Origin of the sequence: Amycolatopsis sp. NPDC051903 (assembly GCF_044452505.1) — a bacterium.
Classification (GTDB): Bacteria; Actinomycetota; Actinomycetes; order Mycobacteriales; family Pseudonocardiaceae; genus Amycolatopsis.
This window is the reverse complement of the sequence record NZ_JBITBT010000003.1, coordinates 513,233-625,340: the sequence shown is the minus strand read 5'-3', so window position 1 is coordinate 625,340 and position 112,108 is coordinate 513,233. Positions and strand designations below refer to the sequence as shown.

General features: G+C 69.4%; 108 protein-coding genes, 1 tRNA gene and 2 pseudogenes (2 of these 111 cut by a window edge). 66 read left to right on the top strand and 45 right to left on the bottom strand.

The window, feature by feature from the left end; translation table 11 throughout:
* The 5 genes from ACIA77_RS10585 to ACIA77_RS10565 all read left to right on the top strand — a co-directional run.
* Window positions 1-922: the 3' portion of a phosphoenolpyruvate carboxykinase (GTP) gene (locus ACIA77_RS10585; RefSeq protein WP_395885537.1), read on the top strand. It extends 902 nt beyond the left edge of the window; the window shows 922 of its 1,824 coding nt (coding positions 903-1,824); its start codon lies off the left edge, out of view; the stop codon is at window positions 920-922.
* Between the two features lie 111 nt (window positions 923-1,033).
* A complete protein-coding gene (locus ACIA77_RS10580) occupies window positions 1,034-1,924 on the top strand; it encodes a TIGR03621 family F420-dependent LLM class oxidoreductase (RefSeq protein ID WP_395885536.1) in 891 nt (296 codons plus the stop codon).
* Window positions 1,921-2,526, top strand: coding sequence for an ATP-binding cassette domain-containing protein (locus ACIA77_RS10575; protein WP_395885535.1), 606 nt, complete (start codon window positions 1,921-1,923; stop codon window positions 2,524-2,526). The genes ACIA77_RS10580 and ACIA77_RS10575 overlap by 4 nt, the downstream gene beginning before the upstream one ends.
* A 76-nt stretch (window positions 2,527-2,602) precedes the next feature.
* A complete protein-coding gene (locus ACIA77_RS10570) occupies window positions 2,603-3,880 on the top strand; it encodes a DUF6297 family protein (protein WP_395885534.1) in 1,278 nt (425 codons plus the stop codon).
* 44 nt (window positions 3,881-3,924) lie between these two features.
* Window positions 3,925-4,500, top strand: coding sequence for an EndoU domain-containing protein (locus tag ACIA77_RS10565; RefSeq protein ID WP_395885533.1), 576 nt, complete (start codon window positions 3,925-3,927; stop codon window positions 4,498-4,500).
* Here the strand turns inward: ACIA77_RS10565 and ACIA77_RS10560 are convergent, their stop codons facing one another.
* Window positions 4,501-4,785, bottom strand: a complete 285-nt coding sequence (locus tag ACIA77_RS10560; RefSeq protein ID WP_395885532.1) for a helix-turn-helix domain-containing protein — start codon at window positions 4,783-4,785, stop codon at window positions 4,501-4,503.
* Window positions 4,786-5,170: 385 nt separating this feature from the next.
* On the opposite strand from ACIA77_RS10560, the gene ACIA77_RS10555 reads away from it, so the two are divergent.
* Both ACIA77_RS10555 and mctP read left to right on the top strand, forming a co-directional pair.
* Window positions 5,171-5,449: a DUF3311 domain-containing protein gene (locus tag ACIA77_RS10555; RefSeq protein WP_204092460.1), complete on the top strand. Its 279-nt coding sequence runs from the start codon at window positions 5,171-5,173 to the stop codon at window positions 5,447-5,449.
* Window positions 5,446-7,107: a monocarboxylate uptake permease MctP gene (gene mctP, locus ACIA77_RS10550; protein ID WP_395885531.1), complete on the top strand. Its 1,662-nt coding sequence runs from the start codon at window positions 5,446-5,448 to the stop codon at window positions 7,105-7,107. Before ACIA77_RS10555 ends, mctP begins: the two co-directional genes overlap by 4 nt.
* A 4-nt stretch (window positions 7,108-7,111) precedes the next feature.
* On the opposite strand, the gene ACIA77_RS10545 is transcribed toward mctP, so the two are convergent.
* The gene (locus tag ACIA77_RS10545) at window positions 7,112-7,765 is read right to left on the bottom strand and encodes a hypothetical protein (protein WP_395885530.1); all 654 of its coding nucleotides are present in this window, start codon (window positions 7,763-7,765) and stop codon (window positions 7,112-7,114) included.
* A 70-nt stretch (window positions 7,766-7,835) separates the two neighbouring features.
* Here ACIA77_RS10545 and ACIA77_RS10540 point away from each other — a divergent pair, with 70 nt between their 5' ends.
* Window positions 7,836-8,411: a peroxidase-related enzyme gene (locus ACIA77_RS10540; RefSeq protein ID WP_395885529.1), complete on the top strand. Its 576-nt coding sequence runs from the start codon at window positions 7,836-7,838 to the stop codon at window positions 8,409-8,411.
* On the opposite strand, the gene ACIA77_RS10535 is transcribed toward ACIA77_RS10540, so the two are convergent.
* The 5 genes from ACIA77_RS10535 to ACIA77_RS10515 all read right to left on the bottom strand — a co-directional run bounded on the left by ACIA77_RS10535 (window position 8,399) and on the right by ACIA77_RS10515 (window position 13,583).
* Window positions 8,399-8,686 carry a hypothetical protein gene (locus ACIA77_RS10535; RefSeq protein WP_395885528.1) on the bottom strand — a complete coding sequence of 96 codons (288 nt, stop codon included), beginning with the start codon at window positions 8,684-8,686 and terminating at the stop codon, window positions 8,399-8,401. The two genes, ACIA77_RS10540 and ACIA77_RS10535, sit on opposite strands and share 13 nt — an antisense overlap.
* A complete protein-coding gene (locus tag ACIA77_RS10530) occupies window positions 8,687-9,616 on the bottom strand; it encodes a GNAT family N-acetyltransferase (protein WP_395885527.1) in 930 nt (309 codons plus the stop codon). It lies immediately after the preceding gene.
* Between the two features lie 245 nt (window positions 9,617-9,861).
* Window positions 9,862-10,011 (bottom strand): hypothetical protein, encoded by a 150-nt coding sequence (locus ACIA77_RS10525; protein WP_162836041.1) that lies wholly within the window; start codon window positions 10,009-10,011, stop codon window positions 9,862-9,864.
* Between the two features lie 256 nt (window positions 10,012-10,267).
* On the bottom strand, window positions 10,268-11,458 hold the full coding sequence (locus tag ACIA77_RS10520) for an AAA family ATPase (protein ID WP_395885526.1): 1,191 nt from the start codon (window positions 11,456-11,458) through the stop codon (window positions 10,268-10,270).
* Between the two features lie 1,387 nt (window positions 11,459-12,845).
* Entirely contained in the window at window positions 12,846-13,583 is a 738-nt protein-coding gene (locus ACIA77_RS10515) for a MerR family transcriptional regulator (protein WP_395885525.1), read from the bottom strand.
* Window positions 13,584-13,758: 175 nt separating this feature from the next.
* On the opposite strand from ACIA77_RS10515, the gene ACIA77_RS10510 reads away from it, so the two are divergent.
* Window positions 13,759-14,262: a DoxX family protein gene (locus ACIA77_RS10510; RefSeq protein WP_395885524.1), complete on the top strand. Its 504-nt coding sequence runs from the start codon at window positions 13,759-13,761 to the stop codon at window positions 14,260-14,262.
* A 34-nt stretch (window positions 14,263-14,296) separates the two neighbouring features.
* On the opposite strand, the gene ACIA77_RS10505 is transcribed toward ACIA77_RS10510, so the two are convergent.
* Window positions 14,297-15,583: an acetyl-CoA C-acetyltransferase gene (locus ACIA77_RS10505; protein ID WP_395885523.1), complete on the bottom strand. Its 1,287-nt coding sequence runs from the start codon at window positions 15,581-15,583 to the stop codon at window positions 14,297-14,299.
* 94 nt (window positions 15,584-15,677) lie between these two features.
* On the opposite strand from ACIA77_RS10505, the gene ACIA77_RS10500 reads away from it, so the two are divergent.
* Both ACIA77_RS10500 and ACIA77_RS10495 read left to right on the top strand, forming a co-directional pair.
* Window positions 15,678-17,012, top strand: coding sequence for a 3-oxoacyl-ACP reductase (locus ACIA77_RS10500; RefSeq protein ID WP_395885522.1), 1,335 nt, complete (start codon window positions 15,678-15,680; stop codon window positions 17,010-17,012).
* Between the two features lie 2 nt (window positions 17,013-17,014).
* Window positions 17,015-17,851: a MaoC family dehydratase gene (locus tag ACIA77_RS10495; RefSeq protein WP_395885648.1), complete on the top strand. Its 837-nt coding sequence runs from the start codon at window positions 17,015-17,017 to the stop codon at window positions 17,849-17,851.
* Here ACIA77_RS10495 and ACIA77_RS10490 read toward each other — a convergent pair.
* Window positions 17,840-18,499 (bottom strand): TetR/AcrR family transcriptional regulator, encoded by a 660-nt coding sequence (locus ACIA77_RS10490; RefSeq protein WP_395885521.1) that lies wholly within the window; start codon window positions 18,497-18,499, stop codon window positions 17,840-17,842. The genes ACIA77_RS10495 and ACIA77_RS10490 overlap by 12 nt on opposite strands.
* Before the next feature lie 115 nt (window positions 18,500-18,614).
* Here ACIA77_RS10490 and ACIA77_RS10485 point away from each other — a divergent pair, with 115 nt between their 5' ends.
* From ACIA77_RS10485 to ACIA77_RS10475, 3 genes are read left to right on the top strand one after another with little or no spacing between them, the layout of a single operon-like run.
* Window positions 18,615-19,247, top strand: a complete 633-nt coding sequence (locus ACIA77_RS10485; RefSeq protein ID WP_395885520.1) for an SCP2 sterol-binding domain-containing protein — start codon at window positions 18,615-18,617, stop codon at window positions 19,245-19,247.
* A gap of 11 nt (window positions 19,248-19,258) precedes the next feature.
* Complete coding sequence (locus ACIA77_RS10480) at window positions 19,259-19,837, top strand: SCP2 sterol-binding domain-containing protein (protein ID WP_395885519.1); 579 nt, start codon at window positions 19,259-19,261, stop codon at window positions 19,835-19,837.
* 44 nt (window positions 19,838-19,881) lie between these two features.
* Window positions 19,882-20,784 carry a YDG/SRA domain-containing protein gene (locus tag ACIA77_RS10475; protein WP_395885518.1) on the top strand — a complete coding sequence of 301 codons (903 nt, stop codon included), beginning with the start codon at window positions 19,882-19,884 and terminating at the stop codon, window positions 20,782-20,784.
* Here ACIA77_RS10475 and ACIA77_RS10470 read toward each other — a convergent pair.
* The 6 genes from ACIA77_RS10470 to ACIA77_RS10445 all read right to left on the bottom strand — a co-directional run bounded on the left by ACIA77_RS10470 (window position 20,781) and on the right by ACIA77_RS10445 (window position 26,426).
* Window positions 20,781-21,245: an FxsA family protein gene (locus tag ACIA77_RS10470; protein ID WP_395885517.1), complete on the bottom strand. Its 465-nt coding sequence runs from the start codon at window positions 21,243-21,245 to the stop codon at window positions 20,781-20,783. The genes ACIA77_RS10475 and ACIA77_RS10470 overlap by 4 nt on opposite strands.
* Window positions 21,246-21,298: 53 nt before the next feature.
* A complete protein-coding gene (locus tag ACIA77_RS10465; RefSeq protein ID WP_395885515.1) occupies window positions 21,299-21,796 on the bottom strand; it encodes a DNA topology modulation protein FlaR in 498 nt (165 codons plus the stop codon).
* A 273-nt stretch (window positions 21,797-22,069) separates the two neighbouring features.
* Window positions 22,070-23,269 (bottom strand): hypothetical protein, encoded by a 1,200-nt coding sequence (locus tag ACIA77_RS10460; protein ID WP_395885514.1) that lies wholly within the window; start codon window positions 23,267-23,269, stop codon window positions 22,070-22,072.
* On the bottom strand, window positions 23,266-23,850 hold the full coding sequence (locus ACIA77_RS10455) for an ATP-binding cassette domain-containing protein (protein WP_395885513.1): 585 nt from the start codon (window positions 23,848-23,850) through the stop codon (window positions 23,266-23,268). The genes ACIA77_RS10460 and ACIA77_RS10455 overlap by 4 nt, the downstream gene beginning before the upstream one ends.
* Window positions 23,851-23,904: 54 nt before the next feature.
* On the bottom strand, window positions 23,905-25,830 hold the full coding sequence (locus ACIA77_RS10450) for an ABC transporter ATP-binding protein (protein WP_395885512.1): 1,926 nt from the start codon (window positions 25,828-25,830) through the stop codon (window positions 23,905-23,907).
* 29 nt (window positions 25,831-25,859) lie between these two features.
* Window positions 25,860-26,426 carry a TetR/AcrR family transcriptional regulator gene (locus ACIA77_RS10445; protein ID WP_395885647.1) on the bottom strand — a complete coding sequence of 189 codons (567 nt, stop codon included), beginning with the start codon at window positions 26,424-26,426 and terminating at the stop codon, window positions 25,860-25,862.
* Between the two features lie 130 nt (window positions 26,427-26,556).
* Between ACIA77_RS10445 and ACIA77_RS10440 the strand changes: the two genes are divergently transcribed.
* The 5 genes from ACIA77_RS10440 to ACIA77_RS10420 all read left to right on the top strand — a co-directional run bounded on the left by ACIA77_RS10440 (window position 26,557) and on the right by ACIA77_RS10420 (window position 28,905).
* Window positions 26,557-27,552, top strand: coding sequence for a LuxR C-terminal-related transcriptional regulator (locus ACIA77_RS10440; RefSeq protein WP_395885511.1), 996 nt, complete (start codon window positions 26,557-26,559; stop codon window positions 27,550-27,552).
* A 70-nt stretch (window positions 27,553-27,622) separates the two neighbouring features.
* Window positions 27,623-27,982, top strand: coding sequence for a hypothetical protein (locus ACIA77_RS10435; protein WP_395885509.1), 360 nt, complete (start codon window positions 27,623-27,625; stop codon window positions 27,980-27,982).
* 16 nt (window positions 27,983-27,998) lie between these two features.
* Window positions 27,999-28,382 (top strand): hypothetical protein, encoded by a 384-nt coding sequence (locus tag ACIA77_RS10430; protein WP_395885507.1) that lies wholly within the window; start codon window positions 27,999-28,001, stop codon window positions 28,380-28,382.
* A 9-nt stretch (window positions 28,383-28,391) separates the two neighbouring features.
* The gene (locus ACIA77_RS10425; RefSeq protein ID WP_395885506.1) at window positions 28,392-28,577 is read left to right on the top strand and encodes a hypothetical protein; all 186 of its coding nucleotides are present in this window, start codon (window positions 28,392-28,394) and stop codon (window positions 28,575-28,577) included.
* A 1-nt stretch (window position 28,578) separates the two neighbouring features.
* Entirely contained in the window at window positions 28,579-28,905 is a 327-nt protein-coding gene (locus ACIA77_RS10420; protein WP_395885505.1) for a hypothetical protein, read from the top strand.
* Window positions 28,906-28,947: 42 nt separating this feature from the next.
* Here the strand turns inward: ACIA77_RS10420 and ACIA77_RS10415 are convergent, their stop codons facing one another.
* Genes ACIA77_RS10415 through pdhA form a run of 3 tightly spaced genes read right to left on the bottom strand, consistent with a single transcriptional unit; the run spans window position 28,948 to window position 32,506 of the window.
* Complete coding sequence (locus ACIA77_RS10415) at window positions 28,948-30,291, bottom strand: dihydrolipoamide acetyltransferase family protein (RefSeq protein ID WP_395885504.1); 1,344 nt, start codon at window positions 30,289-30,291, stop codon at window positions 28,948-28,950.
* 17 nt (window positions 30,292-30,308) lie between these two features.
* Entirely contained in the window at window positions 30,309-31,301 is a 993-nt protein-coding gene (locus ACIA77_RS10410) for an alpha-ketoacid dehydrogenase subunit beta (RefSeq protein WP_395885503.1), read from the bottom strand.
* Complete coding sequence (gene pdhA, locus ACIA77_RS10405) at window positions 31,301-32,506, bottom strand: pyruvate dehydrogenase (acetyl-transferring) E1 component subunit alpha (RefSeq protein WP_395885646.1); 1,206 nt, start codon at window positions 32,504-32,506, stop codon at window positions 31,301-31,303. The genes ACIA77_RS10410 and pdhA overlap by 1 nt, the downstream gene beginning before the upstream one ends.
* A gap of 361 nt (window positions 32,507-32,867) precedes the next feature.
* Here pdhA and ACIA77_RS10400 point away from each other — a divergent pair, with 361 nt between their 5' ends.
* From ACIA77_RS10400 to ACIA77_RS10385, 4 genes are all read left to right on the top strand, one after another.
* A complete protein-coding gene (locus tag ACIA77_RS10400) occupies window positions 32,868-34,289 on the top strand; it encodes a M20/M25/M40 family metallo-hydrolase (RefSeq protein WP_395885645.1) in 1,422 nt (473 codons plus the stop codon).
* A gap of 390 nt (window positions 34,290-34,679) precedes the next feature.
* Complete coding sequence (locus tag ACIA77_RS10395) at window positions 34,680-35,606, top strand: ABC transporter substrate-binding protein (protein ID WP_395885502.1); 927 nt, start codon at window positions 34,680-34,682, stop codon at window positions 35,604-35,606.
* Between the two features lie 24 nt (window positions 35,607-35,630).
* The gene (locus tag ACIA77_RS10390) at window positions 35,631-36,596 is read left to right on the top strand and encodes an amino acid ABC transporter permease (protein ID WP_395885501.1); all 966 of its coding nucleotides are present in this window, start codon (window positions 35,631-35,633) and stop codon (window positions 36,594-36,596) included.
* Window positions 36,593-37,366: an amino acid ABC transporter ATP-binding protein gene (locus ACIA77_RS10385; RefSeq protein WP_395885500.1), complete on the top strand. Its 774-nt coding sequence runs from the start codon at window positions 36,593-36,595 to the stop codon at window positions 37,364-37,366. The genes ACIA77_RS10390 and ACIA77_RS10385 overlap by 4 nt, the downstream gene beginning before the upstream one ends.
* Window positions 37,367-37,609: 243 nt before the next feature.
* On the opposite strand, the gene ACIA77_RS10380 is transcribed toward ACIA77_RS10385, so the two are convergent.
* The 4 genes from ACIA77_RS10380 to ACIA77_RS10365 all read right to left on the bottom strand — a co-directional run bounded on the left by ACIA77_RS10380 (window position 37,610) and on the right by ACIA77_RS10365 (window position 40,892).
* Complete coding sequence (locus ACIA77_RS10380) at window positions 37,610-38,356, bottom strand: ESX secretion-associated protein EspG (protein ID WP_395885499.1); 747 nt, start codon at window positions 38,354-38,356, stop codon at window positions 37,610-37,612.
* Between the two features lie 291 nt (window positions 38,357-38,647).
* Window positions 38,648-39,877, bottom strand: coding sequence for a WXG100 family type VII secretion target (locus tag ACIA77_RS10375; RefSeq protein WP_395885497.1), 1,230 nt, complete (start codon window positions 39,875-39,877; stop codon window positions 38,648-38,650).
* A gap of 16 nt (window positions 39,878-39,893) precedes the next feature.
* Complete coding sequence (locus ACIA77_RS10370; RefSeq protein ID WP_395885496.1) at window positions 39,894-40,502, bottom strand: DUF3558 domain-containing protein; 609 nt, start codon at window positions 40,500-40,502, stop codon at window positions 39,894-39,896.
* Window positions 40,503-40,892 (bottom strand): PE domain-containing protein, encoded by a 390-nt coding sequence (locus ACIA77_RS10365; protein ID WP_395885495.1) that lies wholly within the window; start codon window positions 40,890-40,892, stop codon window positions 40,503-40,505.
* A gap of 432 nt (window positions 40,893-41,324) precedes the next feature.
* Here ACIA77_RS10365 and ACIA77_RS10360 point away from each other — a divergent pair, with 432 nt between their 5' ends.
* On the top strand, window positions 41,325-43,637 hold the full coding sequence (locus tag ACIA77_RS10360; RefSeq protein ID WP_395885494.1) for an oxidoreductase: 2,313 nt from the start codon (window positions 41,325-41,327) through the stop codon (window positions 43,635-43,637).
* Window positions 43,638-44,156: 519 nt separating this feature from the next.
* On the opposite strand, the gene ACIA77_RS10355 is transcribed toward ACIA77_RS10360, so the two are convergent.
* Window positions 44,157-44,723 (bottom strand): hypothetical protein, encoded by a 567-nt coding sequence (locus ACIA77_RS10355; RefSeq protein WP_395885493.1) that lies wholly within the window; start codon window positions 44,721-44,723, stop codon window positions 44,157-44,159.
* 183 nt (window positions 44,724-44,906) lie between these two features.
* On the opposite strand from ACIA77_RS10355, the gene ACIA77_RS10350 reads away from it, so the two are divergent.
* From ACIA77_RS10350 to ACIA77_RS10340, 3 genes are read left to right on the top strand one after another with little or no spacing between them, the layout of a single operon-like run.
* Window positions 44,907-46,730 carry an NHL domain-containing thioredoxin family protein gene (locus tag ACIA77_RS10350; RefSeq protein WP_395885644.1) on the top strand — a complete coding sequence of 608 codons (1,824 nt, stop codon included), beginning with the start codon at window positions 44,907-44,909 and terminating at the stop codon, window positions 46,728-46,730.
* A 40-nt stretch (window positions 46,731-46,770) separates the two neighbouring features.
* Window positions 46,771-47,064 (top strand): GroES family chaperonin, encoded by a 294-nt coding sequence (locus tag ACIA77_RS10345; RefSeq protein ID WP_395885643.1) that lies wholly within the window; start codon window positions 46,771-46,773, stop codon window positions 47,062-47,064.
* Between the two features lie 22 nt (window positions 47,065-47,086).
* The gene (locus ACIA77_RS10340) at window positions 47,087-48,925 is read left to right on the top strand and encodes a VanW family protein (protein WP_395885492.1); all 1,839 of its coding nucleotides are present in this window, start codon (window positions 47,087-47,089) and stop codon (window positions 48,923-48,925) included.
* Between the two features lie 60 nt (window positions 48,926-48,985).
* Here the strand turns inward: ACIA77_RS10340 and ACIA77_RS10335 are convergent, their stop codons facing one another.
* The 4 genes from ACIA77_RS10335 to mug form a co-directional block, all read right to left on the bottom strand.
* On the bottom strand, window positions 48,986-49,261 hold the full coding sequence (locus ACIA77_RS10335) for a GlsB/YeaQ/YmgE family stress response membrane protein (RefSeq protein WP_395885491.1): 276 nt from the start codon (window positions 49,259-49,261) through the stop codon (window positions 48,986-48,988).
* Window positions 49,262-49,473: 212 nt separating this feature from the next.
* Complete coding sequence (locus tag ACIA77_RS10330; protein ID WP_395885489.1) at window positions 49,474-51,318, bottom strand: acyl-CoA dehydrogenase; 1,845 nt, start codon at window positions 51,316-51,318, stop codon at window positions 49,474-49,476.
* Window positions 51,319-51,476: 158 nt separating this feature from the next.
* Window positions 51,477-52,265 carry a response regulator transcription factor gene (locus ACIA77_RS10325; protein ID WP_395885488.1) on the bottom strand — a complete coding sequence of 263 codons (789 nt, stop codon included), beginning with the start codon at window positions 52,263-52,265 and terminating at the stop codon, window positions 51,477-51,479.
* Between the two features lie 294 nt (window positions 52,266-52,559).
* Window positions 52,560-53,108, bottom strand: a complete 549-nt coding sequence (gene mug, locus ACIA77_RS10320; RefSeq protein WP_395885487.1) for a G/U mismatch-specific DNA glycosylase — start codon at window positions 53,106-53,108, stop codon at window positions 52,560-52,562.
* A 28-nt stretch (window positions 53,109-53,136) separates the two neighbouring features.
* Between mug and ACIA77_RS10315 the strand changes: the two genes are divergently transcribed.
* Window positions 53,137-53,802: a class I SAM-dependent methyltransferase gene (locus tag ACIA77_RS10315; RefSeq protein WP_395885486.1), complete on the top strand. Its 666-nt coding sequence runs from the start codon at window positions 53,137-53,139 to the stop codon at window positions 53,800-53,802.
* A 162-nt stretch (window positions 53,803-53,964) separates the two neighbouring features.
* Here ACIA77_RS10315 and ACIA77_RS10310 read toward each other — a convergent pair whose 3' ends face one another.
* Together ACIA77_RS10310 and ACIA77_RS10305 are read right to left on the bottom strand one after the other, a co-directional pair.
* The gene (locus tag ACIA77_RS10310; RefSeq protein WP_395885485.1) at window positions 53,965-54,606 is read right to left on the bottom strand and encodes a VanZ family protein; all 642 of its coding nucleotides are present in this window, start codon (window positions 54,604-54,606) and stop codon (window positions 53,965-53,967) included.
* Between the two features lie 90 nt (window positions 54,607-54,696).
* The gene (locus tag ACIA77_RS10305) at window positions 54,697-54,828 is read right to left on the bottom strand and encodes a hypothetical protein (protein WP_395885484.1); all 132 of its coding nucleotides are present in this window, start codon (window positions 54,826-54,828) and stop codon (window positions 54,697-54,699) included.
* A gap of 214 nt (window positions 54,829-55,042) precedes the next feature.
* On the opposite strand from ACIA77_RS10305, the pseudogene ACIA77_RS10300 reads away from it, so the two are divergent.
* Together ACIA77_RS10300 and ACIA77_RS10295 are read left to right on the top strand one after the other, a co-directional pair.
* Window positions 55,043-56,739: pseudogene (locus ACIA77_RS10300) on the top strand (bifunctional metallophosphatase/5'-nucleotidase).
* An 80-nt stretch (window positions 56,740-56,819) separates the two neighbouring features.
* Entirely contained in the window at window positions 56,820-57,143 is a 324-nt protein-coding gene (locus ACIA77_RS10295) for an MmcQ/YjbR family DNA-binding protein (protein WP_395885483.1), read from the top strand.
* Window positions 57,144-58,629: 1,486 nt separating this feature from the next.
* On the opposite strand, the gene ACIA77_RS10290 is transcribed toward ACIA77_RS10295, so the two are convergent.
* A complete protein-coding gene (locus ACIA77_RS10290) occupies window positions 58,630-59,160 on the bottom strand; it encodes a GNAT family N-acetyltransferase (protein ID WP_395885482.1) in 531 nt (176 codons plus the stop codon).
* 4 nt (window positions 59,161-59,164) lie between these two features.
* Window positions 59,165-59,542, bottom strand: coding sequence for a nitroreductase family deazaflavin-dependent oxidoreductase (locus ACIA77_RS10285; RefSeq protein ID WP_395885481.1), 378 nt, complete (start codon window positions 59,540-59,542; stop codon window positions 59,165-59,167).
* 116 nt (window positions 59,543-59,658) lie between these two features.
* On the opposite strand from ACIA77_RS10285, the gene ACIA77_RS10280 reads away from it, so the two are divergent.
* From ACIA77_RS10280 to ACIA77_RS10260, 5 genes are all read left to right on the top strand, one after another.
* A complete protein-coding gene (locus ACIA77_RS10280; protein ID WP_395885480.1) occupies window positions 59,659-60,309 on the top strand; it encodes a hypothetical protein in 651 nt (216 codons plus the stop codon).
* Window positions 60,310-60,409: 100 nt separating this feature from the next.
* On the top strand, window positions 60,410-60,757 hold the full coding sequence (locus ACIA77_RS10275; protein WP_395885479.1) for a YciI family protein: 348 nt from the start codon (window positions 60,410-60,412) through the stop codon (window positions 60,755-60,757).
* Entirely contained in the window at window positions 60,754-61,947 is a 1,194-nt protein-coding gene (locus ACIA77_RS10270) for an RNA polymerase sigma factor (protein WP_395885478.1), read from the top strand. The genes ACIA77_RS10275 and ACIA77_RS10270 overlap by 4 nt, the downstream gene beginning before the upstream one ends.
* A gap of 113 nt (window positions 61,948-62,060) precedes the next feature.
* Window positions 62,061-62,453: a nuclear transport factor 2 family protein gene (locus ACIA77_RS10265; RefSeq protein WP_395885477.1), complete on the top strand. Its 393-nt coding sequence runs from the start codon at window positions 62,061-62,063 to the stop codon at window positions 62,451-62,453.
* Window positions 62,454-62,458: 5 nt separating this feature from the next.
* The gene (locus ACIA77_RS10260) at window positions 62,459-62,764 is read left to right on the top strand and encodes a hypothetical protein (RefSeq protein ID WP_395885476.1); all 306 of its coding nucleotides are present in this window, start codon (window positions 62,459-62,461) and stop codon (window positions 62,762-62,764) included.
* A 4-nt stretch (window positions 62,765-62,768) separates the two neighbouring features.
* Here the strand turns inward: ACIA77_RS10260 and ACIA77_RS10255 are convergent, their stop codons facing one another.
* The 4 genes from ACIA77_RS10255 to ACIA77_RS10240 all read right to left on the bottom strand — a co-directional run bounded on the left by ACIA77_RS10255 (window position 62,769) and on the right by ACIA77_RS10240 (window position 67,195).
* Window positions 62,769-63,050 (bottom strand): hypothetical protein, encoded by a 282-nt coding sequence (locus ACIA77_RS10255; protein WP_395885475.1) that lies wholly within the window; start codon window positions 63,048-63,050, stop codon window positions 62,769-62,771.
* A 2,425-nt stretch (window positions 63,051-65,475) separates the two neighbouring features.
* A complete protein-coding gene (locus tag ACIA77_RS10250) occupies window positions 65,476-66,582 on the bottom strand; it encodes a serine/threonine-protein kinase (protein WP_395885474.1) in 1,107 nt (368 codons plus the stop codon).
* The gene (locus tag ACIA77_RS10245) at window positions 66,579-67,043 is read right to left on the bottom strand and encodes a hypothetical protein (protein ID WP_395885473.1); all 465 of its coding nucleotides are present in this window, start codon (window positions 67,041-67,043) and stop codon (window positions 66,579-66,581) included. Before ACIA77_RS10245 ends, ACIA77_RS10250 begins: the two co-directional genes overlap by 4 nt.
* 17 nt (window positions 67,044-67,060) lie before the next feature.
* Window positions 67,061-67,195, bottom strand: coding sequence for a hypothetical protein (locus tag ACIA77_RS10240; RefSeq protein ID WP_395885472.1), 135 nt, complete (start codon window positions 67,193-67,195; stop codon window positions 67,061-67,063).
* Window positions 67,196-67,253: 58 nt separating this feature from the next.
* On the opposite strand from ACIA77_RS10240, the gene ACIA77_RS10235 reads away from it, so the two are divergent.
* From ACIA77_RS10235 to ACIA77_RS10185, 11 genes are all read left to right on the top strand, one after another.
* A complete protein-coding gene (locus ACIA77_RS10235) occupies window positions 67,254-68,492 on the top strand; it encodes a helix-turn-helix domain-containing protein (RefSeq protein ID WP_395885471.1) in 1,239 nt (412 codons plus the stop codon).
* A gap of 4 nt (window positions 68,493-68,496) precedes the next feature.
* Window positions 68,497-69,057, top strand: a complete 561-nt coding sequence (locus tag ACIA77_RS10230; protein ID WP_395885469.1) for a flavoprotein — start codon at window positions 68,497-68,499, stop codon at window positions 69,055-69,057.
* Between the two features lie 113 nt (window positions 69,058-69,170).
* Entirely contained in the window at window positions 69,171-69,443 is a 273-nt protein-coding gene (locus tag ACIA77_RS10225) for a hypothetical protein (RefSeq protein ID WP_395885468.1), read from the top strand.
* 39 nt (window positions 69,444-69,482) lie between these two features.
* A complete protein-coding gene (locus tag ACIA77_RS10220) occupies window positions 69,483-69,944 on the top strand; it encodes a hypothetical protein (protein ID WP_395885467.1) in 462 nt (153 codons plus the stop codon).
* The gene (locus ACIA77_RS10215) at window positions 69,941-70,228 is read left to right on the top strand and encodes a hypothetical protein (protein WP_395885466.1); all 288 of its coding nucleotides are present in this window, start codon (window positions 69,941-69,943) and stop codon (window positions 70,226-70,228) included. Before ACIA77_RS10220 ends, ACIA77_RS10215 begins: the two co-directional genes overlap by 4 nt.
* Window positions 70,221-70,460 carry an AMED_5909 family protein gene (locus tag ACIA77_RS10210; RefSeq protein WP_395885465.1) on the top strand — a complete coding sequence of 80 codons (240 nt, stop codon included), beginning with the start codon at window positions 70,221-70,223 and terminating at the stop codon, window positions 70,458-70,460. Before ACIA77_RS10215 ends, ACIA77_RS10210 begins: the two co-directional genes overlap by 8 nt.
* 333 nt (window positions 70,461-70,793) lie before the next feature.
* On the top strand, window positions 70,794-72,359 hold the full coding sequence (locus ACIA77_RS10205; protein WP_395885464.1) for an FtsK/SpoIIIE domain-containing protein: 1,566 nt from the start codon (window positions 70,794-70,796) through the stop codon (window positions 72,357-72,359).
* Window positions 72,356-72,742 carry a hypothetical protein gene (locus ACIA77_RS10200; protein ID WP_395885463.1) on the top strand — a complete coding sequence of 129 codons (387 nt, stop codon included), beginning with the start codon at window positions 72,356-72,358 and terminating at the stop codon, window positions 72,740-72,742. Before ACIA77_RS10205 ends, ACIA77_RS10200 begins: the two co-directional genes overlap by 4 nt.
* Window positions 72,742-74,337 carry a replication initiator gene (locus tag ACIA77_RS10195; protein ID WP_395885642.1) on the top strand — a complete coding sequence of 532 codons (1,596 nt, stop codon included), beginning with the start codon at window positions 72,742-72,744 and terminating at the stop codon, window positions 74,335-74,337. Before ACIA77_RS10200 ends, ACIA77_RS10195 begins: the two co-directional genes overlap by 1 nt.
* A gap of 18 nt (window positions 74,338-74,355) precedes the next feature.
* Window positions 74,356-74,574: an excisionase family DNA-binding protein gene (locus ACIA77_RS10190; RefSeq protein WP_395885462.1), complete on the top strand. Its 219-nt coding sequence runs from the start codon at window positions 74,356-74,358 to the stop codon at window positions 74,572-74,574.
* A gap of 1 nt (window position 74,575) precedes the next feature.
* Entirely contained in the window at window positions 74,576-75,733 is a 1,158-nt protein-coding gene (locus ACIA77_RS10185) for a tyrosine-type recombinase/integrase (RefSeq protein WP_395885461.1), read from the top strand.
* A gap of 95 nt (window positions 75,734-75,828) precedes the next feature.
* On the opposite strand, the gene ACIA77_RS10180 is transcribed toward ACIA77_RS10185, so the two are convergent.
* A tRNA-Gly gene (locus ACIA77_RS10180) sits at window positions 75,829-75,902 on the bottom strand.
* Between the two features lie 114 nt (window positions 75,903-76,016).
* Between ACIA77_RS10180 and ACIA77_RS10175 the strand changes: the two genes are divergently transcribed.
* From ACIA77_RS10175 to ACIA77_RS10155, 5 genes are all read left to right on the top strand, one after another.
* Window positions 76,017-77,237, top strand: coding sequence for an oxygenase MpaB family protein (locus tag ACIA77_RS10175; RefSeq protein ID WP_395885460.1), 1,221 nt, complete (start codon window positions 76,017-76,019; stop codon window positions 77,235-77,237).
* 22 nt (window positions 77,238-77,259) lie between these two features.
* Window positions 77,260-77,841 carry a dCTP deaminase gene (dcd, locus tag ACIA77_RS10170; RefSeq protein WP_395885459.1) on the top strand — a complete coding sequence of 194 codons (582 nt, stop codon included), beginning with the start codon at window positions 77,260-77,262 and terminating at the stop codon, window positions 77,839-77,841.
* A 102-nt stretch (window positions 77,842-77,943) separates the two neighbouring features.
* Window positions 77,944-83,328 (top strand): hypothetical protein, encoded by a 5,385-nt coding sequence (locus ACIA77_RS10165; RefSeq protein ID WP_395885458.1) that lies wholly within the window; start codon window positions 77,944-77,946, stop codon window positions 83,326-83,328.
* A 67-nt stretch (window positions 83,329-83,395) separates the two neighbouring features.
* Window positions 83,396-84,829, top strand: coding sequence for a sugar porter family MFS transporter (locus ACIA77_RS10160; protein ID WP_395885457.1), 1,434 nt, complete (start codon window positions 83,396-83,398; stop codon window positions 84,827-84,829).
* Window positions 84,830-85,037: 208 nt separating this feature from the next.
* Window positions 85,038-85,682 carry a CAP domain-containing protein gene (locus tag ACIA77_RS10155; RefSeq protein ID WP_395885456.1) on the top strand — a complete coding sequence of 215 codons (645 nt, stop codon included), beginning with the start codon at window positions 85,038-85,040 and terminating at the stop codon, window positions 85,680-85,682.
* Here the strand turns inward: ACIA77_RS10155 and ACIA77_RS10150 are convergent.
* The 3 genes from ACIA77_RS10150 to ACIA77_RS10140 all read right to left on the bottom strand — a co-directional run bounded on the left by ACIA77_RS10150 (window position 85,676) and on the right by ACIA77_RS10140 (window position 89,922).
* Complete coding sequence (locus tag ACIA77_RS10150; RefSeq protein WP_395885455.1) at window positions 85,676-86,680, bottom strand: cation diffusion facilitator family transporter; 1,005 nt, start codon at window positions 86,678-86,680, stop codon at window positions 85,676-85,678. The two genes, ACIA77_RS10155 and ACIA77_RS10150, sit on opposite strands and share 7 nt — an antisense overlap.
* A 28-nt stretch (window positions 86,681-86,708) precedes the next feature.
* Window positions 86,709-87,164 carry a DUF742 domain-containing protein gene (locus tag ACIA77_RS10145; protein ID WP_395885453.1) on the bottom strand — a complete coding sequence of 152 codons (456 nt, stop codon included), beginning with the start codon at window positions 87,162-87,164 and terminating at the stop codon, window positions 86,709-86,711.
* 463 nt (window positions 87,165-87,627) lie between these two features.
* Entirely contained in the window at window positions 87,628-89,922 is a 2,295-nt protein-coding gene (locus ACIA77_RS10140; RefSeq protein ID WP_395885452.1) for a (Fe-S)-binding protein, read from the bottom strand.
* Between the two features lie 180 nt (window positions 89,923-90,102).
* Between ACIA77_RS10140 and ACIA77_RS10135 the strand changes: the two genes are divergently transcribed.
* The 3 genes from ACIA77_RS10135 to ACIA77_RS10125 all read left to right on the top strand — a co-directional run bounded on the left by ACIA77_RS10135 (window position 90,103) and on the right by ACIA77_RS10125 (window position 91,571).
* Complete coding sequence (locus ACIA77_RS10135) at window positions 90,103-90,429, top strand: DMT family transporter (protein WP_395885451.1); 327 nt, start codon at window positions 90,103-90,105, stop codon at window positions 90,427-90,429.
* Entirely contained in the window at window positions 90,426-90,986 is a 561-nt protein-coding gene (locus ACIA77_RS10130) for a TetR/AcrR family transcriptional regulator (protein WP_395885450.1), read from the top strand. Before ACIA77_RS10135 ends, ACIA77_RS10130 begins: the two co-directional genes overlap by 4 nt.
* Window positions 90,987-91,130: 144 nt before the next feature.
* Window positions 91,131-91,571 (top strand): GNAT family N-acetyltransferase, encoded by a 441-nt coding sequence (locus tag ACIA77_RS10125; RefSeq protein ID WP_395885449.1) that lies wholly within the window; start codon window positions 91,131-91,133, stop codon window positions 91,569-91,571.
* Window positions 91,572-91,652: 81 nt separating this feature from the next.
* Here ACIA77_RS10125 and ACIA77_RS10120 read toward each other — a convergent pair whose 3' ends face one another.
* The gene (locus ACIA77_RS10120; protein WP_395885448.1) at window positions 91,653-92,192 is read right to left on the bottom strand and encodes a YbhB/YbcL family Raf kinase inhibitor-like protein; all 540 of its coding nucleotides are present in this window, start codon (window positions 92,190-92,192) and stop codon (window positions 91,653-91,655) included.
* Window positions 92,193-92,362: 170 nt separating this feature from the next.
* Between ACIA77_RS10120 and ACIA77_RS10115 the strand changes: the two genes are divergently transcribed.
* Window positions 92,363-93,145, top strand: coding sequence for a DUF4097 family beta strand repeat-containing protein (locus tag ACIA77_RS10115; RefSeq protein ID WP_395885447.1), 783 nt, complete (start codon window positions 92,363-92,365; stop codon window positions 93,143-93,145).
* A 23-nt stretch (window positions 93,146-93,168) separates the two neighbouring features.
* Complete coding sequence (locus ACIA77_RS10110; RefSeq protein ID WP_395885446.1) at window positions 93,169-93,384, top strand: hypothetical protein; 216 nt, start codon at window positions 93,169-93,171, stop codon at window positions 93,382-93,384.
* On the opposite strand, the gene ACIA77_RS10105 is transcribed toward ACIA77_RS10110, so the two are convergent.
* Window positions 93,344-93,667 (bottom strand): hypothetical protein, encoded by a 324-nt coding sequence (locus ACIA77_RS10105; RefSeq protein WP_395885655.1) that lies wholly within the window; start codon window positions 93,665-93,667, stop codon window positions 93,344-93,346. The genes ACIA77_RS10110 and ACIA77_RS10105 overlap by 41 nt on opposite strands.
* On the opposite strand from ACIA77_RS10105, the gene ACIA77_RS10100 reads away from it, so the two are divergent.
* The 5 genes from ACIA77_RS10100 (at window position 93,583) to ACIA77_RS10080 (ending at window position 98,264) form a co-directional block, all read left to right on the top strand.
* A complete protein-coding gene (locus tag ACIA77_RS10100) occupies window positions 93,583-93,798 on the top strand; it encodes an alpha/beta hydrolase (protein ID WP_395885445.1) in 216 nt (71 codons plus the stop codon). The two genes, ACIA77_RS10105 and ACIA77_RS10100, sit on opposite strands and share 85 nt — an antisense overlap.
* Before the next feature lie 265 nt (window positions 93,799-94,063).
* Entirely contained in the window at window positions 94,064-95,923 is a 1,860-nt protein-coding gene (dnaK, locus tag ACIA77_RS10095) for a molecular chaperone DnaK (RefSeq protein WP_395885444.1), read from the top strand.
* Window positions 95,920-96,618, top strand: coding sequence for a nucleotide exchange factor GrpE (grpE, locus tag ACIA77_RS10090; RefSeq protein WP_395885443.1), 699 nt, complete (start codon window positions 95,920-95,922; stop codon window positions 96,616-96,618). The genes dnaK and grpE overlap by 4 nt, the downstream gene beginning before the upstream one ends.
* A gap of 33 nt (window positions 96,619-96,651) precedes the next feature.
* Complete coding sequence (dnaJ, locus tag ACIA77_RS10085) at window positions 96,652-97,824, top strand: molecular chaperone DnaJ (RefSeq protein WP_395885442.1); 1,173 nt, start codon at window positions 96,652-96,654, stop codon at window positions 97,822-97,824.
* Window positions 97,825-97,829: 5 nt separating this feature from the next.
* A complete protein-coding gene (locus ACIA77_RS10080) occupies window positions 97,830-98,264 on the top strand; it encodes a heat shock protein transcriptional repressor HspR (protein ID WP_395885441.1) in 435 nt (144 codons plus the stop codon).
* 499 nt (window positions 98,265-98,763) lie between these two features.
* Here the strand turns inward: ACIA77_RS10080 and ACIA77_RS10075 are convergent, their stop codons facing one another.
* The 3 genes from ACIA77_RS10075 to ACIA77_RS10065 all read right to left on the bottom strand — a co-directional run bounded on the left by ACIA77_RS10075 (window position 98,764) and on the right by ACIA77_RS10065 (window position 102,266).
* The gene (locus ACIA77_RS10075) at window positions 98,764-99,456 is read right to left on the bottom strand and encodes a dienelactone hydrolase family protein (RefSeq protein ID WP_395885440.1); all 693 of its coding nucleotides are present in this window, start codon (window positions 99,454-99,456) and stop codon (window positions 98,764-98,766) included.
* Window positions 99,457-99,680: 224 nt separating this feature from the next.
* Complete coding sequence (locus ACIA77_RS10070) at window positions 99,681-100,799, bottom strand: globin domain-containing protein (protein ID WP_395885641.1); 1,119 nt, start codon at window positions 100,797-100,799, stop codon at window positions 99,681-99,683.
* Window positions 100,800-101,090: 291 nt separating this feature from the next.
* Complete coding sequence (locus tag ACIA77_RS10065; protein WP_395885439.1) at window positions 101,091-102,266, bottom strand: globin domain-containing protein; 1,176 nt, start codon at window positions 102,264-102,266, stop codon at window positions 101,091-101,093.
* A gap of 373 nt (window positions 102,267-102,639) precedes the next feature.
* Between ACIA77_RS10065 and ACIA77_RS10060 the strand changes: the two genes are divergently transcribed.
* The 5 genes and pseudogenes from ACIA77_RS10060 to ACIA77_RS10040 form a co-directional block, all read left to right on the top strand.
* On the top strand, window positions 102,640-103,125 hold the full coding sequence (locus ACIA77_RS10060; RefSeq protein ID WP_395885438.1) for a MarR family winged helix-turn-helix transcriptional regulator: 486 nt from the start codon (window positions 102,640-102,642) through the stop codon (window positions 103,123-103,125).
* Between the two features lie 37 nt (window positions 103,126-103,162).
* Entirely contained in the window at window positions 103,163-105,247 is a 2,085-nt protein-coding gene (locus ACIA77_RS10055; RefSeq protein ID WP_395885640.1) for an MFS transporter, read from the top strand.
* Window positions 105,248-105,502: 255 nt separating this feature from the next.
* A complete protein-coding gene (locus tag ACIA77_RS10050) occupies window positions 105,503-106,687 on the top strand; it encodes an MFS transporter (RefSeq protein ID WP_395885437.1) in 1,185 nt (394 codons plus the stop codon).
* A gap of 94 nt (window positions 106,688-106,781) precedes the next feature.
* On the top strand, window positions 106,782-109,376 hold the full coding sequence (clpB, locus tag ACIA77_RS10045; RefSeq protein ID WP_395885436.1) for an ATP-dependent chaperone ClpB: 2,595 nt from the start codon (window positions 106,782-106,784) through the stop codon (window positions 109,374-109,376).
* Between the two features lie 1,217 nt (window positions 109,377-110,593).
* Window positions 110,594-111,244, top strand: a pseudogene (locus ACIA77_RS10040) (hypothetical protein); the annotation flags it as partial.
* A gap of 440 nt (window positions 111,245-111,684) precedes the next feature.
* On the opposite strand, the gene ACIA77_RS10035 reads toward ACIA77_RS10040, so the two are convergent.
* Window positions 111,685-112,108, bottom strand: partial view of a hypothetical protein gene (locus tag ACIA77_RS10035; protein ID WP_395885435.1) — the end only. Its footprint extends 449 nt past the window's final position; 424 of the gene's 873 nt are visible here — the last part of the coding sequence; its start codon lies beyond the right edge, outside the window; the stop codon is at window positions 111,685-111,687.

Sequence of the window (112,108 nt, the reverse complement as noted above, 5' to 3'; positions counted from 1 at the left end):
GATGCGCTTCGGTGAAGACGGCCGCCTCTACGCCGTGAACCCCGAGTTCGGCTTCTTCGGCGTCGCGCCGGGCACCGACTGGCACACCAACCCGAACGCGATGCGCACCATCGAAAAGGGCAACACCGTGTTCACCAACGTCGCGCTGACCGACGACGGTGACATCTGGTGGGAGGGCATGGAGAACACGCCCGAGCACGCCACGTCGTGGAAGCACCAGGACTGGACGCCGGACTCCGCGGAGAAGGCCGCCCACCCGAACTCGCGCTACTGCACGCCGATGTCGCAGTGCCCGATCCTCGCGCCGGAGTGGGACGACCCGAAGGGCGTGCCGATCTCGGCGATCCTGTTCGGCGGCCGCCGCAAGACCACGGTGCCGCTGGTCAACGAGGCCCGCGACTGGCAGCACGGCGTGTTCATGGGCGCCACGATGTCGTCGGAGACCACGGCTGCCGCGGCCGGCGCGGTGGGCAACGTGCGCCGCGACCCGATGGCGATGCTGCCGTTCCTCGGCTACCACGCCGGTGACTACTTCAAGCACTGGCTGACGCTGGGCAAGAACGCCGACGCGAACAAGCTGCCGAAGATCTTCTACGTCAACTGGTTCCGCCGCGGCGACGACGGCCGCTTCCTGTGGCCGGGCTTCGGCGAGAACTCGCGCGTGCTGAAGTGGGTCATCGAGCGGGTGGAGGGTCGCGGCAACGCGGTCGAGACGCCGATCGGCTTCGTGCCGCGCGCCGAGGACCTCGACACCGAGGGCCTGACCGAGCCGGCTGAGGACATCCAGGCCGCGCTGCAGGTCAACGCCGAGGAGTGGCGCGAAGAGCTGCCGCTGATCCAGGAGTGGTTCGACAAGATCGGTGACCACGTCCCGTCGTCGCTGCGCGACGAGCTGGACGCCCTGGCGCAGCGCCTGAGCTGAGCCCGCCGCCCGAGTCTGTCCGAAGGGGACGTTCGTGCCGCTGTGGCCCGAACGTCCCCTTCGTGCTGCGGCGGCCCGAAGATCGTCGGACCCGGCCGGTAGCGTGAGGGCATGTCGTTCCCTGGGGAGAAGCCGTTCCGCTTCGGCGTGAACCTCGTGCTGCCGGGCACTCGCGAGGAGTGGGTGGCCAAGTGCCGTCGCGTGGAAGAGCTCGGTTACGACGTGCTGAGCGTGGCCGACCACCTCGGCATGGCGCCGCCGTTCCCGGCGCTCGTGCTCGCCGGCGCGGTCACGGAGCGGGTGCGGCTGAACACTTTTGTCCTCAACGCGCCGTTCTACACCCCGGCGCTGCTCGCGCGTGACGTCGCGGGCACCGACCAGTTCGTGTCCGGGCGGCTCGAGCTGGGGCTCGGCGCGGGCTACGTGAAGGCGGAGTTCGAGGCCGCCGGCCTGGGCTTCCCGTCCGGGCGGGAGCGCGTCGACCACCTCGAACGCACCGTGAAGGAGCTGCGCCGGCTGTACGCGGACCCGGCGTACGAACCCCGGCCGGTTTCGGGCGTGCCGCCGCTCATGATCGGCGGCCGCGGCAACCGGATGCTGACGCTGGCGGCGGAGCACGCCGACGTCATCGCGTTCACCGGTACCGCCCGCGTGCCCGACGGTGCGCTGCTCGCGCCCGCTTCGCCGGACGAGATCTTCGAACGCACGCGCTTCGCCGCGGGCTTGGTCGGTGACCGGTCCGTGGAGTTCAACCTGCTGTGCCACTTCGTGAACGTGACCGATGACCGCTCGCGCGGGCTGGCCGAGCTGCACGAGCTGGTTCAGGGCGCCCTTTCCGTCGACGAACTGGCCGCGGCCCCGACGGCGTTGATCGGCACCCCGGCGGAGATCGCCGAGCAGCTCGTGGCCCACCGGACGCGGTTCGGCATCTCGTACTACACGATCCTGGAGTCCAACTTGGAAGCGCTGGCCCCCGTCGTCGAACTCCTCCGCGGCCGATGATCGACGCGCGCGGCCTCGGCGTCAAAGCCGGCGACCTGTGGCTGCTGGACGACCTCGACTTCTCCGTCGACCCGGGCGAGTGCGCCGTGCTGGTCGGCCCGAACGGCGTCGGCAAGTCCACCCTGCTCCGTTGCCTCTACGGCATGCAGGAACCCCAGCGCGGCCGCGTCCGCATCGACGGCGACAAGCCCGACGAGCGCAGCGTCGCCTTCCGCCGCAAGGTGTCCGTGCTCTTCGACGACTCCGACTTCTTCGCCGAACTCACGCCGGTGCAGCACCTGGAGCTGCTGGCCGGCTCCTTCGACGAGGACCTCGGCGACTTCGAACAGCTGCTCGCCGACGCCGGCCTCGCGGACCGCGCGCGCGTCACCGCCGGCCACTTCTCCGCCGGCCAGCGCCGTCGGCTGCTGCTGCTCGGCGTCACGGCCCGCCCGCACAAGGTCCTGCTCCTCGACGAACCCGAACGCGCCCTCGACACCGCGGGCAAGGACTGGCTCGTCGACCTCATCGCCCGCTCCACGTCCGCCGGGGCCGCCGTCGTGGTCGCCACGCACCACCCCCCGCTCCTCGACGCGGCCGACAGCGTCCTCGAACTGTGGTGACCCGCCGTCCGGCCGCGGGCCGGCTTTCCCTTCGCCGCACCGGTTTTCGGCCGGTGGGCGGCTGGGAGGTCGCGCCGTGGTGACCCTCGCCGTGCGCCAGCGCGTGCCCGGGCGCAAGCGCTTCGGCGGCATCTTCAGCGGCGACAGCGCCACCTTCGTGCTCATCTTCGGCGTCGGGTTCCTCTTCACCGCGTTCTTCCGCACCGACGCGTGGCACCGGGTCCTCTTCGGACCGTCCCCTGTGGACTACCCGGCGGTGCTGGGCCTCACCACGCTGTGCTGCGCGGTCGGCTGGCGCGGCCTGCTTCGGCGCGGTTTCGTGTGGGCCGAACCCGCGGAACTCACGTGGATGGACTACGCCCGCGTCGACCGGCGGCGGGTGGTCGCGGCGCGGTTGGCCGGCGGCCTGACCGGGTTCGTGGTGGTCGTCGGGTACCTGGCGGGGCTGATGCTCGCCGTGGGCGGCAGTTCGCTGGACCTGTGGCGCGCGGCGCTCGCCCTGGTCGCGAGCAGCGCCGTCCTCGTGTTCACCACCGCGCGGCGCACGACCTTGCGCGTCGACGCCGCCGGGCCTCTGCTGCTGGCCGTCCTCGGGGTCGCGATCGCGGCCGCGCGCCTCGACCCGCGGGCCGTGCAGTACGCGGGCGGCGGCATCCTGCTGGGCGCGGTGGCGCTGTCGTTCGGCGGTGAGCCGGCGACCCGCGCCGGTCGCGCGGTACTGCTCGACGGCTGGAACGCGCGGGTCCTGCGGTCGGTCGCCGTCACGTTCCTCGACCCGATGATGATGCTGCCGGAAGCCGCGCCGTCGGGTTCGTGGTCGCTTCGCCGGCCGACGCCGCTGCGGCTGGCCGTCGCGGGCGTCGCCGGGCGCTCGCGTTACGCGGGCATGCTGCTGCTCGTCGCGCTCGCCGTGGCGGTGGGGCACGTCGCCGTGCCGACGCTGCCGGGTTCCGTGCTCGTCGGCCTGGGCGGGTACGTCGCGCTCACCCCGTTCGGCGCGGGACTCGGTGTGCTGTGGCGAAACCCGGGCCGCCGCCGGTGGCTCGGCTCGGCGGACTCCGAACTCGTGCTCGCCCACGGCGTGGTGCTCACCGGCGTCGCAGTCGTCTGGTCCGCGCTGCTCGCGGCCGCGCTCGCCGCCCTCGGCACGTCGGTTTCCGCGCTGTCGTGGGTGACCGTCGCACTCGCGGTGCTGTCCGTGTTGCGCACGGTCACGCGCAAACCCGTCGACTACAGCAGCGCCGGGTTCGTCGACACCCCGGCCGGTCCGCTGCCGGCGAACCTGGCCCGCCAGCTCTTCCGGGGCCCGGACCTGCTCGTGCTCGGCATCCTGGCCCTCTCGTTGCTCGGCTGACCGGCTCTGGGCGGGTTAGGCTCCCCCCGACGAGAGGAGCTGATGTGGGCGGTGGGCACGCTCCGGGCACCGGCCGCCGGGCAACCAGCGAATTCCCGCCCGGCTGGAGCGACGAAAAGATCATCTCGGTCATCAAGGACGTCGCCAACGACCCCAGCGAACCCCGCCGCCGGCAGTACAACGGCCGCTGGCGCTGCGTCGGCGAGCGCTACGGCGTCCAAGTGGTCGTCCTCGTCGACCCGGACGGCATGGTCCACACGGGATACCCGGTCGCCGGTCCCGGCGTGGTCCGCAACCCCGACGCCGCGCGCGACCCGGCGAACCCGACCGTGGCCGACCGCTCGGGCAACCGCATCAGCTACTTCTCCGACAGCCTGCTCACCCTGCTGTCGGACCGCCTGCCGCCGGACGACCTCGCCCACTACCGCACCCTGCTGTGGTCCGGCGAGTGGGAAGAACTCGTCGACACCCTCGCGGCCCACATCGCCGTCGGTGAGGTCGCGTTGAACCACGACGAACTGTCGGACTTCGAAAAGCTCCTGAACTCGTTCGACGTCCCGGTGCGCGCGTGCGCGTTCATCAACGATCGCGAGCACATCCTCACGGAGCTGCGCGGCTGATCAGCTGGCCTGCGACAGCTCCCCGGGGAGCTCCCCCGGACGCTGCGGCTCGCACGCGGTCCGCAAAACGTTCAGCGGAACCCCTACCGCGTCCGCGATCGCGGCGACGGTGAAGAACGCCGGCGTCGGAATCCGGCCCGTTTCGATCTTGCGCAGCGTTTCCACGGAAATGCCGGCCTCGGCGGCGACGTCGACCATGCTGCGGCCCGCGCGGGCGGCGCGCAGGGCCAAGCCGAGGCGCTCACCGCGCGAGCGCTCTTCGTCGGTCAACGGGACGCGAACCATGCCCGGCAGTCTAGTCGAAAGTTGTCCACTGCCTGTGGACAACTCTGTGCACAAGGTGTGGACGCCCCGCCGTCCGGCCCTGACCACAACACTTGGGCCCCCTCGGATCCGGTTCCACAGCCCCTAGATCAACACCCGGCAGACCCAGAACGCTCGCACAGCACGGCGTCCACCGGCTTGTCCACAGGCCGAACCCACTCACGGTGACCGGAGAACCACGTGGCGTCCACTGTGGCGTCAAGTGCGGGGGAAACACGCTGCCGGTCTGGTTTGCAAGCCTCTGACCTGCGCGGATCAAATCGATACCGGGTTTGCGTGTCGGTCCGGTTGGGGAAGTTCTAGGGTCATGCGGTCGCGTGTTACGTGAGTGTTAGGTGAGGTCCCGATGTCCGCAAGCAAACAGGACGGGAGGGTGCGCGGGTTCCAGTTCAGTGCTTGGAACCTGTTGCTCATCCTCCCGCTGTTGATCTTGGTTACGCCGTTGTTCAATTCCGACGGTCCCCGACTCTTCGGAATGCCGTTCTTCTACTGGTTCCAGCTCGTGTTCGTCGTCGCCGGCGTGTTGTGCACAGGAATCGTCTACTGGGCGACGCGGAAGAAGCCGACCACCGAAGAGCCCGACCGGCTGGGCGTGGACGACCTCGACGAAGGTGAGGCCCGATGACCATCCAGTGGGTCCAGCTGACGATCTTCATCGTCCTCTTCGCCCTGGTCACCGTTCTCGGCTTCGTCGCTTCGCGGTGGAAGGCCGGTGGATCACTAGACCACCTCGACGAATGGGGCCTCGGCGGCCGCAAGTTCGGCGCGTGGATCACGTGGTTCCTGCTCGGCGGTGATCTGTACACGGCGTACACGTTCGTCGCCGTGCCCGCGCTGGTGTTCAGCGCCGGTGCGCTCGGCATGTACGCGCTGCCGTACACGATCGTCGTCTACCCGATCGTCCTGCTGCCGGCGCTGCGCATGTGGTCCGTCAGCCGTTCGCGCGGTTACGTGACGCCGGCCGACTTCGTCCGAGGCCGCTTCGGTTCGCCGACGCTCGCGTTCCTGATCGCGATCACCGGCATCGTCGCGACCATGCCGTACATCGCGCTGCAGCTCGTCGGCCTCGAGGCCGTGCTGCGCACGATGGGTATCAACGGCTCCGGCATCGTCGGGCACCTGCCGCTGCTGGTCGCGTTCCTGATCCTGGCGCTGTACACGTACCAGTCGGGCCTGCGTGCGCCCGCGCTGATCGCGTTCGTCAAGGACATCCTGATCTACATCGTGATCATCGTGGCGATCGTCTACCTGCCCACGAAACTCGGCGGCTGGGACCACATCTTCAACCAGGCGGCCACGAAGCTGAGCACGCCGAGCCCGGCCACCGGCAAGCCCGCGGGGTCGATCCTGCTGACGTCGACCAACCAGCTGCAGTACGCCACGCTGGCCCTCGGTTCGGCGCTGGCGCTGTTCCTGTACCCGCACTCGCTCACGAGCGTGCTCGCCTCGCGCGGCCGCAACGTGATCAAGCGCAACATGGTCGCGCTGCCGGCGTACTCGCTGGTGCTGGGCCTGCTGGCGCTGCTCGGGTACGTCGCGATCAGCGCGGGCGTGAAGCCGCTGACGAACGCCGCCACCGGCAAGGCCGACGGCAACACGATCGTCCCGCTGCTGTTCGACTCGCAGTTCGCGCACTGGTTCGCCGGCATCGCGTTCGCCGCGATCGGCATCGGCGCCCTCGTGCCCGCCGCGATCATGTCGATCGCCGCGGCGAACCTGTGGACGCGCAACATCTACAAGGAGTACATCCGCAAGAACGCCACCCCGCAGCAGGAAGCGAAGCAGGCCAAGCTCGCGTCGCTGATCGTGAAGCTGGGTGCGGTGCTGGTGATCATCCTGATCGACCCGCAGTTCTCCATCGACCTGCAGCTCATCGGCGGCGTGCTGATCCTGCAGACGCTGCCGGCGGTCGCCCTCGCGCTGTACACCCGGTGGCTGCACAAGGCCGGCCTCATCGCCGGCTGGATCGTGGGCATGGGCTGGGGCCTGATCATGCTGTACGGGATCCCCAACCCCGCCAACGGAAAGCTGCACTTCGGCGGTTCGGCGCTGGCGATGGGCAACCTGTCGATCTTCGGCTGGCACCCGTTCGGCGGCACCGGTCTCGCGACCGTGCAGATCTACCCGGGCTTCGTCGCGCTGATCGCGAACGTCGTGGTCGCCGTAGTCGTCTCGGCGATCGCGCACGCCGCGAAGTGGAACTCCGGCACGGACGAAACCGAGCCGGAGGACTACCACGCCGACGAGCACGACAAGGACCTGCGGCCCATCGGGGTGCACTGAGTCCTTAGTCCACAGTGGAAGGCCCCTTCGCCGGCTCCGGCGAGGGGGCCTTCTCCTTGCTGATCATCGCGTTCGACACCACGTACAGCACCACTGCGTTGAGCAGGTGCCACAGGAAGTGCGTGCCGATCGGGAAATCACCGCACACGACGCCGTCGACGGTGCGGAACGCCAGCGACAGCGCGAACACCGAGCCCGCCACGGCGAAGTGCGGCCAGTACGGGTCGCGCGCGTACGCGAGCACGACCGTGAACACCGCGAGCCCCACGAGCGCCGGCAGGTACAGGCCGCCGCCGAGCGCCGCCATGGCGGCCGTCAGCACGACGAACGCGGGCGCCGCGAGCCACGACCACTTCATCCGCACGCCGAGGAACACGTGCGGGAACTTCGCGGCGTAGTAGAGGACGAACACGAGGATGAGCCCGGAGTCCGCGGCGCCGCCCCAGCGCGTCGCGGTCAGGTGGAACACCGTGCTGGCCAGGAACACCAGCCCGACGAGCACCGCCAGCGTCCGTCCGGTGCGCCGGCCCTGCGCCCGCCACCACACGGCCGCGGCGGAGGCGAGGAACGCCAGGTTGGTGACGTCGTTCAGCGGCTCGCCCCACAGCCCGGGCGCGAGGCGCTCGCAGTAACCGTCCACGTACGCGCTCCAGTTCACGTCGCCAGCAAACTCCACCCGGGTGAACGGGCGGTGCCGCGGGTGGCCCGGTTCGCGTTAGCGTGGGCCCATGAGCGACGCGGTGAGCCGGTTCCCGGTGACGGAAGTGGACGACCTGCCCGAAGACCTGCGCGAGCGCGTCGGCGTGATCGCGGAGAAATCCGGCTTCACGCCGAACATCTTCCGGGCGCTGGGCCACCGGCCGGCGGAGCTGCGCGCGTTCCTCGACTACCACGACGCCTTGATGGAGCGCGACGGCGGACTCACGAAGGCGGAGCGCGAGCTGGTGGTGGTCGCGACGTCGGGCGCGAACCACTGCACGTACTGCATCGTCGCGCACGGCGCGATCCTGCGGATCCGCGCGAAGGACCCCGAGCTGTCCGACCAGGTCGCGGCCAACCCGTGGCAGGTGGAACTCGACGAGCGCGGCCGGGCGATCGTCGACCTCGCGCTGGCGCTGGCGCAGGACTCGGCGCTGTTCGGCGAGGCCGACCTCGAAGCGGCGCGCGACGCGGGGCTGACCGAGGACGAGATCTGGGACGTCGGCGCGATCACGGCGCTCTTCGCGATGTCCAACCGGCTCGCGCACCTCACGGCGCTGAAGCCGAACCCGGAGTTCTTCCTGATGGGCCGTCAGAAGCGGTAGAACGGGCTGGGCAGGTCGCGGCTCAGTTCGAAGCGCCTCCGCAGCCACGCGCGCAGCTTGGTGATCGGCTTCGTCCACACCCGCGGCGCCGGGCCGAAGTAGCGCGGATCCTCGTGCGGGGTGAACGCGTCGCCGGTCAGGATCGCCACGTCGTGGCCGCGCGGGCAGTGGCCGGACACGGAGATCACGCCGCGCGTGAGGTTCTCGACCCACTCGACCTCGTCGACGCCCAGCAGCGTGCGGCGATCGCAGACGGCGCAGTAGACGACGAACACCTACAGCTCCATCCGCCAGGTCTCGCCGGTCACGAGCGGGCCGAACGCGTCGGTCGGTTCGGTGCCGGCGAGCTCGAAGCCGGCGCGCCGGTAGATGCCGCGCGCCGCGTCGAGCATCGAGAGCGTCCACAGCTCCAGCCGCCGGTACCCGCGGTGGCGGGCGAACTCGACGCATTCGTGCACGAGCCGTTTGCCGACCCCGTGGCCGCGCGCCGCGGGTTCGAGCAGCAGGAGCCGCAGTTTGGCCGTGTGCTCGTCGTCGCCGGAGGTGCAGAAGACGCTGCCGACGCGTTCGCCGCCGAGTTCGGCGATCCACGCGGCTTGGCGCGGGTCGTCGCGGTGGTCGGCGAATTCGGCGACCACCCGGGCCACGAGTGCTTCGAAGCGTTCGTCGAGGCCGTACTCGCGGGCGTACAGCGTGCCGTGCCGGTGCACGACCCAGCCGAGGTCTCCCGGCCGCGGGGCGCGCAGGACGAGCGTGTGGTCCGGCTCTCGCTCGCCGACGAGCGCCGTGATGGTCCCCATCGCGCCGAGCAGCCGGCGCTGGTCTTCGTCGGGGAAGCGTTCGAGCAGGCCGCCGATCTGGCGGATCGAGCGGCTGTCGAGATCGGCGAACGCGACGCGGCCGGCGTCGGTCAGGCGCACGATCTGGCGACGGGCGTCCGCGCCGCTGCGTTCCCGCAGGAGCAGGCCGCGGCTTTCGAGCCGGCTGAGCAGCCTGCTGGCGTAGCCGGCGTCGAGATCAAGACGTTTGCGCAGGTCACCCACGTGGAGCGCGGGTTGTTGGGCGACTTCGAACAGCACCCGCGCTTCGCTCAGCGAGTACTCGGCGTCGGCCGGTCCTTCGTCGAGGACGCCGATCACCCCGGTGTACAGCCGGTTGAACGCGCGGACGGTCGCGACGCGCTCGGCCAGGTGCAAGTCGTTCATTGACCACCTCAACAAACTCGTTGACGCAGTCAAGCATCGCGCGACAAGCCGCCTGAGGCAAGTGTTTTGTGGAAAACGACAAAAGGTCCAGACATATGGAAACCCCGTGATGCTGCCAGGTCGGGGGTCCGCCAGCATCACGGGGTCGTAGTGGGTATCGATGCCACGTCGCGCGGCGTTACACCCACAGCTCGTTGTGTTCTAGATCACTCCTGTGAGTGACACACTAACTGATTATGGCCGAGTCAGCGCATGAACGGCTGACGCGCCTGCGCGAGGGCGATGAGCTCCTGGCGGACCGTCGAGGTGGCCGCGGTGTCGATCGCCCGGTTCAGTGCTCGGCGAGTGCGAGCCTCGGCGCGACGAGCACGGAGCTTGGCGGCGATGTTGCTCATGGTCTTCTGCATCCCCTTTGAGATCTTCGGTGGCTGTCTCTCTAGTATGCGCCTTTTTTCACGAGGTCGCCAACGAATGTCCGGTGATGTGGCTTACTTGCCGATGAATCATCGGCATAGATCAGGTTCTTGCCGGACAGATTGGGTGTCGCCGGTCACTAATCGGTAACGCGCTAGGACTGTATTTATCTCTCTAGCTCTCGCACTAGATAGTGCTAGGCAGCGTCATAGAGCCGTAGCGAGGGGAAGAGACGGCTCAGTCGCGGCCGAGCAGGTAGTGCCCGAAGTGGGGCACTGTGAAGGCGATCTGCCCGCGTTCGGCGGAGTAGACCAGGCCCTTCTTCATCAGGCTGTCGCGCGCCGGCGACAGCGACGAGGGCTTGCGGCCCAGGTAGACCGCCACGTCGGCGGTGCCGGCGGCCTCGTCGCGGCCCTGCGTCAGCTCGGCCATCGCGACCAGGTACTCGCGTTCGGCGGGCGTCGCGCGCTCGTAGCGCGAGCCGAAGAACCCCACGGCCAGCTCCGACTCCGCCTCGGGCGCCGCGACCTGCACGTCCTTGACCGTGATCGGGTCGGCGGGCGCGGCGTCCCACGCGGCTTTGCCGTAGGCCTGGATGAAGTAGGGGTAGCCGCCGGACGCGTCGAACAGCGCGTCGAGCGCCTCGGGTTCGATGCCGGCTTCCTCGCGTTCGATCGGCGCCATCACGGCGAAGTCGGCGTCCTCGCGGCTGAGCCGGTCGATGCGCGCGTAGCGGAACAGCCGTTCCGAGTACGACTTCGACGCGGACAACACAGCCGGCACGTGCGGCAACCCCGCCCCGACCACCACGAGCGGCGCCCCGGACTGCGACAACTCATGACACGCGGCGCACAACGCCGAAACGTCGTCCACCTGCAGATCCTGGATCTCGTCGATCAGGAGAGCCACGCCGGTCCCCACGTCCGCCGCGAGCTCCGCGACGTCCGTGAACAGCTCCACCAGGTCGATCTCGATGTCCCCGGAATCGGCCCGCCCCTGCGCGGCGGGCGCATCGATGCCGGGCTGCCACCGGTCGCGCATCTTGGCGTCGGCCTTGTTCGCCTTCAGCGCGAACGCCTTGAGCACCCCCAGCACCGCTTCGACCCGGTCCGGCGCCCGGTGCCGCACCGCCAGGTCCCGGATCGCCCGGTGCAACGCCGCGGACAGCGGCCGCCGCAGCTCGGCATCCGGTCGCGCCTCGATCTTCCCCGCGCCCCACCCGTGCCGCACCGCCATGGACCGCAGCTCGCCGAGCAGCACGGTCTTCCCCACGCCCCGCAGCCCGGTCAACACCAGACTCCGCTCCGGCCGCCCCCTCGCGACGCGCTCCAGGACCACCTCGAACGCCCTCAGCTCACGCTCCCGCCCCGCCAACTCGGGCGGCCGCTGCCCAGCCCCGGGCGCGAACGGGTTGCGGATGGGGTCCACTCCGCCACCGTATCGGGCCGTCTAGCGCGTGGCCGATATTCCGTCATAGGTCGCTAGCGCGTGTCGCTGCCTTGCCCTGTCTCCCTCCGGCGCCACGGCGCGACTGGCCCGCTTGCGCCGCCCCGGCGCTCCCCCACGACGAGACCGTCCGCTCCGGCGGGGTCGCACGACCGGACCGCTCGCTCCGCCCTCACGCTCGCCCGCGACGGGACCGTCCGTTCCAGTGGGGTCGCACGACCGGACCGCTCGCTCCGCCCTCACGCTCGCCCGCGACGGGACCGTCCGTTCCAGTGGGGTCGCACGACCGGACCGCTCGCTCCGCCCTCACGCTCGCCCGCGACGGGACCGTCCGTTCCAGTGGGGTCGCACGACCGGACCGCTCGCTCCCCCCTCACGCTCGCCCGCGACTGGACCGTTCGCCCCGCCTGCCACAGCACGACTGGCCCACTCGCGCATGGTGGCCCGCACACGGGACCGCTCGCCTCGACCGGCTGCCGAGGCTCGCCCACTCGCGCGCGGCGATTCGCACGAAGGGACCGTTCACGCCGGCCAGGCCGGCATGACCTGACCGCTCGCGCATGGCGTGCCGCGCGATGGGACCGTTCGCGCCGACCAGGCCGCGACGACTGGCCCAGTCATGCGTGGCGGGTCGCACGACTGGGCCCCTCGCACGCTTCGGTCGCATGGAGAGGACCGTTCGCTCCGCCTGGCGGTACCGGCCCAATCGCATGCGGTGGGCCGCGCGATGGGACGTTCGGGCCGGTCGGGCTGTCACGAGGGGACCGTTCGTGCATGGCGGGCGCGCGATGGGACCGTTCGAGCCGGACAAGCCGGGGCGACTGAACCGCTCGCGTGCGGCGGGTGGCGTGATGGGACCCTTCGCGCCACCCGCCCGGTTGGCGCGACTGGGCCACTGTGCGCAACTGGCAACGCGAAAGGACATTCGCTAGGCGCTGGCGCACGACTGGACCACTCGTCCGTTGCGGTCGAATAAAGGGACCAGTCGCTCAGGCTGGCGCGAATGGACCGTTCGCGTGCGGCGGGATGCGACGGGACTGCTCGCGCCGGCGGGATCGCACGATGGGGCCGCTCGTGCGCGGCGAGTCGCAGGAAGGGACCCTTCGCGCCGGTTGGTCGACACGAAGGGGCCACTCGCGTCCGACTACCAGCGCGAAAGGACCGTTCGCTGGGCGAAGGGACCGTTCGCGCAGGCCCGGCAGCTGTGAGTGCGCGGAGCGAACGGACCGTCCACACCGGCCACCCAGCGTGACTGGATCCTTCACGCACAACCACCCAGCCCGAAAAGCCCACTCACCACACCTGCCGAGGGATGGGCGGGTCTGCAGCCCCGGCCATCCCCACCCCCAGTGCTCACTCCGACGAAGCACTATTCCGCGAGGTTCCCCTCCGCGTAGATCTCCATCGCATCCCGCATGAACTCAGCGGTGCCGTCGCCGAAAGCGGAGTCGTAACCGCCATACCGAGGGTCATCGACGTACAACTGCCCCAGTCCCACGAAGTACGCCCGCGACACCGTCTTCACCGCCGGCCGCAGCCAGGCGTGGAGCCGGGCCGCGATTGCCTGGACGGGGGCCGAGTCCGGGGCCAGCCCGGCGGCCCGCGCGGCACCGAAGGCCGCCGCGATCGACGCTTGCTCAGCCTGGTGCGCCTGCTTCTCCGAGGCTGACAGCGAACGCCACCACCGGTCCCCGTGCTGGTACGCCGAAGCGCCCCAGCGCGACGTGACCTCCTCCGCATACGCGAAGCCGTCGAACACTTCTTCTGCCACGAGTGGTTCACCTCCTTCCAGTTTTCTCAGCGTGGTCCGGACGGAGTCGATCTGCCGTCCGATCCGGTCGCGCTCCTGGTGCAGCAGCGTGAGGTGCTCGGACAGCGCGGCGACGTTGTCGCGTGAACCGTCGAGCACCGAGGCGATCGCGGGCAGCGGGAGGCCCAGCGAGCGCAGCAGCAGGATCCGCTGCAGCCGGACGAGGGCGTCCGAGTCGTAGTAGCGGTAGCCGTTGCTGCCGACGCGGCTGGGCGCGAGCAGCCCGATCGCGTCGTAGTGGCGCAGTGTCCGGCTGGTCGTGCCCGCTGCTCGGGCGATGTCCTGGATCGACCACACCCGAAAAACGCTAAAGGTTGACGCAGCGTCAAAGTCAAGCTAAAGCCGTCTATCCAAATCTAGTAAAAACACCAGATTGTCCTAGCTACCCCTAGCGCGGTTCGGCGCCGAGCCGAGGGGGAATCCCGGTTGTAGGTTCGACCAGCACGCAAGACCCGCAAGAAAGGCGACGACCGTGATACTGCGCCGGGTGGCCCGTCCACTGCTCGCGTCGATCTTCATCTACGGCGGCATCGGCATGCTCCGCGACACCCAGGGGCACGCGAAGGCGGTCGAGCCGTTCCTCACCGAGACGTTCGACAAGCTCGAGGGCGTCGTCCCCGAGCAGGTGCCGCGCGATCCCGCCACGCTCGTGCGCCTCGACGCCGCCGTGAAGATCGGCGCCGGCCTCGCGCTCGCGTCGGGCAAGGCGCCGCGGCTCGCGGCGCTGGCGCTGCTCGGCACGCTCGTGCCGACGACGGCCGCGTCCCACCGGTTCTGGGACATCAAGGATCCCGGCGAACGGCAGGCCCAGCAGGTGCAGCTGATGAAGAACGCCAGCATCGCGGGCGGCCTGCTGCTCGCCGCGAGTGACACGGCCGGCAAGCCGTCGCTCGGCTGGCGCGCCCGCCGCACCGCGAAGAAGGCCGGCAAGCGCGCGGAGAAGCTGAGCAAGAAGGCCGAAAAGCAGCTGAGCTGACAAGCGGAGGGCCCGCGGGGCCCTCCGCCTCGGCTCACTTCTCCAGGATCGCCGTCACACCCTGGCCACCGGCCGCGCAGATCGAGATCAGCCCGCGCCCGGAACCCTTCTCGTGCAACAGCTTCGCCAGCGTCGCCACGATCCGCCCGCCCGTCGCGGCGAACGGGTGCCCCGCGGCGAGCGACGAGCCGTTCACGTTCAGCTTCGCCCGGTCGATCGAGCCCAGCGGCGCGTCGAGCCCCAGCTTCTCCTTGGCGAACGCGGGGTCCTCCCACGCCTTCAACGTCGCCAGCACCTGCGACGCGAACGCCTCGTGGATTTCGTAGAAGTCGAAGTCCGGCAAGGAAAGTCCCGCGCGCTCGAGCATCCGCGGCACCGCGTACGCGGGCGCCATCAGCAGGCCCTCGTCGCCGTGCACGTAGTCGACGGCCGCCGTCTGCGAGAACGTCAGGTAAGCCTGCACCGGCAGCTTGTGCGCCTTGGCCCATTCGTCGGTCGCGAGCAGCACGGTCGACGCGCCGTCGGTGAGCGGCGTCGAATTGCCGGCGGTCATGGTGCCGTCGGCGCCGCCGTACACGGGCTTGAGCTTGGCCAGCTTCTCGACCGTCGAATCCGGCCGCAGGTTCTGGTCCCTGGTCAGCTTGAGGAACGGCGTCACCAGGTCGTCGAAGAACCCGCTGTCGTACGCGGCGGCGAGGTGCTGGTGGCTGGCGGCGGCGAGTTCGTCCTGCGCTTCCCGCGTGATGTCCCAGATCTTCGCCGTGAGCGCCGCGTGCTCGCCCATCGACAGCCCGGTGCGCGGCTCGGCGTTGCGCGGGATCTCCGGCACGATGTGGCCCGGCCGGAGCTTCGCGACGAGCTTGAGCCGGTCGCCCAGCGTCTTCGCCGCGTTGAGCCGCACGAGGATCTGCCGCAGGTCGGCGTTCACGGCCAGCGGTGCGTCACTCGTCGTGTCGACGCCGCCCGCGATGGCCGAGTCGATCTCGCCCAGCGCGATCTTGTGGGCCACGGTGATCACGGCCTGCAGGCCGGTGCCGCACGCCATCTGCACGTCGGACGCGGGCGTCGCCGGCGAGAGGCGGCTGCCGAGCACGCTCTCGCGCGCGAGGTTGAAATCCTTGGAGTGCTTGAGCACGGCGCCCGCGGCGACCTCGCCGATCAGCTCGTCCTGCAGCGAGAAGCGGCTGACGAGCCCGTCGAGCCCGGCGGTGAACATGTCCTGGTTCGACGCCTGCGCGTACGGGCCGTTCGACCGCGCGAAGGGGATGCGGTTGCCGCCGATGATCGCGACCTTGCGCACCGCGGGTTTCCTGGTCGCCATGACGTCCACCTCTCTGAGTCGTCCCTTTCACACTGTAACCTACTAGCGAGTAGGTTAGACTGCGACGTGACGCAGACTGCACGGGAGGCGCGCCATGGCTGACAGGTACCAGCAGTTCACGAAGACCCCGGTCGGGAAGTTCGTGGTGCCGAAGCTCGGCCTGCCCAACCCCGCCACGCTGCGCCGGTACCGCCCCGGACAGCCCGCTCTCGAGGGTCCCGCACTCGTCGGCGCGGCGCCCGGCGGACGGCTCGAGAAGACGCTGAAGAGTCAGCTCGACAGCGCCGGCATCGAAGTCCTCACGGCGCCCGCGGAACGGCACGCCGCGCTCGTCTTCGACGCCACCGGCATCAAGGACCCGGCCGAGCTGCGCGAGCTCCACCGCTTCTTCCACCCGGTGATCCGCAAGGTCGGGTCGTCGGGCCGCGTCGTCGTGTTCGGCACGCCGCCGGAGCTCGTCGAGGGCCGCGAACGGATCGCGCAGCGCGCGCTCGAAGGCTTCGTCCGCTCCGTCGGCAAGGAGCTCAAGCGCGGCGCGACGGCCCAGCTCGTCTACGTGGCCGAAGGCGCCGAAGCCGCGGCCGAATCGACGGTGCGGTTCCTGCTGTCGGCGAAGTCGGCGTTCGTCGACGCGCAGGTGATCCGCGTCGGCACGCACGGCACGACGGCCGAGGCGCCGGCAAACTGGGACAAGCCGTTGGCGGGCAAGGTCGCGCTGGTCACGGGCGCGTCGCGCGGCATCGGCGAGGCCATCGCGGAGACGTTCGCGCGCGACGGCGCCCACGTCGTCGCGCTGGACATCCCGGCGCAGGGCGCGGATCTGTCCACAGTGGCCAATCGCGTCGGCGGTTCGGCGCTGCAGCTGGACATCACGGCGGCCGACGCGCCCGCCAAGCTCGCCGACTACCTGAGCACGCGCCACGGCGGCGTCGACGTCGTCGTGCACAACGCGGGCATCACGCGCGACAAGACGCTCGGCAACATGACCGAGGGCGGCTGGGACGCCGTGCTGACCGTGAACCTCGCCGCCCAGCTCGCGGTGAACGACAAGCTGCTCGCCGACGAGGTGCTGCGCGAAAACGGTCGCATCATCGGCGTTTCGTCGATCGCGGGCATCGCCGGCAACGTCGGCCAGACGAACTACGCGACGTCGAAGGCCGGCGTGATCGGCATGGTCAACGTCGGCGCGCCGCAGCTCGCGGAGTACGGCGGCACGATCAACGCCGTCGCGCCGGGGTTCATCGAGACCAAGATGACCGCCGCCGTGCCGCTGTTCATCCGCGAGGCCGGCCGGCGCCTGTCGAGCCTCGGGCAGGGCGGGCTGCCGGTCGATGTCGCCGAGACGATCGCCTGGTACGCCAACCCCGCGTCGGCCGCGGTGAACGGCAACGTGGTCCGCGTGTGCGGCCAGGCTCTGCTGGGGGCGTGACGATGTCCGTTCGCGAGCTGACCAGCGCGCCCAGCCTGGCGACGCTGTACCCGAAGGCCCTGCTCCGCCGGGGCGGCGGCTCGACGCTGCCGGACGCGGAACTGGTGCGTCCGTCCGTTGTGGTCGATCCCGCGCACGTCGCCGCGTACGCACAGGTCTGCGGCTTCCGCTTCGGCGACGTCCTGCCGGCCACCTACCCGCACCTGCTGGTGTTCGGGCTGCAGATGACGCTGATGACCGAGCCCGGCTTCCCGTTCCCGCTGCTCGGCCTGGTGCACGTCGCGAACTCGATCACGCAGCGGCGGCCGCTGTCGCTGGCCGAGACGTACACCGCGCGTGTGCGGGCGGAGAACCTGCGGCCGCACGAGAAGGGCCGGCAGTTCGACCTGGTGAGCGAGCTGTGGACCGGCACGGAGCTGGTGTGGTCGGAGGTGTCGACGTACCTGCGCCGCGGTGGTTCTTCTTCGCCCGCACGGACTCGGACGGCCTTGGTGCCCCCGACGCCCACCGCCGGGTGGAGCGTCCCGGGCGACATCGGCCGCCGCTACGCCGAGGTGTCGGGCGACCGCAACCCCATCCACCTGCACCCGCTGACGGCCCGCCTGTTCGGCTTCCCGCGCGCCATCGCGCACGGCATGTGGACCAAGGCGCACGCGCTGGCGTCGTTCGAAGGCCGGCTGCCCGACGCGTTCACCGTCGAGGTGCGCTTCAAGCAACCCGTGCTGCTGCCCGCGAAGGCCGCCTTCACGACGTGGCACACCGACGACGGCTGGGCGTTCGAGCTCTGGCACGCCCGCAACCCGAAACCCCACCTGGACGGCGTGGTCTCAGCTCTCTGACGGCCGCCAGACCTCACCTTCGACGAGGTCGTTGAACCCGAGCCACACGAGGTTCATCAGCCACGACGCGAGCACGCCGTCGGAGATCTCGGGGTGGTCCAGCGCCCAATCGGCGAGGGATTCGGCGGCGCCGACCAGCGCGGCGGACAGGCCGGCGCCCGAGAACTCGGCCTGTTCGCCGAGGCCCTTGCGCGTGCCCGCGGACACCACGAGCGCGGCGACGAGCTCGATCGCGCGCCCGCGCATCGCGGTGATCTCGGCGGCGAACGCGCCGCCGACCGTCAGCGCCTGGCGGTGCAGCACCGTCCACGACTCGCGGTACTCGGCGACGAAGCGGTAGAACGAGCGCAGCCCGTGCCAGAGCTGCATGTCCGGCGGCAGGTCGGGCTGCACGCCGGCCTGGATGGCCTCGAGCAGGCGCGTCGCCTCGCGCTGGATGCTCTTGCCGAACAGGTCTTCCTTGGAGCCGAGGTAGGTGTAGATCATCGGCTTCGAGACGCCGGCGACGTCGGAGATCTCGTCCATCGACGCCGAGTGGTAGCCGTGGCGGGAGAACACCTGCACCGCGGCGTCCAGGATCTGCCGCTCGCGCACCGCGCGCGGCAGGCGCCGGGCCCGCTCGGGCGGGCGCTGATCATCGTCGGGCACTCCGACCTCCCTTTCGCCAGCAGGAAACGGTACCTGCCGCCGTGGTCGGCGCGTGCTTGCCCGCTTACCTACTCATGGGTAGCCTTTGCTGGAAGATCACGGAAGGGGCCCCGGAATGGCCGACGGTTCAGCTCTGGCCGGCTTGCGCGGCACCGCGCTGCTCGACGCCCTCGACCGCGTCGACCTGGCCGGCCTCGACGTCAACGCCGTTGCCGACGCCGTCGACCCCCGCGATCTGGGCCGCGACGACTTCCGCCGCCTGCTCGAAACGCTCGTCCGGCTGTCCGCCGAAACCCCGGCCTTCTCCCTGGCCAAGGTGGACCCGACGCGCTTCGCCACGCTGGTCTCGCGCGCGTCGCGGGCGCAGCTGGAAGCGGTGGTCGCGTCGGCGCCGCTGCGCGAGCAGGTCCTCGACGAGATCTTCTCCCGCATGGGCTCGCACCTGCGCGTCGACCGGGCCCGGTCGTTGCACGCGGTCGTGCACTGGCGCCTCACCGGCGGCACCGGCGAGGGCGGCTACGACCGCTACTCGACGGAGATCTCCGGCGGCTCGTGCACGGTGTCCCGCGTCGTCGGCGACGCCCGCCCGCGCGTCACGATCACCCTGGCCCTGGTGGACTTCTTCCGCCTCATCACCCACCAGGCCACACCCGCCGTGCTGTTCGTGACCGGCAAGATCAAGGTCAAGGGCGACCTCGCGTTCGCGGCCGGGCTGATCGGCTACTTCGACCTCCCGAAGCCCGGCTAGGCTCTGGTCCCGTGTCGCACGACTCCGACGGGCACGTCGTCAACGGCTTCGCGCGAGAACTGCGCGTCGGCAAGCTGTCGCCCGCGCAGTTCGTGCAGGTGCTCGAAACCCTCCACATGCTCGGCACCGCCGGCGCCGGTATCGACCTGAGCTCCCTCACCACGCAGGCCCTGGTCGACGTCGTCCACCGCGCGTCCCGCGACCAGCTCAAAGCCCTCGCCGACCACCCCGAACTGCGCGCGGTGTTCCTGGACGAGATCTTCCGCCGCATGTCCGAGCTCTTCCGCCCGGACCGCGCCCGCCACATCGACTTCGTCGTCGCCTGGCGCTTCCCCGGCGGCGCCGGCCACGACGGCTACGACCGCTTCCAAACCGTCATCGAAGACGGCGCGTGCGTCTCGAGCACCCACCTGTCCCGCACCCCGGACACCACCCTCACCCTCTCGGTCGACGACTTCATCCGCCTGGCCACCGGCACGTCGGCCCCCGCGGCGATGTTCGCGACGGGCCGGGTGAAGGTGAAGGGCGAATACGCGCCGGCGGTGCGGTTTTCGAGCTACTTCGACATCCCTAAGCCCACGGGGGACTGAGTCAGCGCTCCGAAAGTGTCGGCGCGTCGTCCTAGAGTGATCACATGCTCGGTGAGATCGCTGGTATCGACGAGAAGTCCACCTTCGCGAGTCGTCGCGAGGCCTACGAGGCCGGTGTTCATCGGGCATTGCAGGCAGGCATTGTGGGCACCGGCGATACCGGGGCGGAGTCCATCGTGGTGTCGGGCGGTTATCCCGACGATGTTGACGAGGGGTCGTGGCTCCTCTACACCGGCCATGGCGGTCGGGATCCCGCAACGCGCAGGCAAATAGCCCATCAGCGCTTCGACTCTCCGGGCAATGCGGCATTGGAAACCAGCAGGATCCAAGGGCTGGCAGTCCGGGTCATCCGAAAGGTGGGCAAGGTCTATCGCTACGGCGGCTTGTTCCGCGTCGAGGAGTCGATGCTGGTCTACCCCACGGGCGGGGAGTTCAAAGTCTGCCGCTTCGAGATGGTGAAGATCGACAAGGCGATCGACGCCACGTATGCGCCTGTTGAAGTCGAGGTTTCCGCTGAGGAACACCACCCCGACCTGCCGATCGGCAATTTTGAGCCCGGGCGCCGCTCCAGCAACGTGCAGCGCATCATTCGTTCGACGGAGGTCGCCGAGCGAGTCAAAACCTTGTACGACCACACCTGCCAGATGTGCGGCATCAAGCTGGTTGTCACGGGCGACCGGGGTTACTCAGAGGGCGCGCACATCCAGGCGTTGGGCGGGCTGCACCGAGGTCCGGACGTCGTCGAGAACATGCTGTGCCTCTGCCCCAACTGCCACGTGCTGTTCGACTCCGGCGCCTTGATCGTGGAGAAGGATCGATCACTTCTGCTCAACGGCAAGCCGGCCGTCTTGAACAACAAGCCCGCACCGAAGCTGCGCGAGCACCAAGACCACCACGTCGACGACAAGTACCTCGCCCATCACCGCGAGGCGCGGGGGAAGTCTTAGCCCTCGACGATGCGCCCCTCGATCACCTGGTGCTGGGTCGGCCGGGGATCCTCCGCCACGACCTCGCTGTCGACCACCATGACGGGGCCGCGGCGGGCGTTGGCGAATTTGATGGCGCGCTTCTCGGCCCGGCGGAGCCAGAAGCGGCGGGCCAGGGCGCGCGTGGGCGGGAGCAGCACGAACAGACCGAGCAGGTCGCTGACGAAGCCCGGCACCATGATCAGGACCCCGCCCAGCGCGATGAGCATGCCGTCGGTCAGTTCTTTCTCCGCGGGGGCCCCGGATTGGGCCTTGGAGACGAACGCGCGCATCGCCTTGCCGCCTTCGCGGCGGGCGAGCCAGGAGCCCACGAACGCGCCCGCCAGGAGCAGGGCGATCGTGCCGAGGACGCCGACCAGCGAGCCCACGGCCCAGATCGCGGCGAACTCGGCGATGACGTAGAGCAGGAACGCGACAGCCATACCAGGTGAACGAACGAGGTGTCCGAAATTCTCCCGGCCGTGAACGAGCGCACTCAGACCGCCCGCAGGAAGGCCTCGATCTCCGGGCGGGTGCGGAGCAGGTACTGGGCGGCCTGCGGAGCCTCGGCGGCGAGGCGGGCCAGCAACACGGCCCGGTGGGTGCGCGGCCAGTGCCAGATCCACGTCGCGAAGTCGAGGTCGAGCTTGGAGACGCAGCCGGGTGCTTGGGTGTCGCGGCCGCGTTCGCGCAGGTGGCGGAGGGTGACGCGGCGGAGGCTGGTGGTGCGGGGCACGTCGAGGAAGACGACGGTGTCGGCCAGTGGCAGGCGCAGGTCGAAGGTGGAGCTGTAGTTGCCGTCGACGACCCAGCCGTCGGTGGTGAGGGCGGTGGACTGCGCGGCGCGGAACTCGTCGGGCGGAGCCGGGACCCAGCCGGGCCGCCAGTAGAGGTGGTCGAGGTGGGTGACGGGGACGTCGAGCAGCGCGGCGAGCCGCCGGGCGAGCGTGGACTTGCCGCTGCCGGAGTTGCCGAGGACGAGGACACGACGCACGGAACTCAGCCTAAAGCTCCTCACCGCGGCGGTGAGGACACCGGAGACGACGACGTCGATGAGGGCAGATTTGAGCGGGGTGGCTCACTGCGGCGGTGTGGAAACCAAGGCGAAGTCGCCGATGAGGGGCAGATCTGGGTGGAGTGGCTCACCGCGGCGGTGAGGAGACGACGGCGTCGACGAGGAGCAGATCTGGGCGAGGTGGCTCACTGCGGCGGTGAGGAAACCACAGGCAAAGTCGCCGATGAGGAGCCGAACCGGACAGGAGGGGCGTCACCAGAGCGGCGGGAGAAATCCGCAGACGAAAAGGCCGACGAGCAGCAGGTCGGGCCCGTGGGCGAGTTGCCGCACCAACCCGGCCGGGATGAGAACGCCTTCGTAGAGGACGAGGCCCATGACCGAGAAGTCGAGGGGCCCTCGGCTGACGGTGCGGACCACCGCGTAGCCGGCGACCAGCACGGCGACCACGGAACCGAACGTCACCGGGACGCCCAGCAGCCACACCACCGACGTCCAGCCGGCCCCGAGCACCGTCAGCACCAGGGCCGTGGTGAGCCGGAGGCGGGTTTCGGACGCATCAAGCCAACGCCGCAGGCCCGGGACCCGGTGCAGCTGGGCGACCGGAGCGGCGAAGGGCAGCAGCGCCAGGTACGCGCCGAGCCCGAGGAGCCAGACGGACGTGACAGCCGGGAACGTCGCGTGCGCAGCGGTGACGGCGAGACCGAGGAACACCGGCAACCCCAACGCGTGGCGGCGAGCCAGCACCCCGACCAACACGTACCGAAGCACGACGAACCGCCCGGCGAACGCGCGCTGCCACGGCACGCGGCGGCCGGCGGGGAGCAGGGCCCACACGTCGAGGAACGCGGTGGACGTGCGGCGCACCAGGCGTTCGCGGAAGTGGTGGACGAGCGTCGCGCGGCCCGCCGTCTGCGCCAACGGCGGTGCCCACGCCAACCCAGCGGCGGCAACGAAAGCCGCCACCGCGAAGATCCACAGTGGAGCGTCCGAGACCACCCCCAGGACGGCCGGGACGAGGGGCAGCAGCGATTCCCCGGGGAAGGGCCGGCGGCGCGCCATGACGAGCGCCAGCACCGCAACCCCGACGTACAGCGCGAGCGGTCCAACCACACCCGGCGGGAACCCGATGAGCACCCCGGCGACGACGAAGAAGTACCCCGCTACGGCGAACCGCGCGCCCCAGCCGAAGACCAGCCGGCGCGACAGCACCGCCGGGCGTCGGCCGTCGAAGTCGGACCAGGTCAGGGCGGCGGGGTCGGCCCAGAGGTGGCCACGGCGCAGGGTCGCGCGCCACGCGAGCGCCAGCCCGGCGCACAGGACGGCGACGCTGCCGAGCGGCCCCACCGGCGCGTCACCGATGAGCTGCGCCCGGACCAGCGCCGTGTTGTACAGGGGCGACCCCAGCACCCCGGCCACGACGAACACGCACAGCCACAGATCGGGGCGCTTCACAGGTCGACCACGTAGTCGGCGACGGTGGTAGCGAGCGGCCGGTGGTGACTGGCCACCACGACCGCCGCCCCCGACGAACGGCTCTGCGCGACCAGCGTCGTCAGCCACGAAAGGCCGTCGGCGTCCAGGGCGCGTTCCGGTTCGTCCAGCACCAGCACCGAATGCGGCCGGGCGACCGCGGCGTGCAGCAACAGCCGGCGGCGCTGGCCGGCGGACAGGTCACCGGCAGGAACGTCGGCCCACGACACGGCAGGCACCGGAAGAGCGACTCCGAACGACCGCCCCAGCAGGTCCAGGTGCTGCCGCGCGGTGAGCTCCTCGAACAACGCCGAATCGTCCAGCACCACCGAGACCCGCCGCCGGAACGCGGCCGAACGTTCGTCCGGCGCGGCGCCGCACACCGACACCGTGCCGGACGACGGTTGTTGCAACCCGTACAGGCACCGCAGCAGCGTCGACTTCCCGGCGCCGTTCGCCCCCGTGACGACGAGGCACTCGCCGGCGTCCACGGCCAGGTCCAGACCGGAGAACAGCGCCGCAGCACCGACCTCGACGGTGAGGTCGTGGGTGGATACCAGCATCGCGACACAGCCCCCTGACGACAGTGCCCAAGCTAGCGAATCGCTGCCAGTTCGTCAGTCCAGGTAGGCCTGCGCCTGCAGCGTGAACAGCTCCGCGTACCCGCCGCCCGCAGCCATGAGCTCGTCGTGCGTGCCGTACTCCGCGACCTTCCCGTGGTCCAGCAACAGGATGCGCTCGGCCTGCCGGACGGTCGAGAAGCGGTGCGAGATGTACAGCGTCGTGCGCCCGGACGCCAGCGACCGCAGCCGGGCGAACAGGTCGTGCTCGGCCTGGGCGTCGAGGGCCGAGGTCGGCTCGTCGAGGATCAGGATGGGCGCCTCCCGCTGGAACGCGCGGGCCAGCGCGATCTTCTGCCACTCCCCACCCGAGAGCGACACGCCTTGGTCGAACCACCGCCCCAGCGGCGAGTCGTACCCCGACGGCAGCCGCTGGATGCGTTCGTCGGCACCGGCGCGGCGGGCCGAGTCGACGATGTGCGACCGGTCCTCCAGTCGCTGCACGTCACCGAGGCCGATGTTCTCGGCCGCCGTGCCCTGGTAGGTCACGTAGTCCTGGAACATCGCGCTGATCTGCGTGCGCAGCTCATCCGGGTCGTACGAGCGGATGTCCACGCCGTCCAGCAGGATCCGCCCGCCAGTTGGGTCGTACAGCCGGCACAGCAGCTTGAACAGCGTCGACTTGCCGGCCCCGTTGCGCCCGACCACGGCCACCGTCTCGCCCGGCTGGATCTCGAAGCTCACGCTGTCCAGCGCCGGTTCCTCCGTGCCCGGGTACGTGAAGCTCACCGACTCGAACCGGATGTGTCCCTCCACAGTGGACGGCAACCGCCGCGGTGCCGTGGGAGCCGTGATCTCCGGCCGCGTGTCGAGGAACCGGTACAGCGTGTCCAGGTACAGGTTGTTCTCGTACATCCCCGAAAACGCCGTGAACAGCCCCGACACCGACGTCTGCACGGATGTCGCCGCCGCCGTGTACAGCGCGAGGTCGCCCAGCGTCAGGTGCCCGCCGACGGCCTGCAGCGCGATGTACAACGCGATCGCCGAACCCGCCAGCGTGGAGAGGAGTCCCCACGACGTCGAGCTCACGTTGCGCTTCACCGTCAGCCGCCGCTGCCGCTCGTACGACACCACGCCCAGCTTCCGGAACCGGTCGACGAAGTACGGCCCGAGTCCGTAGAGCTTGGTCTCCTTCGCGTACGTGTCGGTGGTGACCAGCGAAGACAGGTAGTCCATCCGCCGCTTGATCGGCGACATCAGGAACGTCAGCCAGAACGCCCGCGACCCGTACTTCGACTGCGAGATGAACGCCGGGATCGGCGCGAGCAGCGCCACCAACGCCAGCAGCGGGCTGATCGACACCAGCAGCGCGATCATGCTGGCGAACGTGATCGCCGTGCGCACCAGCCCGAGCGCCGAGTTCATCATGGACAACGGCCGCGTCGGCGCTTCCTGCGCCGCCTGGCGCAGCATGTCGTACGACGTCGAGCCCTCGAAGTACGCCAGCTGCAGCTTGCTCGAGTGGTCCATCACGCGGTGGCGGATGGTCAGCGACATCCGCTCCTGCAGCAGCGTCTGCGCGACCGACGTGATCGCGCTGCTGATCGCCGTCGCCGCCAGCACGCCGAACTGCAGCAGCGTGATCCGCACGATGTCACCCGTCGAGCCGCGGTGCTGGATCGCCGCGACCACGGAGTCGAGCAGGATCTTCGCGATGTACGCCGTCGCCGTCGGCAGCAAGCCGGACAGCAGCGTGACCAGCGCGAGCAGGATCGTCAGCGTCGGGCTGGCCTCCCACGTCAGCCGCGCCACCTTCGGCAGGCCGCGCACGGTGCCGGCCACCGACGTCTTCATCCGGCCCAGCCGCGACTTCAGGTCCTTGGGCTGCTCCGGCTGCGGCGCCTCCGGGATGTCGACGGGACCGGTGAGCCCGCTGTCCGGCACGGTCTGCGGCGGGCGCCCGCGACCCCGTCCGCCGAACATCCGCACGGCACCTTCTCGACCGCCTGGGATCACGCGCGCACCGCGCCGTGCAGGAAGACGTCGATCATCTCGGCGGGCTCCGGCGAACCGGGCACCGGCCGGCTCTGCGCGAACAGCATGGTCAGGAACAGCGACGCGGCTTTGTCCACGGGCAGTCGCAGCCGGTCGGCGTCCGGCACGAACAGCTCCCGGATCGCGCGCTGCATCGCGTCGAACGACTCGCGCCGGCTGTCACCGCTGACCGACTTGCGGCTGCGCGCCTCCTCCGCGCGCAACCGTCCCTTCAGGGTCGCGGCCATCACGGCACCCATCCGCTGCAGGTGCGCGGTCAGCGCCTCGACGGCTTCCAGCAGCCGTCTCTCCAACGGCAGCTCGGCCGGGATCTCCCCGATCATCTCCAGGGCCTCCCCCGGGTCGAGCGCGGCTTCCACGCACGCGTCGAACAGCTCGTCCTTGTCCTGGAACACGCGGAAGATGGTGCCCTCGCCGATGCCGGCCGCCCGGGCGATCTGCGCGGTGGTGACCCCCCGGCCGTGTTCCACGACCAGCGGGAGCACCGCGCGCACGATCATCCGGCGGCGGTCGTCGGGTGCCATCCCCGGCGCTCGTTTCCTCGTCTCCATGCTCGCCAAGGTACGGAGTGAGTGCTCACTCCGTCAACTCGGTAACGCAACGCGATCCGGCGTCGACTCAGGGAACGCACATCCGCCGACCCGAGGAGCGCTGGTGCGCGGCTTCACGTTCGACGAGCGCACGACGCGCCTGCTCCGCGAGGGGCGCGAAACCCTGTCCGCGCAGGCCGGCAAGGGGCACCACGCGCTGTACGACCGGCTGCGCGAAGTCGTCGGCGGGGTGCTGCCGCTCGACGCGTTCTTCGTCGCGCTGTTCCGCGACGCGGGCCACGTGCTCTACGCCTACCAGTACGACGGCACCGAGTACGCGCTGCCGGGGATCCGGCCCCTCAACCCGGACGGCCCGACCGGCTGGGTCCTCGCGCACAACCGCTCCTACGCCTACCGCGAAGACGGCGGTGCCGTGCTCAACCGCGGGATCCCCTGGGGCGACACGGAACGGCGCTCGGCCGACGCGCTCGTGGTCCCGATGCGCCGCACCCACACCGCCGAGGTGATCGGCGTTGTCTCGGTCCAGACCTACACCCCCGAAAGCTACGGCGACGCCGAGCTGGCCGCGCTCGAGTGGCTCGCCGAGGTCGTCGCGCGGGTGCTCTCCGCCGAAGAGGAAGATCGCGCGTTCCTCGCCCGGCTCGACGACGGCCACCGCCCGGCCGCCGAACGGGTGCTGTCGCGGTCGGTGTCAGAGCTCGTCGTGGAGCGCGTGGCCGTTGTGCGCAAGACCGCCGCCGAGCTCGCCGCGGCGCTCGAAGCGGAAGGGCACCGGCTCGGTGCGCGAGCCCGTGACCTGGTGCGCGAGTGCGAGCGGCTGCAGATCGAGTCGGCGGAGATCGAGTTCGCCGGCTACCGCGAAGCCGCCGCGCGCTTCGCCTCGCTCAGCCCGCGCGAGCGCGACGTCGCCGAGCTCGTGGGCCAGGGCCTGCGCAACGACGAGATCGCCGCGCGGTTGCACATCGGCCTGTCGACGGTGAAGACGCACGTGGGCAACATCCTGCGCAAGTACGGCGCCGAGCAGCGCTCGACCGTCGCCGAGGAGATCTCCGCTTACCTCGGCAACGCGCGCGTCCGCGGGCACTCGTACCAAGGATGAATCGGACCTCGGCCTTTTTTCGTCCTCGAGCCGAGAGAATCGGCGAGTTCGCGCGAATAAACTGGTTCCGGTGTTGGCCGTGGTGGGTGAGTGCCTGCTCGCGCTCTGGTGGTTGTTGTTCGGGTTGGGAATCGCGAAGTTCCTCGTCGTTCCGCTGCTGAAATGGTTGCTGGTCGGTGCGTTCGATTCGCTGAAGGGTGCGTCCGGCGCAGGCCGGACGGTGCGGCGGCTGCTCGCCGTGCCCATCACGGGTTTGCTGAGCAGGCAACGCAAAGCGCGTCGTGGTGACTTCGACAGCAAGGTGGATCTGTTCCTCGTCGACGTGGTCGTCGGATTCGTGGTGAGCGGTTTTCTCCAAGGGTTCGCGGTGACGTTGGTGACGCTGGGTTCGACGTTGGTGCTCTTGGCGATCGGTTCCGCGTTCTTCTGATACGGACGGGTGAGTGGTGGCGGACTACGAGTTGGTGCCGGGCGGCCGGAAAGTGCCGTTCGAGATTCAGAGCACGCACGGCGACGTGCCGTCGGGCAGCGCGGACCTGGCCGAGGTGGTGGTCAACGCGGTCATCCACGCCCTCGGCTTCCCGACGCTCACGCTGGTGCGCTCGGTGGTGCTCGTCCTGGGCCGGGCGTGGTCCGAGCTGCGGGTGCAGCTGCAAGGCGAGCGGACGGAGACCCGCATCCGGCTGTTCGAGGTCACCGCCGCGCGGTTCAGCACGCACCTCACGCGGCTGCGGGCCGACCCGCACTGGGACCCGCAGGTGAAGGCGCTGCTCGACGCGACGCTGCGCGCGGAGCTGGAGCGCGAACTGTCCCGGATCTTCCGGAGCTAGGGGGAACTGATGTCGGAGCTCGTCAGACGGACCGAATCGGCGGTCGAGCGCGGGCGCGGGAAAGCGGTGGAGCTCGCCGCCACGGCGCACCGCAAGGTCGTGGCCGCGCGGCAAGACCTGCGCGTCGCGCTCAGCGTCGCGGAGTTGCGCGCGGAGGCGGAGATCGAGCAGGACCGACGCGATCGGCGGCGGTGACGTGGCGCAGGACTTGGAGGCACTCGTGCAGACGGTGATCGAACGGCCGGCGGCGCTGCGCCTGCGGCAGTTGCTCGCCGAAGGGCTCATCACCGCGTCGGACCGGGACCTGTTCTTCGTCTCGGCACAGCGGTACAAGGAAGCCGCGTTCACGCAGTACGCGGACTTCGACCCGGCCGTGCGCGACGAACTCGTGAAGGCGCTGCTGTCGGACTACCAGCGGGAGCTCGACCGGCTGCTCGGCGAGATCACCGCTCGCCGGCGCACCCCGCCGCCGCTCGAAACCCCGCACCGGGCGGGTTTCCTGCGGCGCCTGTTCAAGCGCTAGACCGGTTGCGGCCCGGGCGAACCGGGCCGCAACCGGGGCGGCTCAGTACGTGATCGCGACCGCCGGGTCGGCGAGCAGCGCGCCGACGTCGGCGAGGAACTCCGAGCCCTGCTGGCCGTCGACGACGCGGTGGTCGAAGCTCAGCGACAGCTGCAGCACCTTGCGGACCTTGATCTCGCCGTCCACGACCCAGGGGGTGTCGCGGATGGCGCCGACCGCCAGGATCGCCGACTCGCCCGGGTTGATGATGGGCGTGCCGGTGTCGACGCCGAAGACGCCGACGTTCGTGATCGTGAACGTGCCGTTCAGCATCGCCGCGGGGGTCGTCTTGCCCTCGCGCGCGACGTCGGTCAGCTCGGTCAGCGCGAGCGCCAGCTCCTTGAGCGACTTCGCGTCGGCGTCGAAGATCTTCGGGACCACGAGCCCGCGCGGCGTCGCGGCGGCGATGCCCAGGTGCACGTAGTCCTTGTACACGATCTCCTGCGCCGCCTCGTCCCACACGGCGTTGACGTCCGGCGTGCGCTTCGCCGCGAGGCACACGGCCTTGGCGGCGAACGCGAGCGGCGTCAGCTTCACACCGCGGAACTCGCGTGAGGTCTTGAGCTTTTCGCGCAGCTCCATCATCGGCGTGACGTCGACGGTGAGGAACTCCGTGACGTGCGGTGCCGTGTACGCGCTCTGCACCATCGCGGCCGCCGTGGCCTTGCGGACGCCCTTGATCGGCACGCGGCGTTCGCGCGTCGTGGGGTCGTAACCGGTGTCCACAGTGGATACCGCGGGCACCGCCGGGGCTGAACCGTTGGCCGCGCGTTCGACGTCTTCGCGCGTGATGACGCCGCCGTCAGCCGTGCCGGTGAGGGCGCGCAGGTCGACGCCGAGGTCCTTGGCGAGCTTGCGCACCGGCGGCTTGGCCAGCGGTACGTACCCGCCCCGCGGCTCCTCGACGACGGGAGCCGGAGCCGGAACGACGGCAGCCACCACCGGTTCCGGAGTGGACGGTGCCGACGGCGCGGAACCCTTGCGCGCCCGCCGTTTCGTCACCACGGCCTTCGAGCCGTACCCGACGAGCGGCTTCATCTCCTCTTCGGCCGGCGCTTCCGCGGCCGGCGCGGCGGCGGGCGCGGGCGCGGCCTTGCCGCCCGGATCCACGTCCACCGTCAGCAACGGCGCCCCGACCTCGACGGTCTGTCCCGGCTCCGCGTGCAGTTCGGTGATCACCCCGGCCCACGGGATCGGCAGCTCGACGGCGGCCTTGGCCGTCTCGACCTCGACGACGATCTGGTTGACCGTGACCTCGTCGCCCGGCTTCACGTGCCAGGCGATGATGTCGGCCTCGGTCAGCCCCTCCGCTGTGTCCGACAGGGGGAATTGCTTGTACTCGGGCATGTCTGCGTGTTTCCCCCTTACCAGGCGAGTGAACGGTCGACGGCGTGCAGCACCCGGTCCAGGTCGGGGAGGTAGTGCTCCTCGAGCTTGGCCGGCGGGTACGGCGTGTCGAACCCGGTCACGCGCAGTACGGGGGCCTCCAGCGAGTAGAAGCACTCCTGCTGGACCCGGGCCGCGATCTCCGACGTCAGCGACGACTCCGACGGCGCCTCGCTCACGGCGATCAGCCGGCCCGTCTTGCGCACCGACTCGAACACCGGCCCGAGGTCGAGCGGCGAGAGCGTGCGCAGGTCGATGACCTCGAGCGAGTGGCCCTCGTCCGCGGCCGCCGCGGCGGCGTCGAGCGCGACCTTCACCGACGGACCGTAGGCGACGACGGTCGCGGTGGTCCCCTCGCGCACCACGTGCGAACCGAACACGCGGCCCGGCGACGTCTCGGTGTCGACCTCCACCTTCAGCGCGCCCGAGTGGTACAGCTTCTTGGGCTCGAAGAAGAGGATCGGGTCGTCGGAGCGGATGGCCTCCTGGATGCCCCAGTACGCGTCGAGCGCGTTGGACACCGAGACGACCTTCAGGCCGGCGATGTGCGAGAACAGCGATTCGGGCGACTCCGAGTGGTGCTCCACCGCACCGATCCCGCCGCCGAACGGCACGCGGATCACCACGGGCATCTTGATCTTGCCCTGCGTGCGGTAGTGCAACTTCGCCAGCTGCGACGAGATCTGGTCGAACCCGGGGAAGATGAAGCCCTCGAACTGGATCTCGCACACGGGCCGGAACCCGCGCACGGCCAGGCCCACGGCCGTGCCGATGATGCCCGACTCGGCCAGCGGCGTGTCGAGCACGCGCTGCTCGCCGAAGTCCTTCTGCAGGCCGTCGGTGATGCGGAAGACGCCGCCGAGCTTGCCGACGTCCTCACCCATGATCAGGACCTTCGGGTCCGCTTCCATCGCGCGGCGCAGGCCGAGGTTGAGCGCCTTGCCGATCGTGAGCTTCTGCAAGTCGGCCATCAGTGCTCACCCGCCGTCGCGAAACCGTCCAAGTAGGACAGGAACTGTTCCCGCTCCGCGTCGAGGGCCGGAGACGGTTCCGCGTAGACGTTCGCGAAGATCCGCTCGGGCGGCGGCTCCGGCATGTTGAACGTGTACTCGCGCAGCTGGGCCGCGAACTCGTCGGCTTCGGCCTGCACCTCGTCGAAGAACTGCTGGTTCGCCCCGCCGCCGCGCGCGAGGTGGGCGCGCACGCGCTCGATCGGGTCCTTGAGCTTCCACTCCTCCAGCTCGTCCGACAGCCGGTAGCGGGTGGGGTCGTCGGTGGTGGTGTGGGCGTCCATCCGGTACGTGAACGCCTCGATCAGCACGGGCCCGTTGCCGTGGCGGCACTCCTCGAGCGCCCAGCGCGTGACGGCGAGGCAGGCGAGCACGTCGTTGCCGTCGACGCGGATGCCGGGGAAGCCGTAGCCGCGGGCGCGCTGGTACAGCGGCAGGCGCGACTGGCGTTCGGTCGGCTCCGAGATGGCCCACTGGTTGTTCTGGCAGAAGAAGACGAGCGGCGCGTCGTAGACCGCCGACCACACGAAACCCTCGTGCACGTCACCCTGCGAGGTCGCGCCATCACCGAAGTAGACGATCGTGGCTTCGCCGTCGTCGTCGCCGACCTTGCCCTCGAACTTCTGCCCCATGGCGTAGCCCGTGGCGTTGAGGACCTGGTTGCCGATGACGATCGTGTACGGGTGGAAGCGGGTTCCGCTGAAGTCCCAGCCGCCGTGGTCCGTGCACCGGAAGATGCCGAGCAGCTTGCGCAGATCCACGCCCCGCGTGTACGCGACGCCGTGCTCGCGGTAGCTCGGAAACGCCATGTCCGTGGGCTTCAGCGCGCGGCCGGAGCCGATCTGCGCGGCCTCCTGGCCCAGCAGCGGCACCCAGATGCCCAGCTGGCCCTGGCGCTGCATCGCGTTGGCCTCGCGGTCGGCGCGGCGCACCAGCACCATGTCGCGGTAGAGGTTCCGCAGGGCTTCGTCGTCGACGTCCTCGACGTACTTGTCGAACCGGGGCGACGGAACCCGCTGCCCTTCGGGGGTGAGCAGCTGAGTCAGCTCAGCGCCACCTTCGCTCGTTGCTCGCAACCCCGCGATCACCTGCTCGGGTGAGGGCTTGGCCGCTACGGCGGCGGGCCCGTCTCCAGGTTCGGGGTGCGTCCACTGTTCGGACGGCATGCGCTGCATCTCCTCGGTGTCGGTGCCGCGGTGGGCGCGTGTGGCGGCCACAGCGACTGCACCGGCGGGGACTGTTGCCCCGGATGCGGGGCCCCAAGCCACCGTCGGCGTTGACGGTTCTCGCCGCCATCCTGGCACGAAGGCTCCCGCGATGGTGAGCCGCGGATGCTGATTTGTTGCTGAGAAAGACCCGCCTGAACAGGCAAAACGCTTGGAAACCCGAGTATGGGACGGACGATGATCGGGATTCCGCACCGGTGCCCACCAGGCGTCACCGCGGGGGCACCGGGCGCGTCCGGGTGTCGGGTTTCACGAACTCGGACGCGGTCGTGACGTCGGTCACCGTGGCAGGATGGCCGGCGTGGAACAGAAATCCGTACGTGAAACCGTGGTCTCGACGTGGATCAACGACGTCGTGCCGAGCCTGTCCGGTCTCGTCGCGATCCCGGCGTTGTCCCCGGCGTTCGACGCGGACTGGGCCGCGAGCGGCCACCTCGACGCAGCCGTCGAGCACGTGAAGTCGTGGATCGCCGGGCGTGATCTGCCGGGCGTGACGCTGGAGGTCGTGCGGCTCGAGGGCCGTTCGCCGCTGCTGTTCGTCGAGGTGCCCGCCACCGCGGGCGCCGCGGACAAGCCGACCGTGCTGATGTACGGCCACCTCGACAAGCAGCCGCCGGTCGGCGGCTGGTCCGAGGGGCTGGGCCCGTGGACGCCGGTGATCCGCGACGGCCGCCTCTACGGCCGCGGCTCCGTCGACGACGGCTACTCCGGCTACGCGGCCGTCGCCGCGCTGGAAGCCGTGCGCGCGGGAGGCGGCGAACACGCGCGCACCGTGGTGCTGCTGGAGACGGGCGAGGAATCGGGCAGCCCCGACCTGCCCGCGTACGTCGAGCACCTCAGCGAACGCCTCGGCGAGATCGGCCTCGTCGTCTGCCTCGACGCGGGCGGCATGGACTACGAGCGCCTGTGGCTCACCACGAGCCTGCGCGGCATGCTGCACCTGACCGTCACGGTGCAGCTGCTCGCGACGGCGCAGCACTCCGGCCTGGCCAGCGGCGTGGTCGCTTCGTCGTTCCGGGTGCTGCGGCAGCTGATCGAGCGCATCGAGAGCGGCGAGACGGGCGCGATCAAGCTCGCCGAGCTCAACGTCGAGGTGCCCGAGAGCCGGCTGGCGGAGATCGAGGCCGTGGCCGAGGTGGCGCCCGAGGCCCTGCGCACCGCGTTCCCGCTGGTCAGTGGCGGCCGGACGATGTCGGAAGACGCGCTCGAGCTGCTGCTCAACAACTACTGGCGCCCCACGCTGTCGATCATCGGCGCGGACGGTTTCCCGCTGCCCGCCGACGCCGGCAACGTGCTGCGCCAGAGCACCACGCTCACGCTGAGCTTCCGCCTGCCCCCGACGGCCGAGGCCGCGCCGGCGCTGGAGGCCGTCAAGCGCGCGCTGACCACCGACGTCCCGTACGGCGCTTCGGTGACCATCCACGACGACGCGCAGGCCGAGAACGGCTGGAACGCGCCGGAGGAAGCCCCGTGGCTCACCGCCGCGCTGCGCCGCGTCAGCGACGAGGTCTTCGGCCGCCCCCACCGCGCCGCCGGCATGGGCGGGTCGATCCCGTTCATGGGGCTTCTCGGCGAGAAGTACCCGCGCGCGCAGTTCGTCGTCACGGGCGCGTGCGGCGCCGACTCGAACATCCACGTGCCCGACGAGTGGCTGAACCTGGACTACGCGCAGCAGGTGACCGAAGCTGTCGCGCACGTGCTGGACGCGCACGCTCGCAGCTGAGTTGTCGTGAAGGGGCCCCGGCGGTTCGGCGCCGGGGCCCTGCTCTATCGGGTGAACGGCGTCGGCTGCTGCCCGTGGCCGTGGCGCCCGCGCGGTGCGTCTCCCGAGCCGGGCGATGCCGCTGCGGCGGTGGGTCGCGGCTACCTGCTGCGGATGTTGGTGGTTTCCCGCGCTCGCCGCGCGGTGTGATCTTTCCTCGTCCACTGTAGACCAGGTGTGGTATGAACCACACACTCGCAGCGTATTCGGTGATACCGGGAGTCACCGCTGCTCAGTGTGAAACGGCGCCGTAACGTACAGGTGCTGTGCATACCCACTGGCGAGTGGCAATATGCGTGCTCTCGACAGTTGAGAACTACGAGGAGTGACGAAGTGGCCCGAGGACACCAGATGAAGGCACTCGCCCTTCTCCCGGCTTTCGCGCTGGTCGGCCTGACCGTGGCCTGCGGCGCGGGCGGAAGTGGCGCCGGCGACGCGGGGAGCGGCAACAGCCCTTCCTCGGCGGCAGCCGGAGGCTCGTCGGACATCCCGGCGGTCGCCAAGGACGACAAGCTCGCGGCGATGGTGCCGGCGTCGATCACGGCGGACGGCAAGATCCTGGTCGGTCAGGACCAGAGCTATCCGCCGAACGAGTTCCAGGACGAGAACGGCAAGATCACCGGCTTCGACGTCGACCTCGGCACCGCGATCGGCCAGAAGCTCGGCCTGAAGATGGAGTTCCAGAACTCCGCGTTCGACGGCATCATCCCCGGCATCCAGGCCGGCAAGTACGAGCTCGCGATGTCGTCGTTCAGCATCAACCCCGAACGGCTCCAGACCGTCGACATGGTCAGCTACTACAAGGCCGGCACCTCGCTCGCCGTCCTCAAGGGCAACCCCGACGGCCTGAACCTCGACGACCTCTGCGGCAAGAAGATGGGCGTCCAGAAGGGCACCACGCAGGTCGACGACCTGCAGATCCGCTCCGAGGCCTGCACCAAGGCCGGCAAGCCCGCCATCGACGTCACCCAGCTGCAGGCCCAGACCGACGTGAACCTGGCGCTCACCGCCAAGCGCGTGCAGGGCGAGCTGGCCGACTCCCCGGTGATCGACTACGCCGTGAAGCAGACCGGTGGGCAGCTCGAGGTCCTCGGCGCGCCGTACGACACGGCTCCGTACGGCATCGTCCTGAAGAAGGACAGCGGCGACTACACGAAGGCCGTGCAGCAGGCCGTGCAGGCGCTGATCGACGACGGTACGTACAAGAAGATCCTCGACAAGTGGGGCCTGTCCGGTGCGGGCGCGGTGACCACGTCGGAGATCAACCCGGCGTCCTGAGGCAGCAGATAGGACGTAGTTCTCGTGTCCAGTGACTTCGACGCGCCTCCGAAGGTGGAGGCGCCGGTCGACACCACGCCCATCAAGGCCGTCCCAGTGCGCCACTACGGGCGCTGGGTGGCCGGGGTGATCATCCTGTTCCTGGCGTTCATCGTCGTCCGCAGCATCGTCACCAACCCCAACCTGCAGTGGCCGGTCGTCTGGGACTTCCTGTTCAACGACCGGGTGCTCCGAGGCCTGACCAACACCCTGATCCTCACGGGGATCGCGATGGTCATCGGCATCGTCGGAGGCGTGCTGCTCGCTGTGATGCGGCTTTCGCCGAACCCGCTCATGAAGGGTGCCGCGGGGATTTACGTCTGGTTGTTCCGCGGCACCCCGCTGATCACCCAGCTCGTGTTCTGGAACTTCCTGGCGTTCGCGTACCCGCGGCTCGGGCTCGGTGTCCCGTTCGGGCCCGAGTTCGTTTCGTGGGACACGAACACGCTGATCAACCAGTTCACGGCTTCGCTGCTCGGTCTCGGCCTCAACGAAGCCGCGTACATGGCGGAAATCGTGCGTGGCGGTATCCAGTCGATCGACTCGGGGCAGCTCGAAGCGGCGTCGGCTTTGGGCATGAAGCGCACCACGACGTTGCGGCGCATCATCCTGCCGCAGGCGATGCGCGTGATCATCCCGCCGACGGGCAACGAGACGATCTCGATGCTCAAGACGACCTCGCTGGTCGTGGCGATCGGGTACTTCGAACTGATGGTCGCGGTGCAGACGATTTACGCGCAGAACTTCAAGACGATTCCGCTGCTGCTCGTGGCCGTGATCTGGTATTTGATCATGACGTCGATTCTGACGGTGATCCAGTACTTCATCGAGCGCCACTTCGCGCGTGGCACTTCTCGTGGTACTGCGGACAAGAACAAATGGAGCTCCCGAATGCTCGGCTTCCGATTCGGCCAGGGCGGCGGCGGCCAGGGCGCGGGAGGTGTCGCGTGACACCAGTCGTTTCCGCGCAGAAGATCTGCAAGAGCTTCGGTTCACTGGACGTGCTGAAGGGCATCGACCTCGAGGTGCACGAACGCGAGGTGCTCTGCCTGATCGGCCCGTCGGGCTCCGGCAAGTCCACCCTTCTTCGCTGCATCAACCACCTGGAGAAGATCGACGCCGGCCGCCTGTACGTCGACGGCGTGCTGGTCGGCTACAAGCAACGGGGAGACAAGCTCCACGAGCTGCGGGAGAAGGAAGTTTCGTTGCAGCGCAAGGACATCGGCATGGTGTTCCAGCGCTTCAACCTCTTCCCCCACATGACGGCGGTCGAGAACGTCATGGAGGCACCCGTCCAGGTCCGCCGCGAGCCCAAGGCGCAGGCCCGGTCGCGCGCTCTTGAGCTGCTGGACCGCGTGGGTCTCGGCGACAAAGCGCTGTCGTACCCGGTCCAGCTCTCGGGCGGCCAGCAGCAGCGCGTCGCCATCGCCCGCGCCCTCGCCATGCAGCCCAAGCTGATGCTCTTCGACGAACCCACGTCCGCCCTCGACCCGGAACTCGTGGGCGACGTCCTGGGCGTCATGCGCCAACTGGCGAAGGACGGCATGACCATGGTCGTGGTCACCCACGAAATGCAATTCGCCCGCGAAGTGGCCGACAAGGTCCTCTTCATGGACGGCGGCGTCGTCGTGGAAGCCGGCCCACCCGACCAGGTGATCGGCAACCCGCACCACGAGCGGACGAAGGCGTTCCTGGCCCGCGTCCTGAGCCCGAACGCTTGACGGTGTGGCCGCCTCTCTCGGGAGGCGGCCACACTGCTGTTCAGCTCGCTTTCAGCCGCGCGATCTCCGCGGCTGCGACATGCTCGGCCACCCTGCAGGGATCGTTCAGCGCGCGATTTCCGGTTCGCAGCTGGGTGTTGACGGCGATGTGGCCAACGGAACGGATCCGCGTTGATGTGCCTTCCCGATGGGACGCCGGCAACCGCCTGGTCACTGTTCACACGTGGGATGCAACAGAGGTACTCAGCGCCCGCTGCGCAGTTCCTTCTCGACCTGCTGCACCTTGTTCACGATGTCGTGCGGCCCCGCCCCGGACAGGCTGATCCACCCCGACTTGTCGACGCCGAACAGGATCCGGCCCTGCTCCGTGTCCATCCAGCCGGGCGGGTTGTCGTTGCGCAAACGCTTTCCACGGCCGTCGCGCACCGCGACGTACAGGCGGCCGAAGTAGGTCTTCGGCGTCCTGATCCACTGCACCACCTGCTTGGCATCACGGATGCTCGGGCTCGTGGCGCTCGGGATCGTGCCGCTCTTGATGGCGTTGAAATCCGCGTCGGAGCAGTTCAGCGACGCGATCCGCGCCGGCGGCGCCTCCGGCAGCAGCAACGCGAACTCGCGCGCCAACGCGTCCGCCGACACCGGCGCGACGTAAAGGACCTGGTTGACCGCCACGACGCTCACCGCATCGCGCCCGCTCGCCGCGGTGCGCACCGTCCGCTCGCCCTTGTCGGACTTCACCCACGAGTAGTACTCGACACCCGGGCGCTGCAGCAGTTGCATGACCTCGACGAAGTCGTCGTCGAGCCGTCCGCCGCGCAGCAGGCCCCGCTGGTTCAGCTCCGCGTCGGTCTCGGCTGCCAGCTGCTTCCGCTCGTCCGGTGAGTACCACAGCGCGCCCCGCACGAGCGTCGGGTGGATGTCCCCGAGGTTGAGCCGCTCGAGCAACACCTCGTACGCCTGCAGGCTCAGCTCCACCGGCTTGCGCAGCACTTACTTCTCCCCCTCTTGAGAAACCTCCGGTGCGCAGTCGGAAGCCTTCGGCGCCGCTGTTCCGTGAGGTGTCGCCACCGTGCCTCCCCGCACGGGCCGCTCCAGTTGCCGGGCGCGGCCTACCCTCAGTTCAGATTCCGCTTCGCTTGGTGACTTTAACAGGGTTCAAACGCCTCAAACGGCGCTTCCCACAAGATCACCCAGCTCGGTATACAGCCGTGACTGTCACCGATCCTGCCCAGTAGCGAGACGGCGTGGACCCGATGCCCGGCCCACGCCGGTGTCGCCTCGCTACGCGCCGATCACCGGCGGCGTCGGCTTGTTGCCGTCGTACCCACCGAAGATCGAGTCCGGGTCTTCTTCCGACAGGAGGATCTTGCGCTGGTGCTCCTCGTCCTCGGTGCCCTTGCCACCTTTGGCGCCGCCGGCGCCCATGCCACCCATGCCGGGCTGGCCCTTGGCACCTGCCGCGCCCATCCCGCCAGGTCGCGCAGCTCCCGCGCCCTCGCCCATCGCGCCGGCCCCGCTGCCGGCGCCCGCGCCGCGCCCGGCCGCCCCACCGCTCGACGCACCGCCTCCGCCGGGCCCGAAGCCGCCACCACTGCCGCTCCCGCCCGGCCCGAAGCCGCCACCGAGCCTGCCGCTGCCCGGCCCGAAGCCGCTGCCCCCGCCGGGCCCGAACCCGCCCACCGGCCCGAACCCCGGGGTGAAGCTGCTGCCGCCACCGCCGGGCCCGTTGACGCCACCGCCGGGCCCCTGCCACGGCTGCGTCCCCGGCCCACCGGGCGTCTGTGTCGGACCCGCGAACGCCGCACTCGTCGAGTCATTCGCCGCCGGCGCGTTCACGGCCGGCGTGTGCCCCGGCGGCGGAGGGGCCTGGTAACCAGCTGCGCCGAGAGGCGCGGAGTAGGTGGAGGGGCCGGGGGTGTACCCGCCGGAATGCCCCGACGAGTGACCGCTGATGCCGCCCGAACTGTGCGTACCACCCGACGTCCCGGGCGTGACCTGATCGGGTGTGATGCCACCGGCTGACACGTTGGGATCGTGCGCCGCAGGGTAGTCAGCAGCCAGCGTCGACTGGCGCGGCTGCGTGCTCTGGAAGTACGGCTCGTACAGATCGACGTTGAACTTGGTGTCCGCGTCGAACTTAGCCGCGGCCTTTTCGTCGTCGCTCGCTCCGAAGGAAAACCAGTCTTCCAGCGTGTTGTCGTCGGGCCGGTCTTTGCCTACATCCTTTGCGGTGTCGCGGACGTGCGCGAACGCCGTGATCTGTTCTTCCATAGAACGCTGCGCGCGGTCGAGGTTCTCAGCTGCGACCTGGGAAGACTGGATGAGGGGGCTAAGCCCGGCCGACGCACCGTCCGCCGCCTGGCCCATCCAGAAGGACTGAAGGGAGGCCTGCGTCCCAGTGATCGTCTGTACCAGCTGCTCGTGGATGCCTTTGAGGGTTCCTGAGGTTTGTTGTGCGGTACCCAGCGAGCTGGTATCGCCAGGCTCGTGCGTTTTTGGTAGATCTCCCATCCGCTGTACGTCACGGCTAAGCGCCCTTCAGGTGTTCGACGGCGAACTTGGCCACATCGGTGGCGAGCCCACAGCTGTCGGACTCGCGCGGGTTCGCTGTGTCGAGTCGCGAGTTGATCGTGTAGAGCAGGTCGTTTCGCACACCCACCGCCAAGGTGCACACGCCAGCTCCTTCGCCGCCCTGCGCATATACGACAGCGGGGTATCCATCGACGGCGGGCTGCGGCTTGAAGGTGGTCAGGCTTCCGTCTTTGCTGCTGGCGTAGAGGCTGCTGAGACCTTCCTTGTTCGCCGAGGTGAATCCCGCGGTGATGGTTCCGTACTCGCCGGAGTACGTCCAGACGCAGTTGTTCCCGGTCGGATCGTTTTCCGTCTGCGTACTCTGGACTTTTCCGCCGAGCGATTCGATCTGCGCCGCAGTGATCGCGCTGCACGGATCGGACTCCACAGCGGTGGTTTTCGTCAGCGGAGAACCCACATTTGGTGCTCCGGCAAACGGAAGCCCGCCAGTGCTGCTGGGTGGGGCGGGCGTTGTGGCGGTACCAGATGTGCCGCCGCCGCTGCAGCCAGAGAGTGCCGCGACTACGACGATGAGCGCAGGCGTGGTGAGCCGGCGGATGTGCATTCAGTCGACCTTTCCGGTTCCTCGCAGCGCTTCAAGCGCGGCTTCATCGTGGCGCTGGTACGCGTCGCTCACTTCTTTGAGCTTATCGCGGTACGCTTTCACGAAATCGACAGCGCTTTGCAAAAATTGCTGGTAAGAAGCGCCGGATGTTTTTGCGACGTTGACGTAGCCCACGCTTCCGACGTCGCTGCCAGGTTGGCGGATCTGTACGAGATTCGCGGCCAGGACCGTCGCGTGCCGGAGGTCGCCATCGATGGTCGCGTCGAGCTCGCTGATGACCTTGGTCATGGCTTCCGGCTCGAACTTCCACCCACCGCCGGCCGATGCGGCGGCGAAGTCGGCTTGTGCCTGTTGCGCGCCAAGCGCTTTGTAGTCCGGCGGCTGCGTCACGGACACGGTCTGACCAGGCAGTGGCACCGGTGGTGCACCAGGTGGCGGTGGCTGATTCGGCGTAGTGCTCGTCAGCTCGTTCTGGACTCCCTGAAGTCCACCCGTCTGTCCGTCTGGCATGTCGTGCCTCCCCGCACGGGCCGCCGGCGGCGGCCTACCCTCTGTTCAGCTCCAGCTCCAGCAAGTGACCTTAACAGGGACGACATGCCGACAGGACCGCTTCCCGCAAGATCACCCGGCGACACCAAATTGCTCGGCAGGCGTTGAAAAAGCCTCAATCCGCGCACGAGAGCGCACGCCAAAGCCGATACGCACGGTGATCACCGAGAAACACCCGGTAAAACACCTGACCACAGCCATCCGGACTACTCCGTTAGGACGATTGCGCCCCGGCGTTCCTTCCGATTCGCTGGGGGCCGAACGCAGTGGCGAATGAGGGGGCACGTGCCGACCGACACGACGTGGCCGCCGCTGGATCCGTTCGCCGGGGTGCCCGACAAGAGGTACGAGGTCAAGGCCGCGGACCTGCTCAAGCCCGGCCAGACCGGGATCCTGCGGTGGCGCCGGCAGGCCACGAACGCGCCGATCGTGCAGGTGGAGGACGCCTACATCACCGGGACGTTCGACCTCAGGGCCGCGGACATCGGCTACCTGTTCCGCTTCGAGCGCTGCCGGTTCGAGAACCCGCCGGACGTGCGGGAGGCGAACGTCCTCGGCCTCGTCTTCCGGAAGTGCTGGCTGCCGGGACTGAAGGCGCGCAACCTCCGCAGCCGCAACGACGTGCGGCTGATCCGCAGCGTCGTGGAGGTCGGGCCGGAGGACAGCGAGATCCCCGAGACGACCATCATGCGCGGCGACGACCGCGAGCGCGGCATGCCCAACGCCGCCGTGAATCTCACCGACGCCGTGATCGAGGGCTCGGTCGTGCTAACGCGCACGACGATCAAGCACCCCCACGGCAAGGCGATCCAGGCCGACCGCCTCGTGATCACCGGCGCGCTGCTCGCGTACCGCATGGTGGCGCGCGGGGAGGTGCGCGTGCCGGGCATGCGCACGGGCGGCAACGTGAACTTCTCCGGCGCCACGTTCGACAACCCGGACGGCTTCGCCCTCAACGGCAACGGCCTCCACATCGGCGGCAGCCTGCTGTGCGAAGTGGACAACTACGGCCCCGCTGCCGAGCGGAAGCGGTTCTCCGCCAAGGGGATCGTGTACCTTCCGAGCGCCACTGTGGACAGTGACATCGTGCTGCGCGAGGCGCACCTGACCGTGAACCAGAACGGGCCGGTGGCCGTGGACGCGTGGAAGTCCAACGACCCGTACCTCGACCCGCGCCCGGCGCTCGTCGCCGATCGGCTGAAGGTGGACGGCAACCTGGAGCTGTCCGACGGGCTGCGCGCGTTCGGCACGCTGCGCATGGTCAACGCGCGCATCGGCGGCTCGCTGCGCCTGGCCGGCGCGGAGATCAAGATGGTGCGCGGCCGCGCGGCGCCGTACTACGACCGCGCGCTGCACCTGGACGGCTCGACGATCGGCGGCGACGTCGAGGCCACCAACCTGCGCGTCCCCGTGGGCCAGCTGCGCATGGCGGACGTGCAGATCGGCGGCAACTTCCTCGCCTGGAACTCGATGTTCCTGCACCCCGGCCGCGACGTCTTCTCCGCGCGGCGCGCCAAGGTCGCCGGCAACTTCCAGCTCACCGACGCGACGCTGGAGGGCACGCTGCGCCTGCAGGGCGTCGAGGTCGGCGGCAGCGTGAACCTGTTCGGCACGAAGCTGACGGAGCCGGGGCAGCGCAGCACGTCCAGCTTCTCGCTCGACGTCCGCACCGCGCGCATCGGCCGCGACCTGGTGCTGACGGAGAACAAGGAGCGCGCGTTCGTCGCCGAGGGCGGCGTCAACCTCGACGGCGCGCAGATCGCGCGGCGGCTCGAGTTCGGCGGCGCACAGCTCGGTTCGCTTCCGGCGCACGGGATCGCGCTCGACGCGAGCGACGTGATCGCCGACGAGTTCCTGCTCGGCCTGCGCGTGCCGCCCGCCGGGCGCGTCGTCCTGCGCCGCGCGCACTGCGGCACGCTCGGCGACACCGAGGAGTTCTGGGCGGCCCGCGACGGCATCGAGCTCGACGACTTCCGTTACGACGCACTGAAACGCGGCATCGCCCTCGACGACGACGCGGCGCTCGACCACCGCATCGCGTTGCTGCGCAAGGCGATGCGCGGCTACCGCCCCGGGCCGTACGACCAGCTCGCGGCGACCTTGCGCGCGGCCGGCAACGAGGAACACGCGTCGACGGTCGGGTTGCGCAAACAGGAGTTCCGCTACGACGCGCTGGCGAAGGGGTTCAAGATCTTCGGCCCGGGCGTTCGGCTGTGGAGCTTCCTGCAGCGTTCGATGGTCGGCTACGGCTACCGGCCGGTGCGCGCGCTGGGCTGGCTGCTGACGCTGCTGGTGCTCGGCAGCCTGTGGTTCGGCCTCGGCAGCGACGACTGCGTGCAGAACCCCGGCCGCTACGCCGTCAGCGGGCCGCGGTGCCTGGTGAACCAGCAGGACACGGGCCTGCAATGGAACCCGGTGATCTACACGGCGGACCTGCTGGTGCCCATCGTGGACTTCGGCAACAAGTCCCGCTGGTACATGCACGGCGCCGACAACTGGGTGGCCGCCGGCTTCACCGTCTCCGGCTGGATCCTCGCCACGACCGTCGCGGCGGGCTTCGGCCGCATGGTGCGCCGGGACGGTTGATCGGCTCTGGGCATGCTTCGCGGACGACGCTTTGTTCGCCGTGGAGGTTGATCGGCGGCCCTGAGCGCTCTGCCCGCCTTTCTGCCGCACGTGGCACATTCGGACGGTCCGTCTTCAACGCCCGCTGTACCGCGTTCCGAGTGCTCGTAACGTCCGCGCGGCTGCAGTCAGCAACGCCTGCGGCCTGCAACGCTCGCTGTCCGCGCTGCCTGCTGTCCGCAACGCTCGCCGTCCGCGCTGCCCGCTGCCGCCATGCCCGCCGTCGCAATGCCCACCACCTGAAACGCCTGTCGTTCGCAACGCCGCCGCCGTGCAGCGCCCGCCCTCCCTCAGGGGGTTCCCCCGAGATCCATTTTATCGGCGAGGGGTGACGGCAAGCCGGAAAGCGGCGGTTCAGAGCCGAGTCGTCCACAACTTGCGGATGGTGTGGACAAGTGGTGAATCGGTGACGCCTGGGCGGTGGTGTTCAGGCATGCTGGCGTAAGAGGAGGTGAGGCCGAGACGGCAACCAACGGCGGTTCAGTCGACCAGTTCCGACCAGAAGTCCACCGGGCGAGCCTCGCCGGGCTGTTCCTCCAAGGGGGAGCCCCCGAACTCGTGCCGCAGGTAGCTGCGCAGGTCCCAGCCGCAAATGGTGACGTCGGAGTGGTAGACCGACAGCACCGGGAAGCCTGACGCGCCCGCGATGCCCGGCAGGTAGCGGTGTCCGCAGACGGGCACCAGTTGCGGCACCGCGGCCAGGCTGCGGCGAGCGCACGCCAGCGCGTTGGACAGCACGCGCGGCCGGGCGCCCCACGACGGGCGCCACAGGCCGTTGTGCTCGACCTCGTACAGGAGGCCGTCCACGGGCCAGTCCAGGCGTTTGCGCAGGTGGTCCGGGTTGCCGTGGAGCCAGTCGGGCCAGCGGTCGCCCACGGGGACGCCCGCGGTGAGGAACGTGCGGTGGTCGGGGGAAAACCGGAAGCCGAACTGGGCTTCGACGTCGTCGAGGTCGGTGTCGGACAAGCCGGGGCGCAGGGGCTCCCCGAGGCTTTCCTGCAGGGTGCGGGCCTCCTCCGCCGTGAGGACTTGCTGGACGTGCGACATGCGAAGAAGCGTACGTACCGCCAACCCGCCGACGCGCGCCCTTTTCCGCCGCTTTGACGGTTAACCCACGCCTAACCCCTGGACTCCCTCGCCGGGGTGAGGTTCTTCTCTCAGAGCGTGGATAACGGAACACGCCGCGGCAACGTGTAGTTCACTCTTCGCGTGACTTCCCCACAGGCACGCGTGCGTGCTCCGGAACTCAACGGCGACGTCTGGCTGAACACGGGCGGCCGCCGGCTGTCGCTGGCGGAGTTGCGCGGGCGCGTCGTGCTGCTCGATTTCTGGACCAGCGGCTGCATCAACTGCCTGCACGTGCTCGACGAACTGCGCCCGCTCGAGGAGGAGTTCGGCGACGTCCTCGTGACGATCGGCGTGCACTCGCCGAAGTTCCAGCACGAGGGCACGCGCGAATCGGTCGAGGCGGCCGTCCGGCGCTACGAGGTGCACCACCCCGTGGTGAGCGACCCGAAGATGGAGCTCTGGTCGCAGTACGCCGTGCGCGCGTGGCCGACGCTGGCGGTCGTGGACCCCGAGGGCTACGTCGTGCACGTCGCAGCGGGTGAGGGGCACGGGGAGGCGCTGCGGCGCGTCGTCGCGGAGCTCGTGGAGAAGCACACGGCCAAGGGCACGCTGCGCCGCGGCGGCAGCCCGTACGTGGCCGTCGAGGAGCAGCAGACGGAGCTGCGCTTCCCGAGCAAGGCCGTCGCCACCGCCGGGGGCCGCATCCTGGTCGCCGACACCGGCCACCACTCCGTGGTCGAGTTCGCATCGGACGGCGAGACCGTGATCCGCCGCTTCGGCAGCGGCGAGCGCGGCGCGCAGGACGGGCCGTTCGACGTCGCCACCTTCACCGAACCGGCCGGGATCGCGTTGCTGCCCAACGCGGTCGCCCAGCGCGCCGGGTACCACGCCGTCGTCGCGGACACCGCGGGACACCGCCTGCGCGGCCTCGACCTGAACACCGGCGACGTCACCACGGTCGCGGGCACGGGCAACCAGTGGCGCAACGGCAGCGACACCGGCAAGGCTGTGGACGTCGACCTCACGAGCCCGTGGGACGTCGCGTGGTGGGGCCCGGCGGGCGGCGTCGTGGTCGCCATGGCCGGCAACCACACGCTCAGCGTCTTCGACCCCGTCTCCGGGGACATCCGCCGCTTCGCGGGCACCACCGTCGAAGGACTGAGAGACGGCGACGTGCGCGAAGCGTTCTTCGCGCAAACCTCCGGCCTCGCACCCGACGGCGACAAGCTGTGGCTCGCCGACGCCGAAACCTCGGCGCTGCGCTGGATCGAGCCCGACGGCGAGACGTTCGCCGTGCACACCGCCATCGGCACCGACCTGTTCTCCTTCGGCCACGCCGACGGCCCGGCCGACCAGGCGCTGCTGCAGCACCCGCTGGGCGTGGCCGTGCTGCCCGGCGACCGCATCGCGATCGCCGACACCTACAACGGCGCCGTGCGCCGCTACGACCCGTTCACGCGCGAAGTCACCACGCTCGCGACTGGCCTCGCCGAGCCGCAAGGCCTGCTGCTGCACGACGGCGAGCTGTTCGTCGTCGAGTCCGCCGGCAACCGCCTCGCGCCGCTCGCGACGGAGGTCACGAACGTGGCCGGCGAGAAGAACGCCGTCCGCCGGCCGCCGACGGTGCTCGCGCCCGGCGAAGTCGACTTCGCCGTGGTCTTCACGCCGCCGCCGGGCGAGAAGCTCGACGAGCGCTACGGCCCGTCCACGCGGCTGGAGATCAGCGCGTCGCCCCCGGAGCTGCTCGCGGACGGCTCCGGCGTCGGCACGGACCTGACGCGCCGGATCCGGTTCGCTGAGGGCGTAACCGAGGGCGTGCTGCAGGTCGTCGCACAGGCGGCCAGCTGCGACGACGGCGGTGAGCACCCCGCGTGCCGCATCACGAGGCAGGACTGGGGGGTTCCGGTGCGCTTCCAGAGCGGCGGTGAGCGGTTGCTCAGCCTGGTCATGGCGGGTGAACCGAAGGCCGCGTCACCCGGTCAGTAACATTGCAGGCGTGTCGGCAAAGCCCAAGCTCGAAATCCAGATGCTGCAGGACCGCGTGCTCGTGCGCCTGTCGCCCGAGGAGGGCGAACGCCGCAGCAGCGGCGGCATCGTGATTCCGGCGACCGCGCAAGTGGCCCGCAGGCTCGCCTGGGGTGATGTACTGGGCGTCGGCAACAGTGTGCGCAACGTCAAGCAGGGCGATCGCGTGCTCTTCAACCCGGAGGACCAGCTCGAGGTCGAGATCCAGGGCGAAGGGCACTTCGTGATGCGCGAGCGGGACATCCACGCCGTCGCCACCGAGCGGACCGAACACGGCACGGGGCTCTACCTGTAGCTCCCCGGCCAGGGGAGGCAGCGTGCGCGAACCGGACGACGCGTACTTCGTCGACGAGCTGCTGGCCGAAGGCGGCCCGCTCCCCGAAGACGACGACCTCGCCACGGAGATCTTCTCCGTCGTCGACGGCCCGGCGCCGCGGGAACGGCCGCACGAGAAGCTGCGCACGGGCGTCGCGCGCACGTTCATGATCGTCGGCTGCGCGCTCGGCCTCTTCGTGCTGCTGTACGCGATCGACCTCGTCACCAGCGCCGGCGACGTCCCGCGTGGCGTGCTCGTGGCGGGCGTCGACGTCGGCGGCCTCTCGCACGCCGACGCGGAGGCGAAGCTGCGCTCGGACCTGCAACCGCGGCTGACGCGGCCGGTGCCGGTGCACGCGGGTGACGTCACGGCGTCGCTCGTGCCCGCGCAGTCCGGCCTCGGCCTCGACTGGCCGGCCACGCTCGCGCAGGCCGGCCACCAGCCGCTCAGCCCGCTGACCCGCATCCTGTCGTTCTTCACCACGCGCGAAGTGGGCGTCGTGACGAAATCGGACCACGAGCAGGTCGAGCAGGCCGTGCGCGGGCTCGCCGCCACCGAGCTCAACCACCCCCTGGTCGAGGGCAGCATCGGCTTCCGGCCCACGGCCGACGGCGCCGTCACGCCGTACGCGGTGGAACCACGCCAGGGCCAGGAGCTCACCGACGTTCCGGCCGCCGCGCAGAACGTCATCGACGAGTGGCTGGTCCCGCGCGGCGTCGCGCTGCGGATGGCCGTCACACCCGCGAAGGCGACGTCGGCCAGCGTCCACTCGCTGCTGGACCAGGTCGTGAAACCCGCCGTGGCGGCGCCGGTGACGCTGCACGGCCAGGGCAAGGACGTCGCGCTGAAGCCGGCCGCCCTCGCGGCCGCGTTCCAGTTCGCGTCGCGCGACGGCGGCACGCTCGAGCTGCGCATCGACCAGAGCAAGCTGCGCCAAGCCGTGCAACAGGACCTGGCGGCGACGGAAACCGACGGGAAGAACGCCGAGATCGTGTTCACCACGGGCGCCCCCACCGTCGAGCCGTCCGAGGACGCGCGGAAGATCAACTGGGGCACCACCTTCACGCCGCTCACGGCCGTGCTCGCGAAGGCGACCGGGCGCGATCTCACGGTGGCTTACGACACCACGAAACCCAGCCTGTCCACGGAGGACGCCAACGCGCTGGGCCTCAAGGATGTCATCGGCGAGTTCACCACCAGCGGCCTCACCGGCCCGGCGCTCACGAACGTGCAGACGCTGGCCGAGCGCGTGTCCGGCGCGATCGTGAAGCCCGGCGAGACGTTCAGCCTCACCGCTCGGTCGGGCGCGCGGACCGCGGCCAACGGCTACGTCAGCGCACCCGCGGCGGAGGACGGCACCGGTCCTTCCGTGGTGGGCGGCGGGGTTTCGCAGCTCGCGTCCACTTTGTACAACGCGGCGTACCTCGCGGGCCTCGGCGACGGCGGCCACCTCGCGCACGACCACTACCTCGACCGCTACCCCGCGGGCCGCGACGCGAAAGCCGTTGACGACAGCGGAAATCCGGTGGAGCTCAAGATCTCCGACGACGACGACACCGGTTTCGCGATCCAGGCCGGCGTCAGCGGCGATTCCGTGACGGTGCGGATCTGGGGCACGGCGCACTACCGCGTCGAGGGCCGCACCGGTGACCCGTCGAACGAGGTGGCCCCGACCGTCCAATTCGGACCCGGGTCCGACGGCGCGTGCCACCCGTCGGCGGGTGCGCCGGGCTTCAGCGTCTCCGACACGCGCGTGCTGTACGACGTGGCCACGGGCAGCGAAGTGCGCGAGGAAACGCGAAACACCACGTATTCGCCGCAACCGATCGTCGTCTGCTGACCGTCCACAAAGCACGGCCCGGTCCCTCTCGCGAAGGACCGGGCCGCCGGGTCGAACGTGCTACCTCTTGATGCTTCGCCTGCCCCACAGGTTCGCCACGAGCGTCACACCGAGTGCGGCGAGCACGACCTGCGTGATGATCTCGAGCCAGTCGATGCCGTTCGTGTCGGCGTACCCGATGCCGCGTGCGATGGCGGTGCCGACGAAGGCGGCCACGATACCCACGATGATGGTGAGCCAGATCGGGATCGACTGCTTGCCGGGCACGACCAGTCGGCCCAGCAGACCGAGGATCAGGCCGATCACGATGGCGGAGATGATGCCGGAGACAGTCATCGTCACTCCTCTGCCTGATGGAATCCGCGGCCCCGCCGCGGATTCGGTCCCGGAATGCCCGCCGTACCGGCCCCCGAAACCTGGGAACACCGTGATTACACCCCTCGCCCGCCCGGTTGCGGCCACTCGCAGCAGGTGAAGTCACCCGAAAGAAACGCGAACGCCCCCGGCCCGAAATCGGCCGGAGGCGTCCGCAGGGGGAAGGGAGAGACTCAGAAAGCCGCCTCGTCCACGTCCATCAGCGCGTTGTCGGCGTTCTCGACGATCGTGCGCCGCGAGGACAGCTCCGGCAGCACGGACTTGGCGAAGAACGACGCCACCGCCACCTTGCCCTCGTAGAAGGGCACGTCCTTGGCCGGCGCGCCGGCGTCCAGTTTCGCGGTGGCGACCTCGGCCTGCTTGAGCAGCTGCCAGCCCACCAGCAGGTCGCCCATCGACATCAGCAGCCGCACGGTGTGCTGGCCGACCTTGTTGATGTTCAGCGGGTCTTCCTGCGAAGCGGTGAGGTGGCCGATCATCGCGCCGAGCATGCCCTGCGCGTCCTCGAGGGCCTGCTTGAGCAGCCCGCGCTCGTTCTTGAGCCGGCCGTTGCCCGCCTCGGCTTCGATGAACTTCGTGATCTCACCGGCGAGGTACGCGAGCGCCTGGCCCTTGTCGCGGACGATCTTGCGGAAGAAGAAGTCCAGCGACTGGATGGCCGTGGTGCCTTCGTACAACGAGTCGATCTTCGCGTCGCGGATGTACTGCTCGAGTGGGTAGTCCTCCAGGAAGCCGGAGCCGCCGAGGGTCTGCAGCGACTGCACGAGCTGCTCGGTCGCGCGCTCGGAGCCGACGCCCTTGACGACGGGCAGCAGGAGGTCGTTGACGCTGTGCGCCAGCTTCAGCGCGGCCTCGTCACCTTCCTTCGTCCACAGCTGGTCCTGGAACGACGCCGTGTACAGGTACACCGCGCGCAGGCCCTCCGCGTACGCCTTCTGCAGCATCAGCGACCGGCGCACGTCCGGGTGGTGCGTGATGGTGACGCGCGGCGCGGCCTTGTTGAGCATGTTCGGCAGGTCGGCGCCCTGCACGCGCTCCTTGGCGTAGGCGAGGGCGTTGAGGTAGCCGGTGGACAGCGTCGCGATGGCCTTGGTGCCGACCATCATGCGGGCGTACTCGATGACCTGGAACATCTGCGCGATGCCGTCGTGCACCTCGCCGAGCAGCCAGCCCTTGGCCGGGGTGCCGTGCTGGCCGAACGTCAGCTCGCACGTGGTGGACACCTTGATGCCCATCTTGTGCTCGACGTTGGTCACGAAGGCGCCGTTGCGCTCGCCGAGCTCACCGGTCTCGGAGTCGAAGTGGAACTTCGGTACGAGGAACAGCGACAGGCCCTTGGTGCCCGGCTTGGTCTCGATGCCGGGACCCTCGGGGCGGGCCAGCACCAGGTGCATGATGTTCTCGGCCATGTCGTGCTCGGCCGAGGTGATGAAGCGCTTCACACCGTCGAGGTGCCAGGAGCCGTCCTCCTGCAGCACGGCCTTGGTGCGGCCGGCGCCGACGTCGGAACCCGCGTCCGGCTCGGTCAGGACCATCGTGGCGCCCCACTGGCGGTCGATCATGAGCTGCGCCCAGCGCTTCTGCTCTTCGGTGCCGTTGTTGTTCACGATCATGGCGAAGTTCGGGCCCGCCATGTACATGAACAGCGGCGCGTTGGCGCCCAGGATGAGCTCCGAGGCGGCCCACTGCACCGTCGGGGGCAGGCCGAAGCCGCCGAGGTCGTTGGTGAGGCCGAGGCGCCACCACTCGCCGTCGAGCAGCTGCTTGTAGCTCTTCTTGAACGGCTCGGGGATCTTCACGCTGAAGGTCTTGGGGTCGTACACCGGCGGGTTGCGGTCCGCGTCGGCGTAGGACTCGGCGAGCGGGCCGGTGGCGAGCTTGTTCAGCTCCGCGAGCACGCCGCGGGCGGTTTCCTCGTCCGACTCGGCCAGCACGCCCTTGCCAAGGCGGTCCTGCACGCCGAGTACCTCGAAGAGGTTGAACTCCAGGTCGCGGACGTTGCTCTTGTAGTGGCCCATGTCGTCACTCCGTGTCGTGTTCGGCTTTCCGGCCGGGCACTCGTTCCCTTACTCGCCGGTAACTTCAGGATATTACCTATGAGTAACTGGAGCAAGCGAATCCGCTCTTCCAGGGGGCGAATTCCACCGAAAAACCGACATCCACCAGGAAGCCGACGTCAATGCGTGCCGCGCGCCACGGCGCGGTCGACGGGCATCGGGGTGTGTCCGTCGTCCGCGTGGGGCACGAGGATGCCGCTGCGGAACGCGATGGTCACCGCGTGTGTGCGGTCTCGCGCCGAGAGTTTGCGCAGGATGCTCTTCACGTGGGTGCGCACCGTTTCGACCGAGAGGAACAGCAGCTTCGCGATCGCCGAGTTCTCCAGGCCCTCGGCCACGAGCTGCAGCACCTGGTACTCGCGGCGCGACAGGGGCATGGCGCCCTTGGGTTGCGTCAGGTGCTCCTCCGCCGGCGCCGCTCGCGGGGCCGGCTGCCGTTTGGGCCGCGCCGTGAGCGCGGCCAGCCCCGGGTCGATGTAGCGCCGGTCGGTGTGCGCGCGCCGCACGGCCTCGGCCAGCCGCCGCGGGTCCACGGCCCGGGGCACGATGGCGTGCGCACCCGCCGCGATGGCCGTGGCCAGGAACTGCTGGGTGCGGTTGACGTCGCGGACCAGCGTCACGAGCACGACGGCCGGATCGCCGGAGTTGAGCATCTTCATGAGGTGGCAGTGCGGATCGAGTGCTGAATCGACGATCACCACGTCGGGGCGCACCTGCTCGCACAGCTGCATGGCCGCGTGGTGGCTGGCCGCCTGGCCCGCCCAGTGCAGCCCCGGCGTCCGGTGGACCATCGCCGCGAGTCCCTCGCGGAAGATCGGGAGTGGGTCGACCACAGCGACTCCCAAGCTGCGGTTCGCGGTCGGTTGTCCGGGCACAGCCGGCGTTCGGTGGGGCTCGATGCCGCGCATCTCGGGCCTCCGTCCTCTGGTCGTTCCCGGGTCGCCAGGCCGCCCACGCACGCCCCCCGGCGTGCCGTCCCGGCACCACCCGATCCCCCCTGCTGGGACCGGACGGGAATGACACCTTGTCCTTGATTCGACTCCTTTGAAGGCCGCCTGTGACGCGGTTTCCCCCTCATGGCCGTATCGGACGGTTGCAGCAAACTCTCCGTAGAAAAATGCGCTTGATCAGTGGGTTTTTGGCCCTATGCAGGCAACGCCGTTCGTCCGTTAGCTACTGAGGGTGTACCCGAAAGTTGGCCGCTACGTGACAAGCTGTGCACGGAGCGCTGCGAACGCCTCAGCCAGGCCGGCGGGCGTCCAGTGGGCGTTGAGGCCGCTCGGGTTGGGCAGCACCCAGACGCCGGTCTCGCCGATCTCGCGGGATTGGCGCCCGACGACGGCGTGCTTGTCCCCGAACGCCGTCCGGTAGGCCGTGATGCCGAGGATCGCGAGCCACCGCGGTTTCGCTTCCAGCACCTTCTCGGCGAGGAGCTTGCCGCCCGCGCGCAGTTCGTCGCCGGTGAGTTCGTCGGCCCGCGCCGTGGTGCGGGCGACGACGTTGGTGATGCCGAGGCCGAGGTCGAGCAACTCGTGCTGCTCACTCGGGTCCAAGAGGCGCGGGGTGAAGCCCGCGGCGTGCAGCGCGGGCCAGAACCGGTTGCCGGGGCGCGCGAAGTGCAGGCCGAGCGCGCCGGAGTAGAGGCCGGGGTTGATCCCGCAGAACAGCACGTCCAGGCCGGGCTTGAGCACGTCGGGGATGGTCTTGTCCGGCGCGGCCGCGAGCTGGTCCTTGGTGGGTCGGATGGGCATGCACCCAGTTTCCGGCACGCTGTCGGCCATGAGCACCACGCCCGACGGCTGCCCGGTGGACCTGTACGCGCTCCTGCCGGCCGCCGGTGAACCCGAGACCGTCCACGCGGCGGTGCCGCCCGGAGCGTCGATCCTGGAGCTGGGAAGCGGCTGCGGACGCGTCACGCACCCGTTGCTGGCCCTGGGGCATCCCGTGGTCGCTGTGGACGAGTCGGCGGAGATGCTCGAGCTGATCCGCGGCGCCGTGACGGTCCGCGCGCGGATCGGCGACCTGTCGCTCGGGCGCGAGTTCGACGTGGTGCTGCTCGGCAGCCACCTGGTCAACACCACCGATCCCGCGGACCGGCAGGCGCTGCTCGCCGCGGCCCGGCGGCACCTCGCGCCCGGCGGCCGGCTGCTCGTCGAGTGGCACCCGCCGGAGTGGTTCGACCACGTCGCCGCCGGGCCCGGAGGCCGGCTCGGCGAGGTGGCCGTGTCGCTGCACGACGTCGTCCGGGACGGGTCGTTGCTGGCCGCGCGGGTGCGTTACCGGCTCGGCGAACGGGTGTGGCACCAAGAATTCACCTGCCGCCGTCTGACTGTTCCGGACCTGTGCGAGGCGCTGACCTCGGCTGATCTGGAGTTCGCGGAGTGGGTGACCGCTGACCGGGATTGGTTCTCCGCACGCGGGGTAGCGGAGCCGGTACCGATCTAGGTAGCCTGTGTGATCTCTCGCACAACGTCGTAGGGAGGAGCCCGCGTGCAGCTTTGGGTTGTGCTCGCACTGGTGGCCCTCATCCTGGCCGCCGCCGCGCTGATCGTGGTACTGGAAGACCGGCGCGCCGCCCGGCGGGCGGCGCAGCAGCGGAGGGCCCGGCTAGCGCGTCTGGGCGAAGTCGATCCGCTCGCGCCCGGCCGGCTGCGCGTGGATCGCTGAAGGGACGGCGAGCAGCGCGAGCAACAGCGCGCCGAAGATCCAGCCGACCCCCGCGCCGACGGTGTTGTTGATCAGGTCGTCGACGTCGAAGATGCGGTAGGCGAAGGGCGCGGTCCCGAAGTTCGCGGTGAGCTGCGTGATCTCGATGGCCAGTGACACGGTCGCGCCGATGGCCAGCGAGCCGACGAGGCCGCGGCGCCACAGGATCCGCGCGAACACCCCGAGCGGCACGAACAGCAGCACGTTCATCGCGGCCTGCTGGAACGTCTGCGTGGTGAACCAGTGCGCCGCCGAGAGACCGTGCTTCACGAGCTCGGTGTGGATGTCGGCGATCCACTGGAACGGCCGCAGCTGCACCGTCTGCTCGAGCCGCCGCCCGTTCGCGTTCGGCAGCGGCAGGAAGACGACCGCCAGGGCCATGCACGCGTAGAACACGACGGCCGCCGTGGTCACCAGGCCGCGCAGCCGCGGGCGGCCGTAGCGCGCAAGCTGCAGCACGAGCTGCGGGACGAGGATCGTCCCCCACACCGCGAGGAACCCGATGAGCCCGTAGTGCAGGGCCGTGACCTGTGCGTTCGTCATGGCCAGAACGTTATGGATCTCGGGGGTCCCCGGGCTTCGGTCGAAGAGCCCGACGGAGTGGGGCGGGATCGGCCATCTGGCCGAGTCCGCTCAAGCCGATCGGTCGGGCTCGTCGTCGCGCTGCTCGTCCTCGGCCCGCTCGGCGCGCCACGCCGCGAACACCGTGCCGCCCACCAGCACGGCCACGACCGCCAGCACGATCACGACGATCTGCACTTCCATCACGGCTCCCCGGGGTTCGCGCTGGTGATCGCTGCGCGGGCGCCGCGCGTTACGCCGGGCAAGAGTACTGCCCGAAGCGGGCACCGAGCAGGAAACGCCGGGTGACGTTTGCCCATCACCATCCTTTTTCCTCTGGTGAGGACCCTCCTGTTTGGGCAGACTGCACCGCCGTGCGCTCGTTCCAGGGGACAACGGGTGCGAAACCGGAGGAAAAATGAGGCTCTTCACCCGGCTCGCGGTCACCACCGCGGCCGTTCTGGCCACGGCAGCCGCCACGGGCGTGCCGGCGCAAGCGGCGCAAAAAGCCCAGACCACCGACGTCCGGATCATCACGATCAACGACCTGCACGGCAACCTCGAGCCGCCGGCCGGCTCGAGCGGACGCGTGACGCTGGCCGACGGGACCACCGTGGACGCGGGCGGCGCGGCGTACCTCGCGACGCACGTGAAGCAGCTCGAGTCGCAGGTGCGCAACTCGATGGTGCTGTCCGCGGGCGACAACATCGGCGCGTCGCCGGTGATCTCGGCGCTGTTCCACGACGAGCCGACCATGGACTTCCTCAACGAGCTGGGCGTGAAGGCCTCCGTGGTCGGCAACCACGAGTTCGACGAGGGCTACCAGGAACTGCTGCGCATGCAGTTCGGCGGCTGCAACAAGACCGACGGCTGCCAGTTCCACCCGACCTACGGCGGCGCGGACTTCCCGCTCCTCGGGTCCAATGTGTACTTCACGAACGGTCTGCCCGCGCTGCTGCCGTTCTCGATCCAGTTCTCCGGGGGCGTGCCGATCGGGGTCATCGGCGCCACGCTCAAGGACCTGCCCACCGTCGTGACGCCCGAGGCGATCAAGGGCCTCAAGTTCGGCGACGAGGTCCAGGCCATCAACCGCACCGCGAACATCCTCGACCTGCTCGGCGTCAAGGCCCAGGTCGTGCTGCTGCACCAGGGCGACGAGACGCAGCCCGGCGCCGGCCCGAACGACTGCAAGGTCCAGCCGGACGGTGACGCCGCGACGATCGCGAAGAACGTGAGCCCGAAGGTCGACGCGATCTTCACCGGCCACAGCCACCAGCAGTACAACTGCGTGATCAACGACCCGGCGGGCCAGCCGCGTCCGGTGATCCAGGGCGCGTCGTTCGGCCGGCTGCTGTCCGTCGTGGACCTGAAGGTCGACCTTCGCACGCGTGACGTCGTCCGCTCGCAGACCAAGGCGCACAACGAGGTCGTGACCCGCGACGTCACGCCGGACCCGGCCGTCGCCAAGCTCGTCGACGAGGCCAAGACCAAGGCCGGCCCCATCGCCAACCGCCAGGTCGGCACCATCACCGCCGACCTCAAGGCCGCCGGCGCGGCGTCGGGCGAGTCGACGCTCGGCGACGTGATCGCCGACGCCCAGCTCGAGGCCACGAAGTCGAACAACGCGGTCGTCGCCATCACCAACCCGGCGGCATCCGCGCGGACCTCACGTACGCGTCGTCGCCGAACGGCGAAGGCGACGGCGTGGTCACGTACGGCGAGGCGTTCAGCGTGCAGCCGTTCGCGAACATCATGCAGACGATCACGCTCACCGGCGCGAACCTGAAGAACGTGCTGGAGCAGCAGTGGGGCCAGCCGGGCGGCACCAAGATCCTGCAGATCTCGAGCAGCCTGCACTACACGTACTCGGCGTCGGCGCCGGTCGGTTCGCGCATCTCGAACATCACGGTGAACGGCACGCCGGTCGACCCGGCCGCGACGTTCCGCGTGTCGGTGAACAACTTCCTCGCCGCGGGCGGCGACGGGTTCACCGAGTTCACGAAGGGCACGGACCTCGCGGGCGGCCCCGTGGACCTCGACGCGTTCACCGCGTACCTCGGCGCGCACCCGGGCATCGCGCCGCCGCCGGCGGACCGGATCACGGTCGCTTCCTGATCACCGGGGAGCCCCTTCCGTTCCGGAGGGGCTCCCCTTTTTCCAAGCTTTCGCGGTCCTCGTGGCGCACGATGGGACCCATGACTACGTGGGAAGACGTGGTGGCGCTCGCCGCGGAGCTGCCCGAGACCGAGGAGTCCACCTGGTACCGCACGCCCGCCCTGAAGGTCGCGGGCAAGGGCTTCGCCCGCCTCCGCACCGAAGCCGAAGGCGGCCTGGTCCTCTTCTGCGGCCTCGACGAAAAGCAGGCCCTCCTGTCCTCCGGCGACCCGGCCTTCTTCACCACCCCGCATTACGACGGCTACGGCTCCATCCTGGTCGACCTGAACCGGGTGGATCCGGTGCAGCTGAAGGAATTACTGACGGACTCGTGGCGGCGGAAGGCGCCGAAGAAGCTGTTGTGAGATGGCTGGGCGGTTCTTGGGTTGTCCACAGGGGAAGTGAGTTGTGGACAGCTTGGTGGTCCGGCGGCTGCGAGCCCGGTTTTGTCGGACCTCGCCGGTAGACTGGGCATGGGACGCCCCCCAAGGGAGGGCGGGGGCTGTCCGGCAGGGCGGGGGCTGTCCGGCAAGGTCTTTTGGTCTGGCTGCGGTGCGGTGCACGACTCTTGTTGAGCACGTCGCTGTGGAAGCCTCATGATCATTTGAGAGCGCCGCGCCCGCTGAGCAATCGAGCGCGATCCCTGCAGTGTCTGATCGTCTGATCCTGGTCATCGATGCCGATTCCGATCCATGCTGGGCTGCTGACCTGCGAAACTATCTGCCCTGGCAGGACATCCCACCCACAACACGGGGCGCGGCCGCCGCGAATGCCGTACCACCCTGCGTCAGTTCCGCGGCTACTCGGCGATCGGCTTCCCCGCGCCACCCACGAGTTCCTCATCCGGCGCCGCCCCACCCGCTACGCCGGCGGGAAAGCTGCGCCCACGTGGCGCTCGGTCTCACCAGCTGCTACGCCCACCCAGCCCGCATCGGACTCTACGTCCGCGACCACTGGCACATCGAAAAACTCCACCGGGGCGGCGACGTCACCTATTACCGAAGACGCATCCTGCGCCCGCACCGCACCCCGTGTCATGGCCAGCCTGCGCAACCCCTCCACGCGCGCTCCGAGAAGCCAGACACACCAACATCGCAAAGCACTCCGCCACACTGCCCGCGACGCGGAGAAGTCCTCACTCTGCTCCGGATACACCCGTGAACACCACAAAGACCTTGCCGGAACCCTGCCAAGGGAACGCAGGGCTTTCTCGGGCATTGCACTGCGCTCATCATCAGTATCTCGGTGGCCGTCCGGGGCGGCGTTGATCCCGAGTGCGGGCTGACCGGGAGGCGGCCGGTCCGCTCACCCGGCAGACGACCTCAGGCCGTCGGGGCTTGCCTGGGGAGGGTTTGGTCGAGCGGTTCGCAGGTCGCGCGCCAGACCGGGCCGACTGGCGGCGGGTGGTCTGCTGCCGGCTGCACCCGAGGTCCAGACCCAGCGGCTGCTCGCCCGGGGTTTCTTGGTGCGGTGTTTATGGTGGCGCGACGGGTGGCTCCTCTGGTGCCAAGACCCGCGTCCACCCGCGCAAACGGTCGCCCCGGCAACTACTCTTCCGTGCCAGTCTGTACTCCGCGCAGCGGTTTCGAAGCTCGGCACGATCTCGCCCGGACATGTACAACTCCTGAGCACGCAGGAGTTGCAACCACCCCGGAAACCTTCGAAAAGCGTGGCTGTCCACAGGGGAAGCGAGTTGTGGACAGTTTGGCACCGCTGCCCTCGCGACCCCGGTTTTGTCGGACCTCGCCGGTAGACTGGGCATGGGACGCCCCCCAGGGAGGGCGGGGGCTGTCCGGCGGGTGGGGAGGGGTGCAAGGCCAGCCACCACGGGCCGCGGGCCGACGCAGCGGCTCACCAGACGAGTTCGTGTTCCAGCAAGCTCATCAGGTACATGTCGTAGTACTTCCCGTCGCTGCCGCGGAAGCATTCGCGGTGGCGGCCGTCCTCGGTGAAGCCGGCTTTGCGGTAGACGTGGCGCGCGCGGTCGTTCTCGGCGACGACCCAGAGGGCGATCAGGTGCAGGCGCATCACGGCGAAGCCGTAGCGGCACATCAGCCGCAAGGCTTCGGTGCCGTAGCCGCCGTTCCAGTGGTCCTTTTCGCCGATGTAGATGTCCAGTTCGGCGCGACCCACTTCGGGTTGGGCGTCGCGCAGGTCGGTGACGCCGATGAGGCGGCCCGAGGACGTGGATTCGATGCCGAGCACCACGCTCGAGTACGTGTTGACCTCGCGGTTCTCACACCGCTTGCGCACCTGGTCGAGCGACCGCGGGTGCGCGTTGTCCATCCACTGCCCCACCTCCGGGTCGTGGATCCAGCGGTAGAGCGACTCGGCGTCCGACGGCTCCAGCGCGCGCAGCCGCACCAGCTTCCCCGTGAGCAACGGTTCACCCCCGCTTGAGCAGCAGAAAATCCTCCACGCCGACGAGCCCGAGGAACTGACGGACCCCGAACGGCATCGGACGGCGGGACCCATCATGCACCAGCTGTGGATCAACGACCTCGTATTTTCGGCCCCTCGTCAGGAGTTCCGCGCGCCCCGCGGCGAGCACGTTCTTGACCCAGTCGGTGTCCGGCCCGTAGGTCAGCGCCACGACGAAACCGTCGCGGGAGCGGAAGACGTTCAGCGGCGTGCGGAATTCCCGGCCGGACCGGCGGCCGCGGTGGACGAGCATCCCGAACCCGGGCAGCCAGCCGACGAAGGGCCGGGTGACGCGGTTCGTGACGACGCGGTTGAAGCGGGCGAGGCGTTCGGGCAGCACCATGCGCCCGAGCCTAATCCAACGGCTGTGGAATTACGCGTCGAGCGGGTCCACGGCGGCGGAGAAGACCCCGTCTGGTGGGATGTCCGCGGACACCGGCACGACGCGGGGAGAAGATCATGGCGAACGACTGGCCGCTGCGACAGGACCCGGAGTCCCCGGTGATCTTCGCGCGGACGCTGCTTGAAGACCCGGCGCAGCTCGCGTTCGTGGTCCTCGACGATGACGACGACTGGTTCGTCAGCGACGGCGCCGAGTTCGACGAGGACATGAACGTCAACCGCGAGCAGTTCGGCGCGGTGTCGCTGCGGGAAGCGCTCGAGCTGGTGCCGCAGCTGACCTCACTGGCCGGACTGCCCACCGGCATGGCCGCCGACTGGGACCCGGACCGCTCGACGTGGCTGCTGAGCTCCGTCGCGGACTCCGACGACGCCGCCGAGGACCGCCGCATCCGCGACGACCGCATCGCCGCGTGGCAGCACCCGGGCTCGCCCGTCGACGAGGCGCAGCTGTCGACCGGGCTGACCGAGATCGCGACCGGCTCCGACGCGCCGGCGCGCGCGGTCCGCCAGGTCGTGCGCGAGGGAGACGGCACGTGGCTGTTCGTGGGTTTCGAGGTGCCGGAAGCCGAGGACTTCGAGGTCGAGGGCCTGGAGCTGGAGCACGTCGTGCGCCTGTACCCCGACGTCGTGGGCGCGCTGCTGGCCGAGCCCGGCCAGGTCTTCGACCGCGCCGAGCCCGGCGCCGAGTGGGAGCTCGTGGAGGGCTGAGAAATTTTCCGCGGCGGTTGTCCTGGCGCGCGCGGGCCCGTTCGTCCTTAGAGTGTTAGCCGGCGAACGGCGCCGGTCCGGACACCTCCGAGGAGCAGCCATGCCCACCTATGCCGCGCTCATCTACTCCGCCGACGTGGACCCGACGCAGCCCGAGGCCGCCGGGATGATGAAGGACTACAACGAGTTCGGCCAGGCCGCGGCCGCCGTCATCCGCGGCGGACAGGCCCTCTACCCGACGGCGACCGCCACCACCGTCCGCGTGAACGGCGGCAAGGGCGGCGACATCGTCACCAGCGACGGCCCGTACGCCGAGACGAAGGAAGCGCTCACCGGTTTCTACCTCATCGAGTGCCCCGACCTCGACGAGGCCGTGAAGGTCGCCGCAAAGATCCCGGCCGCGTGGGACGGCGCCGTCGAGGTGCGCCCGGTCGTCGAGTTCTCGTGACCCTCGCCGGTGACGCGCTGGCGCGACTGGTCCGGGACGAGGGGACCCGGGTACTGGCCACGCTCGTGCGCGTCACCGGGAGTGTCGACCTGGCCGAAGACGCGGTGCAGGACGCCGTCGTGCGGGCGCTCGAAACGTGGCCCCGCGACGGCGTCCCGGAGCACCCGCGGGCCTGGCTGCTCGTCACCGCGCGGCGGCGAGCCGTCGACGTCGTGCGCCGCGAGGCGAAGCGCGCCGGGAAGGAGGCGGACGCGATGCCGCTCTCCGAAGCCGACCCGCCGCCGTCGGTGATCCGCGACGACCTGCTGCGGCTCGTGTTCACCTGCTGCCACCCGTGCCTGTCGGTGGAGGCGCAGGTCGCGTTGTCGCTGCGGACGCTCGGCGGGTTGTCGACCGCGGAGGTCGCACGCGGGTTGCGCCTGTCCGAGGCGACGGCGGCGAAGCGGCTGACGCGCGCGAAGCAGAAGATCGCGACGGCCGGGATCCCGTACCGCGTGCCGGCGGCTGAGGAGCTGCCGCGGCGGCTCGAGGGCGTCGCCGCGACGGTGTACCTGATCTTCAACGAGGGGTACGCGGGTGTACGCGCGCCTCTCGTCGACGAAGCCGTGCGGCTCGCGCGGATGCTGGCGTCGTTGATGCCGGACGAGCCGACGGTGCTGGGCCTGCTGGCGTTGCTCCTGCTGCACGACGCGCGCCGGTGCACGCGCCTCGCTGACGACGGCCTGCCGGTGCTGCTGGCCGACCAGGACCGTACGCGCTGGGACGCCGCGTTGATCCGCGAAGGCGTCGAACTGGTCGGACGCGCGTTGCGGCGCACGCCTTCGAAGCCCGACCCGTACGTGGTGCAGGCGGCGATCGCGGCGTGCCACGCGCTGGCACCGACGTACGCGGAAACCAACTGGGACGCCGTCATCTCTTGGTACGACGTGCTTTTCACCGTGCGGCCGAGCCCGGTGGTGTCACTGAACCGCGCGGCCGCGATCGCCGAACGTGACGGGGCAGCCGTCGCGCTGCCGCTCGTCGACGCGCTCGACGGCCTGGCGGACTACCCGTGGTGGCACGCGACGCGCGCGGAGTTGTTGCACCGCATGGGAAACCGGGCGGACGCGGTGGCGGCGTGCGCGGCAGCCGAAGCGGCGGGTCTCGGAACAGGGCATGTGGCGCTGTTGCGGCGTCGGGTGGGTGAATAGGGAGAGCTTGACACGTCAGCGAGCGTGCGCGTTCGATGGGAGCACGCCCTGTGGCCCGGTGTCTGTGCCCCGCGCGCAGGGCGCCCACGTTTGTTCACGCAGAGGGGGCCACGATGGCCGAACATCCCAACGCGACACTCGTCCGGCGCGGTTACGAAGCGTTTTCCTCAGGTGACGTCGCGACGCTGACCGAACTCCTCGCCGACGACGCCGTTCAGCACATGCCCGGGCACAACGTGTTCTCGGGCGACCACAAGGGCCGCGCGGCGATCCTCGCCCTGTACGGGGAGCTCGGCTCGCGGTCGAACGGCACGCTCCGTGTTTCGCTGGAAGAGCTCTACGCGAACGACGACCAGGTCATCACCGTCTACCGCTCCACCGGCAAACGCGGCGACAAACACCTCGACACCCGCCACGCCCTCGTCTTCCGTATCCGCGACGGCAAGGCGACCGACCTCCTGGACGTCGCGTCGGACGAGTCCACCGACGACGCGTTTTGGGCGTGATCCCCATGCCGACCCTGATGCTCCTCCGCGTCGCCGGCAACGGTGCCCAGCTGGAAAAAGCCACAGCCGCCGACCCGCGCAACACGCAGTCCATCATCGCCACCGCGAAGGCCCACGGCCTCATCACCCACCAGTTCTGGGCGACCGACACAGAACTCCTCGTCGTCGACACCTGGCCGGACGAGCAGTCCTTCCACGACTTCTTCGCCGAAGCCGGCGAACGCATCGCCGCCGTCATGGCGGCCGCCAGCGTCACCACCGAACCCGAAGTGACTTTCTACCGCAAACTCGACGTGGGCGACGAGGTCTGAGCGTCTACTGTGGATTGAACGCATCCCGGTACTTCTCGTTGACGAGCTCGACCCACTGACGGCTCCAACCACTCGAAACGGCGATCTCTTCGATCGCACCAGTCGGGAGGCAGAGGAACTTGAACCGCTCGACCGCCTCCCGCTCCCCCGCCTCGACCCGGGGCCGGAGACCCTCGAGCTCCTCGACGGCGTCAGCGGTGGTCTCGTAGCTGCTCCAGCTCGTGTCGTGCTCGCCGGCACGCAGGATGGCCAGGACGTCGGTGATCAGATCCGCGAGCCGCGTCATGGCGAGGATTGTCCCGTAGTCGGGGCGGGACAAGAAGAGAGTGGGGGCGTTTTCCTGATTCGGGAAGCGCCCTCACTCCCTTTTCTGCCGGCCGTTGTCACGACCCAGCACAGGGCTGGCGGCTCTGGGTCCGGGGCTGAGGTGCCTACCGCGTTGTGACGTCGTGGCTGCAAGGGGGATGGACAGGCCTTTCCGTCGTAGCGCGGTATCGACGGACGTTGTCCTGTCCGGCCGGCCGGTTGCCACAACGCCTCCGGTCGCGCGTTGCATGGGAGGTCGTCTGAAGTAGGCGTAGCACGGCAAGCGCACGGTCACTGCGCTTGCCCGGGACCAGCACAGCGACAACGCCGGCGACGATGGTGAGCAGGGCAGACGGTCCGTGTCGGAGTAGCAGCGTAATCACCGCGATGGACGCGGGCACGCTGACAAGGGCATACGTAGAGGCGGACATGCCGCGTTCTCCCCTCGTGGGCAAGGAAATACGCGCGCAGGCACATGCCGCGTCGTCCTTGCTGCTAGAAGAAGGAACGCCTGTGCTTCCACAGCCAACCGAGAGCTGTCAGAGCTTGCGATCACTGAGACAAGCGCAGACGACTTGACAAGGACAGTCTGGCACGGCGGCGTCGGCTCGTGACTCCGCCAGTTGGTGGACGCGTGGCACGTTCGCCGGTGGCGCGGAGCACCGCCACGCGTTGGCCCCCGCGCCGAGTTCCACGTGCGGCCGTAGTTGTTGAGGAACCTTGCGCTGCTCGTGAGGCCGGATGCGTCCGAAGATGAAGCGCGGAAATGGAATGCCGACTGGCGTTGCTGGGATGCTGTTGGAACAGCACCTAAAAGGCAGAAGGGTGCTTCCCAAACTCGGGAAACACCCCTTCGAAGCCGCAAAACAATGCAAGAGAGCGGATGACGGGAATCGAACCCGCGTATTCAGCTTGGGAACCAGCCGTTGACGCCTGCAAAGTGCCCCTGACCTGCGGTTGAGCATGTGCGCGGGGTACCTCTGTTGACCGTGGTTGACCGGGGCATGTTGTTGGGATGTTGCTGGGAACTGCCCCAGTGACCTGGGGCTGAGGTGATCTCCTCGCGGCGCGGGTTCACCCCTGCCTGGCCGGGTGGCGCCGGTCAAGGGTTTGCCGGAGGCCGCGTAGCGCCCTTGATCGGTGCCGCTCGGTCTGGCTGCCCTCGGGCGCGCCGTGGGGAGATCACCGGTGTTGGACTTTCGGCTGATCTCCGAAGCGGTGCCGGGTCCAGGGCAGCGCCCTGGCCGCCGGAGGCGAGGTGTCGCAGAGCGACCATCCGGGCTCTGACACACTGGGCAAGGGATGCTCCGTGTCCCCCTCTTATGCCTAACGGAGAGCGAGCGCCTCCCCCCTTCAGTTGGTGTGTACAAGTCACTGAAGGGAATGTTTGAACATGGCTTGGGTAGTGCCGGGGTGCTTGGCTGGCGCCTTCCTGCTGGTTGCGGCTGTTGTGTGGACCGCAGTGTGGAAAGCGAAGGAGCCCAGCGAGGCCGCTATGAAGGTGTTATCGGCGTTCAGCCGGCTGGGGCTGGAGTTGGTGAAGTCGCTGTTCCGCCGCCGGTAAACAGAGGTCGGTGCCCGGCGGCGTGAAGGGCCGCCGGGCTCGGCTTTGTGCAGGTGCCCGCCTGATCGTCATGGCTTGCCTCACTGGCCGTTGTCACGATCCTGCTTCGGGGTAGAGCCTGGCGACCTCTGTACGTAACGCTCGCGGCTCTGAGAGCGACCACGACGTCATGGCTCGTGATGGGGAGGCTCCGACCCTGGCTGTTTGGCGCGTGCGCGACGTCGACGGGCGGCGCTACGTACGCGCCCCACTAGCGACCGCGCCGCCCGGCCGGTGGGCGAAGCGGAGCGGCAGCCCGCCGTGCCGGAGCGGTGGCGGTCGCCCAGGTGAGCGGCTCGGTACCGCACCGGCGTGCCGCCCGCTCGCGGCGCGCCCTTGATCCCATAGAGCCAAGTTCGGCAAGTCAGATTCGTTAAGAAGGCCACTCGCGATCTTGTAACGATCAGCGAACAGGCGCGACTGACGTTATGGTGGTAAGTCGGGTACGCAGAGGTAGGGGTGGCGCTGTGACTGTCCTCGGCATGTCGGACCTGATCGCACTCATGGCTGCCGAAGGTGGCCCGAGGACTTTCGATGCCAGGGATCACACAGCTCTGCATCGAGCACTCGTCTTCCTCGCGGCGTCCGAAGACAACGAGGAACTGCCATCACTCACAGTCACACCCGATCCAGAAGTCGGTCGCCGAGTGGCCGGAGTGACTTCCGCACTGTGGAAGTTGGCTGCGTCGGACGAAATTTGTGTTCTGGACAAGGAAACAAACCCCACATTTGTCCTCGGATGGTCCAGTGACTCACGGCGTAAGTTGTGGGACGAACTGAACTCGGAGACTCGCAGGATTGTTCATTTAGCTGCCCACCTGTGGGCTAGGTCAGAAACAGATTTGAATATTTTTCGCCATTCTTGTGAACCGGTCTCTGTGGAACGAATTCCGAGTGCTGGCATTCCGCGCCAGACTTCAGACTCGCCATTTCTCCACCGTGCACTTACCTCGAACTGACCGATTCTGGGTGGTGCGTTTTCGGGTTTGCGCGCTCGCACCTCGTAGAATCTAAGCTTTCCGGTTTTCTCGTTCCGCTTCTCCCCGGTCCATACGTGGTCGAATTCGTGTTCGCCAGAGTCGCTTAACCGCCAGTTCAAGTGTGGAATTCCCTGCAAAGAACGCTTCGCGGCGGCAGCGCTCTTGGGGCGCATTGATGGGTTGATGTTGACCATTTGACGAATTAGGCGACAAAGAGGCCCAGGCACGTGGACTCCAGGCTCAAAGTACTTCTTTGGCAGCGAACGGGTTCCCTCAGTATTTCGTTTCAAAACTTGGCTTGCATCAATATCCTCATAAGGATACCGGCCATTGAGCATTTCGAGCAGCATCATGCCCACGCCGTAGATCTCGCCAGGAACACCGTAGTGGCCATCACTACATTCTGGCGGTCGATACAGGGCGGTCCCACTTCGCGCTTCAGTCTTACCGTTTTGATCCATCTCGGCAGCACTGCCTAGGTCGCCCAAATACGCAGTCTTCTTGTCTGTGCTGAGAAATACGTTGCTTACCTTCAAATCTCGATGCAAGATTCTCTTTTCGGTATGCAAATAGTCCAAGGCATCGAGGACTTGAGCTGCTATCCTCACCGCCTCGCCCACGCTGAAGTTGTAGCCCTTCATGAGATTACCTTGAACACTACCACCCTCGTAGTATGGCATTATGAAGGTAACGCCGGCGATAGCGACGTTGTCGGGATCCCACTGGGCATCGCTAACTTGAACCAAATGCTTATGTTCAAGTCGATCCAGAAGTCGCGGCTCGGCGTGCGCTACCGCATCAGCTAGTCCGAGCATGCTAATAGTCTTCTGCACGACCTGCTTATCTAGGACCTCGTTGTAAGCAAGATGGACAAGGGCATTATTACCTTCGGGCAGGGTCTGCAGAATTAGGTACGTCGGCTTAGTCAATAGTTCACCGCGGATAACCACTGCTGATCACCGCCAGCAATTCTGGCCGCAAGTGCGGCCAAGCTCCGCTTGCCACGCCAAGAAGCTCCGACGGCTTCCTGAAATCCGTCGGCTATTTCCGCCAGTTTTCCAGAGCGCGAAATTTCAAGCTCTGCCCGTAAGCGAGGCCGCGAAACTCGGCGAAAAGAGATATCGCATTCAGCGGCAGCCAGCAAGATCAACGTCTCCAGAGAGGCGCGATCGACCGCTTTGGCGTACGGCATGCTGTAGTTCGACTCGGGAAGCAGCACCACCACGGCGCTCACCTCGTTGCCTTTTATTATCCGCATAACATCGTCACGCAGTGCAATCAATCGCGGCCCCGGATCGAGCGCGGACGAGAACTTGATTGAAGTCGGCTCAGGGCTGAGACTCGATGTGGCGCCATCGAATATTGCGAGGTACGCAGTGTCGTTAGCCACGTGCACACCCAAAGTCCTCACGACACGCCCACTTTCCAGATTTCGTCGTTCTCACCGTTGTCGGCGGGCTGGCGTACCTCGTTACGACGGTTCGGGCGGTCGAACCGCATGGTTATGAACTTGCGATCTGCACGCACGGAGGCGAACACCACCTAGCGCGTAGCGTACGAGGAGTACGCAGCGTCGCGCAGACGCTGTTAGCCTGGCCTTATGCGTGGTGCGGGGGATCAGCTCAGCATCGGGGAACGGATCGCCTTCTACCGGCGGCGGCGTGGGCTGTCGCAGGCAGTGCTTGCTGACTTGGTGGGCCGTACCGAGGACTGGTTGAGCAAGATCGAGCGCGGTGAGCGGGATATCCGCAGGTTGGATGTCCTCGCCGACCTTGCGCGGGCGCTGCGGGTGACGCTGGGTGACCTGCTCGGTGAGCCGGTGCTATTGGAGGACCAGGAGAAGAACGACGACGTCCCAGCCATCCGCGACGCCCTCATGGCACCCCGGCGGCTGTCGCGGACATTGTTCTCCTCGGCCATGTCGCCCGAGTACATCGACCCGGCGCCGGTCGCGCAGCTGGTGGAAGGCGCCTGGTCGAGCTATCAAAACGGTGAGCTTGGCAGGGTCGTCGCGGCACTACCCGGGTTGATCAAGACGAGTCAGGTCATGGAGGCCGCGTCGGTCGATGATGCGGCTTATAAGCGCGCGTGCGCCGCGGTATCAGCGCGGGTTCATCACCTGGCGGCAACCACGCTGAGCAAGATCGGTGAGGCCGACCTCTCCTGGATTGCCGCCGAACGGGCGATGCAAGCCGCGGACGACGCTGATGACCCGCTGGTCCTGGCCTCCGCCGCCCGCTCGGGCACGCACGCCCTGCTGGCCGTGGGCCGATTCGATGACGCGCTCGAACTCGGCGACGCCGCCGCGAAGTGGCTGGTACCGAGGATGGCCGCCGGTGACCCGGCGGCGCTGAGCCTCTACGGCATGCTCTACCTCCGCACTGCCGTCGCCGCTGCTCGGCACCAGGACCGGTCGACGGCGAATGATCTACTCGCTAACGCCGGACGCGCGGCTGAGCAGCTCGGCGTGGATGGCAACTTCTGGCAGACCGGGTTCGGGCCGGCCAACGTCGAGCTCCACCGGCTCTCGGCTGCCCTGGACCTTGGCGACGTGAGTCAGGTGATCGAGACCGCGCCCCGGGTCAACGTCGATCACCTCCCGGTGGAACGGCAGGTCACGCACCTGATTGACTTCGCGCGGGCGCTGAGCCTGCTGGCGAAGGACGACGACGCGCTTCAGGTGCTGTTGGACGCGGAGACCAAGGCCCCAACGATCGTCCGCCACAACACGATGGTGCGGGAGGTCGTACGGTCGATGTACCGCCGCGCCCCGGCATCGGCGGGCAAGAAGTCCTCGGCGCTGCTGGCGCTGGCTGAGCGCTGCGGCGCGGTGAGGTAGGCGCATGACGTCGCGCGTTCTGGGGCTCGTCGGCTCGGGTGCTGGTGGGGTGGAGGACCTGCTTGCGAAGCTGATCCGCCCTGCTCAGGCGGCCGGTTGGACGGTTGCGGTCACCTTGACCCCGACGGCCGGCCAGTGGCTGGCTGAGTCAGGTGCGCTCGTTGAGATCGAGGAGGCCACGGGCTACCCGGTGCGGGTCGATGCCCGGTCTCCGTCGCAGACCAGCCCACACCCGGCTCCGGACTGCTACCTGGTGACGCCGGCCTCGGCCAACACAGTCGCTAAGCTCTCCCTCGGCATTGCCGACAATCAGGCGTTGACGCAGGTCAACGAGGCGATTGGGACCCGAAACTTGCCGGTCGTGGTCTTCCCTCGGGTGAACGCGGCGCACGCTCGTCAGCCGTTCTGGGACATTCACATCGAGAATCTTCGCCGAGTCGGCGTGCACCTGCTCTACGGCGACGACGTCTGGCCGCTGCACGAGCCGCGCAGCGCCCCAGGCCGGGAACTTCCCTGGTCAGCGATGCTGGATGCCATCGAGAAGGCCGTTCCGGCCGGCCGCTAGCTCTGGTGTGAACCAACCCGGACAGTTTGTCCGGGTGATCTTCCCTGCCCGGGTGTCTCCTGATCTCAGCGCGCCAAACCGGACGCGTTGAAGCCGAGACATCGGGAGAGCACATGGGCATTCACGTGGTGATTCAGCCCCTCGTCGGATACGGCGCCGCCGTCGTGTCACCTTCCCCGGGAGTCCGCCAGTTGGTGGCCGGGGGCGATGAAACCGCGATCATGATCCAGGTACCGGCTCGGATCGGCGGCCTGATGGACACCGCGCGGTTCGCGCGGAGCCTTGCCGTGGCCGCGAACGAGTTCGGTGAGTGGTGCGAGACGCAGCACCGTACACGCACCTACTCCTCTCCTGTCGGCGACCAGTGGGTTGAAGAGCGCGACTGAGCGCAATCCGAGAACGCAAATAAGCAAAGGGATTTCAGTATGGCTATCGACAAGGGACACCGGTTCGGCATCGACTTCGACGACGCATTCCCGCAGGGCTTGGTGATGGTGGGCGAGGTATCGCCGGACAACGAATACCAGTCGCGTGAAGACCGGTCCGCCGGTCGGCCGACGCGTCAGCGCGTCGACGAGGTAACGGGCAAGCGGCAGTGGAAGGTGATGGTCACCGACCCGGCCGAGACGAAGGCGAAGCGTGCTTCGTTCGAGATCACGTTCCTCGCGGACGTGCAGCCAGTGCCGACGACGAGTGAGGTGCTGCCAGGCATGCGCCCGGTGGAGCTGGAGGGGCTGACGGCGGAACCGCGGGTGGCTGGGCAGGGCGAGTTCAAATACCAGTCGTACGCGTTCCGGGCGACGGGCTTCCGCGCCGTTGCCGGTGGCTCCGGCACGAAGACGGCCCGGTCCGCCAGCTCGGGCAGCGAATCGCCGAAGGCTGCGTGAGCTTCGTGAACGTGTCAGATCCGGCGAGGCTGACTCTGCAATGGGTCGTCGGGCCGGATACGGAACTCACCGTGCAGGAGAGCGGCTCTGACCCAAGTCATCCGCCGGTCCTGGTCCTGTCCGGCGCGCCGTGCGTGCTGACGCTGGTACCGCCGGACAACGTCAACGCGTGGTCCGGCTGCGCGGACTTGCTGCGCCAGCTGCGCGACAACGCAGACGACTTGGCAACACTGCTCGACGCTCGTGCATTGGCCTTGGAGACACACGATGAAAACAGTGGCTGAACCGCAGACGCTGCGGGCTGCGCACGACGCAGTGAGCGAACGCCGGCCTGTCCCAACCGCGAACCTGTTGACGTGGCTGGCTTTTCACCAGTCGAACGCGCGCATGTACCGCGCCGTGGCCGACGTGGATCGGTGGCACCACCACGAGGCCATGTATTGGGTCGGATACGAGGAACGGAAAGCGGGTGAGATGTCGGCACGGCTCCAGGCGGAGAAGTCGCAGACCAACTAGTCGCATGTAGACGACCAAAAAGTCAATAGAAGCAACGAAAACCGCACGCTTGGACGTGCGGCGATGAAACGCGTCCTCACTTGAGGTTCGTGATCCGTAAGGCGCAGAAGCGGAACCTGGCTACCAACCTTGCCGCTCCTGCGCTGTCCACAACCAGCGGAAGTGAACAATGACAACGCTAAACGATGGCAAGAACCGTCCGCTAGACGGGGTCACCCAAACGCGGTGCGCGTCCTGCAAGCGATTCGCGAAGCTCCTGCCGGGCGAGACGAAGTGCGCTCCCTGCTTGGCTGCGTTGTCGCTGGACCTCATCGTCCGGCGAGGTGACCGGTGATGCACGTGTCGGCCGGATTTCTCTTGGTCCTGTTGGCCAGCCTCGGACTCGGGGTCTGGGTGCTGCACAAGATTGGCCGTGCATTGGCCACGGTGGCTGAAGCTCTGGCGGCCGCCGCAATCGTATTCGTGGCGCTGTGGTGGCTGTGCAAAGGCGCCTTCTGGCTCGTGGCGCAGGTGTTCAAGCGTTGGCGAACGAGTCTCACCGTCGTCGGTGCCTACCTCTGGGTTGAGCTCCTGGGGTCGGCCTCGCTGGCAGCTACGCTCGGCGGAATCGCTGCCGCGCTTGGCCTATGGCGACTCGTCGATGTGGTCTCATTCGACCAGTGGTGCTGGCGCTTCCTGCGCTCGTGGTGGGCTCGTTGGGCCGTCTATGGTCGCAAGCTCCCGGGCTGGCTGCATGCCTGCGGGCTGTCGGTGCGCGACGAGGCGATGCCGGTGGTGGTGAACGTGAACCTCGTCGGTCGGCGGCGTTCGCTGTCCCGCTCGACGTCGACGCGGGCTGGGGTGAATCTGCCGAAGGTGCTCAAGGTGCGCTCAGGTCCGTCCTGGGATGAGGTGCGGGTCGAGCTCGTGGCCGGCCAGAAGCCGGAGGACTTCGACGAGGCGGCTCGGGCGTTGGCGGTGGCGCGGAAGGTCGCGCGGTGTCAGGTGCGGGAGCTGGAGCCCAACGTGGTGTCGATCGACTTCCAGCGCCGCGACTTGTTGAGCTCGGTGGTGCAGTCGCTCCCGGTACCGGACTTGGTGGCGGCGGAGCGGACGGGCGTGGACTTGCGCAAGGTCTGGTCGGGCCACACCGAGTACGGGAATGACTGGCAGGTTCCGCTGCTGGGCTCCGGAGCGCATTGCCTGACAGCTGGTGCGTCAGGTGCGGGGAAGAACTCGGTGATGTGGTGCCCGCTCGTCTCTGCTGCCTCGGCGATCCGGTCGGGCGTGGTCAGGATGTCGGGTATCGATCCGAAGGGGATGGAGCTGGCGTACGGACGGGGGATCTTCTCGCGCTACGCGGTCACCGGCGCGGAAGCCTTGGAGGTCTTGAACGGACTGGTCGATGAGATGGAGTCGCGGAAGCGGGCCTTCGCCGGGCGGGTGCGGACTATCCCGGTGTCTACGGAGTACCCGTTGGAGCTGCTGGAGTTCGACGAGATCGGTGCGCTGACGAAGTACACCGATCGCAAGACGCGTGACGCGATCGTGGAACGGGTTGCGCTGCTGACTACGCAAGGCCGGGCGTTGGGAATGTCGGTGCGCGGCTACGTGCAGGAGCCGACGAAGGACACGGTGCCGGTGCGGGAGCTGTTCACGCGGCGGGTGTGTCTGCGGGTGACCTCGAAGACGCACGTCGGGATGGTGCTGGGTGACGGCGCCTACGACCGGGGTGCCTGGGCCAACCGTATTGGCGACTCCGAGGCCGGCGTGGGTTACGTGTGGGGCGAGGGCATCCGTGAGCCCCTGCGTGTACGTGCAGGCTGGGTGTCGGACGAGACGGTCAAGGCGCTGGAACACTACGTCACCAACGGCGGGATCGCCGACCTCGGCGCTCGTGGCCAGGGGGTGGCCGCGTGAACCAGTTGATGGTCTTCCTCGACGCCATCCGTGACCACCTCGACCTGCACCAGCTGCCGCCGGTCGCGTCTCTCGACGTCACGGCGTGGTCGCGGCCGATCACAGTGCAGCTCGACGTGGACGGGCTGTCCGACGTCGCCCGCGCTCTGCTGGTGTGGGCGAACACCCTCGACGACGTCACAGCGACCCTGTGGCGAGTTCAGCAGGGCGTGTCGGTGCACCTGTCGATTATCGGGCGGACTCCGTGCGGGATCCCGGTGCGGGTTTTCGGGGCAGTCCCGTTCGACCCGAGCACCTTTCCAGACCTCCCGGCCGGAGCCAAGCAACCGATGGCGGTCTACATGCTGCGGGACTGGATGGCGCCCGGGGAGGTGGCGGCCTGATGCGCGAGACGCGAGCGGAGCGGATGCGGGCGCCGCTGGCTGATGACGTGATCCGGGCGACGGCGGAGAAGCACGGGGTGTGCGTGCGGCCGTTCACGATGGAGGTGGGCGACCAGGACACCGGTGAGATTCGCTATGTCCCGGTGCCGTGCGGGTCCACTGCGGAATCGGTGTGCCTGCCCTGTGCTCGCAAGGCGAAGGCGTTGCGGCAGGTCCAGTGCCGTGAGGGCTGGCACATGACCGAAGAACCCGACCTCACCCCGGACGAACCCACCGGGGACCAGACGGAGCTATTGACCTACCGGGCCGACCTCGTCGCCTCTTATCGGGAGGTCGTCGACCAGGACCCGGCCGAGGCCGAGGAGCTGCGCGAGGAGATTCGGGGTGTGGATGAGGAAGTACGAGCTCTCGGTGTCCGGGGTCGGCTGCCCTCCGTCGAGCTGCCCACTCGGAAGGTGGTGAAGCGTTCGACGAAGCGGCGGCAGGAAGCGCCGAACCTGCCTCGCCGGAAGGTCGCCAAGACCACGGTCGGAAGGGAGTACGCAGGCAAGTTCCGGCCGTCGATGTTCGTCACGCTCACGTGCGACACCTACGGCCCGGTCCGTGGTGATGGCGCCCGGGTCAATCCGACCGCCTATGACTACCGGCGGGCGGCTCGGGATGCGGTGCACTTCTCGGCGTTGGTGGATCGGTGGTGGCAGAACCTTCGCCGAGTAGTCGGCTGGGACGTGCAGTACTTCGCCACGGTCGAGCCGCAGAAGCGGACCGCGCCGCACCTGCACGCGGCCATCCGGGGATCGGTGCCGCACGACGTCATCCGGCAGGTCACCGAAGCCACCTATCACCAGGTCTGGTGGCCGAATCACGACGAGATCGTCTACACGGACCGACCACCGGTCTGGGACGGGCCGGAACGCGGGTTCGTCGACCCCGCCACCCGGCAACCGCTCGTGTCCTGGGATGACGCGGTTGACCAGGTCGATCACCCGGCGCACGTGGTGACCTTCGGGCGGCAGGTGCACTCCAAGGGCATCCTCGGCGGGAGTGAAGAGGCCGGCCGCCACATCGGCTACTTGACGAAGTACCTGACCAAGTCGACCGGGGAAGTGGTGGAGGCTGACACGGCGGCGCTGGCTGATCATCACGACCGGTTGCACGCCGAGTTGGCCATCACCCCGTGCTCGCCTCGGTGCGCGGTTTGGCTTCTCTACGGGATCCAGCCCAAGGGCGCCACCGGCAAGACCACACCCGGGCACTGCAAGGGACGGGCCCACCGGCGAACCACCCTCGGCCTGCCGGGGCGGCGGGTGCTGGTGTCCCGGAAGTGGTCGGGTAAGACGCTCGTGGACCACAAAGCCGACCGGCGCGGGTTCGTCCTCGACGCGCTGGCGGCTGTGGGCATCGAGAAGCCGCAACCGGACCCGGCCCGGCTGGTCTGGCGCAAGGTCGACGCCAGTGACCCGCACGTACCCCCTCGGCCGCACTTGGTCATGCACGCCATCGCCGAACGTATCGCGTGGAAGGCCGAATACGACCGGGCGCTACTGGCGGCGGCCGGACCGCCAGAAACTTCGGCAAGTCAGCAGGCGGCCTGACCAGGAAAGGGGGAATCGATGGAAACCAAGTATCTGACGGTCGACGAAGCGGCCGAATACCTGAACACCGGCGGCCGGTTCGTGCGGCGGTTGATCGCGGAACGACGGATCGCTTTTCACAAGGCTGGCGCGCACGTGCGGCTGGCGGTGGCTGATCTGGAGGAGTTTATGCAGGCGGGGCGGGTCGAGCCGATCACGCGCGGGTCGGTGCTGCGGGATCTCGGAAGGGTGGCCTGAGATGCCGAACAGTAAGGGACGTAAGCGCCGCTTCGGGAGCATCCGCAAGACCAGCCTCGGGGAGCACCAGGCGAGCTACATCGGTCCCGATGGCCGGCGGCACTTCGCTCCGCACCGGTTCAAGCGCGAGCGGGATGCCGACCGCTGGTTGAACAGTGTCGAGGCGGTCATCATCGCCGGTGACTGGACGGACCCTGAGCGCGGCAAGGTGACATTGGGCGAGTATGCGGCGAAGTGGATCGACGAACGGCCGGGGCTGCGACCACGCACGGCCGAGCTGTACCGGTGGTTGCTGCGCAAGCACATCGCTCCTTACATCGGGGACACGGAGTTGCGGCGGCTGTCGGCTCCGGTCATTCGGCAGTGGCGGGCGGAGCGGCTCGCGGCGGGCGTCTCGGCGTCGGTGTTGGCGAAGAGCTATCGGCTGATGCGCGGGATCTTGAACACGGCCGTAGACCCGGACGCGATCATCACCCGCAACCCGTGCAAGGTGCCGGGGGCCGACAAAGAGACGCCGGATGAGCGGCCGTTGATCGGGGTCGCACAGGTCTTCGAGCTGGCGTCGAAGATGCCGGACCGGTGGGCCGCAATGGTTCTGCTCGCGGCCTTCACCTCGCTGCGCTACGGAGAGGTGACCGCGTTACGGCGCTGCGACCTCGCGGAGGATGCCAGCACGGTGCGGGTGACGCGTGCGTTCGTCGACGTCCCGGGCCAAGGGTTGTCGGTCGGGCCGCCCAAGTCGCGGGCGGGTGTGCGGACGGTGACGGTTCCGCACGCGGTCCGGCCGCAGCTTTTGAAGCACCTGGCGCTGTTCGTGAAACCGGATGACGAAGCGCTGCTGTTCACGGGCAAGAAAGGGAACGCGCTGCGCCGGCCGAACTTCGCGCAGCTGTCGAAGTGGACGGAGGTGGTGGCGGACCTGGGAATGAAGGGCTTGCACTTCCATGACCTGAGGCACGCGGGCAATGTGTGGGCCTCCAAAGCGGGCATGTCGACCAAGGACCTGATGGCACGGATGGGCCACGACGACATGCGGGCGGCGCTGATCTACCAGCGGGCGACGGACGAGGCGGGCGAGCGCATCGCCGAGACGATCTCCAAGCTCATCGAAGATCACCGGCGGGAGAAGAAACAGCGCGGAAATGGAGCCACCGACTGATGTTGCTGGCATGTTGTTGGAACGGTCCGTAGAAAGCCAGAAGGGGTGCTTCCCAAATCCGGGAGGCACCCCTTCTGAGCTGCAAGAACAGTTCTTGGAGCGGATGACGGGAATCGAACCCGCGTATTCAGCTTGGGAAGCTGATGTTCTACCATTGAACTACATCCGCAGTGCTCCGCCAGCATACACGGCCGCGTGATCGGGGTGTCCAGTGGGCGCGGGTTGACGGCGCCGGGGCAAGTGACAACACTTGTTGTCCGACGGTCGGTGGTGCCGGAGGTGTGTGGTGGACGACCCTGTGTTGTTCCGGCAGGGCGGGTTTCGGCTGGTGGCCCGGCTGCGGGGCGTCGAGGACCTGCGCGCGGACGAGGGCCAGGTGAGCCGGCTCAGGGAGTTCGCGCAGAGGCAGGACGGGCCGGCCGATCGGCTCGTCGAGTGGCTCGCGCGGGAGCCCGGGAACCGGGAGCGGTTCGAGCGGGCGTTGAGCGGCGAAGCCACCGAAGCCACCACAGCCACCACAGCCACCGACGAGGCGCCTGAGCTGCGGGAATTCATGGCCGTCGTCGAGGCGACGCCGTATTGGGTGGATCGGCGGAGGCTGGAGAAGGGGGCGCGGGCGATCACGCGCGCCGGGTTGCTCGGGTTGTTCCCGCTGGGCGACATGTCGTTGATGGGGGGCTACCTGGCGTCGCGGGCGACGAAGGCGTTGGTGGGGACCGGGGAGATCGAGCGGCGGGCCACGAAGCGGCTCGTGGAGACCGCGGCGTGGTGGATCGACGTGACCACGCCCGGCGCGATGGACCGCCACAGTTCCGGCTTCCGCGCGGCGGTGGACATCCGCGTGGTGCACGCGCACGTCCGGCGCGCGATGAACAGCCGCGAGGACTGGGACTACGAGCGGTGGGACCGGCCGGTCAACCAGGTCCAGACCGCGGGCACGCTGCTGCTCTTCTCGCTCGTCTACGTGTTCGGCACGCAGCTGCTCGGCCTGCGCTACAGCGAGCAGGAGCGCGCCGACATCCTCCACCTCTGGCGCTACATCGGCTGGCTCATGGGCGTCGATGAGGAGCTGCTGCCCGCGGACGAGGACGACGCGTGGCGGCTGCTCTGGCTGCTCGCCGCCACGGAGTTCATCCCCGACGACGACTCGAAGCGGCTCGCCAAGGCGCTGGTGGAGAGCCACGCGGCCATCGGCGAGGGCCGCGGCGCCGCCGGCAAGGTGCTCGCGCACGTGAACGTCCAGGTGCACTCCGCGATCAGCCGCCTGGTGCTGGGCAAGGAGAACGCCGACTTCCTGGAGCTGCCGGACGACCCCGTCGCCCAGGCGGCCGTCGTCGCGGTGGCCGGGGTGAACTTCGCGGCCGAGACGGCGCGGCGGTTCATCCCGGGCGCGACCGCGGTGCAGGAGCTGCTCGGCGGGGTCGGCCGGCGCCGCTACCTCAAGCGGTTGCACGAGGTGTTCAAGCTCGACACGACGTTGCGGCAGCACGTGCGCGCCGCGTGAGTCCTGCCGTTAGGCTTCGTCCGTGCTGCTCAGTGACCGTGACCTCCGCAAAGAGCTCGACGCCGCCCGGCTCGGCATCGACCCCTTCGACCCCGCCATGGTCCAGCCGTCGAGCATCGACGTGCGCCTCGACCGGTTCTTCCGGGTGTTCGACAACAGCAAGTACACGCACATCGACCCGCAGTTGCAGCAGGACGAGCTGACCTCCCTCGTCGAGAAGGAGGGCGACGAGCCGTTCGTGCTGCACCCGGGCGAGTTCGTGCTCGGCTCCACGTTCGAGCTGGTCACGCTCGCCGACGACCTCGCGGGCCGCCTCGAGGGCAAGTCCTCGCTCGGCCGCTTGGGGCTGCTCACGCACTCCACGGCCGGCTTCATCGACCCCGGCTTCTCCGGCCACATCACGCTCGAGCTGTCGAACGTCGCGAACCTGCCGATCACGCTCTGGCCGGGCATGAAGATCGGCCAGCTGTGCATCTTCCGCCTGTCGAGCTCGGCGGAGTTCCCGTACGGCTCGAAGGAGGCCGGCTCCCGCTACCAGGGCCAGCGCGGCCCCACGCCCAGCCGCGCGTACAAGAACTTCCACCGGGTCGACACCTGGCGCTGACCGTCACCCACAGGTCCCACCGGTCGCTCTCTGGAGTGAAGCCCGGCCACGGCCGGGTGCGAAAAGGCGTTCCGTTCACCGGTTCGTGGAAAGCTCGCGGGCATGGGCTCGGCCGGGAAAAGACTGCTCGCGATATTCGGCCTCCTGGCCACCTTCCTCACCCCGGCGGCGCACGCCGACGTCGTCAAGGGATTCCAGCAGAATTACCGCGATGTGGTGTACGGCGATTTCCTGTACGCCGGAAACAGCGTGGTGCGGTGCGCGTCCGGTGACGCCGAATGCGCGAAGGCCGCCAACCGCGAGACGAAGAGGCCCGCGAGCGACTTCGCGCTGACCTGGTCCGATGTGGACGGCGACGCCGCGACGTTCGACTCCGCCACGGCGTCGGTCACCATCCCACCGGGGGCGAAGGTCGCGTTCGCGCGGCTGAGCTGGGGCGGGTCGCTGGCGACGACGTGCCCGCGCCCACCGGGCGACGCGAAAGCGCAAGCGGTGCGGTTTTCGGTCGGCAGCGGCAAACCGGCCGACGTCGCGCCCGGTTCCTTCGCGCAGGATCCACAGTTCTACTCCGCGTACGCCGACGTGACCGGGCAGTTCGCGAACGTGCCGACGGGCGCGCCGGTCACGCTGACCGCCGGCAACGTCTGGACCGCCGCCGGACGCGGGTGCGGCGGCGGCTGGTCGGTGGCGGTCGTGTTCGCGTACCCGGACCGCGATCCGCAGTACGCCCCGAGCAAGCGCGCGGTGTACGTCTACGACGGGCACGAAGCTGTGAGCGCGAACGGTCCCGCCGCAACCACGACCGTCACGGGATTCCGTGCGGCGTCGGCCGACGCGCACGTCGGGGTGACCGCCGAAGGCGGCGACTGGGGCACGACCGGTGACCGCTTCCTGATCAACGACAAGCCCATCGCGGAACCCGGCACCGGCGCGCCCGACAACTTCTTCGTCGCCGCCGCGGACAACGCCGCGAAGCCCGCCGCCGAGAACACCTTCGGCGTGGACGCGAAAGCGCTGAACAGCGACGCCGTGCCCAGCGGCGCGACGAGCGCGAAGCTCGCGTTCAGCACGACCGGCGACGACTTCGTCGCGCAGAACCTCGTGTTCTCCGTGCCGGTGCCCGACTTGCAGCTCGCGACGCACGCCGACCCGCCGCGCGCGCACGCGGGTGACCACGTGACCGTGACCGTCGGCGTCACGAACCCGAACGACACCGCGGCGAACGACGTCGAGGTCACCGACGACCGGTTTCCCGCGTGCGCCAAGAAGATCGGCACGCTCGCCGCGGGCGCGAGCACGAGTTACCAGTGCCCGGTGACGGCGCCGGACGACGACGTCACGAGCGCGGCGAAGGTGACCGGGACCAGCACGCTCGGTGATGCGCTCGACGGCACCGCCACCACTCGCGTCGACGTCGTGCACCCCGCGATTTCCCTGACGCAGCAAATCGACAAACCGGCTTATCGCGCCGGCGACCCGGTGACGTTCACGGTCACCGCCACCAACACCGGCGACGTGCCGCTGCACGACGTCGCGGTCACCGACGCGAAGGTCGGCCCGTGTGCGCGCACGATCGGGACGCTCGCGCCGCGGCAGCAGACCACGGCGACGTGCACGGCGAAGGCGCCGGTGCCCGACACCGGCGCTTCCGTGGCCGGCACGGACCCGCTCGGCAAGGTGGTCACGGCGGCAGCCGACGTGAAGGTCCCCGTCATCGCGCCGGGCATCGACGTCACCAAAACGGTCGACCCCGCTGTGGTTCACGCCGGGGACCCGGTGACGTGGACGATCACCGTGCGCAACAGCGGCGACAGCCCCCTCAACAGCGTCGACGTGGCCGACGCGAGCGCACCCGCGTGCTCCCGGCGGTTCGGCGCGCTCGCGCCCGGCGCGCAGCAGAGCTGGCCCTGTGCCGAGAAACCGGCCCAGACCAGCACGAACACCGTGACGGCGACCGGCACCGACCTGTCCGGGCAACCGGTGACCGACACGGCGTCGGCGACCGCGAAGGTGATCCACCCGGCCCTGTCGCTCACGAAGACGGCCGTGCCGGCTCAGGTGCGCGAAGGGGACCGCGTGACCTTCACCGTCACGCTGAAGAACACCGGCGACGCGCCGCTCCACGACGTCGCGGTGGCCGACGACCGCACCCCCGGCTGCGTGCGGAAGTTCGGCACGCTCGCCCCGCAGGCCGAGCGGACCTACCAGTGCGACCTGCTCGCACCACCCGACGACGTCACCGATCCCGCGGTCGCGACCGGCAAGGACGAGCTGGGCCGGGTACTGAGCGGCACCGCCGACGCGAAGATCGACGTCATCCACCCCGCCGTCGCCGTCACACAATCCGCCGCGCCCGCGCAGGTGCGCGAAGGGGACCCCGTCACCTTCACCGTCACGGTGAGCAACACCGGCGACACCCCGCTCCACGACGTCGGCCTCGCCGCCACGCGGATCCCCGACTGCGCCAAACCCGTCGGAGTCCTTGCCCCGCAAGGAAAGCGGACCCTCACCTGCACGGCGGTCGCGGGCAAGGACGGCTTGACCAACTCCGTCACGGCCACCGGCACCGACCCGACCAGCCGCGCAGTCACGGCGTCCGCCGACGCCTCGTTCACCGTGCAGCACCCGGCCGTCACGCTCGGCGCGACTGTCCAAGGTGGACCATTCCACGAACACGACAGCGTGCCGGTGCGGGTCACCGTGAAGAACACCGGCGACGTGCCGCTCACCAAGCTGCACGTCGCCGCCGACGCCTGCCCACAGGACCACGACACGCTGCCGGCCACCGCCACGTGGACGTTCACCTGCACCACCACCGCGCCCGCCGACGACGTCACCGAATCGCTCACCGTCACCGCGACGCCCCCGGTGGGACCGGTCGTGACGGCGAACGCCGAAGCGAGCGTCGACGTCATCCACCCGGCCGTCGCGCTCACCCAGACCGTCGCACCGTCGGTCGTGCGGCCCGGCGAACCGGCGACGTTCACGGTCACCGCCACCAACACCGGTGACGTCGAACTGCACGACGTCTCCGTGGCCGACGCCGCCGCCCCCGAGTGCGCCAAGCGGCTCGGATCCCTTGCCCCGCGGGCGAAACAGACCTACACCTGCACCCACGCCGGCGGCGACGACCTCACCAGCGCCACCGTCGTCACCGGCACCGACCCAGCGAACCGCCCGGTCACCGCGACCGCCGAAGCCCACGTCGACGTCATCCACCCGGCGGTCACGATCAGCCAGACGATCGCGCCGCAGCAGGTGCGCGAAGGGGACCCCGTCACCTTCACGCTCACCGTCCGCAACAGCGGCGACGTCCCGCTGACGAAGGTGTCCGTTGTGGACGATCGAACGGCGACCTGCGCCCGCCCCGCCACCACGCTCGCGCCCGGCGCCACCGAGAACTACACCTGCACGACCCGAGCCGGCCACGACGGCTACACCAACACCGCGAAGGTCACCGGCACCGACCCGCTCGGCGGTGCCGTCACGGCCTCGGCCGACGCGAGCTTCACCGTCCTGCACCCCGGGCTGTCGCTCACCCGCACCGGGCACGGCGGTCCCTTCCGCGCCGGCGACGCCGTGACCACCACGCTCACCGTCACCAACACCGGCGACACCCCCGTCACCAAGGTCCAGGTCACCGACGACCAGGTTCCGGCGTGCGCGAAGACGTTCGGCACGCTCGCCCCCGGTGCGAAGCAGTCCTACGACTGCACCTCGCCCGCGCCCGCCGACGACACCGTGCTCACCGCCCGCGTCACCGGCACGCCCGCCATCGGCCCGGCGCTCACCGCGACGGCCGACGCCACGATCGACGTCATCCACCCCGCGCTCACCGTGAAACCCACCGCCGCGCCGCCACAAGCGCGCGCCGGCGACGACGTCACCGTCACCGTCGTCGTCTCCAACACCGGCGACGTCCCGCTCACGAAGCTCACGCTCACCGGCTGCCCGAAGGACTACGACCAGCTCGCACCCGGCGCCGTCGAGACCTACACCTGCCCGATCAAGGCCGCGCCCGACGACTTCACGACCACGGTCAACGCCACCGCGAACGACCCCACCACCCGGCCGGTCACCGCAATTGGCACTGCGTCAGTCGACGTCATCCACCCCGAGCTCGCCATCATGACCGACGCCGAGCCGTACCAGGTCCACCAGGGCGACACCGTCACGTTTTCCGTGCTGGTCAAGAACGTCGGCGACACCCCGCTCGCGAACGTGTCCGTTGTGGACGATCACACCCCGGCCTGCGCGCACCACACCGCCACCCTCGCCCCCGACGCCGAGGAAACCTACCGCTGCACCACCACCGCGAGCGCGACCGGCTTCACCAGCACCACGACCGGCACCGGAACCGACCCGACCCAGCGCGCGGTGACGGCCTCGGCGCAGGCGTCGTTCGTGGTGTTGAAACCGAAGCTGACACTGGACAAACGCGTCGACGGCGGCCCGTTCCGCCCCGGCGACTCGGTGCGGTTCGACGTCGTGCTCACCAACACCGGTGACACCGAACTGCACGACGTCCGCGTCACCGATCCGGGCGCGCCGGAGTGCGCCCGGACGTTCGCGACGCTGCCGGTCAACGGCATCCGGCGCTACCCGTGCACGACCACCGCGACCGGCAGCACCACCGACACCACGCAGGTCACCGCCACGCCGGGCCGCGGCGCCCCCGTCACGACCACCGCCGACGCGAAGCTCGACGTCGTCCACCCCGGCCTGGTGATCACGAGTGACCACCTCCGCCAGCCCATCCGCCCGGGCGACCCGGTCACCTACCTGACCACCGTCCGCAACACCGGCGACGTGCCCCTGACCGACGTGACCGTTCGCGCCGCCGACCCGGCCTGCGCGTTCACCGTCGGCAACCTTCGAGCCGGCGGGACGACCGTTCGCGCCTGCACCCGCACCGCCCGCGTCGACCTCGTCGAGGACACGACGGCCACCGCCCACGACCCCACCGGCCACGCGCTCACGGCGACGACCACGGCCACCACCGAGGTCCTGGGCTCCGCGCCCGCCGTCGTCACGCCGGCGAAACCGGGGAAACCCGCGCTCTCCCTCACCGAACGGGCCGACCCCGCCGCGAACCCCGGCGACACCGTGACGTTCCTGGTCACCGCCACCAACACCGGCACCGCACCGCTCACGGTCCAGGGCCACCGCCTCGACCCGGGCGATCGCCGCGAATGGACCCGGACGGCCACCGCACCCCACGCCGGGACGCTCGCGGACAAGATCGCCGTCACGGCCCAACCGGACACGGGCGGTCAAGAATTCACCGAACGCGCGCAGGCCGTGGTGAAAATCGTCTCACCCAAGCCCCTCGCCGAGGCCACTGCGGACCCCCTCCCCGGCCCCGATCCCGACCCTTGGATCTACGCCCTGACCAGCCTGTCCTTGCTCGCGACCGGCGCCCTGTTCCTCCGTCTCACGCGGCGTCCGCGGCCGGCGCCGGGTGCGGGACGTCACCCCCGCCACTGACACGATCCAGCTCCGGGCAGGAGTTCCCTCGAGGGGTAAGCGATCTTCGAGAGGAGTTGGTGGGGTCGTGACCGACGTCGGTTCCGGCGAACGAGCGGGCCAGCAGCACCTCGCCCACGTCGTGTTCATCGCGGGCGCGGCGGCCGTGGGCGGGTTCCTGTTCGGCTATGACAGCTCCAACATCAACGGTGCCGTGCTCGGCATCCAGAAGCACTTCGACGTCGGCGCGGCCGCCACGGGCCTCACCGTGTCGAGCGCGCTGATCGGCTCGGCCGTCGGCGCGTGGTTCGGCGGGCTGCTGTCCGATCGCATCGGCCGGATCCGCACGATGCAGATCGCCGCGATCCTGTTCCTGGTGAGCGCGCTGGGCGCGATGTTCCCGTTCGGCATCTGGGACCTCGCGCTGTGGCGGGTGGTCGGCGGGATCGCGATCGGCGTCGCGTCCGTGATCGGCCCGGCCTACATCGCGGAGGTCGCGCCACCCGCGTACCGCGGCCGGCTCGCGAGCCTGCAACAGCTGGCGATCGTGCTCGGCATCGGTGTCTCGGCGCTGGTCAACTGGGTCATCAAGGACGCCGCACCCGCTCTGGCCGACGGCTCCCACGACCTCAACGGCTCGCTGGGCGGCCTCGAAGCGTGGCAGTGGATGCTCGGCGCGGCGGCCGTGCCCGCGGTGCTCTACTTCGTGCTCGCCTCGATCATCCCCGAGTCGCCGCACTACCTGCTCTCGATCGGCAAGGACGCCAAGGCGCGCAAGGTGCTGGCTGACGTGGAGGGCGCAGCAGGCGAAGCGGGCCTCGACGCCAAGCTCGCCGACATCCGCCGCGGCCTGCGCACCGCGCGGCGTTCGACGGTGCGTGACCTCGTCGGCGGCAAGTTCGGCCTGCTGCCCGTGGTCTGGATCGGCATCGCGCTCGCCGCGTTCCAGCAGTTCGTGGGCATCAACGTGATCTTCTACTACTCCGACACGTTGTGGCACTCGGTCGGCCAGAACACCGATTCGCTGCTGATCTCCATGGTCAGCCCGGTCATCAACATCATCGGCACGTTCATCGCGATCGCGTTCATCGACCGCGTCGGCCGGAAACCGCTGCTGCTCATCGGTTCGGTCGGCATGGCGATCGGGCTCGGTGTCGCGGCGATCGCGTTCGGCAACGCGCAGACCGTGAACGGTGAGTTGAGTCTCCCCGGCGCGTGGGGACCGGTCGCGCTCGTGTTCGCGAACGTCTTCGTGATCTCGTTCGCGCTGTCGTGGGGCGTGATCTTGTGGGTGCTGCTGGGCGAGATGTTCCCGCTGCGCATCCGCGGCGCCGCGCTGGCGATCGGCACGGCCGCGAACTGGGTGGCGAACTGGCTGGTCACGGTGAGTTTCCCGAGCATGGGCAACTGGAACCTGAGCGCCACGTACTGGATCTACGCGGCCTTCGCCCTGCTGTCGATCCCGTTCGCGCTGAAGTTCATCCGCGAGACCAAGGGCACCGCGATCGAGGACGTTTCTTGATCATTTCCGGTTCTTGATCGAAAACCGCGCTCCGCCTTTCGGGGGTAACGGTCGTAATCGGTTCGTGATACGTTCCACGCCCGTGTCCCCCATTGGTGCGCGTGGTCGCGTGGTTTTGGTGTCCCTGAGTGTTCTCCTCGGCGGCTTCTCCGCCGCCGGGGGGACCTTGTGGCTCCACGACAGACCCAGCGCGGCCACGCTCAGTAGCGTGTCCGCGGACCGGCCCGACCCGTTGGGTGGCGTGCCGCCGGTGGATCCCTACGCGAAGCCGCCGACGTCGTCCACCCCCGGCGCGAACCCCGCCCCCGGGCCGGGTGGTGCCCCGTCGCAAGGCGCCCCCGACAGCTCCGCGACTTCGGCCGTCCCGCCGCCCGCCGCCCCGGGCCCGGCGGCCACGACCTCACCGGACCCCGCGCGCCCCGCGCAGAACCCCCCGGCACCGCCCGGTCCCCCGAATCCGCCCGGGCGAGGGCGTGGCAACAACCCGTCGATGGCCGGACAGGTCGTCGACCTCGTCAACAAGGAGCGCGCGAAGGCCGGCTGCGATCCCGTCGACGAGGAGTCCCACCTCGACACGGCCGCGCAGGACCACAGCGACGACATGTCCGCGCGCAACTACTTCTCCCACGACACCCCCGAAGGCAAGCACTTCGACGACCGCATCCGCGACGCCGGCTACGACAAACCGGGCGCCGAGAACATCGCGAAGGGCGCGACGAGCGCCAAGCAGGTGATGCAGCTGTGGATGAACTCCAGTGGCCACCGCGCGAACATCCTCAACTGCCAGTTGACGAAGCTCGGTGTCGGGGTGAACACCGGCGGCTGGTACTGGACGCAGGACTTCGGTTACTGACGACCCTCGATCGGGCGGGTGCTCAGGTCGCCGTAGCGCGCGAGCACGGTCGCCCGCAGCTTCGGGTCCGTCCGCGGCACCGGCTCGATGAACACCTCGGTGACGTCGTGGAACTTCTCCGCCAGCTCGCCGGCCAGGCGCACGCAGGCGGATTCGACGTCGGCCGCGCCGAGTGAATCGTCGAAGTCGACGCGAGCGCACACCAGGACCTGGTCGGTGCCCATGAGCATCGTCTGCAGGTCCACCACGGCCTCGATCTCCGGCGCCGCGTTGAGGTGGTCACGCACGCCGCGCACGATCCGCGGGTCGGCCTGGCGGCCGATGAGCAGGCCGCGGTTGGTCCGGCCCAGCAGGTACGCGACGCAGGCGAGCAGCACACCGATGAGGATCGACGCGAGCCCGTCCCACAGCGACGAGCCCGTGAGCTGGTGCAACCCGAGGCCGGCGAACGCGAGCAGCAGACCGATCAGCGCCGCGGAGTCCTCGAACAGCACGGTCTTCGGCGCGGGGTCGTCGATCATGCGCAGGTAGGCGAAGAACGAGCGGCGCTCGGCCCTCGACTCCTTGCGGACCTGACGGATCGCCTGCAGCCACGAGATCCCCTCGAGCACGAACGCCACAGCGAGCACGCCGTACGCGACGACCGGGTTGGTCTGCTCCTCCGGCTCGCCGAAGACGGTGGTGAAACCCTCGTACAGCGCGAACATCGCGCCGGAGGCGAAGATCGAGACGGCCGCGAGCAGTGACCAGAAGTAGCGCTCCTTGCCGTAGCCGAACGGGTGCATCCGGTCGGCCGGGCGTTCCGAGCGCTTCAGCGCGGTGAGGAGCAGGACTTCGGTGATCGTGTCGGCCACCGAGTGCGCGGCCTCCGACAGCATCGCGCCCGATCCGGTGATGATGCCGGCGATCAGCTTCAGGATCGCGATCGCCAGGTTCACGCCGCCGGCCAGCAGCACGGTGAGAGTGCTCTCGCCGCCCGCTCCTTCTTGCTCGCTCACGGGCAGAAGAGTAGCCCGCGAACGGGGTTCACAACCGCTGGAGACCCGAGAGCACGCGCTCCATCAGCGCTACCGCCGGCCGGCCGTCTTCCTTGGGCCGCGGCGCGTGGATCGTCACGAGGCCGAGTTCGGCCAGATCGTCGAGCAGGACCCGGGCGACACCCAGCGGCACGCTCAGCGTCGCGGCCACTTCCGCGACCGACCGCGGGTACAGGCACAGCGACCGCACGATCCGGAACTCGCCCTTCACGTGCGGGGCGTTCCAGCGCGGGTCCTCCGCGTTGGCCTTGACAAGGGCTTCGATCGCGAGGTTGCGCCGCGCCTGCGTGCGCCCCCGCGTGAGCACGTACGGCCGCACCAGCGTCCGCGGCCCCGGCACGGGTGAGGGGTCGGCGAGCCAGCCGTCCCCAGCCACGGGCTCGCCCGCGAACTCCTCCGGCGCCTCCGTGGGCCACGCCGGCTCCGCCTGGCGGCCCGGGACCACGGTTACTCGTGCGGCCTGCGGAAAGGGCGTTCCGTGGTGGCCGGTCGTGCTCGGTGCGCGATGCCCGTTCACCACTGCGCGTCCCCTTTCCGGTCGCCGAATTCCGCTCTCGCGAGCGGCGCTGGTCACGAGGATCCGAAGAGTACGCTCGTTCTCCCCGTTGTCGCTGTCAATGTGACGTATTCCAAGACTTTGGTTCGGAAAATGGGGTGGAAAACGTTTTCGGTGCGGGTTCCGGTACGTGCGTACGCTTTGTGTCAAACGGTTACCGCAATTCGAGAGCAGTTACCCACGAGTATGGCAATAGGTTGCCCGCCTGCGGTTTCGACGAGTTCAAGCTCTCTTTCCGCGCATGAACGAGCACGCGGGGTGAAGAGCGCCGGTCTCGGATCGAGGACAAAAGAAAACGCCTCTTCCTCGATCGCCAGGATCGGGGAAGAGGCGTTCACCTCAGTGCGAAATGCTATTTGTCCTCATCCGGCAGCGGTGTCCCGGTCGGCGTCTCGTCGGTCGGCACGTCGGGCTCGGCCGTCAGGTCCGCGTCCGACTCGCCCGCCAGCGACGGGGCGCCCGCGGGCACCAGCGCGGGCTCCGGCTTGCGCTTCACCGCCGTCAGCAGCAGCTGCGCGACGTCGACGACCTCCACCCGCTCGCCGGCCAGCCCGTCGCTCTGCCGCGCCGTGACGCCGTCGGTGAGCATCACGCGGCAGAACGGGCAGCCCGTGGCGATCTTGGACGGGGCGGTGCCCAGCGCTTCGTCCACGCGCTCCACGTTGATGCGCTTGCCGATCTTCTCCTCCATCCACATGCGCGCGCCGCCGGCGCCGCAGCACATGGAGCGATCGCCGTGGCGGGGCATCTCGCGCAGCGTGGCGCCCGAGGCGCCGACGAGCTCGCGGGGCGCGTCGTACACCTTGTTGTGGCGGCCGAGGTAACACGGGTCGTGGTAGGTGACGTCCTCGGCGATCGGCGCGACGGGCGTCAGGTACTTCTCGCGCACCAGGCGGTTGAGCAGCTGCGTGTGGTGCACGACGTCGAACTGGCCGCCCAGCTCCGGGTACTCGTTGGCGAGCGTGTTGAAGCAGTGGGCGCACGTCACGACGACCTTGCGCGCCCTGCGCTCGCGGCCCTCGAACACGGAGTTCAGGACCTCGACGTTCTGCTGCGCCAGCATCTGGAACAGGAACTCGTTGCCCGCGCGGCGCGCCGGGTCACCGGTGCACGACTCCTCCGAGCCGAGCACGGTGTACTTCACGCCCGCGATGTGCAGCAGCTCCGCGACGGCGCGCGTGGTCTTCTTCGCGCGGTCCTCGAACGCGCCGGCGCAGCCGACCCAGAACAGGTACTCAGCGTCGCCGAGGTCGCCGTCGAACACCGGGACCTCGAAGTCGAGGTCTTCCGTCCACTGGAGACGGTCCTTGGCGTTCTGGCCCCACGGGTTGCCCTTGTTCTCCAGGTTCTTGAACATGCCGTTCAGCTCCGTGGGGAACGACGACTCGATCATCACCTGGTAGCGGCGCATGTCCACGATGTGGTCGACGTGCTCGATGTCGACCGGGCACTGCTCCACGCACGCGCCGCAGGAGGTGCAGGACCAGAGCACGTCCGGGTCGATCACGCCGCCGTCGTCGCCGATCAGCGGACGCTCCGACTCGGCGATCGCCAGCACGTCGATGCCCGCGTACATGTTGTCGCCGTTCAGTCCGACCTCGTCGCCCGCCATGTCGCGTTTGCCGCCCGCGAGCAGGTACGGCGCCTTCGCGTACGCGTGGTCGCGCAGCTGTGTGATCAGCAGCTTCGGCGACAGCGGCTTGCCGGTGTTCCACGCGGGACACTGCGACTGGCACCGGCCGCACTCGGTGCACGTGGAGAAGTCGAGCCAGCCCTTCCAGCTGAAGTCCTCGACCTTGCCGACGCCGAACGTGTCCTCGTCGGGGTCGGCCTCTTCGAGGTCGAGCACCTTGCCACCCGACATCATCGGCTTCAGCGCACCGAGGGCGACCCCACCGTCGTCCTCACGCTTGAAGTAGATGTTGAAGAACGCGCTGAAGCGGTGCCAGGCGATGCCCATGGTCATCGTGCGGGCCACGACGATCAGCCACACCGTGGCGCTCATCAGCTTGATGAACGCGAACACCGACACGAGCGTCGCGCTCGAAGGCAGGACCCAGCTGAGCGGGTCGGACACGAAGGCCGCCCAGACCGGCGTCTCGTGCACCCCCATCGCGGCCTTCGCGGCGCGCACGCCGATGATGCCGATGCCCTCGATGATCACCACGGCCTCGACGAAGTAGGCCCACGCGAAGTTCGAACCCGCGAAGCGCGACATGCGGTCGGCGCGGCGCGGGTGGTTGGCCTGGCGGATGAACACGAGCCCGAAGCCGCCGACGATCGTGGCGACGCCGAGCAGCTCCATGAGCAGGCTCCACACCGACCAGTCCTCGAGCACCGGCCAGCCCCACGTCGGCACGAACACCTCACCGTAGGCCTCGAACAGCGCGAGCGACCCGATGAGGAAGCCCCACATCACCATCCAGTGCCACGGCGCGACCTGGCGGAACTTCGCCATGCGCGTGTGCGCGGCGAACTCCTTGATCAACGTGCCGAGCCGCGCCACGAAGGGCCCGTTGCGCGTCGGGTCGGGCTGGCCGAGCCGGATCACCCGCACGAAGCGGGCGATGGTGGCGATGAACATTCCCCAGGCGACGACGCCCAGGAGGACGGAGATCCCCCCGAGCGTCAGCTGTACAGCGCCCATCGTCGGGTGCCTTTCGTCCGGTGTGGTGGTGCCGGTGCCCGCGCCGAGTGCCACGGGCCCCTGTGCCGAGCAGGGTAACGCTTTGTACTGATGAGTAACCGGTTGGCGCGGCCCAAGTCCCACCGATGTGGTGCACGCCTCGCTGGCTAGTGAGACGATCGTTCAGGTAGTTTCGTGTCCATGGTTGCTTACTTGTACCTCGCTTTGGCGATCGGCGCAGAAGTGACCGCCACCATCTCGCTCAAGCTGTCCGACGGGTTCTCCAAAGTCCTCCCGTCGGTGCTGGTCGCGGTGGGGTACGGCGTGGCGTTCTTCGCGCTGTCGCGGGTGCTGAAGCTGGGGTTGCCGATCGGTGTCGCGTACGCGCTGTGGGCGGCCGTGGGCGTCGCGCTCGTCGCGATCATCGGGGTGCTGTTCCTCAAGGAGCCGGTCAACCTCGTGATGGCCGGCGGGCTCGTGCTCGTGATCGGCGGAGTGGTGCTCATCGAAGTCGGGAGCAGCCAGTGAAGATCCAGGTCGACGGACGCAAGGCGCGCGGCGAGAAGCGGCGCGCGGAGATCATCGAGGCCACCCTGCGGGTGATCGAGCGCGACGGCGTCGCCGGCGTCACCCACCGCACGGTGGCGGCCGAGGCCGACGTGCCCACGGCGTCGACCACCTACCACTTCGCCTCGCTCGACGACCTGCTCGTGGCCACGCTCATCTCGTGCGCGCGCGACATGGCCACCGAGGTGTACTGGATGATCGACCGCGCCCGCTCGCGCGGCAGCCGCGGCGCCGAGGAGGTGGCCGGCCTGCTCGCGGAGGCGCTCGGGCCGCGCCGCGGGCGCACGATGGCGGAGTACGAGCTGTACCTGCTGGCCGCGCGCAAACCCGAGCTGCGGCCCGCCGCGCGGCGCTGGCTCGACGTGCTGACGTCCATGGTCCGCCACGACGACGAGGTCGCGTTCCGCGTGTTCCTCGCCGGCATCGACGGCCTGCTGATCCAGGGCTTGATCGACGACGAACCGCCGTCGGCGGACGAGCTGCGGCCCGTGGTGGACTACCTGCTCAAGCCGCGCTGACTGTGTTGCCGGTTACCAATCCGACCACGGTCACGGCGGGAACGGCCGCCAACCGCGGTTACGTCCGGTTGCGGGCCCGCCTGCTTTTGGCCGGATCGGTAACTCCGGTGCGGCGCGTCCGCGAGTTCGGCTAGCTTGCGGGACATGCGGATCGCAGGCGACTACGAACTCGACGACGACCCCGGCCGGCTGGACTTCGACGTGCTGTGGAAGTTCCTGTCCACCGAGGCCTACTGGGGCCGCTGGCGCACGCGTGAACAGGTCGAGGCGGCGGTCGCCGGGTCGTGGCGCGTGGTCGGCGCGTACGAACGCGTCACCGGCCGTCAGGTCGGCTTCGCCCGGGCCTTCTCCGACGGCGTGTCCTCGGCCTACCTCGGCGACGTCTTCGTCGTCGAGGACGCCCGCGGTACCGGGCTGGGCAAGGAGATCGTGCGCGAGATGATCGACAACGGTCCCGGCAGCGGCTTCCGCTGGATGCTGCACACGGCCGACGCCCACGGGCTGTACCGGCAGTTCGGGTTCGCCGAGCACACGAAGGGCCGCTACCTCGAACGCGACGGGGTCAACCGGGAGTCGTTGCGCTAGGACGTCCACAAAGGACGCCCGTGCGCGAGCGACGAAACGGGCCATCACGGGCGAACCCGCGATGGCCCGATCCGGGAAACCTCAGCCCTTGTTCTCGTAGATCGCGGTGATGGTCGCGCGGGCCAGCGTGTGGCCGAACATGGTGAAGCCGAGGAACGCGGGCGTCGCGTCGCCGCTCACGTCGAGCGAGTCGACGTCCAGGGCGTGGACCACGAAGTAGTAGCGGTGCGGGCCGTGCCCGGGCGGCGGGGCGGCGCCGAGGAACTGCTTCACGCCACCGTCGCCCTTGAGGGTCACGGCGCCTTCGGGCAGGCCGGAGCCGCTCGCGTCACCGGCGTTCGCGGCGAGTTCGGTGACCGAGGCCGGGATGTTGAACACGGCCCAGTGCCAGAACCCGGACGCGGTGGGGGCATCGGGGTCGTACACCGTCACCGCGAAGCTGCGGGTGCCCTCGGGGAAACCCTCCCACCCGAGCTGCGGCGAACGGTCTTCGCCGCCGGCGCCGAAGATGCCGGACAGGTGCGGGGTCGCCAGCGTCTCGCCTTCGGCGATGTCGTTGCTGCGAAGCGTGAACGACGGGACGGACGGCAGGAAATCATACGGATTGGGTGCTTGGGGCATCGATCCTCCTGACCAAGCTGATCTTGGAAGTCCACTCGACGACAGGTTATGACCCTGACCCGGGGCCCGGCACCTCAGGGATGTTTCGGGGGGTTTACCGGATGTCGCCGTGGCAGTGGCGCTCATACCGTTTGGCGAGACGGATGAGCGGCACTGAGGGGACGGACACCATGGCACGCCCGCTTCTGGCACTGGGTGGCGTAGTTCTGATCGGCGTGGGGGTCGCGATCGCCTTCGGCTGGGGGCTGGGGTCCGCCGTGGAGCGTGACACGACGGTGGCGCAGCAGATCCGTGGTGTGAAGCTCGACGCGGACTCCGGCGACGTCCGGATCCGCACCGGGTCCGGGCCGATCACCGTGCACCAGAAGCTGCACTACAACTTCCGCTCCGAGCCCGGCGACGCGTGGCGCGTGGACGGCGACCAGCTCGTGCTCGGCGACTGCGGCCGCAACTGCACAGCGGACTTCGAGATCGTCGTGCCGGCCGGGCTGCCGGTCACGGGCAAGGCCGATTCCGGCTCGCTGGACATCGCGGGTGTCGGCAGCGTCGACGTCACCGCCGACTCCGGGCACGCGCAGGTCGCGAACGTCACGGGCCCGGTGAACCTGCGCCTCGACAGCGGGTCGATCGACCTGCACGACGTCGGCCCGGTGCAGCTGCACAGCGACTCCGGGCACGTGTCGGCCGACGGCGTGCGCGGGCCGGTCGACATCTCCGCCGACAGCGGCCGCGTCGAACTGGCGCTGGCGAGCCCCAACGACGTGAGGGTGAAGGCCGATTCCGGCAGCGTCGACGTGCGGGTGCCCGCCGGGTCGTACCGCGTGATCGGCGACACCGACAGCGGGCACCGGTCGGTGCTCATCCCGCAGTACACGCAGAACACCGGCGGAGCCGACACGAAGACGCTCGATTTGACCACCGAGAGCGGCAGCGTCACCGTCACGGCAGCTTGATCGACTTTCGGGGGATTCTTCTGATGCGCAAGTTCGAGACCCGGGTGCTGGCGGCCGTCCTGGCCGGAGCGGTGGGGGCGTTCGTGCTGACCGCGAGCTTCGGCGCCCACGCCGACACGCCACCGGCGACGCAACCCGTGGCCGTGGTGCGGGTGGCGGTGCCGCCGGACGCCGGGTGGCTGGCCGAGCCGGTGGCCGTCAGCAGCGAGGTCGACCACCGCGCCGCGCGGCCGGCGTGAAGCTGATCGCCGCGGTCCCACGACGCAGGAGCCGACCGCCGAGTGCACCCACGTCGACGTGCCGATCGACCGCGCCGACCCGGGTGCCGGTACCGCGCGGCTCGCCGTGGTGCGGCTGCCCGCGACGGATCCGGCTCACCGCGTCGGCGGCGCGGACCACGCCCGCCAGCGCCCGCAGGTCGGCGACGCCCGTGAACGGTGACGGGTCGTCCTGGCAGCCGATGGCGCGGTACATGCCGTAGCTCGGGGACTCGAACTGCGCCTGCACCGCGTCGCCCCGCACAGCCGGCGATCCTCGTCGTCGGTGGCGTCCACGACCCGGCGACGCCGCTCGCGTGGGCTCGGGGGCTCGCCGCGGACGTCGACGGCTCGGTGCTCCGCAAGCGCCTCGACGACGGCCACACGGGCTGCTGAACTCCGCGTGCGCGCGGGCCGAGGAGACGAAATACCTGGTGAGCGGCCTCACACCACCTCGCGGGACGGTCTGCGGGTGACCGCGGGAACAAGAACCGGAACGTGGTCGTTAGGCTGATACGAAGGTTGAGTGCAACCGACTCAAGTCTGGCTTGACGAGGTGCACGACAGGCCGATAGAACTTGCCAGGGCTCCGCTCAAGGCGGAGCTCAAACGTGCAGGTCACGAACATAGCAGTAGAGCTGCCAACACAGGAGGAAGCACCATGGCGCGAGCGGTCGGCATCGACCTCGGCACGACCAACTCGGTCGTAGCCGTCCTTGAGGGCGGCGAGCCGACGGTCATCGCCAACTCGGAAGGCTCCCGGACGACCCCGTCCATCGTCGCGTTCGCCAAGAACGGTGAAGTGCTCACCGGTCAGTCGGCGAAGAACCAGGCCGTGACCAACGTCGACCGCACGATCCGGTCCGTGAAGCGGCACATCGGTACCGACTGGAACAACGAGATCGATGGCAAGAAGTACACGCCGCAGGAGATCAGCGCGCGCGTGCTGATGAAGCTGAAGCGCGACGCCGAGGCGTACCTGGGCGAGGACATCACCGACGCGGTGATCACCGTGCCGGCGTACTTCGAGGACGCCCAGCGGCAGGCCACCAAGGAGGCCGGGCAGATCGCCGGCCTGAACGTGCTCCGCATCGTCAACGAGCCGACCGCCGCCGCGCTGGCGTACGGCCTGGACAAGGGCGAGAAGGAGCAGACCATCCTGGTCTTCGACCTCGGTGGCGGCACGTTCGACGTGTCGCTGCTCGAGATCGGCGAGGGTGTCGTCGAGGTGCGTGCGACGTCCGGTGACAACCACCTCGGTGGTGACGACTGGGACGAGCGCATCGTCAAGTGGCTGGTCGACAAGTTCAAGGCCGCCAACGGCATCGACCTCACCAAGGACAAGATGGCGCTCCAGCGCATCCGTGAGGCCGCCGAGAAGGCGAAGATCGAGCTGTCGAGCTCCAACTCCGCCGGCATCAACCTGCCCTACATCACCGTCGACGCGGACAAGAACCCGCTGTTCCTCGACGAGACGCTCTCGCGCGCCGAGTTCCAGAAGATCACCTCGGACCTGCTCGACCGCACCAAGGCTCCGTTCAACAACGTGATCCGCGACGCCGGCATCTCCGTCGGCGACATCGACCACGTCGTGCTCGTGGGTGGTTCCACCCGCATGCCGGCGGTGGCCGAGCTGGTCAAGGAGCTGACCGGTGGCCGCGAGCCGAACAAGGGCGTGAACCCGGACGAGGTCGTCGCGGTCGGCGCGGCGCTGCAGGCCGGTGTCCTGAAGGGCGAGGTCAAGGACGTCCTGCTGCTGGACGTCACGCCGCTGTCGCTCGGCATCGAGACCAAGGGTGGCGTGTTCACCAAGCTCATCGAGCGCAACACCACGATCCCGACCAAGCGTTCGGAGATCTTCTCCACCGCGGACGACAACCAGCCGTCGGTGCAGATCCAGGTGTTCCAGGGTGAGCGCGAGATCGCGGCCCACAACAAGAAGCTCGGCATGTTCGAGCTGACCGGTCTCCCGCCGGCCCCGCGTGGCGTGCCGCAGATCGAGGTCACCTTCGACATCGACGCCAACGGCATCGTGCACGTGACCGCGAAGGACCTGGGCACGAACAAGGAGCAGTCGATGACGATCACCGGTGGCTCCGCGCTGCCGAAGGACGACATCGACCGCATGGTCAAGGACGCCGAGGCCCACGCCGAGGAGGACAAGAAGCGCCGCGAGGAAGCGGAAACCCGCAACCAGGCGGAGACGCTGGTCTACCAGACGGAGAAGTTCGTCAAGGACAACGACGACAAGCTCCCCGAGGACCTCAAGGGCAAGGTGAAGACCGCGATCGAGGAGGCCAACGAGGCGCTCAAGGGCACCGACTCGGCCAAGATCCGCGAGTCCATCGAGAAGCTGAACACGGCTTCGCAGGAGCTGGGCAGCGCGCTGTACGCGAACCAGGGCGGCGCCGCCGCCGGTGACGGTGCTCCGGGTGCCGACGCCGGGTCCGCGGGTGCGGGCCAGGACAAGGCCGATGACGTCGTCGACGCCGAGATCGTGGAAGAGGACGAGAAGAAGTGACCCCACGACACCAGGAAGCCGAGGGCCGGGGCCCCGAGGAACCGGTGGTCGTGCGTGACCGGCGGCGGCTCGACCCGCAGACCGGTGAGGTCCGTCCCCCTGCCCCGGAAAGTGAAGTTCCCGCCGACGAGGCGCCCGCGCACCACGCGGGCCCCTCGCTCGGCGACTCGGTGGACGACTCGGTTTCGGTCGCGTCGGACGTCGAGAAGCAGCTGGCCGAGCGCACGGCCGACCTGCAGCGGTTGCAGGCGGAGTACGCCAACTACCGCAAGCGCGTGGACCGCGACCGCGAGGCCGTGGTCCTGAGCGCGAAGGCGTCGGTGGTCGGCGACCTGCTGCCCCTGCTCGACGACCTCGAGCGGGCGGAGCAGCACGGTGATCTCACCGGTGCGTTCAAATCGGTCGGCGACAAGCTGGTGAGCGGCTTGCAGCGAGCCGGGCTCGAGTCGTTCGGCGTCGAGGGCGAGGCCTTCGACCCGAGTGTGCACGAGGCTGTGCAGCACAACACCTCGCCGGACGTGACGGGCCCGACGGTCACCGTGGTCATGCGCCGCGGTTACCGCTTCGGGGACCGGGTCCTGCGGGCGGCGCTGGTCGGGGTCACCGACCACGAGCCGGCCGCGGTACCGGTCGACCCGCCCGTCGGCGGCGAGCTGCCGCTGGACGGGTCGATCGATGAGCCGAACCAGCAGTAACAACCGTTTCGGAGCGAAAGGAGGAGGCACCCGATGAGTGCTCGGGAGTGGATGGGCAAGGACTTCTACAAAGAGCTGGGTGTCTCCTCCGACGCCACCGCGGATGAGATCAAGAAGGCGTACCGCAAGCTCGCCAAGGAAAACCACCCGGACGCCAACGCCGGCAACGTCACGGCCGAGAACAAGTTCAAGGCCGTGTCCGAGGCCTACGGGGTGCTGTCCGACCCGGGCAAGCGCAAGGAGTACGACGAGGCCCAGCGCCTGTTCGGCGCCGGTGCGGGCGGCTTCGGGGGCTTCCCCGGCGGCGCCGGCGCGGGCGGCTTCGACATGAACGACATCTTCGGCCAGGCCGGTGCCCAGCAGGGCGGTTTCGGCGGGCTCGGCGACATCCTGGGCGGCATCTTCGGCCGTTCGGCCCGCGGCGGCGCCGCGACGGCCAACCGGCCGCAGCGCGGCGCCGACGTCGAGACCGACGTGCGGATCGACTTCGTCGAGGCGGTCAAAGGCGCGACCCTGCCGCTGCGGCTGTCGAGCCCCGCGACGTGCCAGACCTGCGGCGGCAACGGTGCGAAGCCGGGCACGTCGCCCCGCACGTGTCCGACGTGTGGGGGTTCGGGTCTGGTGAGCCGTAGCCAGGGTGCGTTCGCGTTCTCCGAGCCGTGCCGCGACTGCCGCGGCCGCGGCCAGATCATCGACGACCCGTGCCCGGAGTGTGGTGGCGAGGGCATCAGCACCCGCACCCGCACGCTGACGGTGCGCATCCCGCCGGGCGTCGACGACGACCAGCGGATCCGCCTCGCCGGCCAGGGCGAACCGGGCCGGGGTGGCGCGCAGGCCGGCGATCTGTACGTCCGCGTGCACGTGGCGCCGCACAAGCTGTTCGGCCGCAAGGACCTCGACCTGACCCTGACGGTGCCGGTGGACTTCACCGAGCTGGCGCTCGGCACCACCGTCACGGTGCCGACGCTCGAGGGGAAGGTGTCACTCAAGGTGCCGGCGGGTACCGCGAGTGGCCGAGTGTTGCGCGTGCGCGGAAAGGGCATTCAGAAGCGGGACGGTTCGCAGGGTGACCTGTTGGTGACCCTGCAGGCCGCGGTGCCCGCGAAACTGGACGACAAGGCGCGAACGGCCCTCGAGGCCTACGCCGAGGCGATGAAGGGCAACGACCCGCGGCCCGACATCACCGAGTTGCTCGAAGGCAGGTGAGGGTGATGTTCGGCGGAACCCCGGGACTCCCGCACGGCGCGGACGAGGACACCCCCGTGTTCGTGATCTCCGTGGCGGCCCAGCTGTCCGGTCTGCACGCCCAAACCCTGCGCTCCTACGACCGCCAGGGCCTGGTCTCCCCGGGCCGCACCTCCGGCGGCGGCCGCCGCTATTCGATGCGCGACATCGCGCTGCTGCGGGAAGTCCAGCGCCTCTCGCAGGAAGCCGGTGTCAACCTGGCGGGCGTCAAGCGCATCATCGAACTGGAAAACCAGGTCGACGCACTGCGCTCCCGGGTGCACGAACTCACCGAAGAGCTCGCGGCCGCCTACGCCGCCGCCGAGCAGGCCGCCGCCGCGGTCCACGCCTCGTACCGCAAGGACCTCGTCCCGACGCGGCAGCAGACGTCCTTGGTGGTGTGGAAGCCGAAGCGCCGCTGAGGTTTGGGCTTTCGGGCTTGAGCAGACAGCCCCTTCGCTGCCGGTTTTCCGGTGGTGGAGGGGCTGTTTCGCGTTCGGGACCTTGCTTCGCCAGGGCCTCCGGGCGCGTGCCGGCCCGCTGCTTCCGCGCGACTGGACCGGTGGCGCCACTCCCCGCACGACTGGACCTTTCGTGCTGTCTGCGAGTGGACCGCTCATGCTCGCGGGTGCGCCCGGCCGGACCTTTCGTGCTGTCCGCGAGTGGACCGTTGGTGCCGGCGGCGAGGCGTGACTGGACCTTTCGCGCTGGGGGTGTGGCGTGAGTGGGCCGTTCGTGCCGCCGAAGGTGGCTGAGGGCCTTTCGTGTTGCCTGCGAGTGGACCGCTCATGCCGCGGGTGCGCACAGCTGGACCTTTCGCGCCCATGGCGCGAGTGGACTGTTCGTGCGCGTGCGCGACTGGACCATTCGTGCCGCCGCGAGAAGCGCGAGCGGTCCCGTCGCAGCCGGCGCGGGTGGCGGCTACTTGAGGTGCTCGCCGAAGAAGGACATCACGCGTTGCCACGCGTCCAGATCGGAGTCTTCGTGGTAGCCGACGCCCAGGACGCGCAGGACGGTGTTGACCGGGGCCGGGCCTATCTTGTTGGCGAAGCTGTGGCCGGCGTGGGGGTATTCCTTGACGTCGTGCGGGATGTTGCGCTCGGTGAGGGCCGCGTCGAGTTTGGCGGCGGCGCCGCGCAGGGACGGGTCGCGGCGGCCGAAGCTGGCGACGATCGGGCAGGCGTCGTCGAGGGCGGAGAGGTCGCGGGGCAGCTGGCCGTAGTACGGGGCGGACGCGTCGAACGAGCGGGCGGCCGCGACGAGGGCGAAGCCGCCGCCGAGGCAGTAGCCGGCGACGCCGATCTTGCCGGTGCAGTCGGCGCGGGCGGCCAGGAGGGCGCGCGAGGCTTCGATGTCGTCGAAGGCGCGGCCGCGGCGGGCGAACACGTCCTTGAAGACCTGGCGCACGCAGCGGAAGAAGCCGCCGCGCGAGTACAGGTCCGGGCTGAGCGCGAGGTAGCCCGAGTCGGCGAAGCGATCCGTGATGCGCCGCGCGTCCGCGGACAGGCCGATTGCGTCGTGGATGATCACGACGGCCGGGAACGGGCCCGAGCCGGAGGGAACTGCCAGGTAGCCGGTGATGTCGCCGTCCGGGGTGGGGATCGTGACCTCCATGCCCCGGAACTCTAGCCCGGCACCGGCCCGGACCCCAGCCGGGAAACCACCGCGTGCCCGAACAGCGGCCACGAAGCCGCCGTGCGGTGCCGGTCCCAACCTCCGCCGCGCGACAGCGGCGGTGGGCGCCCGCGATCTCGCCGAGAGTCGGCCGCGGTTCCTAGCCGAGGGGCTCGCCGAGGGTGGCAGCAGCCAGGGCGCAGACCTCAACGCAAGCGACAGCCTCAGTCGAGCGTGAACGGGTCGTACTTGATCCGCTCCAGTTCCACCCCCGCGGCCAGCAGCCTGGAGACCGTCCCGCGGATCATGTTCGGCGAGCCCGACACGAGGACGTCGTGGTCGGCCCACTTGCCGCGTTGGGTCACGGCGGTGGCGAGGGTGCCGCGGTCGCCGCCGGAGATCGCGCCTTCCTCGGTCACCGGGGTGACCGTCAGCCACCTCGAGGTGACCGCCAGGCGGCGCAGTTCGTCCAGCGCGTACAGGTCACTGGGCTTGCGGCCGCCGAAGAACAGGTGCACGGGCGGGTTCCGCTTCCACCGCGCCAGCTCGTCGAGGATCGCCAGCAGCGGCGCGACGCCCGTCCCGCCGGCGATCATCAGCAGCGGGCGCCGGTCGGTGGTCGGCACCACCGACAGGGCGCCCAGCGAAGGGCCCAGCCGCCAGACGTCGCCCGGGTGCGTGTGGTTCACGATCGCCCGCGACACCCAGCCGCCGGCGACGGCGCGGACGTGGAAGGTCAGCAGGCCGTCGTCGCGCGGGGAGGTGGTCATCGACAGGTACCGCCACAGCCGCGGCCGTTGCGGCACCTCGACGCTCACGTACGCGCCCGGCCGGTACGGCAGCAGCCCCTCGGTCCGCACGCGCACCAGGGCGACGTCCGTCGACACCTTCCGGTGCTCCACGACCGTGCCGCTCCACCACGCCGGACCCGTTTCCTCGGCGGCCGCCTTGCGCATCGTCTCCGAGATCGCGCGGTACGCCGACGTCCACGCCGTTTCCACTTCGGGCGTCCACTCGCTGCCGAGAAATCGTTTCATCGCGCTGATCAACGCCGTTCCGACAGCGTCGTAGTGGCGCTCGAGCACATCGAACTTCCGGTGGTCACGGCCCAGTTGTGAGAGGAACGTGCTGAGTTCGTCGGGCCGATCCACCATCTGCACGACGTACACGAGCGCACGCAACAATCTGCTGCGCTGTGTGGCCATCGTCACGGGGAACAGATCACGCGTGTCCGGCGCGATCACGAACAGTGCACCGTAGAAGTACTGGGCGAGCTCTTCCGATTTCGCCTCAACCCGGGCGAAACTCTCGCGGATCACCCGCGCGGTCTCGGAACCGGACATGGTTCTGCGCAGGGCGGGGTTCGGGGCGAATTCGATCTTCACTGATTCTGAACTCATCGGGAACGGTTTACTCCAGTCTGGCCAAACGTATTCGTCTTCACGCGGCGATGCGTACGCGTGCCGCCCCCGAGGAATCACGACTGTAGGCGCACCTGGAGAAAAACGGGTGTAGTTAACGGTGTTCCCGCTCGAACGGAGCAATTTCAACCACGATTAGTCAACGTGTTCTGGCGCACAGTAAAAGTGATCTTTCGCCGGTGGGGAAAGATTTTTTGTGAGCCGCTGACCTGGTCAGTCGATGGTGAACGGGTCGTACTGGATCTGGCTCAGCGCGCTGCCGGCCACCAGCATGCGCGACACCGTCGCGCGGATCATCGACGGCGAACCCGACACGAGGATGTCGTGTTCCGGCCAAGCGCCGTACCGCGTAACCGCTTCCGCCAGCGTCCCCGTTTCACAACCGGGCAGGTGGTCACCGCGCTCGACGACGGGCGTAATGGTGAGCCACGGGTTCGTCGACGACAACCCGCGCAGCTCTTCGAGGTCGTAGAGGTCGTCGCGGGTCGGGCCGCCGTAGAACAGGCGCGTTTTCGGGTTCTCGCCCCACATCGCCAGGTGGTCGAGGATCGCGCGCAGCGGCGCGACACCGGTTCCGCCCGCCACCATCACGACGCCGCGGGACCGGTCGCGGTCCACCGCCATGCGCCCGAGCGGCGGGCCGAGCCGCCAGACGTCACCGGGTTGCGTGTGGCTCACGATGGCGCGCGACACCCAGCCGCCGTCCACCGCGCGCACGTGGAACTCGATCCCGCCGTCCTCCCGCGGCGCGTTGGCCGGCGAGAGGTAGCGCCACAACCGCGGGCGCTGCGGCACCTCCACGCTCATGTACTGCCCCGGCAGGTACGGCACGGGCTGCTCGGGCAGCAACCGCACGAGGGCCAGGTCCCACGTCAGCCGCCGGTGCTCGACGACCGTGGCCGGCCACGACGCCGGGTTCACGTCCGCGGCCGCGGCCTCCTGCATCGCGCGCGCGACGATCGTGAACGCCTCCGCCCACGCCCGCTCCACGGCGACGGTCCACTCGGGCCCCAGGTGGTTCTTCAGCGAAGCCAGCAGCGCCGTGCCCACGGCCTCGTAGTGCTTCGGGATCACGCCGAACTTGCGGTGGTCGCGCCCGAGCTGGCGCAGGAACGGCACGAGGTCGTCGGGCCGGTCCACCATCTGCACGATGTGCACGAGCGCGCGCACGAGCCGGCCGCGCTGCACCTCCATGTTGATGGGGAAGAAGTCCCGCGTGGCCGGGGCCAGGGTGAACAGCATCCCGTAGAAGAACTGCGAGATCTCCGGGATGAAGGGCTCGGACCGCGCCCAGGTGTCACGGATCAGCCGCACCATCGCGGCCACGGCGGCGGGCGTCTCACGCGGCTCCGCCGAGCGGGGGATCGGGCTGATCGAATCGGCAGTCATCGGGGTGTCGTTCGCAGGTCGGGGGCGGTTCGGGGGAAGGGGGAGAGCGCTCACGGGCGGGTGGCGGCCGCGTCGGGTGGCTCCGGAGCACGCCGGTCGCACAGGCCCTCGTCGCGGGAATTCACCACTGCCCCACCTCGTTCCCCTCGATGTTCCTCAGGACGTTGTCGCCGCGTCCCCCGATCGCGGTTCGTCCGCAGAGTAGCCGCCCCGCGGCCCTTTGCCCGCATCGTTGCTCCGGTCGGGTTACCACTCGGTTCGTCGCGTGGGGCAGGTCACCGGATAGATAGTTGCCCTACGCAACCATCCGGAGATAAACTTGTATTGCACAACCAATTGGACGACGAGCAGCGTCCGGCCCGGGAGGAAACCCATGAGCTCTGCCGACGACGTCAGGGTCGAACTGATGCGGGAGCTCAGGTCTGCTTCGCAGCTGCAGCACCTGTGGATCATGCAGGCCTGGGAGGCCGAACCCGGCCTGCACCCGGCCGCCGGGATGCTGCTCTCGGACCTCGCGAAGCACGGTGAAGCCCGCCCCTCCGAGCTGGCCAAGCGCAAGCTCGTGGACCTCTCGGTGGTCAGCCGCCAGATCTCGCAGCTGCAGGCCGCCGGCCTGGTCGACCGCCGCCCCGCTCCGGAGGACGGGCGCGCGTCGCTGATCAGCATCTCCGAGAAGGGCCGAGCCGAGGTCGAGAAGTGGCGGGACCGCTACATCGCCTTCTTCGAGAAGGCCCTCGGCGGTTGGGACGAAGCGCGGATCGCCGACCTGACGACCCGGCTCGCGGAACTGAACAACGGTCTGCGCACCGTGCTCGGGCCCCCCGAGTGCGCCGCGGACAAAGCGGAAGTCGGGAAGTGACCAAACGCAAGTGAGTACCGAAGTCGCCGGTGAGCAGATGAGCCACCGGCAGATCATGAAGGCCTTCTCGGGCCTGCTGCTCGCCCTGCTGGTGGCGATGCTGTCGTCGACGATCGTGTCCAACGCGCTGCCGACCATCCTCGCCGACCTGCACGGTTCGCAGAGCGAGTACACGTGGGTGGTCACCGCGACGCTGCTGACGTCGACCGCGACCACCCCGATCTGGGGCAAGCTCTCCGACCTGTTCAGCAAGAAGCTGCTCTACCAGCTGGCCATCGTGATCTTCACGATCGGCTCGGCGCTGGGCGGCATCTCCCAGTCGATGCCCGAGCTGATCGCGTTCCGCGCGCTGCAGGGCGTCGGGCTCGGTGGCCTGCAGGCGCTGATCCAGGTCGTGATCGCCGCGATGATCGCCCCGCGCGACCGCGGCCGCTACTCGGGTTACACGGGCGCGGTGTTCGCTGTCGCGACCGTTTCCGGGCCGTTGATCGGCGGTCTGATCGTCGACTCGCCGCTCGGCTGGCGCTGGTGCTTCTGGGTCTGCGTGCCGATCGCCGTGATCGCGTTCATCGTGCTCGGCCGCACGCTCAAGCTGCCGGTGCTCAAGCGCAAGGTGCGCATCGACTGGCTGGGCGCGACCCTGCTCGTCGGTGGCGTGGCGCTGCTGCTGATCTGGGTTTCGCTGGCCGGCGCGAGCTTCGCGTGGGCTTCGTGGACGAGCGTCGCGTACGTGGCGGGCGCGGTCGTCGCGCTGGCGCTGGCGGTGCTCGTGGAATCGCGGGCGGCCGAGCCGGTGGTGCCGCTGCGGCTGTTCCGCAACCGCACCTTCACGCTGGCGGTGCTGGGCTCGCTGGCCGTCGGCACCGCGATGTTCGGCGGGTCGGTTTTCCTCGGGCAGTACTACCAGATCTCGCGCGGCTTCTCGCCGACGCACGCGGGCCTGATGACGCTGCCGCTGGTGCTGGGTCTCGCCCTGGCGTCGACGAGCGCCGGGCAGGTCATCTCGCGCACGGGCCGCACGAAGCCGTTCATGGTCGCCGGTGGCACGTCGCTGCTGGCGGGGCTGTTCCTGCTCAGCACGGTGGACCACGCGACGAACCTGACGCTGATGGGCTGCTACCTCGCGCTCGTCGGCATCGGGCTCGGGTTCCTGATGCAGAACCTGGTGCTGGTCGTGCAGAACACCGTGGCGATGCGCGACATGGGTTCGTCGTCGTCGGTGGTCACGTTCTTCCGCTCGCTCGGCGGCGCCGCGGGCGTCTCGGCGCTCGGCGCGGTGCTCTCGGCCCACGTGGCCACGAACATCACGTCGTCGCTGGCCCGCCTCGGGATCCCGGCCGGCGACGCGGTGCACGGCGGTGGCGGGACGTTCGACATCGACGGCCTGCCCGCCGCGCTGCAGCCGATCGTGCGCGCCGCGTTCGGCGACGCGACCGGCACCGTGTTCCTGTTCGCCGGCTTCATCGCCGTGGTGACGCTGCTGGCGGTGGTGTTCATGAAGGAGGTTCCCTTGCGCCGGACTCTCGACGCCGACACCACGCCCGCCGTCGCGCAGGTACTCGCGGCCGAGGTCACGACCGCCCTGCGCGGCCGCGTCCTCGACGCCGACGGCCGGCCCGTGGCGGGGGTGACGCTCACGCTGACCGACGCGTCGGGCCGCCAGGTCGACGTCGGCCGCAGCGCCCGCACCGGCGAGTTCGCGCTGTCGGCGGGCTCGGCGGGTGAGCACGTGCTGCTGGCGACGTCGGGCGCGCTGCCGCCCGCGGTGTCGACCGTGCGCCTCACCGGCTCGCCCGTCTGGCACGACCTGCTCCTCGGCGGGACCGGCGGGGTCCAGGGCCGCGTCCGCACCTCCGGCCGCCACGCCGCGGTCGCCGGCGCCGCCCTGACCCTCACCGACCCGGCCGGCACGGTCCTCGCGTCCCACCTCACCGGCGGCGACGGCGGGTACGAACTGGCGGGCGTCCCGGCCGGCTCGTACACGCTGACAGTCACCGCGTACGGCCACGCGCCGCACGCCGAGGTCCTCGTGGTCAGCACCGGTTCCCCGGCCCACCTCGACGTGGTGCTGGAGGAAGAGCCGGAGTTCGCCCGGCACTCGGGCACGCTGAACCTGAGCTGAGTTCTCCCGCGGATCGCTGAGCCCCGGCCGCCTCGGCCGGGGCTCAGCCGTGTGGTCAGGCTGCTGCCACGGTTCGAAGGATTCCCCTGCCGCGCAAGCCGGCTCCACTTCCCCGGGGCCCCTCCCGCTCAACCGGTCGGACGCGGCCACCACACGGCCGGGGAACGGCGCTCTACCGCCAGTGGCATTCGGGCGCCCCGGAAGTCTCCGTCCGGCCCTGACCTCGGACGGGGCCGCGGCGGTAGCGTTCGTCGCGTGGCGCGGAGCCGGGTCGTTCTGCTGTGTGCACTGGGGATCGACAACTTCGGCTCCGGGCTGTTCCTGCCGCTCGCGCTGGTGTACGTCACGCGCGTCGTCGGCATCCCGCTCGCGCTCGCGGGCACGGCGGTCACCGTCGGAACGCTCGCGGGGCTCGTCGTGCCGCCGCTGGCCGGGCGGCTGGTGGACCGCACGGGGCCGCGTGCGGTCGTCGCCGGGGCGCAGCTGCTGCAGGCCGCCGGGACCGTCGCGTACCTGGTGGCCGACGGGGTCGCCGAGGTGGTCATCGCCGCGATCTTGCTCGCGGCGGGCCAGCAGCTGTTCCACAGCTCGCTCTACGCGCTGATCGCGGAGGTCGCGGGCGACGTGCCGAAGGACCGGCCGTTCGCGGAGGTCGGCATGGTGCGCGCGGGCGGCTTCGGGCTCGGTGGGCTGACGTCGTCGGGGTTCCTCACGTGGTTCGGCGACAGCGGGTACAGCGTCGCGCTGGCGGTGGACGTCGTGACGTTCGTGGTCGCCGCGGCGCTGATCACGAGCGTCGTGAAACCCGTGCACCGCGTGGCGCCCCGCGTGCGGACCAGTGGTGTGCTGCGCGACCGCCCCTACCTGGCGCTCATCCTGCTCAGCGGAATGTTCGGGCTGTCACTGGACTTCTTCCTGATCGGCACGCCGGTGTTCGTCCTCGACCTGCTCCACGGGCCGACGTGGCTGCCCGGCGCGATCCTGTTCCTGCTCACGGTCGTCACGAGCGTCGGCGGCACGGCGGCGCTGCGGCTCACGCGCCGGCTCAACCGGGTCGACGCGATGCGCGGCGGCTCGGCGCTGTTCGCCGCGTGGTGCGTCGTCAGCCTGGGCGTGCTGCTGGTGCCGCCCAGCTGGCAGGCGGGTTACCTGCTGGCCGCGACGCTCGTGTACGCGGCGGGCGATCTGGTCTTCGGGCCGCGCTCCGGCGCGCTGGCCGAGGCCGCGGCGCCGCCGGAGGCGAAGGGCCGGTACCTGGCCGCGTTCCAGTACGCGTTCACGTTCGCGCAGGTGGTGGCGCCGGTGGTGGTGTCGCTGTTCTCCGTGTCGTCGTGGTTACCCTGGGTGCTGGTCGGGGGTTGCGCTTGCCTCGCCGTGGTCGGCCTGGGCAGGCTGGGACCGAGGTTGCCGAGGGACGCCGTCAGACCCGTTCAGAGTTGAGCGGAACAGACTCAAGTTTTCTGACGTTGTACCTGTCGATGGTCCTTGGTCAGGGCTGTCACCTGGACTTTTCACAGAGCGCATGAGGTGAGGGATGGACGCTTTCAACCCGACCACGAAGACCCAGCAGGCGATCTCGTCGGCGGCGCAGGCGGCCACGATGGCCGGCAACCCGCACGTTTCGGCCGCCCACCTGCTGGGCGCCCTGCTGGCGCAGGGTGAGGGGCTCACCGCCCCACTGCTGACCGCGGTCGGGGCCGACCCGGCGGTGGTGCACAAGGAGCTCGACCCGATCATCCAGTCTCTGCCGTCCGCGACGGGCGCCACCGTGTCGAGCCCGCAGTTCGACACGAACGCCGTGAAGTCGCTGACGCAGGCGCAGAAGCTCGCCACCGAACTCGGTGACGAGTACGTGTCGACCGAGCACCTGCTCGTCGGCCTCGCCACCGAGGGTGGCCAGGTGGCCGACCTGCTGAAGCGCCACGGCGCGACGCCCGACGCGCTGCGCGAGGCGTTCGCGAAGGTGCGCGGCTCCGCTCGCATCACGAGCCCCGACCCGGAGAGCACGTTCAAGGCGCTGGAGAAGTACGGCGTCGACCTGACCGAGCGCGCCCGCGCGGGTGAGCTCGATCCGGTGATCGGCCGCGACACGGAGATCCGCCGCGTCGTGCAGGTGCTTTCCCGGCGGACCAAGAACAACCCGGTGCTGATCGGTGAGCCGGGCGTCGGCAAGACGGCGATCGTGGAGGGCCTGGCCCAGCGCATCGTCGCCGGAGACGTGCCCGAGTCGTTGCGCGGCAAGCGAGTGGTGGCCCTGGACCTCGGTTCCATGGTGGCCGGCGCGAAGTACCGCGGTGAGTTCGAGGAGCGGCTGAAGGCCGTCCTCAAGGAGATCACCGACTCGGCCGGTGAGGTCATCACGTTCATCGACGAGCTGCACACCATCGTGGGCGCCGGCGCGACCGGCGAGGGCGCGATGGACGCCGGCAACATGATCAAGCCGATGCTCGCGCGCGGTGAGCTGCGGATGGTCGGCGCGACCACGCTCGACGAGTACCGCCAGCACATCGAGAAGGACGCGGCTCTGGAGCGGCGCTTCCAGCAGGTGCTGGTGGGCGAGCCGTCGCCGGAGGACACGATCGCGATCCTGCGCGGGCTGAAGGAGCGCTACGAGGTGCACCACGGTGTCCGCATCACGGACGCCGCGCTGGTGGCCGCCGCGACGCTGTCCGACCGCTACATCACCGCCCGGTTCCTGCCGGACAAGGCGATCGACCTGGTCGACGAGGCCGCGTCCAAGCTGCGCATGGAGATCGACTCGCGGCCCGTGGAGATCGACGAGGTCGAGCGCGCGGTGCGGCGCATGGAGATCGAGGAGATGGCACTGTCCAAGGAGGACGATGCCGCTTCGCTCGAGCGCCTGTCCGCGTTGCGCGCCGAGCTGGCCGAGAAGCGTGAGGAGCTCACGGCGCTGACCGCCCGCTGGCAGAACGAGAAGGGTTCGATCGAGCGCGTCCGCGAGCTCAAGGAGCAGCTGGAGCAGCTGCGCGGCGAGTCGGAGCGCGCCGAGCGCGACGGTGACCTGGGCAAGGCCGCCGAGCTCCGTTACGGCCGGATTCCCGCGCTGGAGAAGGAGTTCGAGGCCGCGACGGCCGCGAACGAGGCCAGCCAGCAGAACGTGATGCTGAAGGAAGAGGTGGGCGCGGACGACGTCGCCGACGTGGTCAGCGCGTGGACCGGCATTCCCGCCGGCCGGCTGCTCGAGGGCGAGACGGGCAAGCTGCTCCGCATGGAGGAGGAGCTCAACCGCCGCGTGATCGGGCAGGACCAGGCCGTGCAGGTGGTGTCCGACGCGGTGCGGCGGGCGCGGGCCGGCGTGGCCGACCCCGATCGGCCGACGGGTTCGTTCCTGTTCCTCGGCCCCACGGGTGTCGGCAAGACGGAGCTGGCGAAGGCGCTGGCGGAGTTCCTGTTCGACGACGAGCGCGCGATGCAGCGCATCGACATGAGCGAGTACTCCGAGAAGCACTCGGTGGCGCGCTTGGTCGGCGCCCCTCCGGGCTACGTCGGCTACGACCAGGGCGGCCAGCTCACCGAGGCCGTGCGGCGTCGGCCTTACACGGTCGTGCTGCTCGACGAGGTCGAAAAGGCGCACCCGGACGTGTTCGACGTGCTCCTGCAGGTCCTCGACGACGGCCGCCTGACCGACGGCCAGGGCCGGACGGTGGACTTCCGCAACACCATCCTGATCCTGACCTCGAACCTCGGTTCGCAGGCGATCGCCGACCCGTCGCTCGACGAGAACCAGCGCCGCGACGCGGTGCTCGAGTCGGTGCAGCGGCAGTTCAAGCCGGAGTTCCTGAACCGGCTCGACGACATCGTCGTGTTCCACGCCCTCGGCACCGAGCAGCTGACGTCCATTGTGGACATCCAGATCGCCCGGCTCACCGCGCGGCTCGCCCAGCGCCGCCTCCACCTGGACGTCACCGACGGCGCCCGCGAGTGGCTCGCCCTGAACGGCTTCGACCCGATCTACGGCGCCCGCCCCCTGCGCCGGCTCGTCCAGTCCGCGATCGGCGACCGGCTCGCGAAGCAGCTCCTCTCCGGCGCCATCCGCGACGGCGACACCGTGCGGGTCGACATCCCGGCCCTGGAAGCCGGGGACACCCTGACGGTCGAACGAGCCTGACGGCTGTTGGTGCTGTTGGCTGTGCTGTGATCGCGAACGGCCCTTCCACTTCGGTGGGAGGGCCGTTTCGCGTGCCCGGGCCGGTTTCGTCCTCACCGCCCGCCGTGGGCCGCGCGAACGGTCCCTTCGCGCCGTGTCGCCTACGCGAGTGGCCCATTCGTGCCGCGGCGAAGTAGCGAGTTGTCCTTTCGCACGGCGCCGGCCGCGCGAGTGGACCGCTATGCACGGAAAGCCCGCGCGGAGTGGACCGCCGGTCCCGGACGTTGCCGCGTGACCGGACTGTTGGTGCCGGAACTTGCGGTGCGAGTGGACCGCTGGTGCCGCCCCGGCCGCGCGAGTGGACCGCCGGTGCCGGACGTTGCCGAGCGACGGGACCGTTGGCGCCGGACCGGCCGCGCGAGTGGACCGCCGGTCTCGGATGTTGCCGCGCGCCCGGATCGTTGGTGCCGGAATTTGCGGTGCGAGTGGACCGCCGGTGCCGGACCGCCCGCGCGAGCGGACCGCCGGTCCCGGACGTGGCCGAGGGACCGGACCGTTGGCGCCGGAACTTGCGGCGCGATGGGACCGTTCGCACCGCGCAGCTCCTGCGAGCGGTCCCATCGCGGCTCCTACTTGCGCGAATGGTCCGTTGGCGCCGGATCTTCCTGAGCGAGTGGTCCGTTGAGGCACGGAAAGCCCGCGAGTGGACTGCTGATGCCACAACTGCGGCGCGAGTGGACCGCTGGCGCCAACGCTCGCTACACGAGTGGACTGTTGGTGCCGCCGATGCATCGCGAATGGGCGGGGCGCCGGCCGTCGCGCGGGGTACGAGGGGACGGGTCGTGCTGTGGCGGGGTGCGGCCGGTCCGGTGGCGCAGGTGCGTGATCGGGCCGTTGGTGCCCTGTCGCGAATGGTCCGTCCGTGGCGGCTGTCGTTGTGAGTGGACCGTCGCCGCCCCGGGTGCAGCGCGAGTGGACCGTTCGGGCCGAGTCTCGAAGCCGTGGAAGGCGCGAGGGCCGGCGAAGCCCGAGCGGGCGAATGAAGTGACCGGTGGTGCCACGCTCGTCGCGGGTCGGTGCGGAGGAGCCGGTGGGAGCCGCAACCGGTGCCGGGGGTGAAAAAATCCGGCGGATATGCCGATTTGTCGACCTGGGGTGGGTGGGTCGCCTCGAAAGGGGCGCGCCGACACGGTGCGGGCGCCCGGGTGTGGAGGCCCGGCAGCGATACCCTGACCGCCGTGGGTATCTCGGCGTGGATCTGGTTCGTCGTCGCCGCCGTGGCGCTGGTGGCGGGGCTCGGGCTGCTCGCGGCGGACCGGGCGAAGGAAGGCTCGCGCAACCGCGAGCGCATGCGCTGGGCCCAGCTGCGCGGCTGGCAGTTCGTGGAGGAGGACGAGCGCCTCCCCCGGCAGTGGTCGGGCGGCGCGATCGGCTACTTCGGCGCCGACGCGGCCGTGAACGTCGTCGCGGGCTCCACGTTCACGTCCGACGGCCGGCGGCCCGTGTTCATCTTCGACATCGAGTCGGAGGGGCAGATCCCGGCGACCGTCGTGGCTGTGCGCTGCAACAAGACGCACCGCGTGCCCGTCGAGATGTGGCTGTCGAGCGTGCCGTTCCAGCGCGAGAACATGCCGGAGATGCTCGGCCCGATCGGCCAGCGCTACGCGTTCGCCGACGACTCCGAGGGCGCGCGCCTGGTCATCACGCAAGAGCTCGTCGACGCGGCCGACCAGCTGGGCGGCGACGTCGGCGTCGCCTGGCTCGAGAACGAGTGGGTGCTGGCGAGCGTCGTCCCGAACGCCGGGCCGTCACGGCTCGAGCGCCTGCTGCGCGACCTCGGCGAGATCGCCGACATCGTCGACCCGTTCGACGAGGACTACGACTCCGCTCCCCCCTACACCCCCGCCGCCGGCACGCCCGCCCCGGCCGCCACGCGCGCGCCGTCCCCCGCGGACACCCGCGCGACGACCCCGGTCGACACCCGCGCGGCCAGTCCCGCGGACACCCGGGCGACGACCCCCGTCGACACCCGGGCGACCAGTCCCGCGGACACCCGCGCGACCACCCCCCTCAGCACGCGCACGCCCAACCCCGCGGACACCCCCGCCGCGAACCCGGAACGCGCCGAGAACCAGCCACCCCAGCCTCGGACGCCGTCGAGCGGCCCGAGCACCTACGGCTCCGTCCCGGCCGCACCGAGCAAGCCGGACGACCCGGAACCCCAAGAAGAGTCCTGACGCGCAACCGGCCGCCCCACCCGGGGCGGCCGTTTCCGTCTCAGCCCGTTCGGCCGTTTCGTCTCAGCCGGCACACCTCGGCCGCGGCGGCTTCACACCAGCGGTGGCGGCGCCATCTCCAGCGGCGTTCCCACCTCAGCAGATCGCGGCTGGCCGGGCCGGGGCCACGCCTCCGTGGTCGTGGAAGGGCGTGCCGGCGCGAGGTCGTCCGTGGACAGTTCTCCGCGGAACCCGTTGGCTGGCAACGACTGTGTAGCAGCCAACAGTCCTGAAACCGGCCCCGCATCAGTCGAAGTGGCATGGCGCCGGCCGGAGTTGGGCGGGACGTCGGCGGGTGACAGCTCCAGCGAGCCGGCGAACTGCCCCATCCCGCGCTGCTCCGAGTTCACCACCACGGCCGCCGGGCCGGTGTCCGTGGTGGGGCACGACGGCCGGTGCTGGCCCATGCCTCCGTGCAGATCGCCGGTGAAGCGGCCGGAATCCGGGGGCGCGGCCGCACCCGCGGGGTACGGCAGC

What these genes read in the sequence shown, in the direction of transcription:
- ACIA77_RS10370 (WP_395885496.1), bottom strand. Translation starts at nt 40,502, where the DNA reads ATGCACATCCGCCGGCTCACCACGCCTGCGCTCATCGTCGTAGTCGCG.
- ACIA77_RS10505 (WP_395885523.1), bottom strand. Translation starts at nt 15,583, where the DNA reads ATGGCGACCAGGAAACCCGCGGTGCGCAAGGTCGCGATCATCGGCGGC.
- ACIA77_RS10225 (WP_395885468.1), top strand. Translation starts at nt 69,171, where the DNA reads ATGGGCATTCACGTGGTGATTCAGCCCCTCGTCGGATACGGCGCCGCC.
- dnaK (WP_395885444.1), top strand. Translation starts at nt 94,064, where the DNA reads ATGGCGCGAGCGGTCGGCATCGACCTCGGCACGACCAACTCGGTCGTA.
- ACIA77_RS10410 (WP_395885503.1), bottom strand. Translation starts at nt 31,301, where the DNA reads ATGGCCGACTTGCAGAAGCTCACGATCGGCAAGGCGCTCAACCTCGGC.
- ACIA77_RS10060 (WP_395885438.1), top strand. Translation starts at nt 102,640, where the DNA reads ATGAGCTCTGCCGACGACGTCAGGGTCGAACTGATGCGGGAGCTCAGG.
- ACIA77_RS10445 (WP_395885647.1), bottom strand. Translation starts at nt 26,426, where the DNA reads ATGGCACCCGACGACCGCCGCCGGATGATCGTGCGCGCGGTGCTCCCG.
- ACIA77_RS10455 (WP_395885513.1), bottom strand. Translation starts at nt 23,850, where the DNA reads ATGCTGGTATCCACCCACGACCTCACCGTCGAGGTCGGTGCTGCGGCG.
- ACIA77_RS10395 (WP_395885502.1), top strand. Translation starts at nt 34,680, where the DNA reads ATGAAGGCACTCGCCCTTCTCCCGGCTTTCGCGCTGGTCGGCCTGACC.
- ACIA77_RS10425 (WP_395885506.1), top strand. Translation starts at nt 28,392, where the DNA reads ATGTCGGAGCTCGTCAGACGGACCGAATCGGCGGTCGAGCGCGGGCGC.
- ACIA77_RS10345 (WP_395885643.1), top strand. Translation starts at nt 46,771, where the DNA reads ATGCTGCAGGACCGCGTGCTCGTGCGCCTGTCGCCCGAGGAGGGCGAA.
- ACIA77_RS10375 (WP_395885497.1), bottom strand. Translation starts at nt 39,877, where the DNA reads ATGGGAGATCTACCAAAAACGCACGAGCCTGGCGATACCAGCTCGCTG.
- pdhA (WP_395885646.1), bottom strand. Translation starts at nt 32,506, where the DNA reads ATGCCGTCCGAACAGTGGACGCACCCCGAACCTGGAGACGGGCCCGCC.
- ACIA77_RS10315 (WP_395885486.1), top strand. Translation starts at nt 53,137, where the DNA reads ATGAGCACCACGCCCGACGGCTGCCCGGTGGACCTGTACGCGCTCCTG.
- ACIA77_RS10295 (WP_395885483.1), top strand. Translation starts at nt 56,820, where the DNA reads ATGACTACGTGGGAAGACGTGGTGGCGCTCGCCGCGGAGCTGCCCGAG.
- ACIA77_RS10415 (WP_395885504.1), bottom strand. Translation starts at nt 30,291, where the DNA reads ATGCCCGAGTACAAGCAATTCCCCCTGTCGGACACAGCGGAGGGGCTG.
- ACIA77_RS10080 (WP_395885441.1), top strand. Translation starts at nt 97,830, where the DNA reads ATGTTCGGCGGAACCCCGGGACTCCCGCACGGCGCGGACGAGGACACC.
- ACIA77_RS10305 (WP_395885484.1), bottom strand. Translation starts at nt 54,828, where the DNA reads ATGGAAGTGCAGATCGTCGTGATCGTGCTGGCGGTCGTGGCCGTGCTG.
- ACIA77_RS10450 (WP_395885512.1), bottom strand. Translation starts at nt 25,830, where the DNA reads ATGTTCGGCGGACGGGGTCGCGGGCGCCCGCCGCAGACCGTGCCGGAC.
- ACIA77_RS10075 (WP_395885440.1), bottom strand. Translation starts at nt 99,456, where the DNA reads ATGGAGGTCACGATCCCCACCCCGGACGGCGACATCACCGGCTACCTG.
- ACIA77_RS10135 (WP_395885451.1), top strand. Translation starts at nt 90,103, where the DNA reads ATGGTTGCTTACTTGTACCTCGCTTTGGCGATCGGCGCAGAAGTGACC.
- ACIA77_RS10235 (WP_395885471.1), top strand. Translation starts at nt 67,254, where the DNA reads ATGCGTGGTGCGGGGGATCAGCTCAGCATCGGGGAACGGATCGCCTTC.
- ACIA77_RS10500 (WP_395885522.1), top strand. Translation starts at nt 15,678, where the DNA reads ATGGCTGACAGGTACCAGCAGTTCACGAAGACCCCGGTCGGGAAGTTC.
- ACIA77_RS10360 (WP_395885494.1), top strand. Translation starts at nt 41,325, where the DNA reads ATGAGGGGGCACGTGCCGACCGACACGACGTGGCCGCCGCTGGATCCG.
- ACIA77_RS10185 (WP_395885461.1), top strand. Translation starts at nt 74,576, where the DNA reads ATGCCGAACAGTAAGGGACGTAAGCGCCGCTTCGGGAGCATCCGCAAG.
- ACIA77_RS10125 (WP_395885449.1), top strand. Translation starts at nt 91,131, where the DNA reads ATGCGGATCGCAGGCGACTACGAACTCGACGACGACCCCGGCCGGCTG.
- ACIA77_RS10575 (WP_395885535.1), top strand. Translation starts at nt 1,921, where the DNA reads ATGATCGACGCGCGCGGCCTCGGCGTCAAAGCCGGCGACCTGTGGCTG.
- ACIA77_RS10275 (WP_395885479.1), top strand. Translation starts at nt 60,410, where the DNA reads ATGCCCACCTATGCCGCGCTCATCTACTCCGCCGACGTGGACCCGACG.
- ACIA77_RS10335 (WP_395885491.1), bottom strand. Translation starts at nt 49,261, where the DNA reads ATGACTGTCTCCGGCATCATCTCCGCCATCGTGATCGGCCTGATCCTC.
- ACIA77_RS10115 (WP_395885447.1), top strand. Translation starts at nt 92,363, where the DNA reads ATGGCACGCCCGCTTCTGGCACTGGGTGGCGTAGTTCTGATCGGCGTG.
- ACIA77_RS10110 (WP_395885446.1), top strand. Translation starts at nt 93,169, where the DNA reads ATGCGCAAGTTCGAGACCCGGGTGCTGGCGGCCGTCCTGGCCGGAGCG.
- ACIA77_RS10355 (WP_395885493.1), bottom strand. Translation starts at nt 44,723, where the DNA reads ATGTCGCACGTCCAGCAAGTCCTCACGGCGGAGGAGGCCCGCACCCTG.
- ACIA77_RS10140 (WP_395885452.1), bottom strand. Translation starts at nt 89,922, where the DNA reads ATGGGCGCTGTACAGCTGACGCTCGGGGGGATCTCCGTCCTCCTGGGC.
- ACIA77_RS10580 (WP_395885536.1), top strand. Translation starts at nt 1,034, where the DNA reads ATGTCGTTCCCTGGGGAGAAGCCGTTCCGCTTCGGCGTGAACCTCGTG.
- mctP (WP_395885531.1), top strand. Translation starts at nt 5,446, where the DNA reads ATGACCATCCAGTGGGTCCAGCTGACGATCTTCATCGTCCTCTTCGCC.
- ACIA77_RS10265 (WP_395885477.1), top strand. Translation starts at nt 62,061, where the DNA reads ATGGCCGAACATCCCAACGCGACACTCGTCCGGCGCGGTTACGAAGCG.
- ACIA77_RS10530 (WP_395885527.1), bottom strand. Translation starts at nt 9,616, where the DNA reads ATGAACGACTTGCACCTGGCCGAGCGCGTCGCGACCGTCCGCGCGTTC.
- ACIA77_RS10065 (WP_395885439.1), bottom strand. Translation starts at nt 102,266, where the DNA reads ATGACTGCCGATTCGATCAGCCCGATCCCCCGCTCGGCGGAGCCGCGT.
- ACIA77_RS10220 (WP_395885467.1), top strand. Translation starts at nt 69,483, where the DNA reads ATGGCTATCGACAAGGGACACCGGTTCGGCATCGACTTCGACGACGCA.
- ACIA77_RS10055 (WP_395885640.1), top strand. Translation starts at nt 103,163, where the DNA reads ATGAGCCACCGGCAGATCATGAAGGCCTTCTCGGGCCTGCTGCTCGCC.
- ACIA77_RS10205 (WP_395885464.1), top strand. Translation starts at nt 70,794, where the DNA reads ATGCACGTGTCGGCCGGATTTCTCTTGGTCCTGTTGGCCAGCCTCGGA.
- ACIA77_RS10070 (WP_395885641.1), bottom strand. Translation starts at nt 100,799, where the DNA reads ATGTCCGGTTCCGAGACCGCGCGGGTGATCCGCGAGAGTTTCGCCCGG.
- ACIA77_RS10280 (WP_395885480.1), top strand. Translation starts at nt 59,659, where the DNA reads ATGGCGAACGACTGGCCGCTGCGACAGGACCCGGAGTCCCCGGTGATC.
- ACIA77_RS10230 (WP_395885469.1), top strand. Translation starts at nt 68,497, where the DNA reads ATGACGTCGCGCGTTCTGGGGCTCGTCGGCTCGGGTGCTGGTGGGGTG.
- ACIA77_RS10475 (WP_395885518.1), top strand. Translation starts at nt 19,882, where the DNA reads ATGCTCGGTGAGATCGCTGGTATCGACGAGAAGTCCACCTTCGCGAGT.
- ACIA77_RS10195 (WP_395885642.1), top strand. Translation starts at nt 72,742, where the DNA reads ATGCGCGAGACGCGAGCGGAGCGGATGCGGGCGCCGCTGGCTGATGAC.
- ACIA77_RS10485 (WP_395885520.1), top strand. Translation starts at nt 18,615, where the DNA reads ATGGCCGACGGTTCAGCTCTGGCCGGCTTGCGCGGCACCGCGCTGCTC.
- ACIA77_RS10165 (WP_395885458.1), top strand. Translation starts at nt 77,944, where the DNA reads ATGGGCTCGGCCGGGAAAAGACTGCTCGCGATATTCGGCCTCCTGGCC.
- ACIA77_RS10260 (WP_395885476.1), top strand. Translation starts at nt 62,459, where the DNA reads ATGCCGACCCTGATGCTCCTCCGCGTCGCCGGCAACGGTGCCCAGCTG.
- ACIA77_RS10285 (WP_395885481.1), bottom strand. Translation starts at nt 59,542, where the DNA reads ATGGTGCTGCCCGAACGCCTCGCCCGCTTCAACCGCGTCGTCACGAAC.
- clpB (WP_395885436.1), top strand. Translation starts at nt 106,782, where the DNA reads ATGGACGCTTTCAACCCGACCACGAAGACCCAGCAGGCGATCTCGTCG.
- ACIA77_RS10555 (WP_204092460.1), top strand. Translation starts at nt 5,171, where the DNA reads ATGTCCGCAAGCAAACAGGACGGGAGGGTGCGCGGGTTCCAGTTCAGT.
- ACIA77_RS10310 (WP_395885485.1), bottom strand. Translation starts at nt 54,606, where the DNA reads ATGACGAACGCACAGGTCACGGCCCTGCACTACGGGCTCATCGGGTTC.
- ACIA77_RS10560 (WP_395885532.1), bottom strand. Translation starts at nt 4,785, where the DNA reads ATGGTTCGCGTCCCGTTGACCGACGAAGAGCGCTCGCGCGGTGAGCGC.
- ACIA77_RS10495 (WP_395885648.1), top strand. Translation starts at nt 17,015, where the DNA reads ATGTCCGTTCGCGAGCTGACCAGCGCGCCCAGCCTGGCGACGCTGTAC.
- ACIA77_RS10525 (WP_162836041.1), bottom strand. Translation starts at nt 10,011, where the DNA reads ATGAGCAACATCGCCGCCAAGCTCCGTGCTCGTCGCGCCGAGGCTCGC.
- ACIA77_RS10190 (WP_395885462.1), top strand. Translation starts at nt 74,356, where the DNA reads ATGGAAACCAAGTATCTGACGGTCGACGAAGCGGCCGAATACCTGAAC.
- ACIA77_RS10470 (WP_395885517.1), bottom strand. Translation starts at nt 21,245, where the DNA reads ATGGCTGTCGCGTTCCTGCTCTACGTCATCGCCGAGTTCGCCGCGATC.
- dnaJ (WP_395885442.1), top strand. Translation starts at nt 96,652, where the DNA reads ATGAGTGCTCGGGAGTGGATGGGCAAGGACTTCTACAAAGAGCTGGGT.
- ACIA77_RS10255 (WP_395885475.1), bottom strand. Translation starts at nt 63,050, where the DNA reads ATGACGCGGCTCGCGGATCTGATCACCGACGTCCTGGCCATCCTGCGT.
- mug (WP_395885487.1), bottom strand. Translation starts at nt 53,108, where the DNA reads ATGCCCATCCGACCCACCAAGGACCAGCTCGCGGCCGCGCCGGACAAG.
- ACIA77_RS10540 (WP_395885529.1), top strand. Translation starts at nt 7,836, where the DNA reads ATGAGCGACGCGGTGAGCCGGTTCCCGGTGACGGAAGTGGACGACCTG.
- ACIA77_RS10330 (WP_395885489.1), bottom strand. Translation starts at nt 51,318, where the DNA reads ATGGGCCACTACAAGAGCAACGTCCGCGACCTGGAGTTCAACCTCTTC.
- ACIA77_RS10325 (WP_395885488.1), bottom strand. Translation starts at nt 52,265, where the DNA reads ATGCGCGGCATCGAGCCCCACCGAACGCCGGCTGTGCCCGGACAACCG.
- ACIA77_RS10120 (WP_395885448.1), bottom strand. Translation starts at nt 92,192, where the DNA reads ATGCCCCAAGCACCCAATCCGTATGATTTCCTGCCGTCCGTCCCGTCG.